Genomic DNA, 115,343 nt, shown 5'->3' on the forward strand with positions numbered 1-115,343 from the left:
TCGTTGGCAATCATCACCGCATTCCGAGCATAATCTGAAAAATGTTCGCCAGCCTCAGTCAAGGTGATACTTCTGGTGGTGCGATTAAATAACCGCACGCCGAGGTTATCTTCTAAAACCGATATTCTTTTGCTGACTGCTGATTTTGTCAACCCGAGCTTTTCTGCCGCTGACGAGAAATTGCCACTTTCAATGACAGCCACAAACACGGGTATTGCCGAAAAATTGTCTTTCATATTGTCAACTTACACTCACCAATGATTATCATTATTAGATATTATCATTTCTTTTGCGATCAATTAAAGTACTTCAAAACAATGGAGTAAAAAATGCAAAGTATCAACAGATATTCAATCTTAGCGATTATCGGTGGCGGGTTATTGGCACTCATGATTAGTATCAACAGCCAACTCTCGCTGCAAACATCCGCCATCAATGCGTCATGGATAGCACACGGCTTAGGCAGCGTAGTGGCACTCGGGCTTTTTCATATGACCAAAGGGGCGATGAACTCAGCCTCGCCAATACAGGGACGTGTGCCTAAATTATATTATTTAGGTGGGTTACCAGGCGCATTCACCGTGATCTTAGCGTCCATCACAGTCAATAGCGCTATCGGCTTGTCAGGTACACTGGCATTAGGATTAATCGGACAATTAGTTTGCTCTATATTGTGTGAAACCTTGGGGTTATTTGGATTAGATAAAAAACAATTCAATGTTATCGACCTACTGCCTATTTCATTTGTAGTGTTCGGTTCAATACTCCTTATTTCACAGAGGTATTAAAGATGACGTTGTATATTTTACTCGCATTACTAAACGGATTTTGTATCGCGATAAGTCGCATATGGAACGGACAACTGGCTAGCTACTACGGCGCATTTAGGGCTTCATATGTTAATCACATTATCGGTTTTTTGTTCCTTTCAATCGTCATGCTGTTATTACTGGAACCACCACAACTCGCAACCAGTTCAAACATATTTGTTTATCTCGGTGGCTTTATCGGTGCTTTTTATGTTGCAATTAATAGCCTTATCATGAGTCGTCTAGGGTCAACAAATACCATGATTTTAGTGATTAGCGGGCAAATGGGTTTTGGGTTATTGCTGGACTCATCGGCGAACTCAAACAGTGAATTATTGCTCAAAGTACTGGGGGTTATGTCGATTGTCATCGGGGTATATTTAAAACAAGCGATACAACAAAAACAGGCAAGTCTAGCGTCTTAAATTGAGCTAAGTGGTTGAGTCAAATTAACCACTTATTTCGATATCTCAGTACACTTGGTTTATTGCGCAGATTACTTTGATTTTATGTAAGCGGTTATGTCTGATAACTCTTTACTGTTAAATAGCTTACTGACCTCAACCATTTTATTTTTGTGCTTGTTTTCAACATTAAAATTTCTTTTATCTGCAGCAAACAAAGTCAATTGTTCAAAAATGTAAGGGCCTTTTAAATGGCTTATTTTAGGGCTGTCGGTAAAGAAGCGGCCAATAGCGCTCGAATGACAACCTTTACAGTTTGTTGCATATAACGCTTTGCCGTTATTAATATCCCCAGCAACCGTTTCAGTTGAATCAACAGTCGGTAGCGCTGCGTAATAGTTCGCTATATACCGTAACTCATCATCCTGCAGTGCTTTTACTTGGCGTGACATTTCTTGAGTCGCAGCAGAGACACTGCCAGCACCGCGTTTATCAACGCGGAAATTGTCCAGCTGTTCCATCAGGTATTGCTCGTCCATACCACCCAGTAACGGTGTATTCTGTGTCGCAGATGTTGACGCTGTTGCTGAGTGACAGTTATTACACTGTAAAACAGTTTGTTTCACATTTTCATGAGGGTTTTCCACCGTGGAAGAACAACTCTGAAGCGTGATCAACGGCACAGTTAAAAATGCCAATACCAGTATTTTATTCATCCAATCTCCTGACTCAAATTTCGATAAAACAGTTTAACTAACGTTTCTTAAGAAAGACTTAAGAGAAACTTATAAAGCAATTTAAGAACAATTTAAATTTCAATATTTGCTCATCTTGATTCTGACTGCCCGAGTTTGGTAGTGGAACACAGGACATAAGGACATAAGGACATAAGGAAATGTAAAGTCAGCGAGGATTGCTGACTTGGTACTGAGGGGAAATATATGACGGCTGCTTTATAAGCGCGCTAACTGCGATTTTCTGTCTTTATTCACAACACAGAAATTGCCTCGTCTAGTACGACATTTTGAACACCGTTCACATTCAACTGGCGATCTGTCGCCGTCTTTCCAGCGCTTAATTAAAGCGGGTTCAGACAGTAAAGGTCTTGAGAGTGCAAAGTATTGAATATTGGTTTTATCTGCAATTTCTTCTATCGCAGCAATATCCGTTAATCCGCCAACAGTAATAACGGGCACACTCACCTCTTCACTAATCACCTGGCCATATTCATGGAAGTAACCTTCTTGTTGAATGGTGTATCCATCAAAACACTCGCCAATCATAGTACTCGCCTTGCCATGAATATTGCCTGAGATGATAATGGCATCTACGCCAATCGTTTCTAATTTTTTACAAATAACACGTGTTTCAGCAAAGGTTAAACCACCCTCAAAAAATTCAGATGCGGTCAGTTTAACTAATATCGGATACTCATCACCGACAAGTTTTCTTATTTCAGCATAGATCTCTAATAACAGTCTCATTCGATTATCTAAGCTGCCGCCATATTGATCTTCTCTGCGGTTATAATAAGGGCTTAAAAACTGATTGATTAAATAGGTATGTGCAGCGTGTATTTCAACGCCATCAAAGCCTGATTGTTGGGCTCTTCGGCTTGCTTGAGCAAATGCCTGAACGATGTAATCTATTTCATCCTTGGTCATCGCTTTACCTAATGTTTGTGTACCAATTTCGCACACTTCACTCGGCGCATAGATCACCCTTTCTCCGACATTATGCGTGGTTTTTGTGCCTCCGTAGGCAAGCTGCATGGCTATTTTAGCATCGTAGGTGTGTACCAACTCGGTAAGCTTTTTGTATTCACCGATAAAGGAATCATTGTACATTCCCATCATGCCGGCATTTGGCTTCTCTTCTTCTACAATATTTGCATAACCGGTGATAATAAGACCGACTTCGCCTTTAGCAAGTTCTTCGTAGATAGCATATAGCTTATCAGTCATATGGCCGTCATCAGTTGCCATATTTTCCCACGTAGCGCTGCGAATAAAGCGGTTTTTTAATATCATATTGCCAATACGGGTTTCTTTATACAAAGTACTCAAGTCCAATCCTCTTAAAATCGTTTTATATTATTCATCAGCATTCTTAAAAAAACTAAAGCAGCCATACTGACGCATGCCTGCTTTAGTTGTTTATTTTTGCTATGAGCTATCTGCAATGGCTAATGTTATCGACAATATGCATGACAATCCTTAATCTGGATTAAGCTAGTGTCATATACATAATCTAAAAACAGTTTTAAAAGCGATTTTCAGATGCATAGGATTTATGGGCACTATTTTTCAAACTACTTTCACACGCATGAGCTTTGATGGTTTAATTTCAACAAAGTTGTACCATATATATTCATAAAGCAATTTCTGACCAGGGAATTCAGATAATTCCAAAGCCTCGCTTAAAGAACACCACTTATGATCAGTATGTTCATCATTAATAATTATGGCTTGATTTGGCTGGCAGTAGACCACGAAAACGGGAATAACTTCTATTGTATTGAGGCTACTTTCATAGAACTTCTCTAGGTATTGTCCATTATATAATTCAGTAACCTCAAGCTGAGTTTCTTCTTTAAACTCTCGAATGATAGTTTGCCAACCTTTCTCATCCGCTTCAATAGTCCCAGCAACATGACACCAAAAGTTCCCCCTACATCTTTTCATTAAAAGAATTTTAGTTTCACCGTCAATCTCAGATAAAGCAACACCTGAAACAGCCATACTTCTAATTGGGATCATTTGCATTCCTCATTGTTTATCGAAGGTTGTTTGCGCTCAGTTAAGTTGTAGGTAAGCGCAAACAATAAAGCCAGCGGACAAATACCTCTTTAAAAAGAGTACATCGTCCACTGGCTTTCGTCATATCAGAATAATTATAAAGTAAACTATTCCTACCCTTTCACACCACCAGACGTTAAGCCACCAACTAACCAGCGTTGTGCTAATAAGAATACAGCTGTAATAGGTAATGCTGACAACACAGCTGCTGCTGCAAAGTCACCCCACAGGTAGTTTTGTGGATACAAGTACTGCTGCATGCCAACCGCCAGCGTATAGCCATTCACATCCGATAATAACAGCGATGCCACTGGCACTTCCGTTACTGCACCAATAAATGACAGAATGAATACCACCGCTAAAATAGGCACCGACAGTGGTAATAATACCAAACGGAATGCTTGCCAAGGCGTTGCGCCATCCAATGCTGCGGCCTCTTCTAATGAACCATCAATCGACTCGAAATAGCCTTTAATAGTCCATACATGCAAGGCAATACCGCCGAGATAAGCAAAGATCAAACCGCCGTGGGTATTTAATCCCAAGAACGGAATATACTGACCTAACTTATCAAATAAAGCATACAAGGCGACCAACGCCAGCACTGCTGGAAACATCTGGAAGATCATCATCGCTTTAAGAATAGTTTCTTTACCGCTGAAACGTAAACGAGCAAATGCATAAGCCGAGGTCGTTGATAGTGCAACAACCAAGATAGAAGTGATCCCTGCAACTTTAACCGAATTCCATAACCACAGTAGTACCGGGAATGGAGGCGGAGTGACAGAACCATCAGCATTAGTCACCGAAAAACCGAGGGCTAAACGCCAGTGGTCTAGTGACGGTGTCGAAGGGATAATCTCGCCTGTGGCGAAGTTACCATCACGAAATGAGATAGCAATAACCATAACCAGCGGAAATAGAATGACCACCAGCAGGGCGATAAGTGCGAAATGAGCAGCCCACACTCGGTATTTTAATGAGTTACCTTGTACCATTGCCATAATATGGCTCCTTATTTTACGCTGGCTATTTTTCTGACAGCTTAGCGAAACGAAGATTGAATAATGCGAGACCACCGACCAATAGGAAAATAAGCGTGGTAATTGCACTGGCTAAACCAAAGTCCTGACCACCAGAACCTTCAAAGGCGATGCGGTAGGTATAACTGACTAACAGATCCGTATAACCGGCTGGTTCACTTGTACCGATCATATTTGGTCCACCTTTCGTTAATAACTGGATCATCACGAAGTTATTAAAGTTGAAAGCAAAACTAGCAATCATTAAAGGAGCTAACGGTTTCACCATCATTGGTAAGGTAATATTTTTAAAGTTTTGCAGTGGGCCTGCGCCATCCAGTGCCGATGCTTCATACAGATCATCTGGAATAGCTTTTAACATCCCCATACATAGAATCATCATGTAAGGGAAACCGAGCCAGATATTAACAATTAACACCATGACTTTTGCTGATAAAGGATCAGAGAACCAAGTTGGTGAAATACCAAATAATGCATCCAAAACGAGGTTAATCTCACCAAAGCTCTGGTTGAACAACCCTTTGAAGATCAAGATAGAGATGAATGAAGGTACCGCATAGGGCAATATTAGCAACATACGATAAACCGCACGTCCGCGCAGCGCTTCCCATTGCACCAAACTGGCCAAAATCAAACCAATAATCAAACTGATACCCACAGATAATACTGAAAATATCACGGTCCAGATAAAGATACTGACAAACGGTTCTTTAATGCCGTCATCTTTCCAAATCCGTTCAAAGTTAGCTGTACCAATCACGACACTAAAACCCGGAGATACCGGAGCACCGATATAATTGCCCGCCCCGTCGATGGTTTGATAAAAACCAGTTTCCATATTTGGTAGCAAAACTTCTTGGCTTTGGTTATTGATTAAAGTAGTGCCGTCTTTACTCAAGTTATACAGCGGTTTTACAGCAGCAAATTTACGTAATCCGCTCATGCGGATCTCATTACCATTTGGTAAAGTTAGATCAAATTTTGTTAATGTTGTACGGTTAGTGACAATCTCTTTTATCTTTGCTTTTGTTCCAGTTATGGCATCGATAGGGCTAAGATCAAAACGCAGTGTCGCTGGCGTAGTCAGATCAAAAGTATCTGTCACTAAGAGTTGCTCACCATCTTTAACGGCTAATCGATAACCTTCTTCGCTGCGATACAGATCAAAACGGTAACTATCGCCACTTTGGAAAGTGCGATCTAACAGTACTGACTGAGCCCGTTCAAACGACAACTGGTTTGTCGCACTGTAATTGGTAAAAGCGATACCGACGGTATAAACCAAAGGGAAAATGATAAACAAGATCATCCCAGCGATACCCGGAAAGATATAACGGTGTGCGTAAGTTTTTTTACTGCCAAAAATAAACAGCCCTAACAACGTTAAGATTAGCGTTAATACGGCAAACGACGTTTCTCCATTTGCGTACATAATAACGGCCGCATAACCATTAACTAAACCGATAAGGCTAAGAATAAACCACTTAATAAAACGCGAATAATTTGATGTTGAATCGACTTGTGCTGAAGTCTGTTCTGATTCCGGTGTATCACCCAGAATTTCTGATACTGTAACGGTCTGCATGGAAGAACCTACCTAATAAATAGCAAGAGGAGGGAGTTACCGCTCCTCATATTTAATTACTTGTATTACTTTTATTACTAAGCGATCACTTAGTCATCTGTTTTTCAGCATCATTTAATGCATCAGTAATAGATTGGCGACCATCAACAATATTAATAAGCGCATTATTGGTTGCACCCCAGAACGCATTCATTTGCGGAATATTGGGCATGATTTCACCATTCATCGCATTTTTCATCGTCGCTGCAATACGAGGATCACCGTCCAGCTCTTTTTGGAACGATTTAAGCGCAACAGCACCAAGTGGCTTATCATTGTTTACTTGTTTCAGACCTTCATTTGTCATCAAGTAGTTTTCAAGGAACTCAACGGCAAGATCTTTGTTTGGCGACGCAGTACTAATACCTGCTGTAAGTACACCAACAAAAGGCTTAGAAGGGTTACCGTTAAATTTAGGTAATTCCACTACACCATAATTAAGGCCAGATTTTTCTACGTTACCCCATGCCCAAGGACCATTGATCGTCATCGCAACATTGCCTTTGTTAAACTCTGATTCAGATACTGAGTAATCCATATCTGGTGAGATAACGCCATCTTTGATCAGATTAGTAATCAGTTGCATGCTGTTGTGCACGCCTTTATTATTAATACCGACATCTGTCACATCGTAACCAGTCGCATTAACTTTAAATGCATAACCACCGTCAGCAGCCATAAGTGGCCAGGTGAAATATGGGCCTTTTAGATCCCACATGATAGCCGATTTACCTTGGGTTTTAAGTTGCTTGTCTAAGGCTGCAACGTCTTCCCAATTCTTCGGTGGCGTTTTAACTAAATCTTTATTATAAATAAGTGACAGTGACTCAACCGCAACAGGGTAACCAATGTATTTCCCTTCATATTTAACCGCGTCCCACGTGAAATCAACCAGACTATTTTTAAATTCTTTTGAAGGTTTTACTTCAGCTAATAAACCCGCTTTTGCATACCCACCAAAACGGTCATGAGCCCAAAAAATAATATCTGGACCATCGCCAGTAGCCGCTACTTGCGCAAATTTGTCTTGTAAGCCATCTGGATGGGCAACAGTGACCTTGATACCTGTATCAGCTTCAAACTGCTTACCTACTTCAGCAAGACCGTTGTAACCTTTATCACCGTTAATCCAAATCGTTAACTGACCTTCTTCAATAGCAGCAAAGGCCGAAAAAGAGTTCATTGCAGTTAATAGCGCTACAGCCGTTAAGGTTTTTTTCATCATTTTATATCCTTATTAAATTAGCTTTCAAACTTACCAGACAAGCTGTCTGCGTTGGATGGTATAGTCATACAAAAACCCACTCCCAACATCATCCTTTACCCTACGCCTAGCCTCTGCAAAGCCAAAAGCGTGAACTGGCACGATTAATATTACTTAGTTGCGCAAGAAAGGCGATAAAAATGCGATGGCTCGCACACTAACGAGCAACAAAGTACCCATTTAGAGTGATATTAAAGCAACAATAAATAAAATGTGATCTATGCACTCCTCCTATCTACTCCGCCCTAAAATTTTTTAGCAAGGATGATGCAGCTAGAGGTCATATAAAACACACTACCAACATCGAAAAATACTGTGTAAGATATTCTAATTAGTCATAAAAAGGACTCGCGAGATGGCAACTGTCACGTTAAAAAATGTATGTAAAGCCTATGATGATGTACTTATTTCTAAAAACGTAGACCTCGAAATAAATGATGGTGAATTTGTCGTTTTCGTTGGTCCGTCAGGTTGCGGTAAATCAACCCTGTTACGTTGTATTGCTGGGCTTGAAGATATCACCTCGGGTGATTTATTTATTGGCGGAAAACGCATGAATGATGTCGAACCCTCTAAACGTGGTGTCGGTATGGTTTTCCAATCTTATGCGCTTTACCCACACTTAGATTTAACCGATAACATGTCGTTTGGCTTAAAATTAGCAAAAGCAGATAAACAGTTAATTAAAGATCGCGTGAAGCATGCTGCCGATATTCTGCAACTCACGCCGCTATTAGATCGTAAACCCAAGTCATTATCAGGTGGTCAACGTCAACGTGTGGCAATTGGCCGTACGTTAGTATCCCAACCTGAAGTGTTTCTGTTAGATGAACCGCTATCAAATTTAGATGCGGCGCTCCGCGTTAAAATGCGGATTGAATTGGCCAAATTGCACAAGCAGTTAGGTTGCACGATGATCTACGTAACGCATGATCAAGTTGAAGCCATGACCATGGCCGATAAAATAGTGGTACTCGATGGGGGTGATGTGGCACAGGTCGGCGCACCATTGGATATCTATCATTACCCACAGAATATTTTTGTGGCCGGTTTTATTGGCTCACCCAAAATGAATTTCATTAACGTGCACATTCAATCTGTAGAAGCGCAACGTGTGGAAGTATTGTTACCGAATTGCCAAAGTATATGGATCCCTGTTGATGGTAAAACCGTTAACGCGGGTGATGAAATGACCCTCGGTATTCGCCCAGAACATTTAATCGCGGTTGAACAAGCTGATATCGTGATTGCTGGTGAGACCATTGTGGTAGAAAAATTAGGTAATGAAACCCAAGTTTATTTACACATTGAAGGCTGTGATGAAGATGTTATTTATCGTGTTGCTGATACGCTGTCAATTGAAGCTGGCGATAAAATAGATATTGGTATTCCAGCACACCGTTGCCACTTGTTCCATAAAGATGGCCAAGCTTGTCAGCGTTTATATAAAGAAACTACGCGTTAATTAAGCGATAAAAAGCAAACCTAAACGGCTGTCATATACTTCAATACCAACACTGCTTGAGTTACCTAAAGCAGTGTGGGTATTATTAACCACGACCAGTTTTAAACTAATCCCCCTACTCATACACGGTCTTATCCGATGGCGAAGTAATTAGTCCAGTAACGTGGTTAATTGCTGAGAAAGCCATGCACAAGCCGGTCCCATACTGCGACTTTTAGAGGTGATGAGATTCACGGGCACAGACCAGGGTTTATGGTCAAAACTCAGTGTTAAGGCATTCAACTTACCTGACTCAATATCTTTATTCACCAAGTGTTGGGGTAAGAAGCACCAACCAATACCGCTATCAACATAATTGCGCAGCATACTGTGGTTATTGCCCCACCAAACTAACGTAGATAGCGCCTCTAAGTGTGCTAACTGATTATTATCTAACCCTTTCAACATCAATTGTCGATGTGGTATCAATTGTGATGCGGCCACTGTTGTAAGTGCAGCTAAAGGGTGACTAGGGCACACAACCGCAACAAACGAGACATTACCGATATAACAAATATTAACTTCTTTAACGAATGACATGTCGGTATACATTAAGCCAATATCAGCCAGCCCTTCATTGACTAAGCCCACAATATCAGCGCTAGCAGCAACAAAGACTTCGAGTGATGTGAGTGGAAATTGTGATGAAAACTGTTCAATAATGACATAAAAGCAGTCTAACTGAAGACCATCATCAAGTACCAACTTCAGGTTAATTTCTTCTTTATTACTCAGCGCTTTAGATGCACTTTCTAGTTCATACATTTGCTGCAAAATAGCATCAGCAAAGGTGAGTAAATGCTGCCCTTCTTTGGTCAGTCTGGGTTTACGTGTGGTGCGGTCGAATAGCTGCACATTTAAATCGACTTCTAAGTTGGATATACCTTGGCTCACCGCTGATTGCACTTTGCCTAACCGCCTAGCGCAGGCCGAAAAAGAGCCTAATTCTGCGGCTGTCACAAACATTCTTAATTGCTCAATATTATACATACTATCACTAAAACCGATGGTAACTGACTGGATGTCATCATACATAAAGATAGAATGGAACTATATCAATACTTAAACGGAAATATATTATGTCCACAAAAGAACGCATTTTTCACAGTCTACTATTTGAAATTATTGCTTTAGCGATACTGCTTATCGCCTCTAAAATATTTACCCAACAAGACACCACAACAGTAGGTGGAGTGGCTATCACCTTGTCCCTCATTGCCATGGCGTGGAACTACGTCTACAACCTCGGCTTTGACAATTTATTTGGTGCCGACCGTTTATCGCGTAAATTAATGATGCGTATAGGCCATGGGCTTGGATTTGAAGCGGGTTTAATCTTTGCAACCATTCCGGTACTCATGTGGATTTTACAACTCGATTTCATGACCGTGCTGATCCTTGATCTGGGACTGGTTATGTTCTTCTTAATTTATTCAATTATTTTTAACTGGTGTTACGACAATACCCGTGAAAAATTAAAATCGCCCCTAGCTGTCGCCTAAAATAGCCGTTCCAAGGATGGACTTAATACTGACTTCTTAAGGCCTTGTTACTCTGTGTATATTCGCCTCGATTTTCAATATAAAAGGTGATTATAAAATCGATTGCTACAATTAAGAGCATGCAGCCAATAAAAGGAACTTAGCATGTACTCATTTAAATTACGGTTATTGTTTATCACCTTGTTTAGCACACATTTATGGCTATCAACATTTGCCTATGCCGAGGAAAAAGTTTACATCGTGGGCATGGTGCCACAGTTTGAAGCAAGGAAATTAACCGCTATTTGGGTGCCCATACTTGAACAGCTAACGGTTGAAACGGGTCTCAAATTTAAATTGGAAGGTGCGCCGAATATAAATGAATTTGAGAAAAAATTTATGGCCGGAGCGTATGATTTTGTCTACATGAACCCTTATCATTTTGTATTGGGCAATCAACTGCAGGGTTATATTCCCCTAGTCAAAGATGGTTCGAAAAAATTACACGGCGTATTGGTCGTCCAGAAAGACAGTCCAATAAAAAATGTAGCACAGCTCAACGGCGCTAAAATCGCATTCCCTTCGCCCAATGCCCTCGGCGCATCATTACAAATGCGCCAAGAACTACATGATATATTTAATATCCAGATCACCCCTGTGTATGTAAATACCCATGGTTCTGTCTATCTCAATGTACTCCTGGGTGATACTCAAGCCGGTGGTGGGGTCGGTAAAACCCTGAAAAAACAAAAAGCAGAATATCAACAAGCCTTAAGAGTAATACATAAAACGATCCCTGTATCATCACACCCGATCGCAGCGCATCCTCGCGTACCCAACGCTGATATTGAAAAAGTAACCGCCGCATTACTCAACATGGGCACAACGGCTGCCACTTCAGCATTGCTGCAGGGCATTCCGATTCAGCAAATCAGCATTGCTACATTTGCAGATTATGAACCGTTGAAAAATATGAACCTAGAAAGATTTTATATCCAACCAGAGTAAGGAACAAGATGAGCATTAAATTCAAATTAATGGTGCCTGTCCTTGTTGGTTTTGTTGTTTTTACGAGTGTGATTCAGTGGTATTGGGCGCCGAAATTATTTAATTATGCGCAGGCTGATTTTAGAGAACAAATGAACAATGAAATAAGATCCATCGAAAACGATGTGATTAGGCATTTAATCGCGAGTGACTTTTCAGCACTCTTTTCATCATTGGATTATCAAAAAAAGTTACATCAGCAAAATTGGGCGCATCTGACATTATACGACGCCGATAAACAACAGAAGTACCCGCTGTTTTCAAAAAATAAAGCAATACTGGCAAAACAGCACGCCAACCATATCCACATTAATTATCCATTGGTGAATGAAAATATAACCATAGGTTATCTTGCCTTGCACATCGATTGGACCGAAAAATACGAATTTACCGAGCAACGGTTTTTTGAGCTGAAAATATTTTTAATCATAATGATGTTGTTAATTATCTGCATTGAATTGTTTATGCAAAACCGATTAGTACAAGTACCGATATTAAAACTAAAATTGGCGACCAAAGAATTGGCCAACGGTAATTTTAACATTAGTTTACCTGCTGTATCAAAAGACGAAATCGGTCAGTTAACCGAAAATTTTAATATCATGCGCAATAATATTCTAAATAGCCAAGAGTCGCTGTTAGTCAGTAAAAATGAAGCCATGCAATCGGCGAAGCTAGCCGGTCATGAAAAAAACCGTGCTAATATCATGGCAAAAAAAATCAGCGATATGAATAAAGAATTACGGGAAAATATAGCCACAACTAAAACGTTGGCAAAAAAAGCCGAGGAATCTAACTGTGCCAAAAGTGAGTTTCTCGCCAACATGAGCCATGAGATCCGCACACCAATAAATGGCGTTATCGGGATGATAGGTTTATTGTTAGATACACAACTCGAAGATGAACAGCGGCATTATGCACAGGTCGCTCGCGCCAGCGGTGAATCATTACTGAGTTTAATTAACGATATCCTCGATTTTTCAAAAATTGAAGCGGGTCAGGTTGACCTTGAAGTCATCGATTTTGATTTGCACGCCCTGCTTAACGATTTAACCGTCATGCACTCACTGCAGGTTAAAACCAAAGGTCTTGGATTTAACTGCCGACTCTCAACTGAAGTCCCGACATTTATCCAAGGCGACCCAGGGCGCTTACGCCAGGTATTAACCAATCTGTTAGGCAATGCGATTAAGTTTACCGCACAGGGTGAAATAACAGTTTCGACAAGCGTATTATCAGAAAATGATTATGATACGGTTATTCATTTTTCGATAAAAGATACCGGCATTGGAATACCCCCCGATCGACAAGCACTGCTGTTTGATAAATTTATCCAAGTAGACTCGTCCACCACCCGTCAATATGGCGGTACTGGTTTAGGTCTATCGATATCGAAACAATTATCCGCATTGATGGGCGGCGAAATTGGTATTAACAGCGAAGAAGGTAAAGGCGCGGAGTTCTGGTTTACCGCGCGATTTACCAAACCGTCAGCGCAAGGTCAAATAGTGGAGACACCTGTGACTAAAAATTCGATACCACGAATCAAGCGTGAAAATGTCCGTATTCTGCTTGCCGAAGATAGCCTTACCAACCAGTTAGTCGCGATGGGTATTCTTAAAAAATTAGGCTATTTCGCCGATGTCGTCGCAAACGGTAAAGACGCAGTGCACGCGCTTGAAAGTACGCCTTACGACTTGGTGTTTATGGATTGCCAGATGCCGATAATGGATGGCTACGAAGCGACAACCCTAATCCGTAATTCTCAATCAACGCAGATTAACCATCAGATCCCCATTATTGCCATGACCGCGAATGCCATGCTCGGCGATCGGGAAAAATGCCTTGCTGCGGGTATGGATGATTATGTCACCAAACCGATTTCACCGGATACACTGAGTAAAGCGCTTACGACATGGTTGCCGCGCGATAATGTCGGTTAAAAGGGGGTATCACCATTAACACAACCAAATTTAATAGCATGTAGGACAATCAATAGATTAATTAGTAGCTTACATTCACCATTGGAATAGCAAATAAGAGGTATTAATTGAAATAATCCAGTAATGCATGTACTGTCGGAAAAATTTAAATCTAACCAAATGAATGGCCCACAAGATGTTACGAGCAATGATAGTCGAGGATGAATATTTAGCTAAGGAAGAGCTAATGTACCTGATTAATGCGTATAGCCAGATTGAAATAGTCGCTACCTTTGATGACGGCCTAACGGCATTTGAATACTTGCAACATAATCAAGTAGACATCGTCTTTCTCGACATTCAAATACCCTCGATTAACGGTATGTTATTAGCACGTAATATTTACCAATTTGCGAAGAAACCGCACATTGTGTTTACCACTGCACATAAAAAATATGCGATTGATGCGTTTGATCTAGAAGCCTTCGATTACCTATTAAAACCATTTAGTGAAGAAAGAATGATCCGGTTGTTAAAAAAACTGGAAGCTAGTCACCCGTCCGAAGAGATGGAGCAAACCCGAAAAACGATTAATGTCCATAGTGGCAATAGCATCAAGATTATTGACATCAGCAGCATCAACTATGCCATTGCTAATGATAAAACCACGCAATTATATACTGCCACTGGCGATTTTTGGGTGCCTTTGACCATGAGTGAATTAGTTGAGCGTTTACCTGAAAAAGATTTCTTTCGCACGCATAGATCTTATTGTGTTGCCCTTGAAAAGATCACCGAAATCATTCCCTGGCTCAACAGCACTTACCTCGTCAAACTCATCGACAGTGACGAACGGATCCCAGTCAGTCGCACCAACATCAAAACATTTAGGAAGCTAATGAAATTGTAATTCACGCGCTGACAATGCAATCCACGCACTGGCATTGCGACTCATTTTAAAGTTATTCCAACCCCTTGTTATCGATCCTTAGCAAGGTATCTTGACGTTAAACCAAAGGCATTTAGCCATTTTATTTATCGTTTTATTTGTTGGAGACTTTACGCATGGGTACTCAGATATCAAACCGAAAACGCACCTTAACCATGTTAGGTACTATTATTGCACAGTTTGCTTTAGGCTCTGTTTATACATGGAGCCTGTTCAATGCTTTGCTTGCCGATAAGCTATCCGAGCCAGTCAATAATGTTGCGCTCTCATTTGGTGTATTAAGTTTGGCGTTAGCAGTCGCTTCCTCACTTGCTGGTAAACTACAAGAAAGATTCAGTGTACGTCAAATTACGATTAGTGCCGGTATGCTGTTAGGGATTAGCTTGCTATTAACCGCTCAAGTTTCTAATATTTTCTACCTCTATATCTGTGCAGGCTTCTTACTCGGCTTTGCTGATGGCACTGGCTATTTATTAACACTCTCTAATTGCGTTAAGTTCTTTCCCAATCATAAAGGCCTCGTATCAGCATGCTCGATTGGTGCATATGGTCTTGGCAGCTTAGGCTTTAAATATATTAATATGTACTTGCTGGATAATTATGGCTTAGAAGGATCTTTCGTTATGTGGGGAAGTATCGCCATGGTGATGGTTATCGTTGGTGGCATGATGATGCATGATGCACCGAAGTTAGCACTGAGCCCAGACCAAGCACAAAACACAGCAAGAAACTTCAGCCTCGCTGAAACCATCAAAACCAGTCAATTTTGGATGCTTGCACTGGTATTCCTGACTGTTTGCATGAGTGGTTTGTATGTCATTGGTGTGGCGAAAGACATTGCCGAAAACTATGCGCATTTATCAATTTCAGCGGCAACATCAACCATTGCCCTCGTCGCCATCGCTAACTTAAGTGGTCGTCTCGTGCTAGGCATATTATCGGACCGTATTGCGCGTATTAACGTGATCACCATCGCGCTCACTATTTGCTTAATCGGTGTTAGTTTACTGCTCTTCTTCCCACTTGATGATGTTAGCTTCTATGCCTCTATCGCCTGTGTTGTCTTTGCCTTTGGCGGTACTATTACAGTATTCCCATCGCTAGTAAGTGACTTCTTTGGTTTAGATAATCTGACTAAGAACTATGGCCTAATGTACCTGAATTTTGGTATTGGTGGTCTGCTTGGATCGGTTGTAGCCTCCGTGTTTGGTGGATTCAGTGCCACTTTCTATCTGATGTTAACCATGATCGTCATCTCAATTGTGATCACATTTATCATCAAGTTCCCAACCAAAGAATCCGTAGCAATGTTCGACAACAACAACAACAACAACAACAACAACAACAACATGCCTTATCCTGCATAGGGTTTACCAGAACATGTAATACAAGACTAAAATGGGGCTAACTACCCCATTTTTCTTTGAAAGCGTTTAATCTATTTAATTACAATTAAGTAATTGAAATAACTTAATTAATATCATTTAATCTGGAAATAACGTTAAAATAGCAAATATATCTCTTCTTTTCATTATCTGCAGAATTCGCACAGGTTTATATGCTCACAGAACAACTCATGATGTTACTCGGGGTAACCGAACAGGCCGCCTTTATGTTAATGATGCTATTTTGGCTGACTCACTCGCGGTTATTTCAAAACATCATAAAAAACCCGAAGCGTAAACCGATTGAAAACCTAATCATCTCAGTATTGTTTATTTCATTTGGCGTATTCAGCACTTATACCGGTTTGAATATTGAAGGCGCTATACTCAACGCCCGCATCATCGCTGTCCTCGCAGGGGGGATATTATTTGGACCTTGGGTTGGCATCTCTAACGGTCTGATTTCTGGCTTACACCGATATCTTATCGACGTCGGCGGTCCAACATCACTCGCTTGTCTGATTACCAGCGTTAGCGCGGGGATTTTTGCTAGTTGGATCCACTTTAAATATCAACCCAATCAATATGCCAAACTGGGGATTATTGCAGGTGTGTTGAGCGAAGGATTTACGATGGTACTGATCGTACTGCTCGCCGATGATACGCAACAAGCAATCGAGATAGTGACGTTGATTGGCTTACCTATGATTACCTGCTCTGTGTGTGTCGGGCTTATCATTAAACTCGTTGTCGATCTCGACGAAGAAAAAAGCAATGTCGCCGCGACTCAAGCTAAGCTAGCGCTCGATATTGCCAATAAAACACTCCCCCACTTTCGCAGTCGAGCCCCTGACTCGCTAAATTCCGTCTGCAATATAATCCAACAAGAAACCCATGCAGATGCGGTTGCGATTACCGATACCAGTAGCCTCATTGCGTCGGTCGGCATACATCAACATAATCGAGTTGGTTCTTCGTTAGCCATTAGTGGCATGACCAAAAAAGCAGTTGAAACAGGGCAACTCATCGTCAATAATAATTTGGAGAATCATGGCTTCAAATCTCTCATTCTGATCCCGTTATGGGAAAACGGGATCGTGACAGGCACATTAAAAATCTTCTATCATCAGCCAAATCAAATTCATCCTGCATTAAAAGAAATGGCTATCGGTCTATCACAACTGATGTCAACGCAGATGGAGGTATCGAAAATAGAAGAGTTACGGGCAATGACCAAAAAAGCGGAATTCTCAGCGCTACAAAGCAAGATTAACCCACACTTTCTATTTAATGCACTCAATGCAATTTCATCATTAATCCGAATAGACCCAAGTAAAGCCAGACTGCTCATCATCAATTTAGCTAATTTTTTACGCTACAACCTTGAGCAAGAAGTTGATTTTATCGATATTCAAGATGAGTTAGCGCAAGTCAAAAACTATGTCGCTATCGAAAAAGCCAGATTTGCTAATAAACTCGCAGTTGAATTTGATATCGACGAGGTCAATTGTAAGATCCCTTACTTGCTTATTCAGCCTTTGGTTGAGAACGCTATTTTACATGGCATACAACCGTCATCGGCAGGAGGTAAGGTGACCGTTTCAGTCAAAAAACAGCCTCAAGGTTATCATGTTCACATTAAAGATACGGGGGTGGGGATGAAACAAAGCGTGATTGACCGACTCTATGCCGGTAGCTTAGATGCGCACAGTATCGGCTTGAATAATGTCCATCAAAGACTGATTTTATTATACGGTAATGGCTTGCATATCGAGTCCTCAGAAAAAGGCACTGATATATCTTTTCATATCGCCTAAACAAATGAAGGCTTAATAAAGTATCTTTATGATAAATTCAATATAAAAAACGAGGCAAAAAAATACCTAACAGCATCTACTGTTAGGCATCTTTATGATTCGGGGTTTTTGCTGCAAACAAAAATGAGCCCCCTTTACTACCTTGCTTACTATCTTGCTTACTACATGCGAGTTGTACGCGAGGTATTAGAACCAAACTTCAACTTGCATATATACAGTATAGTCACTATCGCCTTTACTTGATCCCACCATCATCGCTTTAGCGTTATTTACGCTTTTAAAACCATGAAATCCAGAACGAATAACAACTATTTAATTAACGTTAATCAACAAAATTCTCGTCGTTACATGCTTCAACTTGTCGTTGTAATACATGCTGCCCTTGAAGCATAGGGAACTCGATCGACAGTTCTGGTTTTGCAAACGATAATACCCCTATTTGCTCATCATAACTGTCTTGCACACATCTCGCCGCCACTGCAATACCATTTACGCACAAAAGCATAGTTTGAGTATTAAAATCAACAACTACCCCGGCTTCCAACACAGTTAATACGACCTGGTATTTAGCATGGTCCGCAGCCGTTAGTGTTAATTCCAGCACCGTGGTTGTTGGCTCACGATAACAAATTTGGTAACGTTGTATCGCATTCTCAGGGCGAGAAAATGTCACTTTAAGTCCGTTAGATTGACCAAATGCAACATCAGCATCAAACGTCTGCCATTGAGACGGTAAACAGGGTGACAAAGAGACCGCATTACGCATTAATTCAGGGCTAAAACCTAAATAATCTTGATAACCATTACGAGTAAACTCTGACACTGACCATGCTTGAGCATAGGTACCCGTTGTCGTTATTTTTCCCTCAGGGGTAGTAAATGCATCTAAGTTCTCACTCATTGCTCCACGGTGACCAATATAAAGTATTTGTTCGCCTAATTGCTTGCTCAGTTCATAAGCAAAATCTGCATAACCATATCGAATCAAACTCGATACCGTAAAGCCAGAATTCCACCCCCAAATAGTCCCATTATGGTATGCCGCATCTTTATGATATTCATCGCGATTATCATGATAAGGATGGAAAATATCATCATGTTGTGACAATGACGTGATCCCCCAGGGAAACAATAATTCACTCACTGCATTTTTAACTATCTGAGCACCAATATTATCTTCGACTAATGGCTTATCAAACGGCACGCTAATGGTCATTAATTGGTTTGGTCGGACCTGTAAATCACCACTCTTATCACTTCTTAATCGATCTGCGAGTAAACATTTGTCTCGGTCCCAGAACATAGATATAAAATTAGCTTTCACTTTTTCAGCCATGAATAAGTAACGTGCGGCGCTGGTCTCATCACCACTTAATTTGGCTAATTCCACGGCAACCGTCAGGCTGGTAAACCATAGAGCCTGAATATCATTGGCACGATTACCACGTGATGACCAAGGTAACTTACCTTCCAATTTTGCATCCATCCAAGTATCTGGATCACGATGCGTCATGAAACCAAACTCATCAAGGTAGTTTTTCTCGATACCGTCAATGTATGTTTGGACTACAGGATAAACAGCTTGAGCGTAGGCTTTATCTCCGCTGTAACGAAGGTAATCCCAAAGTTCTCGTACCATCCACGGCGTACCATCCGTCGTGTTATAGATAATATTACTGAGACTGGTTACTCGGTTCGGAATGCGACCATAATTGATACTTTGATCATCGCTTAATTGCATCGATGCAAAGTTATCAAGAATGGCTTTCGCATCGTTAAAATCACCATTAACCAAGGTTATACCGGGTAAAGCAATGAACGAGTCACGCCCCCAACAGTCTTTAAACCACGGTAAACCTGCCCATATCCCTTTGCCAAACTCATTTGAGACAAACACTTTCCCCGATGCTTTAGCCCACATTAATGCCCGGTTATATTCGATATCAGACGTCCATAAATAACTATTAGTCAGCATGTCGTAAGTTTGTTGAATATGTGCGGTGTAGCCATCTTGTTCTAATAAATACGTTGCTTGATCTATAGCCGCTTGTGCTGATTCTGCAAAAGCCAAATAAACAGTCAAATCGGTTTCTGCCGCTACAGTTTCAATCATGGGTTTTACATGATTACCATTTAAATGCATGCACTCATTAAGCGCTGGGTGATCGGTAAATACAGTCTCTTTGAAACTAAACGGCTTATTAGCCGAAATGGCAATATAACTTGGCGTATTATCTTGGCGTAATGCGGGGTCTAGCGCATAAACAATACCCTGTTCGAATTCAGTTATTGTTGATGCATTAATGGCTAAATTTAGCTGCAGTGCAATCGCAAGTGTAGCAGGTTCAGCCGAATGTACAGATAACACGGCACCACGTTGTTGTGACAACAACATCAGTGTATCGGTACTGTTATTATCGTAAAGGTGTGTAACGCCATACGGGTAGATATTGGCAATAGGAGCAGTGGTTTTATCGTTAATCACATTATCAACAAATGATCCAAACGAACCTAAATACCAGCCTTGTTTATGACGGTATTTCCCAGCGGCGACAAAACGTTGAGTAGCACCTTCATAAAAACCATCGACGTTATCACCAAATGCAAAAGCAGCGCTCTCCTCAACTCGAATAGCCAGTTTTTCAAACAGTGTATCCGCCGATATGACTGGAGCAGGCTTTGAGTTAAGTTTTTTATTTACAGTATGAATATCAGTGAACCAAACACTGGCTAACTCACGATTCATCTCGGCGTTAAGACTCTCGCCACCAGCAGTGATAATTAGCTGATGAGAGAACGTTGAGGCGTCACTCGAAGATGTGCCCAGTACCAGTAAAGTAATGGTATATAACCCGATCTCTGGTGCAGTAAACAGCAAGTCATTACCAATTCCTCTTGCCGGTACTAGTGTTTGATTATTATCCAAATAACAAGGTGTGGATTTTTGTTTATTCGCCGAAAAAGTCAGCGCGTCACTGCCTTGTTGATCTGATATTTTGAAACTATGTTGATCCGCAGATAAACAGATAACGGCTTGATACCGACTTTTCCCCACGAAAGACATCGGCGTATCGTCACCCCAGCCATTAAAGCTACCTTTCACGTACAGCTGCTCAACATAAGGTTCTAAAATTAAATCATCCACAATTAATCCTTAACAACAATGCCGTTTTCTTCTCTACTGAAGAACTGCACTCAAATATAATAAAAACGCAGAATAAAGCTGCGCAGTGGTTTTATTACTCGTTAATACATCATGTTTAGTCGGACATGACCGTAAAAATAGTTAACTGCTATAATTAATAGGTTGTGATGATAAGACATCATCAAAAACAACGTCCGGTATTAACACGTCTTAAACTTCTTTAAGGAGAAGAATGATGAAACTTAACGCCTTACTTATCGCTATTAGCTTATTCTTTGCCAATATTGCGATAGCGTCTGAACACTGTACTTGGTATATAGAAGACCAAGGTTGGTGCACTCCTTATTTCCCAAGCAGTATTCTTTCCCCATCGCAAGAATAATCTGGTGAAAATAATAAAGCCGTTGATATTCAGCGGTTTTATATTTATGCATCTATTGGTTCAAGCAGGAAGATCTTTGCAGCTAACGCTGGAATCTCGATGGTCAGTTCACCCTTCCCCTCAACGATAAACAATATCTCTCTCTCACGACCATATAATTGCTCGGTGATCGAGTATTCACCATTAAGACACTGCCAGGCATCAATCAGTGTCGACGGTAATTTAATCTGAACTCTCCCTTGATCTTTATCAGAGAAATTGACCATTACCAATATTTTTTGATGACTATCGTAACGACTAAAACAAAATAGTTGCTCATTATAGCTGTCACTATGCTCACGGTTGTAACGATGAATTTCATGATACTCACCGATCATGGCTGAACTGTTCAACGAGAAATTGAGCAATCGCTGGTAGAAGTCACGTAATTCATGCTCTTCACTGGTAAGTAAGCCCCCGTCGAATTGACCATCGTTCATCCAACGTTGGTGATGATTAACACCATAATAGTCAAAGATAGTGGTACGTGAAGGCTGGCCAAATCCTGCATTATCAGCACCCGACTCGCCAACTTCTTGGCCAAAGTAAACCATCGTCGGAGATGAACTGATCGTCGTAGACACTAACATTGCAGGTTTACCTTTATTAGCATCACCCGCAAACTCAGGGCTAGCCACACGTTGCTCATCATGGTTATCAAGGAAGTGCAGCATATGATGCTCAATGTCCATTAACTGCTGCTGTACATCAACGAGGCTATCAGTGGATTCTCGCCCCTGCATCACCAATTTCAATGTGTCATACAGATCAACTTTATCGTAGAGATAATCCATCTTCCCTAAATGAATATAGTCTCGATAGCGCTCAGATTGGTACACTTCGGCCATCAAAAATGCATCGGGGTTGACCTGCTTGATTGCAGAATTCATATAACTCCAAAACTCAATCGGCACCATTTCGGCCATATCGTAACGAAAGCCATCAACGCCGAGAGCAAGCCAGTACAACGCAATATCACGGAACTTATCCCATGAATTTGGCACTGATTTATTTAGCCAAAATGCAAAGTGCGCCTGAATACTTCTTTGATCGTAGCCTTCAGGTAAAAGATCAAAGTCTTTACTGCCGTCAGGTCTCACCCCATAATTGACTTTGACCGTCTCATACCAATCATCACGCATCGGTTGCGCGAGCCGAGAACCGTTACCGGTCCATTTTGCAGGGCATTCTTGATAAGGTGTAGCCAATAACGGGTGCTGCTCGCCCCCTAAAGGCAGGTCGCTATCTTCAGATTCGGGTAATACGAATGGTTGTTTCGGAATATAATAAAAATTATTATCACGATGATATTCAACCGCCGTATTATCCGATATCCCGAAATCATCAATACCTTCTGGGTTACTCATACCTTGATATTTGCGGGCAAGATGGTTTGGCACAATATCAATGATGACTTTCAAACCGTGTTTATGGCTGCGCTCAATTAAGGCTTTAAATTCTGCTAACCGATTGCTAGGGTCAACCGCTAGGTCTGGATTCACATTGTAATAATCTTTAACTGCATAAGGAGAGCCAGCCCGCCCTTTTACAACACTAGGATGATCCGTTGAAATCCCGTATTCGCTATAATCAGCAACAAGCGCATGATGAGGCACTCCGGTATACCAAATGTGTGTCACCCCTAATGCTTTTATTTCACTTAAGGCTTTATCGGTAAAATCATTAAACTTGCCGACCCCATTCTCTGCAATTGTGCCCCAAGGTTTATTAGTCGTATTAGTATTACCAAAAAGACGAGTAAACACCTGATAAACAACATGCTTTTTAACTACATTCGGTTTACTTGACTCTGTCATCAAAAACTCCGGTGACCTCAACGTATCAGTGTCTGCCTGTCTTTTGTATCTTAACTAAGACGGCTGATTGTCATTTACTTTTTAATTAATTCAACAAAAGTTAATTCTGCAGAGCTTGAACCAGCACGCTTCGCTTCTTCCAACAACTGAAGTGCTTTATGCATGTCGTTTTTCCCGACAGCCGCTTTAATTTGCGTATTGTAGAAAGCTTCTGTTTCCGGCAACATTTTTGCGTCGGCAGCTTTATTGGCAGCGGTTGCCGGGACCAATGTTGCTGCAATGGCAGTCACTGGCGCGACAACAGTTTCAGTCACACGGTAAGACCGTAAATTTAACGGTTTAAGGCCTAATTCCAAAGAACCAAACTTCTGATGCTGGATCACAGGATCAGTCACCATTGGTCTCGCTAGGCCAAGATCTTCAGCTCGAATACGCTCAGGGTGTGGGATCTGTATTTCGCCTTTGCGATACTCCTGCGGAGAGTAAACCACCATATACGGAGTGGTAGCCAGATCCATTTCAAAACGATGTTGGTAACTGGCCAGGCTAAACATGCCACCCATTTCAACCTCAAAATCATCCAAACCGACCACATCTACGGTTTCAAAACTTGAGTTTAATAGGATAATTTTAGGTGCCAAAACGCCAGTTGTTCTCATCCAGCTGCTTAAATCAACCTGCATACGTTGGACATTCGCAGGTAATGCAAAAGCGGCGAAATAGCTTTTTCCTTCAGGGAATTCCCCAACTTGGGAATAGTCATCAATGGTAAAATCAATTTTACTACCTTGCATCGGTACCCATGAAAATTCGCTATAGCTAGCACAGCAAACCTGTTTGGTTACCGCCACGTTCTTTTCTATAGATGATGAAGGGGAAGATGCGCAGCCTATTAATGTTACCGCGAGTATTGCGGCAAGTGTCGTTTTTATCATTGTCATATTTTAATCTCCAATAGCCCAGCTAGTCATAATATGTGGGCATATATCTATTATTTCACTGTTTAAAATTAATAGATATATACTCAAAAAGGCAGCTCTAGGGCTGCCTTAAAATCAAATTGGTTTAGAACCAGATTTCAGAATGAATACCAACAATCACTTCACTGTCGCCATTTTTAATGCCGATTCTATCAGCACTAGCTTCATCATCTGCTTTGATGTAACTTACATAAGGTTTGATTTGTGGACGGCCAAAGTAGTCAGCATTAACTGTAAATACAGATGCAATCTCTAGGTTAATAATATTACTCTCTACCGAATCACCTGTGCGTCCCCAGTAACCCTCTTTACCTTCTTCATGACCATAAGATGCCGTCATTTCTAAACGAAGATTATCATTTACTTTATATGAAGGACGTACTGCAGCAAGATAACGAACCAGATCATCGGCACCAAACAATTGATCTAAAGCGGCAAAATAAGTCAACTCAGAGCCCATTTGCCAATTCTCACTAATATTTAGTACACCGTAAGAAGTGAAGAAAATTGACTTCGCCTTATCATCACCACCAGACCAGCCTCCGAAGTTTACGCCACGGTTCTGCCCAACGCCTTCACCGTAAGCAATTGCAGTTTGTGTCCAACCGTCTAGACCGTAGTAGTCACGGTTATAAGTAATCGATGCGCCGATACCACTGTCAGAGTTTGAATCTTTGTTCGCCTGAGACATGAATTTCAGATCAAAATCAAAGCTACCACCAAGGGCTTCAACACCGTAGTAATAGAAATCTGCTGATGTTAATGTAGTTCGCTCAGCCGCTCCATTTTTATTTACTTTACAGTCATTAGGATCAGTAGAAGGCGTACCATCATCTTTCTCGCAATCACCAATACTATATGAATCAGCAGAGCCTGCATCCGGATCGGCACTCACAACAGCAAAACCAGCAGTATTACCTGCAAGTTTTGTTTGAATACCGGCACCTACACCTGAAGATTGTTTCCAGAACTCTCCTGAAAGAAGACCTGCAGCACGATTTAAGTAGCGTTGACCAGCCCAAATAGATGTGTCTTGACCAAGGAAAGGGATAGCGCCGATTTCAATATATGTTTCTTTTACTTCAAATTGAGCTGTATCGTTCTCTTTTTGGCTACCTGAAGAAGTATAAGCATAAGAGTTGCCGTTACCGAATTCTGAACGTACTACAAAATTAGACCATACACCATTTTGGAACTCCGTATGTTTCTTGATAACAAATTCTACTTGGTTAGTACTTTTACCGTGAGTACCAGCTGTCAGGTAATCAGTCTTTCCGTATTCAGTATCAATTGTTTCACCTTCAACCATACGGTAGTTCATTGAACCGTAACCGTTTACCTCCCAGCCATCGGTTAATACATCAGTGCCTGATTCAGCTGCTACATTGTAAGACGTTAATGCTACAAGTATCGCCGCAGCTACGGGTAAAAGTTTATGAGTCATGAGTGTATCCCTTCATTAATTATTATAAGAGTTGTTTAGTCATCTTTTCGGTAATTATATTAAGCTTTGATAGCGTTTTTCGCCTCATCCTCACGGGGGAGTAGCAGGGGGGAGGGGGTGGACGTAGTAAAAAGTCTATATTAGTGTTTCGTGACAACTCTCACGAATATCAGGCGTATTGCTGTAATAAAAATACGAAACCCCAAAATAAAACATGACCAACATCTCTTATTTCAATACTTTAAGACTGTAATGGTTATAAAAAAACATTAACATTTTATTAAATAAATATACTTTTAATTATATTTATTTAAATTCCAGCCTACATAAATCACTCCTTTAGGGATATGTCTTACAAGCAAGCTTTCAATCTCCTATTCACGACACTGAGTGTCAATATTTTGAAGCCAAAAATACAAAAGGCTCTATTCAAACAGCAATGAATAGAGCCTAAACAAGAAAATAATTAACCTTCGATATCAATCAATATCAGTTTATGCTGAGAACAACACAGCAAAAGACTCATAAGGTTTTAGGGTTACGGTAGTACCTAAATGTTGGTGTGATTCATAGTTGAAAATAATACACTCAGCCTCCTCTGTCTGAAGTGACTCAGGCACAGCAACAGTGACGGCGCTGGCCGTAAAATTATTCAGAACAAACAGACGATGCTGCTCATCTGAACGAATATAACCAAATACCTGCTCATGCTCTTCAAATACCGGCTCAAAAATACCATGTACAATCACAGGTAATGACTTACGTAATTGAATCAGCTTCTGATAATGATAAAAAATAGAGTCTTTATCTTCCAACGCCGCATCGACGTTAATTTCAGGGTAATTAGGGTTAACCTGTAACCAAGGCTGAGTCAGTGAGAACCCGGCGTGATCCGTATTGCTCCATTGCATTGGCGTACGACCATTATCACGACTATTTTCATGTACAGCAGCCAACATGGTTTCCGGCGCTACACCATTTTCTGTACGTTCTTTATAAAAATTTAGCGTTTCAATATCACGATAATCATCAATACTGTCGAACGCGACATTCGTCATGCCAATCTCTTCACCTTGATAAACATACGGCGTGCCTTTCATCATGTGCAGCGTTGTCGCCAGCATTTTTGCAGATTCAACACGATACTGACCATCATTGCCAAACTTCGACACGGCGCGAGGGAGATCATGGTTATTCCAGAATAGAGAATTCCAGCCCTCATCGGCCAGTTCGATCTGCCATTTAGTTAGCACTCGTTTGAATTCAGGTAGATCAAGTGCAATAGGGTTCCATTTATCACCGTACTTCCAAGTCAGAGCAATATGCTCAAACTGAAACACCATCGAAAATTCATTACGCGCGGGATCGCTGAACAGTTTAGCCATTTCAGGCGTCGCCCCCCATGTTTCCCCTACAGTAAGCAGATCTTTGTCACCGAAGGTCGCCTTATTCATTTCTTGTAATAGCGGATGCAGACGAGGCCCATTACCAGTAATCTTCTTATCAATTTCCTTACCGATTAGATCGATAACATCAAGGCGGAATCCACCGATACCGCGATCGATCCACCAGTTCATCATCTTATGCACTTCTTCTTGAACTTTCGGATTCTCCCAGTTCAAATCAGGCTGCCTCTTAGAGAACAGGTGGAAGTAATATTCCCCCGTATTGTCATCCCATTCCCAAGCACCCCCACCAAACACCGAACCTTGATCATCCGGTACAGAACCATCTTCTTTTGGCTGGCGCCAAATATAGTAATCGCGGTAGGGATTATCTTTTGATTTACGGGCTTCTGTAAACCAAGGGTGCTCATCTGATGTATGGTTAACCACCAAATCCATAATAATTCGGATATCGCGTTGCTTGGCATCGGCAAGCAACTGCAGCATATCTTCCATCGTGCCAAATTCTGCAGCTATATCTTGATAATCAGAAATATCATACCCGTTATCATCCATTGGTGAACGGTAAACAGGCGATAACCAAATCACATTGACACCTAAGGATTTCAGGTAATCCAGTTTGCCGATAATACCTTGCAGGTCACCCATACCATCATTATTAGAATCACAAAAACTACGTGGATAAATCTGGTAGACAACGGCATCGTGCCACCACTTTGGGGTCATTTTCATAGACAGAATTTCCTTTAAATAGGCTTAAATCGGCTTAAATCAAAAAAGTGATATCTTCAATACCTATATCATAATCTTCTGATTAGCAGTTTAAAAATACCCCATCGCACACGTGATATAGGTTTTCTCTATATCACAGGTCATTTAAGAGAGCTAAATCACAAGTTTCAATGGATCCGGATTCCCACCAAATTCAATAAATGTGATACTTATCGCCAAACTCTTTCAGCCACATAGTCATTACGTTATGGATAAAAGCTACAAACAATTTCTTGTCGTCGCCGAGCTGAGTAATATCAGCCTTGCTGCCAGCCATTTAGGTCTTAGCCAGCCAACGCTCACCAATAACATAAAAAAGCTCGAAGCTAACTTTGATGTGCCTTTATTTATCCGCAAATCTAAAGGTGTTGAACTAACTGAATATGGACGATTATTGCAGGAACAAGCGCTCGAACTGCAACGCCGTCACGACTCACTGTTACACAAAATGGCAGATCTTAAAGAGAGAAAAACTGAAAAAATTAAGATGGGCACCGGTGATGCATGGTGGGAAATTTTTGTTAAAAAAGCGCTCCAGCAATATAGTGACGATAACCCTTCCATCTCGATTCAGCTTGAATTTGGTAACCATCTAAAATTGATGGATATGCTGATACACGGTAAAATAGATTTGTTTGTCGGTCATGAAATCATTGGCTTATCACGGCGCTGCAATGTCACATTTATTCCACTGTTGCAGGATAAAGAAGCGCTGTTTGTCCATCACTCCCACCCTTTGCTTGTTAATCAATTACGAGAAGCAGATACCGAGCTATATCCTTTACTGCAAGTAACGCCTGATTCAGACGCTTATCTGCATTTGATTGAAAATCCACAGCCCAAGCAACTAGAGAGAGAACGAAAAAAAGTATCAGAGCGCATTGTCTATGAGATCAACTCATTGACAGCCAGCATCGATATTCTTAGCTCAACAGCGGCAATTATGCCCTATCCACTGAGCATGGCAGATTACTTTTTACAGGCAGATATAATGCCCTTGCCGTTAGCCCAAGATGGTCAAACTGGTACAGTTGGGATTTATCACTTAAATGAAATACTGGTAAAACACGTCGCAGATATCAAGCATCAGTTGATATTGAATGGTAAGTTAATTTAGGGGGGTTGTAGTGGTTAAGTCTATTCGTGAGATATTTCAACAGCGTCATGACAAATATAAGGCACCCGGATTTAATCCGGAGTACCTTTATTTTCACCCGTAGAATTGGCTAAATTATGAAGCGATTATCAGCTTCAGTTCAACTTTTTGTTTTACAGGCTGCGCCGTTGTACTAACGCTCACAACACCATTTTGCTGCGTCCATTCGGAGATAACGTTGCCGTTCAATTCAACCGCCTGCACTTTACCTTCAATGCCGTACCATTCAATAGAGACTGGACGGACTGTCGGCGCATCACGATAATGACCTTTAGCTTCAACAGTAAGCAATAACCCGTCTTCTATGATACGGGTTGTCAGACTTGTTTGTCGTAATTCCCCTTTCAGATAAGCACTCGTTGCACCATCATCTTCATACAAAGTGAAAGCACCTTGGCTACCGTAAATTTTCGCCGCCAACGTTAAAGGCACATCGCTAGTGAGTGGCATTTTCTGCTGTGGGTTGACCGGAATAATAGCACCATCACGTGCAAACAACGGCAAGCGGATCACACCGTTATCATAAACTGACTGCTGCTTAAGCCACTCACCTTTACTGACTGTCATCTCGCCAGTGCGATAGTCATACCACTTACCAGCTGGTAAATACAGGTCTAGCGCCTTTTGCCCCATTTTAGCAATAGCGGCACCCAGTAAGTCTTTACCCATCATTTTTTGAGCTGACAGATTCACGGCCTGCGGATCATTGCCATAATAATAATCCATTGATGGGAAAACTGGCTCAGCCGAATTATTAGCCCGATGAGCAAGCGAATAGAGGTAAGGGATCAACTGATAACGCAGTTTAATACTGGCTTTATTACTGGCTAGATCGCCCACTCTATCCGGTGCAGTTTCTTTACAGTTACACAAGTTTTCAGTGTGCGGGCGAACCGGTACTTCAAACAACGCGCTGTAAGCAAACCATTGGGTATAAGTTTCATTAAGCGCTGCTTCACGCTCACTTGAAGATGCTTTTAATGCCCCGCGATGGAAACCACCAATATCAGAGCTGTAGTAATCAATACCAGATAGCACCATATTAGGCTGCATACTAAATTGAGTGGACAGGCTTTGCAGGTTACTCCCTATATCAGCCGACCACATCGTCGCGCCAAAACGTTGGATCCCCGGCGCACCAGATCGTGACATCATAAACGGGCGAACTTCCGTGTGATTACGCTGATAACCCTGATAGATACTTTCTAACCACTTATAGTTAAATACATTATGAACATCGCCATGCGGTTTATCACCGAGAAAGACGCCATCGGCATTATACATTTCAGGTTCACCCAGATCAGTCCAGTGCCCTATAACTCCCATATCAATTAAAGGTTTTCGTTTCCAGTCATGCCAATAATCACCACCAGCAACATTGGTCCAGTCGATCATACCGCCTTTACCCCACCAATGGCCAAGACCATTAGGATCAGTATCAATCGCTTTACCTGTTTTCGGATCTTTTATCAAATAACCTTTGTCATCTAGCGTCTGATGTTCATCCAGTCCCTCACTGACATAAGACTCTTCGATCAGTATCATACCAACGCCTTGCTTCTTAAGATATTGGATTTTCTTTTCTGGCTCAGGAAAGTTTTTTACATCCCATGTTAAGGATCCCATCTGGCTGACGGGGCTGAAACTGTCAACATTACCGAACCACTGCAGGTCCATAACAACCCCGTCGATCGGGAACGCTTGTTGTTTTAAGGTTTTGAGTTTGTCATCCATCTCTTCCCAGTTATCAAAACCGTACTCTGACAGCCACATACCAAACATTTTACGCGGTGGAACCAAGGGGTTACCGACCAACTTCATATATTGCTGCCTAAGATCTGCTAATCCCTCTCCCGCCATCAGCAAAAAGCTTGGTTTACCTTGTGATACCGAGACCTTCCAAGGTGTTTCCATGAAATCCCAATTAGCCGCATAGATAGTATCAAGATACAGAGCGTAATTTTGTTGCTTAGGATTGGTGGCGTATAAGATAGGGAATTGAGTATTACCCGTTGCACCACCCTCATAGCCTTCCATTTTGTTGCCGCCTTGGCGCTTAAAGCCAAGCCAATTACTATTTAATTCACCTGGAGAATGAAACTCCTGACCCAAGCCATTAAGTTGATAATCGCCTTGCGAAAGCAAAGTGAAACTATGTTCCTTATTAGGACAAACGTCTGTGAGTTTCCCTTGCTTGAAGGATGTCACAGACACACATAAGTTTTGAGCATTAACGGTCACTTGAAGATTTTGCGTCGTAAATCCACCTGCGATTTCATTCAGCTTAACGGCACCATTTAGTTTAGCGATATTGATCAGTTCAGTCGTGGGTAAAGCGGTGTCTTTTGACTGAGCTTTGTAGGCAATATGAATGATGTCATCACTTAACACATCAATTGCTAAATGATGACCCTGTCGTTGTGATTTTTCCAACAACATCGACTGGTACTGGTTAACTATCTCATCATCAAGCTCTTCTTTCAGGGCGGTAATAAACGCCTCCCTGCTATAAAACGTATTTCCAATTAAAGGCTTAAGCGTTTTACGCACATCAATTTCAGGCATGGCTTTGCGCATTCTAAAAATATCTACGGCTTCCAGTCGATAACTGCTGTCACTTTGATAGCGAAAACTTTCGACTTCTGCATAAACAGAACCACTCACCGCAAGTAAACTCGGCACCGCAATTCCCAAAATGAGGCGCTGCATTGACATTTTGTTCATATAATATATTTCCTTCATTGCTAATTGTTTTTACAACTCATGAATTGAAAATCAAATATCCACCATCATAATAAAGTAATTAAAAAACAATTAAATCAACCCTTTGAAACAGTTATAAGGAGGAGATTAAGAGAGGAGAAGATATCAATTATGAAGCGAGTCACACTCGTAAGGCTTAGTATCACAATTAAGCAACAGAAAATGTATGCAGATAATTACATCCATCACACTTTGTAGGTATGGTTAAATAAAAATGCCACGCTGCACTATAGTAAGTTCAGCTAACACTACACTTCAAAAATCAGCGCATCTGCAAATTAATTGTCATTATGCGTTGCAATTTGCGAATGCGCTAAAGAACAAAACTATAAACCACTGTTTACAAAGGGATTTAATATTGGCTTAAGATATGCATTACAACCTAGGTACACATCAAAATGCACTTTCAAGGACTGAGGAATGATAATATGATTAAGTTTACCTCTCTACGTTATATATTCGTCTCACTATTACTTTATGTAGTAACACCAAACCTGCTCTACGCAGCGCCTTTTGATTTGTGCCCTACCGAGGCGTTCTTATCTCAATACAACAATAACGCCACTCATTATAAGTCTGTCGATTTATCTACCGGTTCAGTAAAGACGATACAAATCGACGATAACTTAGGCACGGATGTCGTAAATGCTATCGCCTTCAACGAAACCGACCGCTATATTTACGGCTTCAATAAGCAAGCACTCGCCTTGGTCAAATTTGATCGTAACTTTAAAGCCACGGTATTACCTTTTACGAATCCGCCGACTAATAATTTTTATGTCGGTGATATTTACAATAATAAATATTATTTTTATCGCAAAAATACTGGCCTTTTCTATACCAGCTTAGATTCCAGCGATGCTGGATACCTCACGATCAACAAAATAGGCGGTGCCAATCAAAGCATGGGCATTGCCGACTTTGCCTTTCACCCTATTGATGGCAACATATATGCAGTTGAAAGCTCAACCGGTGATCTCTATCGTATAAACCCAACCAATGGTACTGCCAGCGTCGTCGCTAACACAGGGTTCACGGCACCCGGCAGCGCGTTTGGCGCCGCTTATTTCGATATTTTAGGTAACCTTTATTTTGTCCGTAACAATGATGGCAATATTTATCGCACCGATATTACCGATCCAAATAATATTTCTGGTGCCACCGTATATTTTGCCCAAGCATCACCAACCAACAGTAATGATGGTGCCCGCTGTGCTAATGCCCCAGTGATATCTTCGAATACCGATTACGGTGATGCACCTGATACTTACGGCACCACATTAGCTAACAACGGTGCCCGTCACTTGATTAACTACTACAACTACTTTTTAGGCTCGAGTGTCGATGCAGAATCAGATGCGAGAATTTATCCAAGTTCTGATGACAGCATCAGTATTAATGATGAAGACGGGATCATATTTAAAACCAGCCTAACCCCAGGCTTAGATGGTCAAGTCAATGTCGTCATTGGCGGTGAAGCAAGTAGTTACCTCAATGCTTGGTTTGATTGGAACCGCGATGGTGACTTCAATGACGCCAACGAACATGCAATTAGTGGTTTACAATTACTACCCGGCAGTCATGATGTACTTTTCCGTGTGCCAGATGATGCTAGTGCTGGCGCAAGCTGGTCACGCTTTCGCGTCGGCAATGTCGAAGATGCCAGTAATAATGGCGGTTATGTGTATGGCGAAGTTGAAGATTATCAAATCAACATCTCGACAGCCAATACCACCTATTTACATTACCCGAGTCAAAATGATTTTGTCACCATTGCCTACGAAGATATGTGGCCAGAAGTCGGTGATTATGATTTTAATGATGTATTAATTCATTATCGAGTCACACAAGTCATGCAAAACGATAAAGTGGTCAGAATCGATATAGCTGGAGAGCTCGCTGCCTACGGTGCTGATTATTCTAATGGTTTTGCAATACAATTACCCGGTATCGCCCGTTCACAAATCGATGAGAGCTTGATTAAACTCCGCCATAATGGCCTGGTATTACAAGATAAAACACCTCTCGAGCAAGGCCAAACTAATGCAGTGGTGATTATTACCGAAAATCTCAAGCATACTTTTCTGAAAAATAATTGTGGATTAAGTTTCTATCGGACAGAGCAGGGCTGCGGAAATAGCGATCTATTCACATTTGATATTACCATCCCACTAACGACGCCTCTTGCTCTCTCAGCAATGCCAGACATGCCATTAGACCCTTTCATCTTTGGCAGTGAAAATCGCAGTCGTAATGATTTCTACGGTAGTACTATGCCAGGTCGCGCCTTTGAAGTGCATTTAGCGGATAACCCTGTTACCGATCTTGGTAGTACCAGCTATTTTGGCCTGCATGATGATACTTCACAAGCCCCATCAAGAACCTACAGAGACGAGCGCAATTTACCTTGGGCGATAGTAGTCGGCGCTGAATGGAGTCCTGCGTATGAAGGTACTGATATCTCTATTGCTTATCCAGAATTTATTGACTTTATTCTCAGTGGTGGAGTTCTAAATGTCGATTGGTTTAATCACCCTAATACCAACAAAACGTATAAGTAGGTATCGCTATGAACATTAATCAACAATTACTCATTTGCACGGTTGTTTCCCTGTTTATTTCTGCCTGTGGCGGCAGTGACTCGCCATCGGGAAACACCGTAACGCCACCCACTAATAAAACGATACCCACGGTGGACGGTGCCAAACAAGTATTGACCGAAGATGAAGACAGTTTTATTCCAACAGCAAGTAATAACAACAGCTTAAAAAACATCACCGCTCCAAGTACATTAACCTATCGAGCATCAACAACCATGCAGTTGCAGGTGGACTCTAACAGTGCTCAACCCTGTAATATCAATATTTATAAAGAATACGATACCCTTTCAGACTCGGGGTTCACCCCAGATCCAAGTAGTCAGGTCATGCAAATAGATTCCGAAACTTGCAGTTATTCAGGCCCTATTTATATTTTAAACCAACAAAAAACCTTGCTAGCTGAAGTCGTATCGTTACAGCATGCAACCACCAGTTATCATGAAGTACTCATCACTAACAATACCATCACCCTTAGCGTTAACTAACTCAGTGAACCTAACATTTACCTCCCACAATCAGCAACAAGCACATATATACCCACGTTAATTCAAGATGCTGATTGTGTATCTTGAAGTAGCTTGGGTATAATAATCTGGATTCACTTATTCAGAGGTCGCTTAAATGCGCTTAACCATCTTCCACAAATTGTTTATCTCGTTAATACTCATTAGTATGCTAATGATGGTAAGCATGGCATTACTGATCAATAACAGCTTTCAAAATGGTTTTCAAAGCTACCTAAACCAGAGTGAAGTCGAACGCATTGAAAACATGGCTGAAAATATCAGTGACTATTACTCAGTAGAGCAAGGCTGGCGCAAACTCCAACAACAGCCTGAGTTATGGCGACAGCTGTTAAGAAATATTGGCGAGCATCCCCGAAAACCCAAAGAGCTTGCTGATATGCCGGCAAGAAAAAGCCGTTCTAATTATAACCGACTCGAAGTACGTCTTAATTTACTCGATGCAAATGGTAAATCCCTTATTGGTAACCGCAAAAACTTAAAGCGTTTACATGACAATGTACAAATTACCAAGGTTGCAATCACCCAAGATACACAGACCATTGGCTGGTTATCCATTATCCAAAGAGAAAATATTAAAGGCCATTTAGCCGAACGTTTCTTAAGACAACAACTCGACAACTTTTATTGGATTGCAGCTTGGGCAGCGCTGTTCTCATTCATTGTTGCCGCGTTATTAGTACGTCATTTTTTAAAACCACTCAAAAACTTAGATAACGCCGCAAAGTCGTTATCCAACGGTAACTTTGATTATCAAATCGATGTGCGTGGTAAAGATGAATTGGCCGAGTTATCGCTCGCCTTTAACCTATTAACCACCAAACTCAAGACCCAGAAACACGTTCGAGAACAATGGTTATCTGATATATCTCATGAGCTACGCACCCCGATTGCAGTATTGCTCAGTGAAATAGAAGCCATTGAAGACGGTATCCGCAAACCCGAACCCAAATATATTAGATCATTGCACGATCAAGTCATGACCCTGACCCGGTTAGTTGATGATTTATATGCATTATCATTATCTGATAGTGGTGTGCTTATCGATACGTCACAGAAAGTCGATATCACTAATATCATCAATAATATTGCCAATCAAAATGAAGTCCGTTTAGCCGACAAAAAAATTGCAATACAGCGCTTATACGATCGCAACCAATGCACGTTATTACACGCCGATGCCAAATCATTAGCCCAGCTAATTGGTAATTTATTTGAAAACAGTTATCGCTATACCAATCCAGTAGGCCAGATACACATCAACCTGCAACAGACTCACGACTCCGTGTTATTAACCATTGAAGACAGCGCGCCTGGTGTGCCGGACGAAGCCTTACCGAAACTGTTTGACCGCTTATATCGGGTCGATAAATCTCGCAGTCGTGCCTATGGCGGTTCCGGTTTGGGTTTATCTATTTGTGAAAACATCGTCAAGATGCATAATGGTCATATCAGTGCCCAGCATTCCGCACTTGGCGGCTTAAAAATAACGATATCACTTCCGATTAAGGACAATTAATCCATGACTCCGTTAGTAAAAACAATACTCGTGGTTGAAGATGAACCATCACTGGCCATCGTGTTATGTGAATACCTTGCCCAAGCAGGATTTCAAACCCACATCATTGATAATGGCCTTGAAGTAATTGACTGGGTAAAACAGCACAAACCAGATCTGCTTATTTTAGATTTAATGTTGCCCTACCGTGATGGTCTCGATATCTATCGTGAATTGCGCACCTTCAGCCAAATACCCGTCGTGATGGCCACTGCGCGTGTCGATGAAATTGATCGTTTATTAGGACTTGAACTCGGCGCGGATGACTATATCTGCAAACCATATAGCCCACGTGAAGTCGTTGCTCGCATCAAAAATGTATTACGCCGAACTGCCGAAGTAGCAGCACCGTCAACACCACATGGCCTAGTGATTAATGATGAGCAAATGAAAGCCACGTTCGACAATCATGAGCTAACGTTAACACCCGCAGAATTTCGTCTGTTAAGCTTTTTTAATCAACATTCAGGTCAAGTATTTAACCGAGACCAGCTGATGCAAAAAATTTATGCGGACCATCGCTTAGTCACCGACCGTACCATTGATAGTCACATCAAAAACTTACGTAAAAAATTACAAGATGCAGCACCGGACAATGAATACATCAAATCCATTTATGGGGTTGGCTACCGCTTTACGCTGTAGTTTTCTTCGTTTTTTGAACATGATGCTTAATCTCCACATTTTCTCCACATTTTATCCATAATGCCTGCGCATTTGTTGCTTATAGTTACCCCATCAACAGATTAACTCACGGAGAGTTAATCTTGTTTAAGCCTAACAACAAGCAACAAGTGAGATCATGATGAAAAAGACATTCTTTATTACCGCCGCCTTATTAACAGCGATGACTACCACGACGTTTGCTTATGCAGACAATGACAACAAACAACGCAATCATGTGTCTTTTGAACAAATGGACACCAACCAAGATGGTCAAGTATCTAAAGACGAAGCAACAGGACGTCTCGCCGAACACTTTGAAAAATTAGATAGCGACAATGACGGCTTCGTTAGCAAAGCAGATTTACCAAACAAAGGTAAACACCATAAAGGTGAAAAATTTGCAGCAATGGACACCAACAACGATGGCAAGATTTCAAAAGATGAAGCCACAGGCCGTTTAGCTGAAAACTTTGATAAACTAGATACTGATAACGACGGTTTTATTACCAAAGCTGACATGCCAAACAAAGGTAAACATCATAAAGGTAAAAACCACAAAGGCATGATGTTCAAAAAAATGGACACCAACAATGACGGTAAAATTTCAAAACAAGAAATGAACGACCACTTTGATAAATTAGATTCAAACGGTGACGGTTTCATTACTAAAGAAGATATGAAAGCGCAATATAACAAACGTTAATTAACTGAAAACCATAATCACTCAATCCCAAAAATGCCTGTTAGTTTTCGCTAACAGGCATTTTTTATTAACCGATCACCTGTTTTTTAACCAAGAAGTATAACTTTAGTGTTAACTAGATCATGTTTATTCGTGTAAAAGCTCCTTTTAACTATCTGAATTACATAAGATGAAGCTAACCTATAAATGTGACCTAGCTAACAAACTAAGTGTGAGTGATTTATGTCGAAACCTTATCCCCTTGGTGCAAACTTGCAGCCTGCGAACAGCTTAAAACCACAAGGCTGTAACTTTGCGATATATGCACCGGATTGCGCCAATTTGCAGCTAGTCTTATTTAATGGCAAGACCCAATGCAGTTACACCATCGACAACAAATATGCCGATGTGCATCATATTTTCATTGCCGGCATTAGCGCGGGACAAGAATATGGTTTCTCAAGTAATATAGACGGTCAAGACTGGCTACTACTCGACCCCTATGCCAAAGCGATCAGCAAAGCGCCTTATTATGAACCGCCTTACAGTGCCGAAAAAAGTTGGCATCTAGCCAAAGCGCTCGTCACCGATAATGCCTTTGATTGGCAAAATGTACCCCAGCCTGATGTACCGCTGGCTGAAACAATTTTATTAGAAACCCATGCCAAAGGCTTTAGCAAATTAAACCCGGCGATCACTTCAGCTGCGCCAGGTAGCTATCAAGCATTATCAGACCCTGCCAATATCACCCTATTAAAACAACAAGGTATTACCAGCGTACAGCTCCTACCAGTTGCTGTGTGCATGCACGAACCGCACTTATTAAATCAACAAGGGGTGAATTTTTGGGGTTACAGTACCCTTGCTTTCATGGCACCCGATCCGCGCTATGCGACGGTTGATGCGGTCACCGAATTAAAAACTGCAATCAGAGAATTACATAAAAACGGCATCGAAGTTATTTTAGATGTGGTCTTTAACCATACCGCAGAAGGTGGACAAGATGGACCAACCTTCAATTTAAAAGCACTCGACCATCGTTATTACTTGCGTGATGAAAACGGTCTACGTAACTACACTGGTTGCGGCAATAGCTTGGACTTAACCCATCAAGCCAGTCTTAATTTAGTTATGGACAGCTTGCGCTATTGGGTAAGTGAATATCATATTGACGGTTTCCGCTTTGATTTAGCCGCTACATTAGGCCGTAACGGCGATCGCTTCAATCAACAAGCACCGTTCTTCCACGCTGTTGCGCAAGATCCGATTTTACAACCGACCAAACTTATCGCTGAACCTTGGGATATTGGCCCTGATGGTTATCAGTTGGGTTATTTCCCAGATGGTTGGAACGAATGTAACGATAAATTCCGCGATACTGTGCGCAGCTTTTGGCGTGGCGATCACGGGTACTTAAAAGATTTTGCCACCCGTATCATGGGCTCTCGTCACTTCTTTAGTGGTGGACGCTGGCCACACAAACTCCCCGTTAATTACATCGCTTATCATGATGGTTTTACCCTGCAAGACTTAGTGTCTTACAACGATAAACACAACGGTGCCAATGGTGAAAATAATCGCGACGGTCATGGCGATAACCGCTCGTACAATTGCGGCGTTGAAGGTGTTACCGATGATGTCGAGATTATCGCCTTTCGTGAAAAGCAAAAACGTAATTTGATCACGACTCTGCTGTTTAGTTTTGGTATTCCACATCTTTTGGCTGCCGATACCGTGTCTCATACCCAGGGCGGTAACAACAACGCCTACTGTCAGGATAATGAGATAAGTTGGTTAAATTGGCAAATGGACGACGCTAAACAAGAATTTCAAGACTGGTTAAGCAAGATGATCGCAGCGCGTAAACAATACATGCTGCCGTTCATTGCCGCGTTTACTGGCGATGGTCGTAATGATCACCGTATCAGTTGGTACTGCAGTAATGGCGAAGTGATGCAACAACATGACTGGGAGAATCAAAGTTGTTTAGGCCTACACCTCGGGCTTGATACCAATGGCGATGAGTTATTGTTGTTATTCAACCAAATAGATACGCCTGTCGACTTTAAACTGCCGCAAGTACCGCCAATTTGGCACCGTGTTTGTGATACCAGTTCAATGCACCTTGCGCCACTGAATGTAAACGCCCACTATCAACTAGCTGCTCGTTCAATGGTGATCTTACAGCGCAGGGGCACTTGTGTTACTGCCAGTGCTATTACGACGAGTACTGTCGATACTGTCTAAAGCACTGACGCGTTTAATTTCTTGGGGGCTGAAATAAGCCTCTCGTAATTGCGCGATTTCAAGCTGTTGTTGCTCACTGTCGCTATTATCATCAGGCGCGTTATGGGTAATAACAGTCAACTCTTTTCGATATTCAGCTAACTTTATTTGCCACTGCTGACGCTTCTCATCTAATACAGCTAAACGGTCTGCCACTTCGGGTGAAAATGATTGTTGGGTAAAATCTTGTAGTTCAGCCTGACTCGCCCCTTGTGCTTGTAAGGCCTGATACTGCTGACGATATTGATTGAGTTGATTAGCATTGTGCTGTTGCGTCAATAACCATGTTGGCGCGGTGGTATCTAACGCCGCTTTCGCAGCCTGTTTTTCAGCGCTATTGAATGACACATTTTTATTAATCGTAGCCAAACTTAACATGTAAGCTTCGTACTCATCAGCTTGACCAAAAAAAGCGACAATAACATCATCATCTAAATAGCTAGCGCGCGCATCAAGAACCATCTCACGCACTTGAATGACATTGTCTAACGCATATTCACCGCTATTTTCGCCATCAATACTCTGCTCAAATTGCTGTTTGATCGCAGTCACTTCATTTAAATATTGTAGATAACCCGAAAGTATATCCATACCTTGGGTCAACGCTGGTTCAGTAAGTTGTAATTTGAGGCTATGTTGAATACGAGTAACGATAATATCTAAACTTTCCTCGCCCATGGCAGAGAGATAAAAATCAAATAGATGCTGAATTTTTTTGTTAATAACCAATTCACCAAACTCATTCACATCCAGTGTCAATGGCAACGGCGAACCTAATAATGAGCTAGGCAATAACAACGGCACAGCTTGTTGTTCAATATTTTTAGCAAGCACGTTATCACCCCGATTAACTAAGGCATCGATGGCTTCAGGCGCTAATGGGTAACTCGCCTGCTGCGTAGATTTTGCTGCAATACTATGCACAATACTATGCGCATCCGCTTGCACATCCTCTTGCAAATAGCCTTGCGAAAAAAATAGCGTGCCCCCAACAAGCGCAATAACCGACGATAATCCAACGACAATAAGCGGACTTGATTTCAATGACATGGCCAGACTCCATCTAACGCGGTTGTGTAGATAGCTAATCATGATGAATAGCTATCTACTTTAAATAACTAATTACAGTCCAGCGCTCGTTAACCGCTTCGCATGTGCGGCATATAAAGGTAATGGGCTAGTACTGCCTAGGCCACGTAAACCAAACATGCCATTAATTTCATCGGCGTGATTCATGGTGTAATCATCACGGATAACTTTACCTAAATGCGTTGAACAACGACCCACAACACCATCATTCGCTTCATCTATCGTCAGGTAAGTCACCGCCAGTAAACCATCGGCAAGATCCAAGACATTAGAGTTAAGCACGGGGTTATAGGTACCGCCCCATGAGTAATAAGCAACGTCATTCACTTTATGATCGCCGTCATTGACTGAATAATCATAAACCCAATTTGGCCACCACCACGAACCCGCGTTATAACTCGGCGTGGCTTTACACTCACCTTGTCTTAAACCTTCAGGATATTTGGTATTGAAAATAGCCGCATCTTTAGAGTTCAAGGCTTCCAGCGAACCCATCGCATTTACTGCGTTATCATTATTACCAGTAGCAACCGCGAGTAAACTCGCAACCGCATTACCAATCGCCATTGCCGGGCCTTCTAATGGTGAATCTTTAATGACATCGGCAGTACCAGAACCTCGATGCGGAGAACCTACTGACGTAACTGACGCGATCAACTCAGGTCGAACCGAGGCCACGTAGCGTGAATCAATCCCGCCTTGAGAGTGGCCAATTAAATTAAACTTCTCAGCCCCCGTCACCGCACTCAGCTGTTCTAAATAACTCAGCAACTGCTCGCCACGGACTTCACTGGTATCATAACCACTGACTTGTGGTGTATATACATCTGTCGCGCCAACATCGGCTAACGCACCTTTTACACCATAAAAATAATCTGCTAACACACTATCAAACCCAGCTAAGCCATGAACTAATACCACCGGATATTTAGTTTTTCCCGAAGTATCTGCATGCACAGGTGCCACGATGAAGCACAAGGTTCCAACCAAGACAGAGAGTAAAGTCCGCGTTTTCTTTAACATAGCTAATCCTTTATTTTTGAGTTATCGAAAAATGCGCACCCGTTAGTGACTACCTGTCCCGTTTGAGTGCAGGAAAAGTTATAACGTAAAAAAACAACAGGTACAACCAGACGAATCAGACTAGTGCCATTGATTAAATTAAGATGAGTAAAAGGTTTTTTTGACTAGATTTATATAATTTAGCGGTGTAATGATAAATAATGGTGATAAATAATAAACATAAATCGCTGATAAGCAATTAGCCACTTCGCGCTAGGATATCACCTTAGTATTTTTAACCATGATTATAAGTGTTTGTTGATTAATAATATTCTTGTGAAATACTGCTTTAAAATTAAATTCAATTTTTTATAAACGTTTTTATACTTATCAGACCTAGATCATACTTAGGCATGAGAAAATTTATCAGTAGATACAAAAAAACCAGCAATCTGATTGCTGGTTTAAAATGATAAGCCACTTTAACGGGTGATAACACTCGTTAAAGTGGTCTGATTAATCATAATCATTTAATCGAATATCAATGTTTATTGATATCATCCCACATGCCGAGTACCAGCGCTTGTTTCTGAGGGGTGAGCTCATTAGCAACAAGTGCGTCTCGTAAGCTGTGCACGACTTGAAATTTAATGTCGTGGGGATAAATTTTACCTATATTTTCGCACTTCGCCGTAGCAAAAGTGACGTGGCCGTGTAAATATTCGGCCGCAAATAGTTGATCCGACGTTCCTTGTTCTACAAATCCATCAAGCTTTTCCATTAGCTTGCTTTGATAAGTAGGTTTAGACAATGATTAATCCTCAAATTCTGGGTTGGCGACACGATACATGATGTAATCACGATAACCTGTGGTTACACGAATAAAACCTGCTAATGCTTGGTCTAATTCAACATCCCCCGTATCTACGATTAAGGGACGTCCTGCTAATGCTGACAACTTAGTTTTGGTTGCCAACACAATTATATTTTCTTTGCCGATTTGTTTAATCAACTGCGGCGACAGTTGTTGATTCCCACGACCAAAAATATGCCCCTGGCCACCGATTAAGGTGATCACTAATTTACAGGGCTTACCTTCTGTCAACGCGATTAACTGCGCTGCCGTTTGGTCTGCAGCAATCAATGCATGCTGATGCACAACATCAACACCTAATAAGGTATTATCCAGTCCCAGTTCAGCCATGGTGAATGCCACTGTTGACCCAGACCCCATAATATAATATTCATCTTCCATATCTGCCATGACATCGGCAGCTATGTCGGTAAGCACTAATTCATCTGATTCAATCCCGCCCATTTTTACGCTTTGTACATAACGTAAATCGCTCGGTACCATCATCTCGCCATAGCGCTTTGCTTTAACTGTACCTTGACGAAATGCAACTTCATCAATATCCATCACGTCGGCATCAGCCAAGGTAACCAGTTCGCCTAAAATTAATCGACGTACGACACAACCGGCTGCTTTTGGTGTAACACCATAAACGCCGGAATGGATCTTGCACCCTGCTGGCACACCTAATACCGGTACGACATCATTGATCGTCGCGCAAATATTACGTGCAGTGCCATCACCACCAGCAAACAATAACAAATCTATATCTTGTGCTAATAATGCTTCAACCGCAGCATAAGTATCTTGCTCAGTGGTCATGTCATTAACTGGTCGATAAGCCACTGTCACATTAAGGCCAAGTTCTAAACTACAGCGCTCGCCCATTTCACCACCCGCGGTCACCACAGTAAAACGCTGGGCAAGATCAGCAAACTGACCTAATGCTTGTAACATACGATTATTGGCTTGCGGAATAGCACCTAAACTCAATGCTTGCTGGGCAACATTATCACTGCCTTTTAATGCGACACTGCCACCAACACCTGCAACTGGATTAACAATAACGCCCAGTTTAAACGGCTTCACGTTCATACATACCTCGATAATCAAAATCTGCCAATACCAACGGTTTTGTATTGTAAAATGCTTGTAGTGCCGTCACTAACGCTTGCGTTCTCGCTGATAAACCGTTTTCTAAATATAAGCGTACTTGATCGTGGATCTTGTGCTGAAAAGCCAATCGGTCAATGACAATATCAGCCAAATTGTCGGCACTAACGCGAAATTGAAATCCCGCGGCAACACAAATAATCCATTCAATCGCCTGCGGTACAATCTCGACTTTTTCAAATTCTGCTTGCTGCTGCGCATTACGCCCATCATCAATATACCAGTAACCAAAATCAACCAATTGGTGGCGCGCTAATCCCGCGACTAACCAATGCGAAATTTCATGCAAACCACTGGCAAAAAAACCGTGGGCAAAAATAATACGGTGATATTCACAACTGACATATTGTTCAAAGTCAGTATGCGCCGGCATGTAAATCGGCTCGTCACCGCCTTTGACTAATTGGGTATTAAATTCGTTTGCAAACGTGTGGTTAAAAACAGCAATCAAATCTTGATATTTATGTTGCTGCTCATCGCCTACGTCATTTGCTAATAAATCGCTTGTTAATAAGTCTTTTAAATCGTCTTGCATACTGCGCCTAGCTAATCTGTTAATTACTGAGCACTATTTAATGAGCAGGATTATACCCCTATGGTAGTGGTATGTCCGCTACTATATCGCACTCAAATCGGTAATTTTCGCTAGTAGAATACTCCTTTACGCGATATTAATCTAATACTGTCGCCGAACTTAATGCCACAGTACCTACGCGCCCAGCAGTACCCCAACTAGCTTCAGCCGTGAGCAACAACTGGTTATCGCCTTGCCAGAGAATACTTTCCCATTGTCCGTGAGGAGCAAGATTAAAGCGTTTTGCCATATCCCAATTCAAGTCTTTGTTGTTAATAGGCACAATCCAAATAAAAGGATGTTTGTAAAATAAGCTACTATCATAACCAAGCAGTACCAGTTGCTTGGTGTCCGCATTATAATCTGCCGCCGTGATCAAACCATCGACATCCAATGTTTGCGCGGGGATCACTTCAATAATACTGTCATTTTCTGCACTGTTACTAATTTCGACTAAGTCCATTCGATACAAGCGACTGTTTAAATCATTCCAGTTTTTACTTAATACCCATAACTCTTGCTCAACCACCGCTGCGGCTTCACAATCATAATCATGCATATAACTGGTTAGCTCTTCTTCAGGTTTATCCGCCATTGAAAAACGCGCGGTATTAACCGCAGCAATGGTCTCGCCATCCTCAGCTTGTATTAACGTGTCAGTATCAACATTGATAATCGTGCGGCTGTCACGGGTACCATGATTATTACCGCAGTCCATGATGAACAGGTTACCAGCGTCTTGCGCTAACGATTCCCAGTCCTTACTGATCACATCGTCAATGTGTATCTGTTTAATAACTTGACCCGTTTTTTCATCTATTTGATATAGATTGGCATCGTCACCGCTATCATTCGTCGTCCATGTTTGACCATTAAACTGTGCGAGAGAAGAACTTTCTTTTACGCGATCTTGCAATGAGGTTTGTATCTGAATATCCAGTACAGGATAGTTCTGCAGTGGTCTTGACCAATAAAAATGGCCGCTAATCCCTGCAACGATTAAAATTATAAGAAACCGAAATAGTCTTTTTATTATTTTTTTAAACATCCTAACCCTAAATAATTTAATTTATCCATCACCATCTAATGATAGATCTATACCAGAACTATCATTAGAAACAAGCCACTTATTATAAAAAGTTAGCAATAAAGGTCATATCACCGATGTAGTCAACTAGATTAATTTGGTTTTTTGGACACAAAAAAGCCGACAAATGTCGGCTTAATAAAATAAATATTGTGGTTATGATTTTACGTGAGCAATCGCTTCAACTTCGACTTTTACCCCTAACGGTAAATCTTTAACTGCAAAGCAGCTGCGCGCCGGACAATCAGTATTGAAAAAGCTTTGGTAAACTTCATTGAACTGCGCAAAATCGCTGATATCAGCAAGGAAACAAGTCGTTTTTAACACCGTACTCAGATCGCCGCCACCAGCAAGCAGAACCTGATTTAGGTTTTCTAACGACTGTTTACTCTGCTCAACAATACCACCAGCAACCACGGCGCCAGTTACTTTACTGACCGGTAGTTGACCTGAGGTAAAAATTAGCCCAGCAAAGGCTGTGCCATGTGAGAAAGGGCCGATAGCTGCTGGTACTTGTTCTGAATGAATAATTGTTTTCATAATATCCTGACTATTTTATTAACACTGCGATTAACAATGTTTTATTAACATTTTTATCAAAAGTGTTTTATTAACATGTATTTAATAAAAATTATTTAATGATGATCTATACGTTTTAAACCCCTTGCCTCACAAGGAAACAAGGGAATCTATCGAACTGAGTCGTTAAGCTTCAATACGCTGAAATCCAGCAATCAGATCTTCAATTAAATCATCGGCATCTTCTAAACCTATGTGCAAGCGAATCAAGGTACCGGAGAAATCAACACCGCCGGCAGGACGAATAGCATCAAGTTCCTCTGGCTGATTAGCGAGAACCAAAGACTCATAGCCGCCCCACGAATAAGCCATACTGAAGTGTTTAAAGTTATCTAAGTATGCTGCCACTTGCTCATCAGATAAACGCTGTTTCAGGATGAATGAGAATAAGCCGTTACAACCGTTAAAGTCACGCTTATAAAATTCATGGCCTTTACAGCTTGGTAATTCCGGATGATTAACACGTTCTACTTCTGGTCGCTCACTTAACCAGTTAGCAATCTTAATACTGCTTTGTTGATGTTGCTTCAAACGAACACCCATAGTGCGAAGGCCGCGAGACGCTACATAAGCAGTATCTGCATCAACCATTTGTCCCATGAGGTATGAACGTTCGCGAAGACGGTCCCAACAGCGTGCATTAGAAACAGCAGTACCTAACATAGCATCGGAATGACCAACAATATATTTAGTACCCGCTTGAATCGAGATATCAATATCATGCTCAAGGGCTTTAAATAAGATACCCGCAGCCCAAGTATTATCAATCATGATAATAATCTCAGGATTAACACCACGGATAGCGTTAACCATAGACGGAATATCTTGCACTTCCATCGTCACTGAGCTTGGTGATTCCAAGAACACCACTTTAGTCGTCGGTTCAATCAATTCAGCAATCTCAGCGCCAATCATTGGATTGTAGTAAGTCGTGCTGATATTTAAATCTTTTAGGATGATGTTACAAAAATCTTGTGTCGGCTCATAAGCTGCGCCAGTCATCAATACATGATCACCCGCTTCAACAAACGCTAAAATAGAATTCGTCACCGCTGCAGCACCACATGGATACAATGCACAACCAGCACCGCCTTCCAATTCAACCATCGCTTCTTGCAGAGAGAAGTGCGTGATGGTGCCACGACGTCCATAGAACAACTCGCCTTTAGCACGATTAGCGGTCGCAAATTTCTTCGCTTTTACAGAATCAAATACCAAAGATGAAGCGCGTTGGATAACAGGGTTAACAGAGCCTTGTCCGAATTTTTTTGAACGACCAGCCGTTACTAATAATGTACTCATTTTATCTGTAGACATAATAATTCTCTTCTTAAGCTTGTTGTAAGTTGGTTTGAGATTGAGCTTCTGTTTTTTCGCCACGTTTCATGAAGCGTTCTACAATTTGTGTTGCGTTTAAGTCATTAACAACGTTAAGCATGGTTGCTGGTGCGTCGGTAATGGCGCCAATAACAACTAGGATTGGGATACATTCAATTGGCAAACCCAGTGAGGTAACAATGAATATCTCACCTAAGAATGCGCCACCAGGTACACCACCGACAATGATTGCCGATAATACTGAAATAACGATAGTGATGAAAAACACTTCAGGGGTAAATTCAAGACCTAGCACAGCGTAGATGAATACAATTTTCAGTGCCGCAATCATCGCCACACCACCTTTATTAAGGTTCGCTAGTAGTGGTAAACAAATATCGACGATGTCATCTTTGATGCCCATTTTTTTCGCTGCACGAATGTTTACTGGTAGTGTACCTAATGAAGAACAAGTACCTAAAGCGGTAGCTGACGGTTCAAAGGCATTTTTCCAGAAAGCGCGTACTGCGTTAGTACCACCGCCAATCCATGAATAAAAGGTAGAGCCAAGCACAAAGTAAATAGCTGTAGCAGCAAAGAATAAACCAATCGCTCGAGCAAAAGTCACTAACAGCTCAGGATCTTGACTCGCCATTGTTGATGCGAAATAAGCACCAAGACCAACTGGCGCACCAACCATGATGATAGAAACCACTTTCATGATAACTTCGTTTAGGCTGTTAAGCAGATCCGCGATTTTCTTACCGCTTTCACCTGATTGACCAATCGCAATACCAGCGATAATCGACATAACAATAAGGGCGAGGATATTAGACTTCGAGAGCAGGCCAACAAAGTCATTGGTTGTTAGCATACTTGCGAAGTCAATTTTACCTGCTTCTGCTGTAAAGTCCTGAGCCAATTCAAGGGTTACACCTTGTGCTGGATCGAAGATAGATGCGAGACCAACAATGCTTACAGCAGGGATAATTGCCATCATGATTGAAACAACTAGAATAATACCGAGCATTTTACCTAGCTTCTTCAAATCAGTCATACTGGCAATCGATGACATAACACTGACACTAACTAGCGGTACAATAATCATGAATAGCAGGTTTAAAAATATCTGACCAATTGGTTTTAGCGTCAGTGCGAAATCGGGTAAATAAATACCGATTGCCCCACCGATGACTAAAGCGGTTAATAGTATGATTGATGATTTATAAGGTTCTAACTTTTTCCACATTGTCATAATTCCATAATTTTTAATGATACCGTCGAGCCGTTACACTGCATGTAATAGCTCATGCTTAATTATTTTTCATTTATTTTAAGTAGCGATATAAAGTCTGTTCTGAAATATCCAACATTTTGGACACCTTCTGCACATTTCCTTTGATGGTAAATAATCCTGACTTCTCAACCGTTTTAACAAATTCATTTTTTTCAGGTAAACTTAATCGTGATAACACCGTTAGATTTAACTCATTTTTAGCCTGCTCTATAATGCTATTACTGACGTCCTCTATAGAGTTATAGAAATTCTCATCCCGAGCCTCTGCGACTTCATGATCAGGGATGCTTGCTTTAAGCATATCAATGGCACTTTTAACGTTACTGTCATCAATATTTAAGCAGAGCATGTATTCAGGTTTATTGTTTTTAAAAATCATCAAGGTTGATGAACGTAGCGCTGCACCATTGCCAGCACGCCCCCGATAATTCAATAAAAATGGTTCTTTGTTGCCTTGTTCTGTATTTCCTTGTTCGATACTTTTTATTTGTTTTAATGCTAAGTCAGTAGCTGGAGAACCTATTTGTCTCCCGGTAATATGGCCATTTTCAATTGCCACTATCGACTTTGATACATCACTTAAATCATGTATTACAATTTCACAATGAGTACCGATAACACCTGCGATAAACTTTATCAGCACACTAAAATCTATTTCAATTTTCATTTATCTTGCCCTCCAGACTATGGTGAGAAGTATACCTTTGGGGGTATTAATAAATGTGATCGCTAAGAGATTTTTATCGTGATAATAATTTTTTAGCACGACAATTCCTCACTGCAACATGAAATAAATTCAAGTTAATAAATTTAAGGTGAAATAAATTCAATTAAATGCAGGTTTGTTGATCTTGAGATATTGACGTTAGCGCAATAACACATTCTTACGACGCTGGCATGAAAATGCCATTGATGCAGGGAAAGCACAGCTCTCAGGAGTCTTACGAACCGTTGCTCAAGGAATAAGGAAAAATAAGTAGGTTATAAATATAGGTAATGTCGTCATTCTAGATATTTAAAAATAAATACCTGCAATGTCATCCGTAACTTCCAATACATAAAAGTTAAGCGTACACTTGTACGCCTAACTGGTAAGACAGCTTAACGATAGGATAATGTATGTCACAGAGTGCTACATCGATAACAAGTGCCACACCAATAATAGCGGCGGCAGGCACCATTGCCGCACCTTATAGCGTAAAAGAAGAAGCGGCAAATACTTGGTCGCATGTGATTGGTGCCTTACTGAGTATTGCTGCGCTTATCGCATTATTAGTACCCTCGATACAACAAGCAGATCCTTGGCGCATTACCAGCTTTAGTATTTATGGTATTTCGATGTTTTTATTATTTTTTGCATCAAGTGCTTATCATTATGCGACGAATCCTGCGACGAAAGCGAAATTAAAAACACTCGACCATTGTGCGATTTTCTTGCTGATCGCTGGAACTTATACGCCATTACTCTTGATTGAACTACGCGGTACACTCGGCTGGAGCATCTTTGCAATTGTTTGGTCAATGGCAATCTTTGGCATCATCGCCAAACTCTATTGGGCTGAACGCTTTAAAAAAGTATCGTTATTTTTCTATCTTATTATGGGTTGGCTAATTGTCTTTGCTGGCGATGAGTTATTAGGTAAGTTAGAGACTGGCGCGCTGTACTGGCTGTTTGCTGGCGGGCTTGCTTATTCAGTTGGTGCAATTTTTTATGCCAATAAACGCATTCCGTATAACCACGCTATTTGGCATATATTTGTATTACTTGGTAGTGCTTGTCATTTTGTGACAATTTATCTTTATGTACTGCCACTGGCATAGCAGTAGCACAGTGTCTGCTTAATCTAGCTTAGATATATGTTTCATAAATTCTAAGCCTGGTGCTAACGTAATGCGCCAAGAGACACCGACGGCATTATTATATCTTGGATAAAACGCGGCTAAAGTATCAAGCAAAGTGTCGATAAATACATCATATAAAGTCGAATCTATTTTCAACTGGTCTTTATGCAGACAAGCGATATCAACAAAATGCTTACGTGCTCTTTTCGTAACAAAAAAATTCACCATATACGCGACCGATTTTCTTAGCATTAACTTTTGATTTTCCATATCAGTATGTCGAAATGCTTGGGCGATTTCCGGTGACGCTGCAATAAATTTTGTATAGAAAGCATCATAAAAATCATCCTCACTGTTCAGGACAAATTCATAGCTGTCATTGAATAGTGCATTAAAGTCGATATCCATAATAATTATCATCCCTGTGCGTCATGTTATCAAAGTTTATTTTTATAAACATATACCTAATAACAATAGCACAACAACAAAAACGTAAATGAATTCATATCAAAATTTTAGCGGATCAATCACACTATTTAGAAGACGCTTAAATACATAAAATATAATCAATTAACTAAACTAATGGCTATATCACAGCTTGCCATTACCCGTTTAATTTCAGGGATACACGAACCACAGCCCGTCCCCGCTTTACTGCAGCCACCAACAGCTTCAACCGTATCGGCACCTGCTTTAACGGCTTCAATAATGGCGTATTCGGTCACTTGGTGACACGCACATATCATCCGACTTGGCGGTGTTTCAGCTTCCCCTTTAAGGGTGGCACGTAAACCCGCCTCAGGCATTAACAAGGTTAAGCTGGCTAACCAAGAGTCATCATCAACATCGTTAGCGGGTGTCACCATTAAACTAATATCAAGGTTGTCCTGAAAGCTCATCGCAAAACGGTATTTCTGCTCGGCGGCATTATCATAATCAACTTGTTTGGTCATATAGCTATTATGCAAAGCTAATTTTAATTGCTGGAAGAACACAGCTGGCTCAGCAACACTGGCCAAGTAATATAAAAACCCTTGCTCTAAGCGACGCTCAATCCAGTAATCCACCATAGGTAGTATCTTCGCAACTTGCAGACGACGTTGACTCCAGAGCGCTGCACGAGATGAATGTGACCATGCACTGACACTCACAGGGGTATATTTGTTTTCCGGTTGTCCTGATAGCGGATCGGTATGCGCCGCCACTAAGCTAGATATCGCCCCCGCACTGGCGTTTTCACGACTCCAGTGAATAGGTAAAAATAACTCTCCAGGGTTTTGACTCACCGTCGCATGTGCACGGACTAATAACTTACCTTGCACACTTTCGACCGCGACTAAACTGCCGTCGGCAATGCCACGCTCACTTAGATCTTGTGGGTTAATCGACAGTAAAGGCTCTGGCATATGGCCATTAAGCTTAGTCGCTAATCCTGTGCGGCTCATGCTGTGCCACTGGTCGCGGTTACGACCGGTATTTAAAATCATCGGGTAATCTTGACAGACTTCACTGGCTGCCGATTTTTGATACATCGGAATAAACTGGGCACGACCAGACGGCGTTGAAAAATGGCCATCGGTGAATAACCGAGCTTGTGACTTACCATCGTGAATCGGCCACTGCAGCGGTTGATGTTGTTGGTAATCTTGTTCCGCTAATACCGCAATATCAAGACCACGCGGTAAGCTATCTTGTTTAAAGCCTGTCATCTTGGCATATTCTGCAAACACGTCGGCCTCAGATTCAAAACTAAAGTCTTTAGTAAACCCCATCCGTTTAGCCACTTCAGCTAATAACCACCAATCGGCTTTTGCTTCACCGGCACTTGGTAAGAAACCACGTTGACGCGATATACAACGCTCAGAATTGGTCACAGTACCGGTTTTTTCACCCCAGCCTTGCGCGGGCAACAATACATCCGCACACGCAATGGTATCTGACTTGGCCATACAATCTGACACAACCACCAGCGGACAATTTAATAACGCCTGCTGAATTTTATCTGAATCAGGCAAGCTCACCACTGGATTGGTACCCATGATCCAAATCGCTTTGATCTTACCTTGGTGCACTTGGTCAAACATGTCGATCGCTTTGGCACCGGTATTTGTCGCCAGTTTATCGGTATGCCAAAACTCACTCACCAGCGCGTGACTCTCAGGGGTAAAGTCCATATGCGCGGCTAACATACTCGCTAGTCCCCCTACTTCACGACCACCCATCGCATTAGGCTGACCGGTCACCGAAAATGGGCTAGCACCCGGTTTACCCACTCGACCTGTTGCTAAGTGGCAGTTAATAATGGCATTTACTTTGTTAGTACCACTGGTTGACTGATTCACCCCTTGGCTAAATAACGTCAGGGTTTTATCAATATCGGTAAAACGACGGAAAAAGGCTAACATGGTATCGAGTTCTAGATTACAGAATTCAGCCAGCTCAACCCAGCTTGGTGTCGATTGATAAGCCGATTTAAGTGCGTCTTCAAATCCTTCGGTATGCTGGGCGATATAACTCAGATCACACGCGTTCTCCTGATCAAGGAACTCCAACAGACCATTATAAAGCGCGACATCAGTACCCGGTCGAATCGCTAAATGCAGATCAGTAATATCACACGTATCAGTTCGACGTGGATCTATCACGGTAATTTTTAAATTTGGGTTGGCCATTTTCGCCTGTTTAATACGGCGGAATAAAATAGGATGACACCAAGCCAAATTCGAACCGACTAAACAGATATGCTCGGCGGCTTCAATATCGGCATAACACGCCGGGACTGCATCTTCACCAAAGGCACGCTTATGGGCTACAACGGCAGACGACATACACAGACGTGAGTTAGAATCGATATTACTGCTGCCGATGAAGCCTTTCATCAATTTGTTGGCAATGTAGTAATCTTCAGTGAGTAGCTGCCCTGATACATAAAACGCCACGGCGTCTGGGCCATGCTCGGCGATCACCTTATTAAATGAAGATGCAATATAGCTTAATGTGGTTTCCATGCTCTGCGCTTGGCCGCGAATATAACATTCGGTAAGACGTCCTTCTGGGACTAGGGTATCGGCTAGCGTTAATCCTTTAGAACAAAGATTACCTAAATTTGTTGGGTGTGATTCATCACCCCGAATTGTCACTGAATTATCTTGATTTACTTGCGCTTCGACACCGCAACCGGTACCGCAATAAGGACATGTTGTTTTAACCCACTTGGGTTGTTGCTTTAACTTCTGCATATAGTCATCCTTGTTTACGCATATTCAATACGATAGATAAAGCAAAAATCCAGCCAAGTCTGATATTTAAGAGAAGTAAGCGGTGATTATAGGATAAGTGTATTAAAAGGGGTTGGTATACGGATTAAAAACCATCGGAGCTAAGTGATATGCCGAGCACAAAGCGCGATTGTAGTGCTTAGATATAATTAACGCACCATTTCGGTGCGAAAATCATGATGAGAAGCGAGATGATGTTCAGCTTAAGAACTGATTAAATGACAGCTTTAACCTACTTGCTTACCGCTAAATAAGCACCAGCTGCAATCATAATACTGCCTGCACCGCGGTTTAATCGTTGGTGCGCCACCGGTGTTTTGAGCATCCCCGCCATGCGACTTGCGCCAAACGCAATGAGCATTAACCCAGACATCAAAGCAAGCGATGATAAGACTGATACTAATGCGATATCTTGCGCGGTTAATACGGTCAAATCGATAAACGTTGGCAAAAATGAAATATAAAACAGGATCACTTTAGGATTAGAGGCTGAAATCAAAAAGCCTTGTGTGAAACTCGCTAGGCTGGCTTTCTCTTTGTGCGCGGTTGTTTCAGCTTCAATGTCACTCTTAATCTGTGGTAATGCTTTAATCATTTTATAGCCGAGATAAATCAGATAACTGGCACCTAAATAACGAATCGCAGTGAATACTTCAGACCAGTTCTCTGCAATCGTCGCAAGACCAAAACAAGCCAAAATGAGGTAAATTACATCACTGCCGATCATCCCCATTGCCAGCATGATACATTTTTTTGGTCCATCAACCATGGCACGCGCCAAGATCGCAAATACGCCAGGCCCTGGCGTTATACCAAAAATAAATATCGCGATAAAAAATGTGATTGCGGATTCCAGTGACATTTACAACTCCTGATAAAATCTTTATGTAATGAAGTATTTTATATAAACATTACGTTTCAATAATGCCGACTATACCATAGCGATTCAATCTGTATTGAGTCTATTTCACCTTCTATACTGACTACAATATCTCATAATGCCGTTGAACATTCGCCGCAGCCTTACCCCACGCTGAATTTTTCACTCTGGCTTGGTGCAGTTCAAATGCTGCCTTATTAATGAATTCTTCATACACATCGAAACGGTTAAGGTTAATCTCAGATTGAGTGACATTAAACATTAAACAACCCGGTTCATTACGTGTGAGTTCTTTATGACTGATCAATGCTTTTTTCACTGCCGATAAATCCGCTGTTGGGACAATGATAAATCCTTTTAGAATGACTTTTTTCATCTCGAGCTCCCTATACGCTTAAAAGTAAATAATCCTCAACTTAAAATATAACGTAATACCGCTTGTTGACATTGCAATGTCTGGTTTTTGCGATCTGCCTAAAACAAAAAACGGCCTCAAACATACATTTGAGGCCGTTGGCATTTTCATATTACATGATGTCGTCTTTAAAGCTTCAATTTAACAAAATTAGCTTTAAGCTAAACCATTACTTATATAAATGACGTTCTGAGTTCAAGCCTTTAATTAGACTCACACACATAATCAGTAATATAAACGTAAATGGTAACGCCGTTGTTACAACACCTGCTTGCAGAGCTTGTAGTGCTTCCGTACCACCAACCCATAACATAACACCAGCAATCGTACCTTCTACTGTCGCCCAGAAAATACGCTGTGGCACAGGTGCATCAATCTTACCGCCTGATGTGATGCTGTCGATCACAAGTGAGCCAGAATCAGATGAGGTAATAAAGAAGATCAATACCAAGATAATCGATAATACTGACAATACATCACCATACGGCATTGCATCGTATACTTGGAATAAAGACAGTGAAATGTCAGTTAAACCGTTCGCACCAAGCTCACCGACGTTATTCACAACTTGATCGATAGCAATACCACCGAACGTCGCCATCCATACCAGTGTTACGAGTGTTGGAATAAAGATAACTGCAGACAAGAACTGACGTACTGTACGACCTTTAGAAATACGCGCAATAAACATACCTACGAATGGTGACCATGAGATCCACCATGCCCAGTAGAATACAGTCCAACCGTGCATCCAAGATGTATCTTCACGACCATGTGGATTACTTAAACCAATAAAGTTTTGCACGTAAGCAGTCAAAGTCTCAGGGATTGTCACAACAATCACATCAAAACCAATAATCATGACAAAAATAAGTAGACCAATAGCAAACACCATATTGATGTTACTCAATACTTTTACGCCGCCATCAATACCACGAATAACAGAAAGGATCGCAATAAAGGTAACAAAAGCAATCACAATTAATTGCATGCCAATGCCACCTTCAGTACCAAATACATGGTTGATACCACTTGCCGCTTGTTGTGCACCTAGTCCGAGCGATGTCGCCAGACCAAATAACGTTGCCAGTACAGCTAGAATATCAACAATGTGACCAGTCCAACCCCAAGCTTTATCACCAATGATCGGATAAAATACCGAACGGATTGATAACGGCAGGCCTTTGTTATAAGCAAAGAAAGCCAAAGAAAGCGCGACGATACCGTAGATAGCCCAACCGTGAATACCCCAGTTATAAATCGTTGCAGCAAGTGCTAATGATTTTGCTTCTGCAGTTAACGGTTCAACATTAAATGGCGTTCCCCACCAGTTAGTGAAGTAAGCCGTTGGTTCCGCAACACCCCAGAACAACAGACCAATACCCATGCCGGCAGCAAATAGCATTGCCATCCAAGATAGGGTTGAGTGCTCAGCCTTTGCTTCTTTACCGCCAATACGGATTTTACCCAGTGGCGATACAATCAATACCATAGTGAATAAAACAAAGAAGTTAGTTGACCACATAAAGAAGACATCGAAGTCTGCCATGATGCTGTTACGTACGCTGTTTAATGTTTCTTTTGCGGTAACTGGGTCGACGAGGAGGAGTGCAGAGAGAAAGAGAACTATTAATCCGGCGCTAATGCCGAACACTGGGTTATGTATATCAAAGCCCCATTTTTGAACGTTATCCTGACCGACTTGGTAGTCAGTGGTTTCAATACTATATTTATTTGACGTACTATTTTTGTTTAACGAGCTATCCATAAGTTATGCTAAGCATATATCCTGCAATACTTTTTAATCGAAAAGTAAAAACGAAAGGGTCATTAGTTAAAACCATAATGAGCCAAGTGATAAAAATCGGTTGAAGAGTAGCAAAAAAAGTGACAAAACTCAATCAACCGCGGCCTGGACTTTATTAAATAGAACATAAAGTTTCTGGATATAAATATACATAAAAATATGTTTAAGATAAAAAGAGTATTATTGCACTTGACCATGAAATGTTTATATCGATAATAAAATACTATCCAAAATCGTAAGAATACTGTTCAGTTAATAATACTGATAATTCCTCATATATTAAATACTTAAATCTAGATCGCGTACAAATTTCGGCATTAAAAACTAAAGTATCAGACATAAAAAAACGGCCTCAAACATACATTTGAGGCCGTTTACATTACTCATTTTTGATTTTATAAAATACAGTTTTAATACTTATATTTTAAAAATACTTATGACTAACCATGAGTAAGTATTGGTAAACAAAGTCATTATTTATATAAATGATACTCTGAATTTAAACCTTTTATGATACTCACGCACATCACTAGCATTAACAAGGCGAAGGGTAGTCCGGTAGTTACAACACCTGCTTGTAAAGCTTGTAGCGCATCGGTACCACCAATCCAAAGCATAGTCGCCGCAATTGAACCTTGTATAACAGCCCAGAAAATACGTTGTGGAACTGGTGCATCAACCTTACCACCCGACGTAATACTGTCGACCACAAGGGAAGCAGAATCCGATGACGTAATAAAGAAGATTAATACCAATACAATTGATAATACTGACAATACATCACCATACGGCATTGCATCATATACGTGGAATAATGATAACGAAATATCAGTCAAACCATTAGTACCTAGTTCACCGACTTTATTAATCACTTGATCGATAGCAATGCCACCAAACGTCGCCATCCATATCAGTGTCACTAATGTAGGAACAAAAATCACTGCACACAAGAACTCACGTACTGTACGACCTTTAGAAATACGCGCAATGAACATACCCACGAATGGACCTAATGAAATCCACCATGCAAAATAAAATACAGTCCAACCCTGCATCCACGCTAGATCGCCACGATCATGCGGGTTACTTAAAGCAATAAAGTTATCTGCGTAAGCAACAAATGTTTCTGGAATTGTTACCATAATTACATCAAAACTAATAATCAATACAAAGATTAATAGTGCAAATGCAAACACCATATTGATATTACTCAATATTTTAACGCCGCCATTAATACCGCGCATAACGGAGAATATTGCCACTAGGGTAACAAGGACAATAACAACCAGCTGCAAGCCAAGGCCGCCTTCAGTACCAAATACATGGTTGATACCACTCGCCGCTTGCTGCGCACCTAAACCAAGTGATGTCGCTAACGAGAATAACGTCGCAAGTACCGCCAAGATATCAACAGTATGACCAGCCCAGCCCCACGTTCGATCACCAATGATCGGATAAAATACCGAACGAATAGAGAGTGGCAGACCTTTATTATAAGAAAAGAAAGCCAGAGCAAGACCAACAACGCCGTAAACAGCCCAGCCGTGAATACCCCAGTTATAAACCGTTGCCGCCAGCGCTAATGATTTAGCCTCTGCCGTGAATGGTTCAACATTTAATGGCGTACCCCACCAGTTAGTGAAATAAGCAGTTGGTTCAGCAACACCCCAAAACAACAGGCCAATCCCCATGCCAGCAGCAAATAGCATCGTCAACCAAGATAAGGTTGAATGATCTGTTTTAGCTTCTTTACCACCGATTCGGATTTTACCAAACGGCGATATAATCAATAGCATAGTAAAAATAACAAAGAAGTTAGTTGACCACATAAAGACCACATCAAATTCTGCCATGATGCTATTTCTAACATTAGTTAGAACTTCTTTTGCTGTCGATGGGTCTACGAAGAGGAGGGCTGAAATGAGTAAGAAGATTAAACTGGCGCTAATACCGAATACAGTGTTATGTATATCGAAGCCCCATTTTTGAACGTTATCCTGACCGACTTGGTAATCGGTGGTTTCAATACTGTACTTATTTGTCGAGCTATATGTATCTGTCGACCTATGTTTATTTAACGTACTATCCATAATTAATGCTTAAGCATATCCTGCAATACTTTTTAATCGAAAAGTAGAAACGATATGGCCATCACATACGAATGCGGTGACCAATTGATAAATTACGTGCGCAGAGTAGCAACAACGCGATAAGAACTCAAATAAAGCTTGTTAATAGGGATTGAAATTGTAAAAAACATAAACTACGTAATTACCGACACCTTTATATATAAGTATTTAGTCATAATGACTTAAACGCTAGAACTTGCGTTTGAAGCTCATTTTATCTAATTAACCAGATCATCTAAATTCAGAGGCATGACAGTCACATATGAGCAATATATAAATATTGACCGATCAATGGTATTTATAATTACTTGAGCTCCCCTGCTTTAAAGATTTCGCCTCATACATCGCTGCGTCTGCTGTCGAGAATAACTTTTCTACCGTGTCGATTTGCTCCGATAAAAAAGAAATACCGATAGCAGCACCCACATTAACCACCTTACCATCGGCATTAATCGGCTGTTTAATTTGATTGATGATCCTTTCAACTATCATTTCAATATTATCTGACGTCTGGTAGTCAGATAAAATTAATATAAATTCATCTCCGCCAATGCGAGCAAAAAGATCGTTACCACTCATGCTATACAAGACTCTTTTTGCAATAACTTTAAGTACTTCGTCCCCCGCTAAATGACCGATGGTGTCATTAATTTGTTTAAAACCGTTAAGATCAATAAAAAAACAACATAACGGCTCTTTCTTATCTATTTTCAACCGCACAAATTCCACACACCGTTTACGATTGGGCAATAACGTCAGTGCATCCATATTTGATAAAGCTTGGGAGCGTTTAAAACTTAAATAAGTCATCGCCCAGGCCACCAGTAAAAACGTGACAATTAAAAAGACACTATAAATAATCTTCAAAAAATACTGCTGATTAGCCTCAATATCTTTCGTTAATACTTTAAAGGCAGAACCTTTCAACTCAAAAAAAACAACACTCTTATAGCCTAGTTTTAATTTTTTAATCACATCTAAGATGACTTTATATTGCTTAATCGGTTCGTGGCTAGCAACAACCGCTAATACCAACCGATCGAGTTCAGTAACATCACTCTGCAATGTTTCCACCGCATAGGCTTTCAACAGAGGCGATATATTGACGTCAGAGGCTAAAAACTCATAGCTTACCATCAAAAAATCTAATTTTTCTTCAATCGCGTCACTGTCGTTATTGTCTAAATAGATATCGTCGCTCACTTGGCGTTCAAGTCGAGCTAACTGTTCACCAAAGTGCCACGATGCCCAGTATGAAGCGCGAATTGACTCCATATTACGGGTCACTTCTTTATTACTTTGATTATATTTAAAGGTAATAAAAGCCATCAAACCTAATTCAATCGCGATGATCAATACCAAAGGTGAAAACTTCATGATAGTGTCTTTTTTTTCATTCATGCTGAGTTCCACCATACGTGCTTATCTTTTTAACAAACCAAACTAGATGACTCTCAACCTCCAAGTTGTTGATGTCCTCAGGGGCAATCCCCCTCAAATCTCGAATCAGCATTAATGGTCCTTTATTTCGGCGCGTTATCGCGTTTCCATCGATAGCATAAGCAAGCATATACTGATGCTGGTTAATGTCTTCCCGTGATATTGCGACACTGTAGCCATTCTTAGCGTGAACATAAATGTGACTGTCATTACTAGCGTTAACAACTCTTGTTAACTGATCCACATAAACACCGGTATAAGTCTTACTCTCTTTTTCCCAAGGCATCGGCGTCGTTATATTACCGCGACTTAACGCTTGTAGCTCTGTCATAGTAAAATTGAGTAATGTATTCTGCTGGCTATTCTCCATACTAAAAACGAGTTTATTACTCGCCTGTACAACCAATGAAAGCATACTGAAAACACTGATTAATAAACCTATTATTACTTTACGATTCTGCATGACATCTCTTTATTCTTATCCGTATATTTCGCTTTAATATCACTAATTTCAGCAAGTGATGTGATAAATGTATTAACCAAGCTTGGTTGAAAATGCTTGCCCGATTCGCTGCAAATTAAGGTTACAGCGTCCTCTTGTGTCCAAGCTTTCTTATAAGCTCGGTCAGACGTGAGCGCATCAAACACATCGGCAATGGCAATAATCCGAGCAGAAATAGGAATGTCTTCACCTTGAATACCATAAGGATAACCAGTACCATCCCATTTTTCGTGGTGCGCAATAGCAATATCATGCGCCATTCGCAGTAACTCGTTGTCTTGGCTACCAATAATACGTGCACCAAACTCAGGATGCTGACGCATGATCACCCATTCATCCGGTGTTAACCTCCCCGGTTTTTGCAAAATATGGTCGGGGACACCAATTTTTCCAATATCGTGCATAGGTGCAGCATTGAACAACAGTTCAACCCAAACAGGCTCACAACCATGATTGGTGGCGATAATTTTGGAGTAATAGCTCATTCGGACAATATGCATAGCCGTTTCATTATCTTTAAACTCTGCAGCATGACCAAGCCGTTTGATAATACCGTGGTTAGATTTGATCAGTTTATCGTTGGCATTCTTACCTAATAATAAGGTATAGATAGTGCTGAAAATGGTAAAGGTACTCATCACCACCAAAATCAAGATGATGCCTTTTTGGAATTCGTAGAAGCTATCAAGTACTTCAGAGCTGCACATTTTGGAGACTAAAATGACATTAAGTTCATCATGCCAACTGGTCAGCACATAAGATTCTTGGCCACGATAATCATCAAATAGCTCTAAATAGTTTTCATTTTGATCTGAGTAATGCACAGAGGTAATCGCTGACTGCATATAGCCACAATTCATCATACTGTCTTGAGGATATCGACATTTAGACACAATATAGCCGTCGCTATTGGTCGCAATCAGTTCACCAGAGGTGGCAAAATCATATTGGGACATATCAGCATAAATAAACGGTAGTTTCGGTATTTCACTAAAAAACACACCGGACACGTTACCCGCAGCATCCTTTATTGGATAACTAAAATAGAGGTCTGCATAGTATTGAGAAGCGGGGTTATTGTCAGCTTTCTTCGGTGGCAAGAATTCAGCATGCCCGCTTAATGCCGCAATAAAGGCACTATTAATGGTCTTGGTTATATCATCGGCAGCGATTGAATTTCCCTGCCTTGCGACAATATCACCATCAACATTCATGATAATAAAAGAGAGATCATAACTAATACCAAAGTGACGGAAGCGATTAATAATATTCAATAAGTCATCATTAGCCTGTCTATCACTGACTGCATTATTACTCTGATTCTTGTCCAGTAATGCTTGATAAACACCTTGGAACTCTACCGTTTCCGTCATCTGGTTATAAATCGATTCTAGTATTCCTTTGGTTTTTTGCATGTCACGATTAAAGTCTGCGATGTTTTTGTTTAAATACAATTCAACACGGCTTTCAATGATGGATCTATTCTTTTCAATAATAAAGTAACCTCCGAACACCGTCATCGCAATAAAAACAGACATGCATGACATAATGACGTAGATAAATTTTTTAGAACCAAACTGCACCTTTCGCGAGCTAGAAACACTCAATTTTAATAGTGCATAAAACATCAAATTAAGAAAAATAAGCACCAGTAAAAAGAACACAATAATAAAGCTAGTATTCTGATGATACCGATTATTGGATGATAATAATTTAGGCTTTAATTCAACACTCACCGAACCAATCAATTGACCATCATAAACAATCGGTAATAAATGTCTTTTCATATATCCCGTCGATAAACCATTAAACGCTGTCGTTTTCGTTTTACCGTTCAGTGAATAACTGAACACGACGCCTTTGCTCACATCATCAATAATCGTCACATTCATAATATCTTTACGGTTATTTATCATGACATTCATGATTACATCAAGTTGCCTATAATCCATGTTATAAACTAATGCTGCGCTAATTAATGATATCTCTTCTGCGACTTCAAATTCCGTTGTTAACGGTTTATCATCGGATGTTGAATTAATAAAGAACATCACCATTGCGCCAATCAAAAATAATACAAAAATAATAACAAAATTCAGTTTGTTCAATCTATTAATCACGTACGCCTCTGTATTTAGATATTATTTCTTCAATTTTACCGTTATATAACATTGTTTCGATTGCGTTATTAACCTGCGGTAGTAGTTCTGAATACTGCTCTGTAAAACGTATCTTAAGATCAAAAACGGCCACGCTATCTGTCGCCATTAATCCCAGTCGGCTTAAATGTGGTTTAACCACATCCTTAGGAAATACAGCAAAGTCGCAACGCTTGTTTTTGATCATCTGTAGCAACTGAATTTCGGTTAATACTTGCTGGGGTTTAATGTGCTGGTCTTTTAGTTTATCTTTCGATAAATCTAAATCAAAAAAACCAAGGATTGAACAAGGTGTTAATGACGCGAGCACATCTTTAGTGACTGGTATCTTGATGTTCTTGGGATTGTAAACAGCTACTTCTGAAGACGTTAAAATAGTGGTGCTATAAACGCTCTGCTTTAATTCAATCTCCTCAGTTCGCCACTCTTTGGCGATTCCAGGTTCCACATCAATACGATAATGGTTCATCAAATGTCGAATCCGTGCTTGAGGAAGAAATCGATAACGAAATTTAACTCCGACTTCTCTCCCTATTTCATCCAAAATATCAATGTATAAACCTGTCGCTAGTGCTGTCTCTGTAGGTAATGTGAAATACGGTGGACGCCCTTGATCCATTAAACCAACATCCAACACTTTATTTTGTACACTCAATACCTTAAAAGGAAACATTAAACAAATAAGGGCCACACCTAAAAAATGTCTCATATTAATCTCGTTTCCAACCATACTCTTCATACTTGCTAATATTATGCTGACGCAGTCAGTTCACACATGATCGTGTTTAACGAAATTCGAGGATCTCGAATACTTAAATCTACATTATCCAATATTCCACATAACCCTTTAAAATCGGTAATGTAAACACTGCTCCTTTCCAATTCGATATAACCCAAACTTTCTAACTGTTTCAACGCTTCATTGACTCTTTGCCGTGCAATGCCAAGAATCATACTTGTCGTCTGCTGTGAAATTGCGATTTTAGGAAATACCCCTTTTATTTGTCTTTGTTGCATGGCTAATTCAATCAGTAAGCAACTAATTTTTATTAATTTATTCTCAGATGAAAGTAACTGTGATTGTCGCCATTTCTGCTGTGACCCATTTACTACGTGATACAACCATTTCACCACTTCTAGGTCATTTTCCATCAAACGATTTAATTGGTTACTCGGAAAAAACACTAAATTAAGCGGCTCGACTTCTGATAAGGAAAACGACAACAAATTATTTTTCACTGATTGACAATCACCAAACCATTCTTGCTTTCCCATTACCATATGGTTGACTGTTTTTAAATTTTTAGCTTGCATGCAAATAGCAGCCGTGCCTTGATATATATAACAAACGCCATCAGAAAAAATCTGGCGTTCATCCGTAAATTCTGTTTTACATTGTGCTATTTCAATGAGTTTACGCTTGGTATTATTTGATAATGTAGTTGGCCAAATTATATGTTTGGCAATCTCCAGCTGGATCAATGTATGTAGCCTTAATTGGGTATTATTACCTCAGACTGCTGCAGCCTCTGCCTAAGATAAATGAATAATGCCCTGATGATAAAAATTTGTATAACACTAACATTGAACACCACGCCTTTCTGTCCGGTTCCGGACACATGGTTTCGACTTTAATCGCATATATTTAATTTTTAATCCGCTTATGCAGGGGTAATTTTTAGACATAGTAGATGTGAAAAAGGAGGCTAAAAACCGTCTTGTTTATTTAGGGATAGAGAGTGATTGAGTTTTATGTTGTGCGATGTAGTAGCATGTAGCGCGGTATGATTAAACGTTTTTAAAGAGTGGCAACGCCCCCCCGGGAAAATTAATTAGATTAGGAAACAGTGTATTAACTTCACTTTTAGAGGCTCCAAACCACGCAGCTAAACTGGCATTGGTCTGAGTTAGTGAAGTGGTAGGTAATAAACGGCCACTGCGGTAATCATCAACGCCACCGCGTAACATGCTTGGCCACTGACCATATAATCCCCCCTGCACTGCGCCGCCTACAACTAATTGATGTGAACCCCAACCGTGATCGGTGCCATTACCATTGCTGGTTAAAGTACGACCAAAATCGGACGCAGTAAAGGTGGTCACTTGCTTGGTTAAAGAAAAAGACGCTAACGCTTGCTGAAAACTGGTTATTGCACGGCTTAACTCAGCCAGTAATAACGGCTGCTTATCTATCTGCCCTGCATGAGTATCGAAACCGCCTAGCTCGACCATAAATACTTGTCGCTGCATACCTAAACTTTCGCGTAAAAAGATTGTTTGCGCCACTGCCGCTAATTGTCGCGACAACTTGCCATCATCAAACATGGCTTCAATCTCTGCTAGCGCTTTACCGTGCTTGGTCCAAAGCTGCGTTAAAACTGCAGCGAGATCTTGCGCCGAGGTTAACTTGCCGCGCATTAAACGTAATAACACATCATCACTTGGCAAGGACTGTAACGCTTGTACGGTTGCCGTTCTAGCTTGCTGCCTTTTATTGCCTTGCTCACCCAGACCGATAATTTTACCCGGTTTGCCAGGCGCTAATACCGCGCCCATAGTTTGCTGGCCACGTAACCATTGATTACTACCTCGGAAAGAAATACCCATGGGTAATACAGCCTTCGGCTTACCTTGTCTCAAGCCATGTTTAAAACGCGGTAATTCATTCATATGTCCAGCCCAGCCCGTCGTCACATTGTTATCAGCGATACCGGAATAAACTGCTTTACGTTGTTGGTTATGGGCAAATAAAAATGCGGGTTTACTTTTCTGACTTTGCTTAAATTCTTCGAGGCTACCCGGTTCAATCAATACACCAGTATTGGCGATAACAGCGACTTGCTGGTCTCGACTTAACGCTTGTAACCCTGTCATACCAGGATGGAAAGTAAGCGCGTGCTGTTCACCATTAACATCACGTAACATGATAGGTAATAGCTGTTTACTGTAACGTTCATCTCCTTTATTGGCCAAGTACTGCGGTTGACTGACATAATTTGGTACCGCCAAGGTTTGACGGGTGTCCATATAATTTTGATATTCTGGATGTGACGTATCAGGAAAAACCATGTTAAACGCATCATTACCGCCATTAAGCATGATACAAACCAGTCCTTTATAATCGCTTGCAGCTTGCTGTTTATCGGCAATCGTTTGCAATGCTTGCTGTTTATCGGCAATCGTTTGCAATGCTTGCAATGGATTAGATTGCAGTAATGCAGTTGATGCGCCGAGTAATCCAAATGCCTTAAGTATTTCCCTGCGTAAAATCATGGTGATAAATCCTAAGGTTGCACGGCGTAATCAGCAGAGCTGACAATTAAGTAAATGGCTTCTTTCAACTGCCTTTTCTGACCTTTAATATTAATTAAATGTGACTGTAATTGCGCTTTGAATGCAGGGGTCATTTTTCCTGCCAGTAATAGTTGATCAAGGTAATCCAGCATATCCACGCTGTTATCAGCAAGCGCTAATGGCTCAGTAAGGTCCAAATCAAAATTCGCTTTGTTTGACATGGTTTGTTTAAACATTAACGATAGCTGCTTGATAATAAGAGGATCAACCATAATCTGTGATTCTGGCGACACAGTGGTCATTTGTTGGTTAGCAGGCAATGTACTCGATGAGCCATCATTGGCTTTTAAATCAGGTTGGTAGTTCGCTTGAAAGTCTGGCTGATAAAAATTAAATACCGAGTCCGAACGCATGGCTCCCTGACCAAACGTCCCGTTCAGCTGACGTAATTGATAATGTTCTGATTTTGGCGTGGCTGAAAATGCACGTAAAAAACCAACGTAATTTAACAGCGGTTCTTTTAATTTTAAAGCCGATTCAGTAACCGCACCTTGGGCTTCATCATCCAATAAAATAGCTTGGACTACCGCGCCTAAATCACCACGTTCACCGACACCATTATCATTAAAGATCATTGCGATGCGTTTAATATAATCAGGCGATGGGTTTGATGACACCAAGCGTTGGATCAGTTGACGACTAATAAAAGGGCCAACATTGGGGTGGTTAAATAATAAATCTAAACTCGCAGATAATTCTTTGTCCGCTTTCATTCCGGCTTTGATCGATTGACCGAATAATTGTTTTTCCTGGTAATCATGTTGCTTTGGTGACAATTCCATAAAGGTATCGTAACGACCACTACGGCGATTACCATAACGTTTGTTTGCAACCAGATCCCACCCGGTAAATACCCGCGCTAAGTTTTCAACATCATCTTGTTGATAGCTCGGGATCTTATTGCCCTGCTTATCTAACATAGCTTGTCCGCTGATATCTAATTGATACAAACCAATACTGAATAACTGCATCACTTCACGGGCGTAGTTTTCATCGGGGAAGGTGTTCTTGTTTAGATTTTCTTTGCGATTGCCTTGCATCGAAAGATAAACGCCCATCGCGGGAGACAAGGTGACATCTTGCAATAAATCACGATAATTACCAAAGCTGTGTTTGACTAATAAATCGTAATACCAGGCCAACCCATCGCCATATTTTGCCAATGGCGGTTCTTGGCTTGATACCACGAATATCTGCGATAAGGCAAATGCGACGCGTTGACGCAATTGATCTTGCGCCGTTAAGGCATGTTCTAACCAAACTGATTCTTGCGCTTTTAAACAGGCGCGTGGATTAGTCGATTTTTTGTCATTAACGCGGCTAACATTGTCAGCGTCAATCGTTGTCGGGGTAATAGAACCATCACAGTATTGTACTGTTAAAGGATAGTGCCAGCTTGGCGACAATTGCATCTGCGCAGCAATCCATTGCTGACGCGTGACCTGTTGGGCACTTAATAATGCGGCAGGCGTAGGGCCAAAACTGCCTTGATATAATAATTTTGCTGCAGCGTTGGTTACTGACGATGACACGTTCATTGCCTGTTGCGCACTGTAACTATTTACTTGTGTCACGACCAAGCTATCACTGGCAACTGCAGGTGTTAAATTAAAACAAGCGAGCAATGCACAACTGATACCGTTTACAAATAAAGATTTACTCATCCTAGATCACATCCTTAAAAACGGTGACCTTTGAATATATGCTGATTTTGTTTTTACGACAGTGAGCTAGATCACAGTGATAAGCAGATCATGCGGACTTGATTATGCTAACTTTATCCCCCATATGTCTTTCATATACAAAATCTATATCTAGACCATACCAAAACTATATCTACACGCAATTTGATGGAGTTAATCAGTGCAGAATTATATCCTTGACCTTACCAGTGAAAATTTTCAAGAGATCTTGCTACAAGGCAAATACTCACAACCAATCGTCATTGATTTCTGGTCTGAACGTGCACCAGAAAACCAAGTGAGTGCGCGTCTATTAAACATAGCGCAAAGCTTAAATGGTGAAATTGTACTAGCGCGACTTAATTGCGACCGTCACCCAGAATTAGCACAGCAATTTGGTATTAAAAGTTTACCAACCGTAGCGATTTTTAAAGACGGTAAGCCTATCGATAGCTTTGTTGGCGAGCAAGAAGAAGCGGCTATCCGTGAAATAATCAGCCGTCATTTACCAAAGCAAGAACAAGTATTGCTGCAACAAGCACAAATGTTATTAATGGACAGCAAGTTTGCAGAAGCCGTACCGCTAATGGGCCAAGCTTACGAACTGGCACCAGATAATACCGATATCAAAATTGCTTATGCCCAAGCCCTACTCGGTTCACACCAAGTTGAAGCGGCTGAAGCCCTGCTAGATACGTTTGCAGAAGAAGAGCAACAAAGTCACCAATATCAAACGCTGCGTTCGCATTTAGAAACAGCAAAAAAATCCGCTGAGACGCCTGAAATTGTAGCGTTAACAGCTGCCCATGAAGCCAATCCAGATGACTTACAAATTGCCTATGATCTAGCTATCCAATTACAAACAGCAAACAAGCATAATGATGCGATGGCATTGTTGTATAAGATCTTATCTACAGAATATGATTTCTTAGAAGGTGGCGCAAGAAAGGTTTATTTAGAATTATTATCAGTCATGACAGATGCTGCCGTTGTAGCTGATTACCGTCGTAAGCTGTATACCTTGATGTATTAATTGCCAGCTAATCACTTAGTTTAAGTATTTCAGCGAATAAGTGGATCATAAACCTGAGTATCATACTCAGGTTTTTACTCTTTATCTTTATGCTTAATTTTTATTCAAATACACTCGTTATGCATAAACAGGATGATCGTAATGATTACCTTCATCTGTATAAGCCGTTACCATAACGTCTGCAACCAGCCCCGTCTCAGCTTGTACTTGCGTCTCGAAAAAATGTTGGATCTGCTTTCTGTTGCCATGCGCAGTCCAAGCCTCAGCATTTTCCCAAATTTCGTTAAAGACAATTGAGTATTCATTGTTGCTGGCGCTTGGATGACTAATTTGACGAGTCAGCATATATTGAATACAACCTTCCTCGCGGTATGAATCCGGTTCTAATGCTTTTAAGATTTCAAACAACTCATCTTGTTTGCCTTCCTTTGGTTTGAATTGCGCTAAAACGTATACTCGGCTTGTCATTTTAAAACATCCTTTTAGTTTCGATATATTAAATAATAATAGTTAAAATGACACCTAAAACACACAACGTCAAAGTAATTATTGAGGTGAATACACTCTCTTATCCATTCACTAAAATATATAATAATTTAAACCTGAATCGTTTATCACCATTTTTAATCATGTCGAAAGTAGGCTTTATAGTGAAGTAACTCACGGCTGTAAACAGATAGATGTGTAGCCTAGCAGTTAACAAGCGGTTACTAGAAACCACTGAAATAGTTACACAAAGCATTTTTAAATGGCGAAGTAGTGACAAATCACAGCCTCATGAATCGTGACAAAGTGGTATGATTTCAAGTGTTTTGACGTAAAACAAGATTGACGACAGGATTTTTATGATACTATAGGGATAGTAGATACGGAGCATCTGCTAGGATAACAGCTGTTGCGATTTCTGCAACCTAGCTATAACATTTATCAATCCCCCTAGGATCTACGCTTATTTAAGACACTAGGTCAGATGTTCCGAATATTTAGCCGGGGGACCATATGCTAGTAATCCAGGGAATAACATGTCTGAAGAAAACTCAAAGATTATTTATACTTTAACGGACGAAGCGCCGTTATTGGCGACTTACTCACTGCTACCAATCGTAGAAAAATTCACTTCAGCTGCCGGTATTGATGTCGTTAAAAGTGATATCTCGGTTGCAGCCCGAATTCTAGCCGAATTTCCAGAGTACTTGAGCGAAGAACAACAGTTACCAGATAACCTCAGCGAACTTGGTCGTCTGACACAAGATTCAAACACTAACATTATTAAATTGCCTAACATCAGTGCATCTGTACCACAGCTGCAAGCAGCGATTAGTGAATTGCAATCTCAAGGTTTCAACATTCCAAACCTGCCAGAAAACCCACAGACAGATGAAGGAAAAGCGCTTTTACAACGCTATTCTAAAGCACTGGGTAGTGCGGTAAATCCGGTACTTCGTGAAGGTAACTCAGATCGTCGCGCACCAAAAGCGGTTAAAAACTTCGCCCGTAAACACCCGCACTCAATGGGTAAGTGGAGTCAAGCATCGCAAACTCACGTTGCACATATGCGTGAAGGCGACTTCTATCACGGCGAAAAATCTATCACACTAGACCGTGCTCGCACAGTGAGAATGGAACTAGTAGCAGAGAATGGTGAAACGATCATTCTTAAGAATAACCTTGCATTACTCGATGGCGAAATTATCGATAGCATGTATATGAGTAAAACTGCACTTTGTGATTTTTACGAACAAGAAATGCAAGATGCTTATGAAACAGGCATGATGTTTTCGCTCCACGTAAAAGCGACGATGATGAAAGTATCTCATCCAATTGTATTTGGCCACGCGGTAAGAATTTTCTATAAAGACGCATTTGCTAAACATGATGAATTATTTAAAAAGCTTGGCGTAAACGTCAATAACGGTTTATCTAACCTTTACGAAAAAATTGCAGATCTGCCGAGTTCACAACGTGAAGAAATCCGCCGTGATTTACACGCTTGTCATGCTCATCGTCCAGAACTAGCGATGGTTGATTCAGATAAAGGTATTTCAAATCTACACGCGCCAAACGATGTGATCGTAGATGCATCTATGCCTGCTATGATCCGCAGTGGTGGTAAAATGTGGGGTGCAGATGGTCGTCCAAAAGACACTAAAGCCGTGATCCCAGAATCAACGTTTGCCCGTATTTACCAAGAAATAATCGCCTTCTGTAAAACCAACGGCGCATTTGATCCAGTCACTATGGGTAGCGTGCCAAACGTTGGCCTAATGGCACAGAAAGCTGAAGAATACGGTTCACACGATAAAACATTCGAAGCACCTGCAACCGGTGAAGCGCGTATCGTCGATATCGATACCGGTGAAGTACTCATGATTCAGAACGTTGAGAAAGACGATATCTGGCGCATGTGCCAAGTTAAAGATGCACCAATCCGCGACTGGGTTAAATTATCTGTAGAACGCGCAAGAGATTCTGATACTCCGGTTGTATTCTGGCTTGACCGCTATCGTCCGCATGAAAATGAACTGATCACTAAGGTCAATGAATACCTTAAAGATCATAATACTGACGGACTAGACATTCAGATCATGTCACAAGTACGTGCGATGCGTTATACACTTGAACGTGTTGTCCGCGGCCTAGATACTATTTCATCGACAGGTAACATTCTGCGTGATTATCTGACTGACCTATTCCCAATTATGGAATTAGGTACAAGTGCTAAGATGTTATCTATTGTGCCGTTAATGGCCGGTGGTGGTTTGTTTGAAACCGGTGCGGGTGGTTCAGCACCGAAACACGTACAACAACTTGTTGAAGAAAACCATTTACGTTGGGACTCACTTGGTGAATTCCTAGCGATAACCGTTTCTTTAGAATCTGTTGCGAAAAAATCAGGCAGCATTAAAGCTAAAGTACTGGCAACGACACTTGACCAAGCAACTGAAATGTTACTTGATAACGGTAAATCACCTTCACGTCGTACTGGCGAGTTAGATAACCGTGGCAGTCACTTCTACTTATCTTTATTCTGGGCTAAATGTATCGCAGAGCAAACTGAAGATACTGAACTTGCGGCTAAATTTGCACCACTTGCAGCAAGTCTTGCTGAAAATGAGTTGAAAATTGTTGAAGAGCTAAACTCGGCGCAAGGCAAAGCTGTTGATATTGGTGGTTACTTCAACGCAGATCCAGCGAAGATGGAAGCGATTATGCGTCCAAGTAAAACATTCAATGCAGTACTGAATGTAGCGATTAGCTAATAACAACGCTTCGTTAAGATATAGTACTCAGAAAATAACAGAGTATCGTTATTTTCTGAAAAACCCGTAATAGACGAGTCTATTGCGGGTTTTTTCATCCATACAGATTTAATATCATCAAACATATTCTCCATACTCAATAACAAATACACCTCCACAATACAGATTCTAAATTCTGCTATGTTTAATCTAACGGTCGGTAATATTCTATTTAAACCCAGATCACTGGCGTTTTATTTTTTGAAAGCGTGATATTAAATAGAACAACACCGATAAAATGACGTAAAATACACGATTAAGATACGCTTAATGTAAATGTCGTAAAAATTGCGGATTATAAGGTAAATAGTAGGGTACACAAGGTGAAATTTAGAACCGATTTAAATGGGTTAAGAGCAATAGCACTTATTGCTGTAGTATTGTTCCATTTTAATCCGAGCATTGCGCCCGGAGGTTTTGCTGGTGTCGATATTTTCTTTGTCATCTCTGGTTTTTTAATGACCGGCATTATTTTTAAAGGCTTAAATACCAATTCGTTGAACTTAGCTGAATTTTATTTATGCCGAGCCAATCGCATTATTCCCCCGCTTGCCCTGCTGTGCTTTACCCTACTGCTGTTTGGTTGGTTTTTATTGCCACCAATGGACTATGTAAACTTAGGCATGCATGCCGCGAGTAGTGTCAGTTTTTTATCCAACATTACCTATTTTTATGAAGCTGACTATTTTGATGCCGGGGCTTATGAGAAATGGCTACTACATACCTGGTCGCTGTCGGTTGAATGGCAGTTCTATATTATTTATCCGATTATCCTGCTATTTTTAAAACGCTATTTTTCACTTGAATCATTAAAGCGACTACTCATTCTCGGTACTGTCGTTGGGTTTATATTCTGTACTATTGCGACAGATTTGTGGCCGACATTTGCTTACTTCTCTCTGCCAACACGAGCATGGGAAATGCTGTTAGGTGGCGTAGCTTATTTTTACCCACTGAAGTTAAACGAAAACCAAAAAAGAGTACTCGAAGCTATAGGGATGACGTTAATGTTATTATCATTCACGTTCACCTCTAAAATGACACCTTGGCCTGGTTATGTTGCTTGCGTCCCCGTTTTTGGTACCTACTTCATTTTGTTAAGTAACCGAGAAACGAGTCTGCTTACCAATAACCGAATATTTCAAACTCTGGGTAAATGGTCATACTCAATCTACCTGTGGCACTGGCCTATTGCGGTCTACGGCAGCTATTTTCAAATTGATAACTGGATGCCAATCGGCTTAATCTTATCTGTTGTGTTTGGTGGCATTAGCTTTTATTTGGTTGAAAGTAATCAGCTTAAACAAAGAAAACACACCCTGATTTTCACTCTCATCACCGTGTTAGCATTTGTTGGCTTTTACAAATCAATTCCGGCGATGCTGTACCACATATCTGGGATGCCAAAATACATTATTGAAGCTAATTTAAATCAATCCGATAAAGGTGAGCTTTTTACTTGGCAAATGATGGACCAACTTAAAAAAAATAAACTCGATAATACGAAGATAAACGTGATGTTTATCGGTGACTCTCAATCTGCCGACTTTGTGAATGTAATCAACGAAAAAATCAGTGTTATTGATAATGATCGTGTTAATTTTATGGCGCAAAAAATATCAGCCAAATGCGGTGTTTTTTATCACCTACCTAACCCCTTAAATGCCCTGTACGACCGGATCAACCTCTCTGAAAATATTGGGGAGAAAAGATTACTTAAATGCGCAGCTAGGATCAGAAAAATCACCGCGGATAATCGCTTACTCAACGCTGACTATATTTTCATTGCCATGAATTGGCGTAACTGGTCTTTAAATTATAATATTCAGGCCGTTAAAGCGATAAAACAAAAGAACCCTAAGGTCAAAATAATTATTATTGGTAACAAAGGTATGGCGCGCGCACTGCCAATACTGATGCTTAACGCATTTGATAATCAACAAGAAGTGAGCGAACTGGTGTTTGAATCACTGCCTGCTGTGAACATTAAAAATAATACATTTTTCCGTGATAATCAAAAATCAGATTATCAATTTATTAATATGACTTATGCTTTCTGTCCGATCAAGAAATGTAATGTAGTCGATAAAAATGGCTTACCTTTTTTCTACGATGAAGTACACACAACCAAGCAAGGTGCCATGTATCTCTCAGATAGATTAAGACCTTTATTACCCGCTCCGTTTTATTAATTTTTAGGCAGGGTCGCTAATATCAGAACGTCTTTTAGCGACCCTCTACATCACCTTATAAATAGACCCTATAAATAGACCCTCAAAATTTGCTACAATTGCTTATAAGCACCTTAATTATTAGCGATAGCATGTCAAAACCAGCACCAGTAAAAGTACCAGCACAATCACCAGTAAAAAAGAAACTCACTCTGGGTAGAAAAAAAAGCCCCGCTGAGCAGGGTAAAAAAAGCCAAATTAGCTATACCAATACAGTCAGCGCACGCGGTAAAAGCAATCGTTCACAACATGTTAAACCGAAAGAAGCTGGCCCGACTCAGGTGTTCGTATTCAACAAACCTTACATGGTATTAACGCAGTTTACCGATGCTGATAATCGCGAAACCTTAAAAGACTATATCAAGGTACCGGATATTTATGCCGCTGGTCGCTTAGATCGTGACAGTGAAGGTTTATTACTGCTAACCAACAACGGTCGCTTACAAGCAAAATTAACCCAACCTGGTGAGAAAACAGAAAAAACCTATTGGGTACAAGTTGAAGGTGAACCTAGCCCTGAAAAGCTCAGTGATTTACGTTACGGTATCGTTTTAAAAGACGGCCCAACCCTGCCCGCTAAAGTTGAAATAATGACTGAACCAGCGGTGTGGCCACGTGTACCACCAATCCGTGAACGTCAAAATATTCCTACAACCTGGTTAGCAATTACCATCGTTGAAGGCCGTAACCGTCAAGTGCGTCGAATGACTGCACATATCGGCCATCCGACCTTACGTTTGATCCGCTACAGCATTGGTCCTTGGACACTGGATAACATCCAACCAGGTGAGCTAGTTGAAAGCAGTATTAACATGATGAATTAAGACCAAAGCCTGTTTTTGCGTTGGTCTTCATGGTAAAATTCGCGCCATTGAAATTTGTACTTCAGTGAACCGTAATTAACGCCACTAAGAACGCTTATTTCACAATATTTTTAACACATTAGCAAAAAAGCCTTTAACTTTATTTGCATTACTACAAGAGTAATTAAAAGGTCCTATGACAAATACTACAATCGACGCCAGTACTAAAGCGTTAAACAGTACTAAAAAAGTAATCGTTGGCATGTCCGGCGGTGTTGACTCATCTGTTTCTGCTTACCTGCTACAACAGCAAGGTTATCAAGTAGAAGGCCTGTTCATGAAGAACTGGGAAGATGACGATAATGATGAATATTGTGCCGCTGCTGAGGACCTAGCAGACGCACAATCAGTATGTGATAAATTAGGTATCGAGTTACACGCGATTAATTTCTCTGCTGAATACTGGGATAACGTGTTTGAATACTTCCTTGCTGAATACAAGGCAGGTCGTACACCAAACCCTGATATTCTTTGTAACAAAGAAATCAAATTTAAAGCATTCCTGCAGTTTGCATCAGAAGTACTTTCTGCTGACTACATCGCTATGGGTCACTATGTTAGTCGTCGCGAAAAAGCCGATGGCACATTTGAAATGCTACGTGGCTTAGACAGCAATAAAGACCAAAGCTATTTCCTTTACACGCTAGATCATGTGCAAGTTTCTCGCTCATTGTTCCCTGTGGGTGAATTAGAAAAACCGGAAGTACGTCGTATTGCTGAAGAACAAGACTTGATCACAGCAAACAAAAAAGACAGTACCGGTATCTGCTTTATCGGTGAACGTAAATTCACTGAATTCCTAAGCAAATACTTACCTGCACAGCCGGGTAAAATTGAAAGTGTTGATGGCGAAGAAATTGGTGAACACCAAGGTCTGATGTACCACACACTAGGTCAACGTAAAGGTCTGCATATCGGCGGCATGAAAAACAACAGCAGCCAAGAACCTTGGTATGTAGTCGATAAAGATATGGAGCGTAACGTATTGCTTGTGGCACAAGGTCACAATCACCCACGTTTATTCTCGGAAGGTTTAATGGCGTCGCAACTCCATTGGGTTAGCCGCGAACCATTAACACAGCCATTACGTTGTACTGTAAAAACACGCTACCGTCAGACTGATGTGCCTTGTTTGGTAACACCAATTGGCGAAGACCAAATTGAAGTAACTTTTGATAAACCCGAACTTGCTGTTACACCAGGCCAATCAGCGGTATTTTACCTTGATGACGTATGCCTAGGTGGCGCAATTATCGATGTTCAAATTAGGGGCTAACAGTGTCAACTAACTTCCAAGAATCAAATATAGCCTTTGCTGGCGTTTGTCAGGCTGCAGCACTCGTGCACCAGCTTGCAACAACTGGCAATTGTGATGAAACACAATTAAGTAATACCTTACGTTGTGTGATTGTGACAGACCCAAGTCAAACGATTGAGGTTTATGGCGATTACGCAAACCTAGAATTAGGCTACAAAACCCTGATTGCGCAGTTAAGTAATACCTCTAAAGGTCCTGATAGCGCCTTAACACGCTACATGATCGGCTTAGTTGCCCTAGAGCGTAAACTGGCTAAACGCAATGATATTCTTGGTATGTTAGGTGAGCGCATCTCACAAGTTAAACGTCAAACTCATCATTACGAGTTAACGGAAGCGCAAATTTTAAGTAATATGGCGTCAATCTATGTGGACTTAATCAGCCCACTTGGCACCAAGATCCAAATTGCAGGAACAGCAAGTTTCCTACAACAAACATTGGTGAGAGATAAGATCCGTGCATTACTATTTGCCGGTATTCGCTCAGCAGTGTTGTGGCGACAAACAGGCGGTCAACGTCGCCAAGTAGTTTTCAATCGTAAACACATGGTAGAGCAAGCAAAGCAACAATTAGCTCGAATTTAACCTAAACACACCCAGGAGTATGTAATGGAATTATCAGCGTTAACAGCTGTTTCCCCGGTCGATGGTCGCTACGGTAGTAAAACAGTAGCCCTGCGTTCAATTTTTAGTGAATTTGGTCTAATCAAATACCGTGTACAAGTAGAAGTTCGTTGGTTACAAAAACTAGCTGAATGTGACGCTATTGCAGAAGTACCAGCACTAAGTGCTGATGCAAACGCTGCATTAAACAGCATCACAGACAACTTCTCGGAAGCTGACGCTGCACGTATTAAAGCAATTGAAAGCACAACAAACCACGATGTAAAAGCAGTTGAATACTTCTTGAAAGAGAAAGTAGCTGATAACGCAGAGCTGAATGCAGTTTCTGAGTTTATCCACTTTGCTTGTACTTCAGAAGATATCAACAACTTGTCTCACGCGTTAATGTTAACTGAAGCTCGTGAAACAATTCTTTTACCTTACTGTGAAAAGCTTATCGATAGCCTAACAGTATTAGCAAAAGAATATGCTGCTGTACCATTATTATCACGTACTCACGGCCAGCCTGCGTCGCCAAGTACTATGGGTAAAGAATTTGCTAACGTTGTTGTGCGTTTACGCCGTCAAATGTTACAAATCGCTAATGTTGAAATCTTAGGTAAAATCAACGGTGCTGTAGGTAACTACAACGCACACATCTCGGCTTACCCTGATGTTGATTGGAACGAGTTCGCAGAAGAATTCGTCTCTAGCCTTGGTGTTGTATGGAACCCATACACTACGCAAATCGAACCACATGATTACATTGCTGAACTTTATGACGCAATCGCACGTTTCAACACTATCATTCTTGATTTTGACCGTGACATCTGGGGTTACATTTGCCTAGGTCACTTCAAGCAAAAAACGATTGCTGGTGAAATTGGCTCTTCTACAATGCCGCATAAAGTTAACCCGATTGATTTTGAAAACTCGGAAGGTAACATTGGTATTGCTAACGCACTATTCAATCACCTTTCTGCAAAATTACCGGTTTCTCGCTGGCAGCGTGACTTAACAGATTCAACTGTATTACGTAACCTAGGTGTTGCTATCGGTTATTCTGTTATTGCTTACGAGTCAACGTTAAAAGGCATCAGCAAATTAGAGCTTAACGAAGCTGCATTACTTGCTGACCTTGATCGTAACTGGGAAGTTCTGGCTGAGCCAATCCAAACAGTTATGCGTCGCTACGGCATCGAAAAACCATACGAAAAGCTAAAAGAGCTTACACGTGGTCGTCGTGTTGATGGTCCTGCTATGCAAGAATTCATTGATACGTTAGAGCTAACTGATGCAGTTAAAGCGGAATTAAAATTAATGACGCCAGCTAACTACATCGGTCGTGCTGTTGAGTTCGTTAACGAGCTATAGTTTATAGTTGTAGATGTAGATAGTTAAGCTGTCTACAGCTAATAATGCCATAGACTGTCAAGCACGCAGTAGATAATGAAAACAGCCCAAGTAACGCGTTAACTAGAAATAGTAACAAATTGCTTGGGCTTTTTTGTGCGCTAGTTATCATTCCAGTTTTTAATATCAACAAATCAGATATCGTAAAACTGCATTTTTGTAAAATATAAGTTCAAAACGAAATAAGTAAACCTCCCTATAGTTTCAATCTGAAACACCGAATTAGCCTTTTATAAAACATCCTTTCAAAATTAGCCCCCCATCTTGTAACTCATCCATATACACGGATAATCAGCATTATATTTACATCTGGTTAACTAAGGATTTACAGCATGAACGGATCATTTCTTATTGAAGCATTTCAAGCACCCTCAACGTGTGCGCAAAACTTAGGTAATTTCTTTAATGATTTAGGTGCAGATCCTTACCTTGAAAGTAACTGTCGATTCCGTGCATTTTCACAATATCAAAAGACCAATACACAATTTGAAAAATTAAACTCAAGCACTTTCATGCAGTCATCAAATGTTAACCGTCTTATCGGCAACGTTGAACGTAAGTTCGAAGACATCTCTCCAGCACTTGATCAACACCCTGATTTTCAGAATCTACTGAATGCATTTCTTGAGCGTACTAACGTTGATACCACTAAGCAGCCAATTGGTGTGCATCAGATCCGCGTAGTTTGCTCACAAGATAAATCAGGCTCACCAGCACCAGAGGGTATTCACCAAGACGGTTTTGATTTTGTCGGTATTTTCTGCGTAAAACGAGACAACATCGCCGGCGCTTTTACCCAAATATTTTCATCGCCTGTTGACCAACATCCGCACATGAGTACCACACTAGAAGAAAACCAATTCATCATTTTTAATGACCGTCGTTATTACCACTACGTGACAGAAACACTGCCAGGTTTGCAAGACGAAACCGGACTGCGCGACGTATTTGTTTTCACTGCTTAATTTACAACGTTAACTATAAAAGCAGAGAATAAAGCAGTAATGCGCATTGTCATTTAAACAGTGATCACACCGTACTTCACACACTAAAGAACAGCATTTTGCTTTACACCAATAACGTTGCACGAATAAAAGATGTAGCGTAATAATAATTATATTAAAGGAATAACCGATGAACTTATGTATTGAGTCAATCCGCCAAGCTTTCCCGGCATTACAGCAAGAAGTGAATGGCGAACCAGTGTATTTTTTTGATGGTCCTGGTGGCTCACAAGTTCCACAGTCAGTGCTTGATGCAATGACATCTTACTTAGGTAAATATAACTCCAACCTTGGCGGTCGCTTTTTCTCTAGTGAAAAAACCGTTGATGTCATGCGTAACGCCCGCCTAAGTGGCCAAGCACTGTTAAATACGGAGTCGCCAGATAACATCGTTTTTGGCGCCAACATGACCTCACTGACGTTCCAATTAAGCCGTGCTATCAGCCGTGATTGGCAAGCAGGTGATGAAGTGATTGTTACTTCATTGGATCATTATTCAAATGTTTCAACATGGCAGCAAGCCGCCGATGATAAAGGCACGATAGTACATCAAGCGCGTGTGAATGAAGATGATTGCACACTCGATAGTGAGCACTTGATCTCACTGATTTCAGCTAAGACTAAATTAGTTGCTCTCACTTTTGCATCTAACACCACTGGTTCATTGGTGGACGTTAAGCCAATTATTGCAGCTGCACATGCTGTCGGTGCTAAAGTCTATATTGATGCGGTACATTACGCGCCACACAAGCTGGTAGACGTGCAAGCATTGGGTTGTGACTTCTTAGCTTGTTCTGCATATAAGTTCTTTGGTCCACATGTTGGCATCGCGTATGTGGCACCAAAATGGTTACACAGCTTATCACCGTACAAGGTAGAGCCAGCAACAAACCAAGGCCCAGGTCGATTTGAAACCGGTACCCAAAGCTTTGAAGCATTAGCAGGATTTACCGCGGCAGTTGAATACCTCGCCCATGCTGGTGATCAGACGCTGCCGTTACGTGAAAGACTAGTACAAAGTTTCGATCTATATCAAGCCCATGAACAGCTGTTAAGCAAGCACTTCCTGGCTAAGTTAACGCAATACAGTAACGTAACACTGTACGGCATCAATGAGTTGGAAAGACTGGCTGAGCGTACGCCAACCTTCTCTATCCGCATTGATCATGCCTCTCCTGAAGACGTATCAGGTCTACTCGGTCAGCACAACATGTGTGTTTGGAACGGTCATTTCTATGCTATCGGCTTGTGTAAGCAATTAGGTATTTTAGATAAAGGCGGCGTGATACGTATTGGCTTTATGCACTACAATACCACCAGCGAAATTGATGCATTATTTGCAATATTAGAGACCGTATTAGAGACAGCAGTAGAAAAATAACCACTAATACTAGCTGTAAGCTGTAAATAAACCGTGTAAGCCCAAGTGTTTCCTGACACTTGGGCTTACGCTAATCAGCGCCTAATTCAATTCCCATCACAGCCGATATCCGCTTAAATAGTAAAAACCACACTTCGATAACACTTTCATTGGATCCGTTATGCTAGCCTATTAACGCATCACAAATAATAATCATACCAATTCCTATAAATAACTGTACAGAAAAATGCTATTGCTATCGCAAACATACATGGCCATGGATGGCCTTGTCTAAGCGAACAGGGATGTCTTGAGCGGTTTGCAGGAGTAATATCATTTTGATCACTTAGTTTTCAGAATTAGTATCACACGTTAATCTACGACACAGCAAGGAAGCAAAATATGTCACGTCAATCAAGGACAGTACAACAATGGTTTGATGAATATGGGGTTAGTCACCAGAACAAAACCAATAAACTCATCCATTGGATCATGGTACCCATCATCTTTTTTACCATTGTAGGTTTGCTCTGGTCTATCCCCAAAATGGATTGGATGGGCTCATCACCTTGGCTAAACTGGGCAACATTAGCCATGTTACCGGCGATGTATTTCTATTACACACTATCAAAGCCTATCTTATTGGGCATGCTGCTGTTTACCGGGTTATGTCTAGTGACCAGTTATATGCTGACTCAATACTTAGCTATGCCGTTGTGGCTATTCAGTGCGGTATTATTTGCGATTGCGTGGGTATTTCAGTTTGTCGGTCATAAAATTGAAGGGGCGAAACCCTCATTCTTTGAGGATCTACAATTTTTATTAATCGGCCCAGCTTGGTTGCTAGGCTTCATCTACCAACGTATAGGGATCCGTTATTAACAGGCTAATATTTATAAGTTAATAGGTTAACCTCTATTTTACCGCCAAGTGATACGAAAAATACGCGGTATTTTTTACAAATCCCAATTTTTCATACAAGGCTTGCGCCGAGAAGTTATCTTGTGCGGTATTCAAATCTACACGGATAGCGCCGGTATTGCGAGCCTCTCTCACCACGCGATGAATCAACTCATTAGCCAATCCTTGTCGGCGATATTCGGGGGCTATAAATAGATCGTTTAATACCATGATTTTACCCAACGACACCGATGAAAACGAATGATAGTTAAGTACAAACCCCATTGGATCACCGCTTTTGTTATAGGCAATAAACACGGTGGCATCGTTATTCAGTAAACGCTCACCTAAATACGGTCGGTACTTTTTCGGTGCTGATGGTTGCTTATAAAACACCATATATTGATCAAATAAACTAACGAGATCGTTCAATTCTGCCAGCGAGGCTTGCTTGATATTCATAAAATCCCTTTTAAATATGAATAAATAGATAATGGCAATAATACAGCGTATTACATACATCTATGTTAATAGTATAGCTCCAGAATATCAATTTCTGATTAAATTACAACAGCATAAAACTCCTTATTTATTCATACTTGCCTTGTTATTTTAAGCGATATACTAGCTCAGCTTATATTGATAAATAAATCCACTTTTCGCTATTTAGCTCATTTAACAAGGAACGTAAAATGAAACTAATAACACTGTGCTTCACATTAGCCTCGCTGTTTTCTAGCGCCGCTTTTGCCAACAATTTTTATACCCCAGTTAGCTACCGCTACTACCAACTCAATTATGCTGAAGTCACCACAGAAGATGTGAATGACCCATTAGTCATGTACCAGTTCAACATCAGCAACCTACTCAGCCCTTTTCTGTTTAGTCGTACAAACCTCAATTACTTAAGCAGAGAGACGGTGATTGATGCAAGTAATTCCATCACCACAACATCGATGCAAGCCATATTAAACATAGGCACGCGCTTAGCGCTGCATCCTAGGCTTGATCTGACGATTGAAAGTGGTGCTGTTTATGAATTTGGTAAAGAAGTGGAAATAAAATCAAACGCCAGCACAATCACGAATGATGACTTCGACAGTGAGACTGGATTTAACGCTGCTGTTGGCTTAGCCATGCATTTCAGCCATCAATTAGAATTTATTATTGATGCCGCTTACATTGATATTGGTGACGAATCAGAAATGGAATACAGTGCTGAAATGGTCGCACATGTATTACCTAATCTCGCGCTTACTGCGAATGGAATTATGTATGAAGAAAATTTAGGGTTTGGTTTCGGTCTGCAGTTTGATTTCTAATTGCTAATTGCTAACAATGATCTATTACAGCGATGAGTCAGTTTTGTCGTGACGATAGTTGTCGCTGTAATTAGCTGTCGTTGCAATAGCGCCCGCGGTAATAAATTGTCGTTGCAACACTGCCTAGCCGAACCACTTCAAAAGCGAGTCAAAAATAGATCATGCCGAAGACAATTGATATCTGCGCACTTGCTGATCTTCTGGCGCATAGTAATATTCATTAAGGAAGTTAGCACCGCAGCCTTCGATCACCTTACGTGAAGCAATATTAGTCGGGTCGCAGCTGATAATGACGTCACCAGTCAGCACTGCCTTTTGAATATGTGACAACATGAACTTAGCAACCCCTCTGCCCCTCGCTGACGATCTGGTTTCATAACCGATATGACCGATAACATTCTCGATATAATCGCTACAGCCTTGCCTTACTCGTATTGAACCAAGAATGACGTCGCCTTCGACACAGAAATACGTCGTGATTGGTGTCCAGCCCTTCGGTAGTTGTTCCCCACGCGCATAGGCAATGCGCTTGCTAAGATAACGAGCGTAATGGCTTAAGATAAACTCGTAGAGAACGATATCATCCGTCACACATTCATCAACATAAGATTTAAAGGCATTTAAGTGCGCCATACTCGCAATTTCAATCTTCATGTATCACCTTCAAGAACCCGCCCACGTCATCGACCAACAAGGGTCTGACAATACGTGCCACTTCCTGGCAATTTTGTAACAATATCAACGTAGGCCAAAGTTTAACTCGAAACTGTCGACCCAGTATTTTACCTTTACCATCGCTTATTTTGATATGGGGCAACGCGGGATGATCCACCAGCACCTCTTTAATCGCAGGTTCAGCAGCTTGACAGTGTCCACACCAAGATGCGCCGAACTCTAAAATGGCATAACCAGTCCACGCTTCAACATCAACCATTGTCGGCGCATCTTCACGATAGTCAGGGTTAAACCTGGGATATTCAATTGTCATATTATGTTCCTTTAAAACGCTTAATACAGTGTACTGAATTATGCGCCTTTAAGAAACTCAATGGCTTGAGACTCTTGATCTAGCGTAAAGCACTGCATATCAATATTCTTAAAAATCTTATCTTCAATATTAACAATATGCTCTATCCATTTTTTGTCAGTTAATACCGCCGCCTTGTCTATATTGCTAATACCCACATCAAACAGATATTTGAACTCTTCGATAAGCGCTGCAATTTCAACGCCTTTAAAAGAATCAATTTTTTCAAGCAGTACAATACTGCCATAACGCTCAACTTTTTCTTTTGCAGCATTGAGAACCAAAGCCATATCGCTTTCCGTTATTTTTCCAGACATTTGAAATGCAATGGCATTGTCAATTTCGATATCTATCATTTCAATCATATTGATCTCCTGGTAATAAAAAAGCCTTACCCCGCCTCCATTATAGTAACGGAATCAGAGTAAGGCTTATTAGCAGTCGATGCCGTTGTATTAGTTACGACGGCCTTCCGTATTAGCTTAGTGCGATAAAATCTGCTCTAAGAATAATTTTAAACGATCTGATTGCGGGTTATCAAAAAATTCATGCGGTTCATTTTCTTCAATAATCTGCCCTGCATCCATAAAGATAACGCGGTCTGCCACCTTCTTAGCAAAACCCATCTCATGGGTTACACAGATCATGGTGATACCTTCATCTGCAAGCTCAACCATCACATCTAACACTTCCGACACCATCTCTGGATCCAGTGCCGATGTTGGTTCGTCAAACAACATGATTTCAGGATTAATACACAGACAACGGGCAATCGCTACACGCTGCTGTTGTCCACCCGAAAGTTGGTTAGGATACTTATGCGCTTGGTCAGCAATTTTTACGCGTTCAAGGTACATCATCGCCGTTTTAATGGCTTCATGACGGGGTTTTTTATGTACCCAAGTCGGTGCCAACAATAAATTTTCTAACACCGAAAGATGCGGAAACAAGTTAAAGTGTTGGAATACCATCCCCACCTGTGAGCGGATATGGCGTACAACTTTAACGTCTTCAATCAAGTCAGTACCGTTAATGTTAATCTTACCTTCTTGAAATTTTTCCAAGTGATTAAGGCAACGGATCGTCGTTGATTTACCCGAGCCAGAAGGGCCACAAATAACCACTTTCTCGCCTTTCTTGATATTTAAGTTAACGTCTTTAAGTACGTGAAAATCGCCATACCATTTATTAACGTCTTGCATGCTGATCATATAATCTTGTTCTGACATGATATTTCCTTATACCAATTACCTTACGTAAATGGTCAGTGTTAAGCTGTAAAATTTACGGTAATGGTTAGTGATCGGTATTGTATCGGCGTTCTATCACGCGCGAATATTGCGACATACTGAAACAAAAGACCCAATAAATTAGAGTTACAAATACGTAGCCTTCGATTTCAAAACCAAGCCAACTAGTATCACTGTTTGTGAGTGTTACCATTGCCAGAATATCGAATAAACCAATGATTAATACCAACGTCGTATCTTTAAATAACGAGATGAAAGAACCCACCAAATTCGGGATCGAGATCTTCAACGCCTGTGGCAAAATAATTAAAATCATTCCTTGCCAATAACTTAAGCCTAATGACTCACTCGCTTCGTATTGACCTTTCGGAATAGCTTGCAAACCACCACGAATAACTTCGGCAATATACGCTGCTTGGAATAAGGTAATACCAATTAACGCACGTAATAACTTATCAAACTCGATACCATCGCTAAAGAACAACGGCAGTACTACCGACGCCATAAATAAGATAGTAATAAGCGGCACACCACGAATAAATTCGATAAAACCAACACATAAGGTTTTAACAATCGGCATATTGTCCGACTGACGACCTAACGCCAATAAAATACCGATTGGGAACGAAGCAATAATACCAACAGCAGCGACCAAAATAGTCAGCATTAAGCCACCCCATTTTTCAGTACCAACCACTTCCAGCCCTAAGCCACCACGGATCAAGATGAAACACACAACCGGGTATAACAGCATACTGACAAATTTAATTTTGATACTGCTGAGTCGCGGTATAAAAAATACAAAAATGATGCTGATAATAGCGACTAAATTCGGACGCCAATGTAAGGCTTCAGGGTAGAACCCATACATAAATTGGTCGAACTTCTCAATGATAAATATCCAGCGCGCGCCTTCTTTTACCACTTCTTCTTTAGTCCCACTCCACGTTGCATCAAAGATCATCCAATCTAATAGCGGTGGGATCGTGGTATAAATAAAGTAAATACCAAGTAATGTTAAAAGCGTATTTGGAATAGTAGAAAATAAATTTTCTCGTAACCAGAATACCAGCCCCTTACTGGTTGAAGGTGCAGGTTTGGCCTCTTTCATCGTATAAACAGCCATATTATCTTCCTTTAATTTCCATTTTTGCATTAACCCAGTTCAGTAGCAGTGAAATAACAATACTGAAAACAAGATACACGGCCATCGTCATAAGAATGATCTCAATAGCCTGCCCGACTTGGTTAAGCGTCGTCCCTGAGAACAAGGTAACAATTTCTGGATAACCAATTGCTGTTGCCAGTGATGAGTTTTTCACTAGGTTAAGATATTGGTTAATAACCGGTGGGATAATCACCCGTAATGCTTGCGGTAAAACTACTTTACGCAAGATCACATGCTCTTTTAAGCCTAATGATTTGGCCGCTTCTTTTTGACCTGGCGGTACAGCTTCAATCCCCGCACGTACAGCTTCAGCAATATAAGTCGCGGTATAAATACTTAACGCAAAGATAAGCGCCAGTAATTCCGGAATAATGGTGATCCCGCCTTTGAAGTTAAAACCTTTAAGCGCAGGATATTCAGCACTGATAGGTTGGCCAGTAACAAAGAACACCAATAACGGTGCGACGACCACTATTGCCAGCGATACTCTAATTAATGGAAATTCCTCACCTGTTAAGTCATGACGTTTACTCGCCCATTTGGCAAGAAATACAACACTGATACATGCAAGGATGAACGCAACAAGAATAAAACCACTACCCGATTCGAAGATCGGATCTGGCATAATTAAACCACGGTTATTAATGAAGACAGAATCAAAATAAGAAATACTTTGGCGCGGACTTGGTAGCGCAGCAAGTACCACGTTATACCAAAACAAGATCTGTAATAAGATAGGAATATTACGGAACGTTTCAATGTAGACCAACGACAATTTAGCGATTAAATAATTAGAAGATAAACGACCAATACCAACCATTAGGCCAATAATAGACGCTAAAACAATACCAATAACACCCACTAGCATGGTATTTAATAGACCAACAATAAATACATCTAAAAAAGTTGAGCTGGTATCATCATAAGGAATAAGCGCTTGGCTGACACCAAAACCAGCTGTTTCACCTAAGAATGAGAAACCTGTAGTGATACCCCTTTTTGCTACATTATCAAACATGTTGTTAACGAAGTAAAAAATGCATAAAACCACAACCACTAAAGAAAGCACTTGGAAAATAATCGCACGATTTTGTGGGCTGTTAAATAAACCGCTGGAGGTTGGGGGGAGTTTTGAGTTATTCATAACAAAATAAGCCTTTTAAAAAAGGGGGCCAAGCCCCCGATATACTTAGGTCACTTCACATACCAACAGCTGATAATATGAAGCGACTGAAGTATTAATTTATCGAATTGGCATCGCGTACATTAAGCCGCCTTTGTTCCATAAATTATTGAGACCACGGTCAATGTTAAGAGGTGAATTTTTACCTACGTTATTTTCAAACATTTCTTCGTAGTTACCAACTTGCTTAACAATTTGGTAAGCCCAATCTGATTTAAGCCCTAAGTTTTCGCCAGCTTTACCAGATACACCTAATAAACGTTTAATAGATGGGTTAGCTGATTTTAATTGCTTATCAACATTGCTTGCTGTTACACCTAGCTCTTCAGCTTCAAGTGTCGCAAATAAGCTCCAACGTACTACGTTAAACCATTCATCATCGCCTTGGCGAACAACAGGACCAAGTGGTTCTTTAGAAATGATATCAGGTAATACAACTGCAGATTTAGGGTCATCCAACTTAATTCTTAAGCCATATAACTGCGATGCATCTGATGTAACCGCGTCACAACGGCCTTTTTTGAAGGCATCAATTGTTTGACCTGATGTATCAAACGTCACGGCTTTATATTCCATGTTGTTTGATTTGAAGTAGTCAGTCAGGTTAAGTTCGGTTGTTGTACCTGCTTGAATACAAAAAGAAGCACCGTCTAGCTCTTTCGCTGACGTCACACCAAGATCTTTGTTTACTAGGAAACCTTGACCATCATAATAGTTAACACCAGCAAAGTTTAAGCCCAGTGATGTATCACGTGTTGCAGTCCAAGTTGACGCGCGAGATAGCAGATCAATTTCACCACTTTGTAATGCAGTAAAACGTTCTTTCGCAGTCAATGGAATATATTTAACTTTAGATGCATCACCTAATACTGCCGCTGCTACTGAACGACAAAAATCAACGTCGATACCTTTCCAAACGCCTTTTGAATCAGTCGCTGAGAAACCTGGGATCCCTGTAGAAACACCACAGTTCAGTACGCCTTTTTTCATTACTTGCTCTAACGTAGCCGCATTAACTAAATTGGGTAGTGTTGATGCTAGACCTAGTATTAAAGCTATTTTTGTAACCTTCATATTAATTTCCTTGTCTATTATTATTATTGTAATGTTGGTTTTAGTCGGCTAAATCGCCGCTTTAAAAGAGTTGTTTTCTCTAATTCCTAAACACAAAATAAGCATAAGGCAATTTCTATACAACATCTATGAAGCAACAACTGATTAACAAAAGCATTGGCGAGTATTAGACATTCGTCACGAATTTAACACTAAATTAACATGAGTAGGTTTGTTTTAGGTGAATAATACTTTGTGGATATTCACTTTAAGGCTTTTACCCATATTAAGTTCTACAATGGAAACGAATAAACTATAAAGCATGACACTGTTCCCATCTCATACTTTACGGGTAAGGCTAATCTAATACCCTGATTTAAAAAAGAACCTAGATATTAGCTTAGTCTTTACATTAGCTCTTCGCCAACCTTGATTTAAACCGGCATAAAGAGGCAACACAGCCATTTCCCACGTATGTCCCGAGAAGTTATCGACCATATCAGTGAATACTCCTCCGATGAGCACCGGTTATATTTTGTTACTGAGTTCACATAACAAGATAAACACCAGCACGAATAGAGAAAATGAATTATCACCATATAAGTAGTTTGGCACGATTCAAGCAGCGAGGTGCGGCAGGTTAAATTAAATAATCAGCTTTAAATAATGCTTACGCCCGAATGTAGCGAAAAGCGTTGAACCAAAAAGCACTAATATTGGATTGTGAGAAAAGGCATTTTTTACTGTGACAGCACCATGGGAAAGATCTTTGGTATGAATAGGTTGGCTAGAACACCAACTGAGTTTTGCTTGTAGGGTTTGGGTATTGTCTGGGATTTCGATAACAAAACGTTGACCACGTTTCACGTAAGTTATAAATTCACCGTCCGCATATAATTTGTAATCGCGCACTGCATCGAGCAATTGCGCAGGTCTGTATATCCATAATTTCATTTCACATCATCCTTAATGTAAAGTTTGTAACAGGTATAGTGCTTGTAAAGTAATAGCCCCATTTTAGCTAAGCAATGCCATGAGCAAGCATGAAAAAAGTACTAACAATCCATTTATGTATAATTAAACGGTTATTAGTACTTTTACAGTCACCTTTATTGATGGATTTAATTCATCAATAAATCAATAGAGCAATAGGCACCTAACAACGATGACGGCTTAAATAAGTCGCTACTAACCTAAGGTTCTTGACGTGTGCTTGCTAATACGATTTCACGAATACAAACATCTTGTGGTTGTGCATAAGCAAATTCGATTGCTCGAGCAACGTCATCTGGTGCTAAAATGCTACCCATTGTTGCTTTCCAAGATTCGTAGCCCGCTTTAATTTCTTCTGATGTTGTGTGTGACAACAATTCAGTTTCAACAGCGCCCGGTGCGATAGTGATAACACGTACATCTGACATTGCTACTTCTTCACGTACGTTTTCAGTGATTGCGTGAACAGCAAATTTAGTACCACAATAAGCAGCGTGTGCGCCGAATGTTTTACGACCTGCAACAGAGCTGATGTTAATGATAGTACCCGTGTTACGTGCTTTCATTGGCGCAAGAACTGCTTGCATGCCGTTTAATAATGCAATGACGTTAACGTCGAACATCGTTTTGAATTCTTCAGCAGGCTGAGTATCGATTTGGCCTAGTAACATCATGCCAGCGTTATTAATTAATAAATCCGCAGGACCGTATACCGCTTCCGCTTTAGCAAGTGCCGCGTTAAATTCAGCGTGTACTGTTAAGTCTACTTTTTCACATAAACAGTTTGGTAAGTCTAGCGCTTCTAATTTTTCAACTCGACGAGCAACTAATAATAATGGGTGACCAGCTGCACTTAAACGTTTTGCTGTAGCTTCACCAATACCTGAACTTGCGCCTGTAATAACAACTAATTTTTTCATTGTATGCTCTCTATTTTTTATAAAAATGTTTGATGATTATGTTTCTAATCTGCAGCCTGTTAGCTACATACCCAGTGACCAATAAAGATATCTACTATGTAAGATATTAGGTGCTCCTGAGTGGATGAAGAGAGTATATAGAAATGACTATTGTTGATATATACACAATAAAGAACATAACTGTTACGCTTTAAGCTACAATAAGATTCATAGACCTTTACCTATCGTCCTACTCAACTTAATCTCTATAGGCACAGCAATGCAAAGTAGCTCATCTCTTGCCGACATTCGCGCGTTTGTCACCATTGCAGAACAAGGCAGCTTCACTAAAGCCGCTGAAGTATTGCAGTCATCTCGTGCCCACGTATCGCGTCAACTTGCTCAGCTCGAACAACAACTCGGTGTGCAACTGATTATTCGCACGACACGCGCCCAACGATTGACGCCAATTGGCGAACAATTTTTTCAGCAATGCCTTACATCACTACAAACCATCAACCAAGCGGTTATAGCAGCGAAAGACGATACCGAACAATTACAGGGTAGTATCTGTATCAACTGTGTTGGCGGTGTGATAGGTGAGGATATTCTGGCAAACATTATCAGTGAGTTTAATTTACAGTATCCTGATATAGAGGTTGAACTGGACTTTAGTAGCCCACGCGTTGACTTGATTTCCGAGGCATTTGATTTAGTCGTGCGTATGGGGGCATTAGAGGATTCAGGATTAGTGGCGAGAAAACTGACCGACATTAAAGTGCAGGTATTGGCCAGTCCTGATTATTTAGCCAAGCATCCTGTCATTAAGCACCCTAAAGATCTGGAACAACATAATTGTTTAACCGGCAGTATCAAACGCTGGCGTTTCCATCAAAAATCAGTGCAACACAATAATGCGCCGATACATGAATTAGACATTAGCGTTAAAGGTAACTTTAGTTGTAAGAGTGGCCGAGCACTGATTAATGCCGCGAAGAGTGGTAATGGCATTGTCCGTTTACCTGAATTGTATTGCGAAGATGAGATTAACGCGCATACCTTAGCACCCGCGTTAATCTCTGTATCTAATGAAGAACAATGGCACTCACCAGATGTACCGCTGTTTCTACTTTATCACCGTAATCGTTATCAACCTGCGCGCTTAAAAGTGTTAATTGATTTTATATGTCACCATTTTCAGCAATTATAATATTTATTATGAAAACGTGATGTTCGAATGATGGTCAAAATGTTCATTCGAACATTTATGATTAAGATCAATTTACCTTCTACTATCTAGTTCATACTTATAAGTAGTTAATTGACCAGAATATATGGATGAATTATGGCAAAGGTAACCCGTTTCAATACCGAAGTATTGATCATTGGTGGTGGCGCGACTGGCACGAGCATTATGCGCGATTGCGCATTACGTGGCATTACATGCATATTACTTGATAAAGGTGATATCGCTTCAGGTACAACAGGCCGTAATCATGGCTTATTACATTCCGGCGCGCGCTATGCGGTGACCGATGGCGAATCTGCACGAGAATGTATTCAAGAAAATAAGATCCTCAAACATATCGCCAGTCACTGTATCGAAGACACCAGCGGGTTATTCATTACCTTGCCAGAAGATGATCTCGACTTCCAAAGTACTTTTATTGACGCTTGCGCCAGTGCGGGCATCGATACACAAAGACTCACCGCGCAGCAAGCGCTCGATTTAGAACCTAATGTGAATCCGAGTCTAATCGGCGCAGTGAAAGTGCCCGATGGCACGCTCGACCCTTTCCGCTTATGTGCATCCAATGTATTAGACGCCAAAAGCCATGGCGCCCAGTTACTGACTTATTCAATGGTGCAATCTTTCATCCGTATTGGCGACCGCATCATTGGGGCTAAATGCATTAATACCCGCACCAACGAACAATTTGAAGTGTATGCCCAAGAGGTCATTAATGCAGCCGGTATTTGGGGTAAAAACATTTGCCACTACGCCGATCTTAATGTGCAGATGCTACCCGCCAAAGGGTCATTGTTAGTATTTGAACACCGTATTAACGATTTGGTTATCAACCGTTGCCGTAAACCTGCCGATGCCGATATTTTAGTGCCCGGTGATTCGATTTCATTGATTGGCACCACTTCCGAAGAAATTGATTACAAAGATATAGATTCACTCAAGATCAGTGAAAAAGAAGTCAACATACTTATTGAAGAAGGCGGAAAGCTTGCGCCGATACTGGCTCAAACCCGTATTTTACGGGCTTACGCTGGCGTACGACCACTCGTTGATATTGGTGGCGGTGATGGCCGTAACATCAGCCGTGGTATCGTATTACTCGATCATGAACAACGCGATGGTTTGGCCGGCTTCAGTAGTATTCTCGGTGGAAAATTAATGACCAGCCGCTTAATGGCGGAAATGACCACAGATCTGATTGCCAACAAACTCGGTAATGCCACTCAGTGCAGCACCCACTTAAAGCCACTGCCCGGTTCGATTACCAGCAATAAATCGAAAACCAAAAAGACCGTTTTCACCACCAAAGCGGCAACCCATCGTCATGGTGAAACAGCCGTAGCCACATTCGATCAAAGCACCAAAGGTAAATCCATTGTCTGTGAATGCGAAATGGTGTCCGTTGGTGAAATTGAATATGCCATCAAACAACTTGATGTCACCAACTTAGTCGACTTAAGAAGACGTACCCGTCTGGGCATGGGTTCATGTCAGGGAGAGTTGTGCACCTATCGCGCTTCCAGTTTATTTTGTGATTTTGGTAATTGCAGTGGTTATGAATCGAGTAAATTGTTAATGCAGTTTTTTGAAGAGCGCTGGAAGGGTATTAAGCCTGTGCTATTTGGTGACGCATTGCGAGAAGCAGAGTTTACCTATTGGTTATATGAAGGCCTGTTCGGGGCAAGTGCGATTAATCAGTTAGGCGAAAAACAACAAGATAAGGATTATTATGAAATTTGATAGCATCATCATTGGCGGTGGCATTGCTGGTTATACCGCAGGCTTACGCAGCCTCGAAGCTGGACTAAAAACAGCTATCATTTCAAATGGTCAAAGCGCCCTACACTTTTCATCAGGCTCTATCGACCTGCTTTCGCATACGCCAACGGGCAAGGCTATTCGTAACCCTGCGGCTATATTCGATAAGTTCACCAATGAGTTCCCCCTCCATCCTTATAGCAAGGTGGGTAAACAAACGGTATTTGAATCACTTAATTGGTATAAAAACATACTGACGACTGCTGGCATTCCACTACTGCAGCAAGAAGATGGCGACAACCATCTGCGCATCACCCCACTTGGCACCTTAAAATCAACGTGGTTATCACAGCCTTATATACACCAGTTACCAATGCGACTTAACGAACATACCATCAAGCGTATTGTCGTGGTCCAAATTGATGACTTCCGCGACTTTAACGCCAAGATGGTTACCGATAATTTAGTCCAAATACCGGAATTTGAAGGCGTGGAAATCACCCATACCAGCGTTGCCATTGATGGATTCTCAGGACTTAAACGTAACGCTTGTGAACTGCGCTCGATTGATATTGCTCGGATCTTAACGAATGAATCTGAAATAAAAGCCTTAGCAACCAAGCTCAAGACTATTGCTACACAAGATGACTTGGTAGTTATACCGGCGATCACAGGTAATGGTAAGGGATTGTCGGTACTCAACAAGCTCCATGCATTAACCCAATTAACCTTTCATGAAGTGCCGACGATGCCACCTTCAATGCTCGGGATCCGCCTTGAAGAAACCATGATTGATTTATTCATCAAGGCTGGCGGCATGTTATTAAAAGGCGACCAAGTCACGCACGGCGATATAGCGAAAGACAATAACAGTAGCAATGACGAGTTGAGCCTTAAACGCATTTATACCCGCAATTTAGAATCCATGCCATTAACCGCAGATAACTATATTTTCGCATCCGGTAGCTTTTTTAATAAAGGTTTAATTGCTCAGCATGACAAATTACAAGAACCGGTATTCAACTTAGACATGAACAGCAACCAAGCGCGAAGTACCTGGTATAACCCGCAATTTTTTGCACCTAACTCACAACCATTTTTATCACTGGGCATTAAAACCAACCACAACTTCAATCCAATGTTGGCAGGTAAAGTGATTACCAACTTGTTTTGTGCCGGTTCAAACTTAGGTGGATACGATCCTATCGCCGAAGGTTGTGGCAGCGGTGTCGCAATTAGTACGGGTTATCACGCGGTGAATCATCTTTTACAAAACACGAAGCATAATCAATCGCAACACCTCACTAGCGACAGCTTGGTATAACGGAGCAATACAATGGATTTAGTATCAACACGCTTTGAAAAATGCATCAAATGTACCATCTGTACCGTGTACTGCCCTGTTGCAAAAGCCAACCCCGATTACCCAGGACCAAAAGAGTCAGGCCCTGATGGTGAGCGCCTCAGGATCAAAAGCCCTGAATATTATGATGAAGCATTAAAGCTTTGTACCAACTGTAAACGCTGTGAAACGGCTTGTCCGTCCAACGTCAATGTCGGCGATATTATTGCGGTGGCACGTGGTAAGTTTGAGAAGAAAAAACTTAATCCGAAATTAGTGCGCGATTATATTTTAAGTCACACAGATTTATTTGGTTCGCTATCAACACCACTTGCACCTTTGGTGAATAAGATCACGGATTCGCCAATTATCAAAACCATCATGGATAAAACCGTGGCGATTGATAAACACAAATCCTTACCTAAGTATGCCTTTGGCTCGTTTAGAAACTGGTATAAAAAACAAGCCGACACCCAAATGCAGTTCAAACGTCAGGTCAGTTATTTCCACGGCTGTTACGTTAACTACAACAACCCGCAACTGGGTAAAGATTTAATTAAAGTATTAAATGCCATGAATATTGGCGTGAAGTTATTGAAGAAAGAAAAATGCTGCGGCGTGCCACTCATCGCCAATGGTTTTCATGACAAAGCCCGTAAGAATGCCCAATTTAATGTTAAACACATGACCGACGCTGTCGAGCAATTTAATACCCCGATCTTGTCGACATCATCAACTTGCGCATTAACCTTGAAGCAAGAGTACCCGCATGTATTAAATGTTGATAACAGTAAGATCTCCAGCAAGCTTGATTTCATTACCTCGTTCTTATTACGTGAGTTTATGAATGGTAATATGCCGACGTTAAAACCGGTGAATAAAACCATTGTCTACCATACACCGTGTCATTTAGAACGCAGTGGCTTAGCAATCTTTACCATCGAGCTATTACGTACTATCCCTGGTTTAAAGGTCATTGTACTTAACAGCGAATGCTGTGGTTCAGCGGGTACTTATGGTTTCAAAAAAGAAAACTATGAGGTATCGATGAAGATAGGCCAAGGGCTATTTGAACAAATTAAACAGGCTAACGCTGACTTTGCGATCACCGATTGTGAAACCTGCAAATGGCAAATTGAAGAAAATAGTGACTTGGAAACAATTCACCCAGTGACTTTATTAGCACAGTGCTTATCGGACTAATTGACTAACTGTTGAATGGATAAAAATACATTAGCTTTTCTAATCGTTATGACAAATTTATTTCGCTATAAAGATAAATAACAATAGCTATAATGCAGTTAAAACGGAGGGTTAGAGATAATTAAACAGATTATCTCTTTCTTATAACACTTATCTAAACGAAATGACGTTTAGATAAACTAATTAGAAAGGTAATTATTATGACAACTCAATTGATCAGCAACTTCATCACAACTATTCTAACAAAAGTTGTAGCATCTTACGGTCACTCATTTGTAGAGCTGTATAACCGCGATAATAAGTTATGAAGATAATATCTGTCAGTAACGAGTCTATTCGAGCGCTACTGACAGATGCATTTAACTATTAATCGTTAAATGAACGTACAATCCAAGCGCGGAACGTACGACCTTTCAATTTACCTTTACCAATTTTCTGCACAGCCGCTTTCGCCACTTTCGCTTCAACAGCAACATAAGCACAATTATCAAACAGTTGGATTTTACCTACTGATTTACCATCAATACCATCTTTACCTGTTAACGCACCAACAATATCACCAGCACGTACTTTCTGCTTTTTACCACCATCAATACGGATACATTCCATCGGTGGCACCATTGGTGTTTCGTTTAAAACACTTTCTGGTGGTAATGCTTCTGGTGTGATCATACCAAAACGATCTTCAAGTTGTGCAACTTGATAACCTTCTTTATCATCAAATAAAGTACAAGCAAACCCTTTACTACCAGCACGGCCAGTACGACCAATACGGTGAACATGTATTTCGCTGTCGTGCGCAACGTTGAAATTAATTACCGCATCTAACGACTCAATATCCAGACCACGAGATGCAACGTCAGTAGCAACAAGAACAGAAACACTCTTCGTTGAAAAACGAACTAACGCTTGGTCACGGTCACGTTGCTCTAAGTCACCGTGTAATGCAATGACACTGAAACCAAAGTGGCCTAATTCATCAGCAACATCTTGCACGTCTTTCTTGGTATTACAAAAGATAACCGTTGATTCAGGTTTGTGCTGTAGTAACAAGCCACGCACTGTATCTAAACGCTCACCAAAGTTTTTAACTTTATAGAAATGCTGTTTGATAGAGCTATCGTCATGTGTCGATGCTACTTCAACCATTTCTGGGTTCTTCATTATTTTCGATGCAATTGCTTCAATCTTTTTCGGGAACGTTGCACTGAATAATAATGTTTGACGGTCGCTTGGTGCTTTCTCAACAATTGCGTCAAGTGCATCTTGGAAACCCATTTCTAACATACGGTCAGCTTCATCAAGTACAAAAGTAGTTAGATTATCTAATCGTAACGTGCCTTTCGTTAAGTGATCTAATACGCGACCAGGTGTACCAACAATGATATGTGCGCCGTGTTCTAATGAACCGATTTGTGGGCCAAATGGCATACCACCACACAGTGTTAATACTTTAATGTTATGGATAGCACGTGCCAGTTTACGAATTTCTTTCGCTACTTGGTCTGCTAGTTCACGGGTAGGACAAAGTACTAACGTTTGAATACGGAAGCGTTCAACATCTAAACGTTGCAGTAAACCTAAACCAAAAGCCGCTGTTTTACCTGAACCAGTTTTACCTTGGCCAATTACATCTTTGCCTTCAAGGATCGACGGTAAGCTTTGTGCTTGGATTGGTGTCATTTCGGCATAACCGAGTGTATCTAGATTAGAGACAAGTTCTGGACGTAAATTTAGAGAAGAAAAATTAGTTTGGCTCACAGTGCGTACCCTTTAAATGGCAGTAATAAATAAACAAAAAGGGCAAGCTCCGAAGAACATGCCCTTTATACTTAAACGTTTCGATTTATCATCAATTCATTTAAGCTAAACAATCTTAGCGACTATTAATTCAAAGAATTAAAGTACTACGATGTTTTCCGCTTGAGGACCTTTTTGGCCATCAGTAACGTTGAATTCAACTTTTTGGTTTTCTAAAAGTGTACGGAAACCGTCACTTTCGATAGCGCTGAAGTGAGCAAACACGTCAGGGCCGTTTTCTTGTTGAATGAAACCGAAACCTTTAGCTTCGTTAAACCATTTTACTGTACCAGTGATTTTAGACATAATCATAATCCTATTTATCGAATAATTAAGTGGCATAAAGCCGATGCTGCTGGAAGTGTTACTACTTACTTATGATAAATCAGGACGAGGTACTAAAAAAACTTCGAAATAAAATACATTCATAAAAAACTAACCTTAAAGCTGCGGCTAATTATATAGACTTACCAATTTGTGTCAACAAGGTTATTAGCAATAACGACATTAGGCTCGCTACAGCTATGCAGTTTGCACTTGAGCAACCTATCATGTACCCTGCAGCACCGCTGTTATACTAAGCACAAGCATATCAATAGCAACCACCTAGATAAAGAGACACTATATGAGTTTTACCGACCTCGGTTTATCCGCACCAATCCTAAAAGCTGTAGCAGAAAAAGGCTACGACACACCATCGGCAATTCAGGCGCAAGCGATACCAGCTGTACTGTCAGGTAGGGATGTAATGGCTGCGGCACAAACAGGTACAGGTAAAACAGCTGGTTTTACTCTACCTATTTTAGAAAAACTAAGCCAAGGCCCGCGCCCACGTGCAAATCAAGCTCGTACGTTAATCTTAACGCCGACACGTGAATTAGCAGCTCAAATCGCTGAGAATGTTGAAGTATATAGCAAGCATTTGAATTTAACGTCTACAGTGGTATTTGGTGGCGTTAAAATTAACCCACAAATGGCACGTTTACGTCGTGGTGTTGACATCTTAGTTGCAACTCCAGGTCGTTTGTTAGATTTATATAACCAAAACGCAATTCGCTTTCACCAATTAGAAATTTTGGTATTAGACGAAGCTGACCGTATGCTTGATATGGGCTTCTTACGTGACATTCGTAAAATCCTTGCGGTATTACCAAAAAATCGTCAAAACTTATTATTCTCAGCAACTTTCTCGGATGATATTCGTCAACTTGCTAAGGGTTTAATCAACGATCCAGTTGAAATTTCAGTAACGCCACGTAACGCAGCGGCTAAATCTGTTGAACAATGGATGCACCCAGTTGATAAGAAGAAAAAACCACTGCTATTAACGCACTTAATTAAAGAAAACAACTGGAAACAAGTATTGGTATTTACCAAGACTAAGCACGGTGCGAACAAATTAACCAAACACTTAGAAGAGCAAGGCATCAATGCTGCCGCAATTCACGGTAACAAGAGCCAAAGTGCACGTACTAAAGCACTAGCAAACTTCAAATCAGGTGAAGTAAGAGCACTTATTGCAACTGATATTGCCGCTCGTGGTATTGATATCGAACAACTACCACAAGTAGTTAACTTCGACTTACCAAACGTACCAGAGGATTATGTTCACCGTATTGGTCGTACAGGTCGTGCTGGCGCAGAAGGTACTGCAATCTCATTTGTTTGTCAGGACGAAATGAAAGAGCTAGTAGCAATTGAACAATTAACTCAAAAACACCTTGAACGTGTTGTTGTTGATGGTTTTGCGCCAATGGATTCATTCCCGACTACACCGGGTATTCGTCCACCAAAAGAGAAACAACCTAAGAAAGATCATCAAGACGGTCAACGCTCAGGTGAAAACTCACGTGGCCACAAGCCGGCAAGTAAAAACCGTCGTCACACAGGTCCACGTAGCGAAACAAGTCCATCTGCAAATAAAGGCAATCGCCGTCGCCCAACTGGTACTACAAACAGCAGCACAAGCACGAAGTAACGACGATTGAACAGGCTATACTATATAGCCTAACAGCACACTGTCTTAAACCATAAGACAGTGTGCTACATTAACGTTACCCCCTCGACAACCGTTAATCCACCTCTGCTAATCTCTTCGCTATCCTGAATTAATCACTACCCCATTTTTATCTGCTTGTAATTACTTTACATTTATTTAATCATTTATCGCTGCTTAACATTATTATTTACGCCCGTATTTGCTAGAATATTGTCTGTTCATTCAAGAGAAAAAATCAATGCAACTACAACAAATAGACAAAGTTCGTTATCGTAAACACTTAAACATGGCGAGTGTCGTGGCGACCGCGGTATTAATCGCTTTTGCGTTATTTTATGGCCAAGTCTTGATCCATTTTTTTGCCGTACCTGACGGTAATAATTTCAAACTCAATTTAGCGGGTGTGGTGCTTGGTGTGTTTAGCTTATTGATTGCATTCAACCTTGTTCGCAAGCATCCCTACTTAACTGAAGTCATGTATGTGTGGGATCTAAAGCAAGAAAACAATAAAATTTATCGCAAGCTACACCATATAAAATCAGCGTTAAGCGACAGTGATAATACCAATATCGATGCTATCACCATCCTAAATTACTATTACGCCGCATCGAAACAACAATACAATTTGGATAACAATACATTAACGATGGAAACCTTAACGGCAGACATCGCTAAATTAGATGCGCTCATCACCGAAAAGCAGTTAACCATTAACGTCGATGACTACAATCTAGGGCTTTTAAAACAGTTTTAAACTACATATTCATAAACACATTAAAACAGGCGCGGCTGCCCTTGAAATAAAATAGTTGCGCCTGTTTTTAGAATAAAACCTCGATAAATTCACAGAAATTTAGATTTTCATCGCTTTAATCTAAATTAATTTTATAGAAATGCAAAAAAACAGCTTAAATGCTAGCTTATAGTCAGCTATCTCTTTTTTGTTCCCAAAAAACCATGATATACTCCGCGCGAATCTTTACATAAATAAATTATAGAGAACATAATGGCTGATTTATCAAAATACAGAAATATCGGGATCTTCGCTCACGTTGATGCTGGTAAAACAACAACAACTGAACGTATCCTAAAACTTACTGGACAGATCCACAAAACTGGTGAAGTACATGACGGTGAGTCAACTACAGATTTCATGGAACAGGAAGCTGAGCGCGGTATTACTATTCAGTCAGCTGCTGTAACATGCTTCTGGGACAATCACCGTTTTAACGTTATTGATACTCCTGGACACGTTGATTTCACAGTTGAAGTTTACCGTTCACTTAAAGTACTTGACGGCGGTATCGGTGTATTCTGTGGTTCTGGTGGTGTTGAACCTCAGTCAGAAACTAACTGGCGTTATGCGAATGACTCAGAAGTTGCGCGTATTATCTTCGTAAACAAATTAGACCGTATGGGTGCTGATTTTTACCGCGTTGTTAAACAAACTCAAGACGTACTAGATGCTAACCCACTAGTTATGGTTCTACCAATCGGTATCGAAGAAGATTTCGTTGGTGTTGTTGACCTTCTTACGCGTAAAGCACACATCTGGGATGATTCAGGTCTTCCAGAAAACTTCGAAATCTCTGATGTTCCTGCGGACATGGTAGAGAAAGTTGAAGAATATCGTGAAATGTTGCTTGATACTGCTCTTGAGCAAGATGACGCGCTACTAGAAGCGTACATGGAAGGTAACGAACCTTCTATTGAAGAAATCAAACGTTGTATCCGTAAAGGTACACGTACAATGGACTTCTTCCCAACATACTGTGGTTCAGCATTCAAGAACAAGGGTATTCAATTAATCCTTGACGGTGTTGTTGATTATCTACCGAGCCCAACTGATGTTGATCCTCAGCCGCTTACAGATGAAGAAGGCGAGCCAAACGGTAAATTTGCACACGTTTCAACTGAAGAAACTTTTAAAGCATTAGCATTTAAAATCTCTGATGACCGTTTTGGTGCACTTACTTTCATCCGTATCTACTCAGGTACGTTGAAAAAAGGTGATACTATTCTTAACGCTGCTACAGGTAAAACTGAGCGTGTTGGTCGTATGTGTGAAATGCAAGCTGATGATCGTAACGAATTAACTAGCGCACAAGCTGGTGATATTCTTGCAATCGTAGGTATGAAAGGTAACGTTCAAACTGGTCACACTTTATGTGATCCGAAAGACCCTATCATCCTAGAAGCAATGGTATTCCCAGAACCAGTAATCTCTATCTCTGTAACACCAAAAGATAAAGGTTCTACTGAGAAAATGGGTATTGCGATCGGTAAAATGGTTGCTGAAGATCCAACTTTCAAAGTTGAAACTGACCAAGATTCAGGCGAAACAATCCTTTCTGGTATGGGTGAACTTCACCTAGACATTAAGGTTGATATCCTTAAGCGTACATACGGCGTTGATCTAGTTGTTGGTGCTCCTCAGGTTGCTTACCGTGAAACTATTACTCAAGCAATTGAAGATAGCTACACGCATAAGAAACAATCTGGTGGTAGTGGTCAATTCGGTAAGATCGATTACCGTATCAAGCCAGGCGAACCAGGTACTGGTTTCGTATTCACATCAACTGTTGTTGGTGGTAACGTACCTAAAGAATTCTTCCCTGCTGTTGAAAAAGGCTTCAAGAGCCTTATGGACACAGGTGTTCTAGCTGGTTTCCCAGTACTAGACGTTGAAATCGAATTATACGATGGTGGCTTCCACGCAGTGGATTCATCAGCTGTTGCATTCGAACTTGCTGGTCGTGGCGCATTCCGTCAATCAATCCCGAAAGCTGGCGCACAGTTAATCGAACCAATCATGAAAGTTGACGTATTCACGCCAGACGATCACGTTGGTGACGTTATTGGTGACCTTAACCGTCGTCGTGGTATGATCGCTGGTCAAGACGCTGGTAACACTGGTGTTCGTATTAAAGCTGACGTACCTCTTTCAGAAATGTTTGGTTACATCGGTTCACTACGTACAATGACATCTGGTCGTGGTCAGTTCTCTATGGAGTTCTCACACTACAACCCTTGTCCAGCTAACGTAGCTGAAGGCGTTATCGCTAAAGTTAAAGAAGACAACGCTAAAAAATAAGTAATTATTTTTAGTTAATCTTCCTAACCCCAGTTATGCAAATAACTGGGGTTATTTTTTGCCTGAAAAACAGCTAAAAAAAAGCACCAAGACCATTCAGCCTTAGTGCTATTACTATTTTTACTCGCTAATGCTTGCTAGTTCATACTAACAGCGCATTAATCATTACTCGAAGTGCCAGTAACCTAAGTTAACCCATTCAATCAACTGCTGACCAAATACTTTATCTTCCATTAATGCTTCAAGTTCTTTTGCTGACTGTTCAGTGGTATTACATAGCGTTTGCACGCTTGCAGCAATACTTGCATCAAAGTCATAACGCTCACCATCAATGAAACAGCTCGTTGGCATTTCAGGGAAGTATAATGTCTTAAGGCCATTCACTTTACGTAAATAAGATTCCATACCGATTTCATCGACTACGATAGCATAATCAGCGATGTAACCACCTTCTGGAACGACAATATCGAGTTCGTGTGCAGATTCACTGTAATGACGACCAAGGAAATCATGCATAACGCTTTTATCAGCCATTAATGATGTCATGATGTCAGTTAAACCTTGCACTTCGTTTGCTTCGATTGAGCCGTGTTCAGCGCGTGGTTTTAGGTTTTTATCGCTATAACGAACAAACTCTTTTTCTTGTTGTAATAGGTAATCACCAAAATCATTTAACAATTCTTTTTGGTCTTGGGCGCGGAAACCAACTGAGTAGTTAATCGCTTCGCCAACAGCATAACCTTCATGCGGTGCGTAAGGTGGGATATATAAAATATCACCTGGTTCTAATACTGTATCAATAACCGCATCAAACGCTTCACAATGCTTCAGAGCACCGTTGGCAGCAAACTCTTGAGGATTCATATCCTGAGCACCAACACGCCAATGACGCTTACCTAGGCCTTGAATAATGAATACACAGTAACGGTCAACATGCGGGCCTACGCCACCTGTATCTGTGCTATAAGAAACCATCAAATCATCAAAGCGCCAGCTCGGAATGAAGTTAAACGTGTTTGCCAATTCAGCAGAAGGTTCGTGCCAATGGTTAATCGCTTGTACTAAGATAGCCGAACCATCTTGTTCCATACGTTCAAACTCAGTGAAAGGACCACATGCAGCCTGCCACTTGTCTTCTTCACGCCATACCATGCGCGATGTAATTTCTTCTTCCATTGCTAAACCAGCGATTTCATCCGGGCTAATTGGATCGATAAAATCCTTGAATCCCGCTTTAATCAACAGTGGTTTTTTCTGCCAATAATTTTCCATGAAGTCAGCAATATCAAGATTTAATTTATACATAGTCAACCCGTATTAAGTATTCGAAGTAATAGAGCGCGTATCATAGGTATTTCCCCGATAATAGCAACAAAAAAAGCCCTATAGAGTTTATTGCTACAGGGCTATTTAAATTACTTTTGATTAGAAACAAAAGCTAGGCAGGTTCTGATACATAAACATCAGGAAAGTAGACAGCCCTAATTAACTGAGATTTCATTTCATCGTTCAGTAATACATGCAATTCATACATAATGCTAATAATGCCACCGCGCAAGTCATTCACTTTGGCCGCAAGTTGCGTTGCAGATAAACCATCCGTTGTCAGTGTCGGATTGCTCGTGTGTGCATTACCAACCAGTACATTGCATTCGGCCAATTGTGCTGTAAACAGCGCCCAAGATTTGTTATTAATATCCACTGCATTACCAGTAGTGAATAAAGGCACCCATTGGCTGATTTTATCTTCTAGAGAAATATTCTCGTCTTCGATATCAATCATGTCTTTAATGTCAATCACATCTGCATTATCAACATTGTAGGCTTGAGCTTTAGCGGATAAATATGATGTTAAAGAGGCATTAAGTTTGGTAAGGCACGCAGAGTACGCTGCATAGCCCGCAGCAAAGTTGGCCTCGTTAATAGCTAAATCACGAAATGCTAACGCGGAGTCAAAGTCACCTTGGTAATCGCTCACATTAAGAATGCCTTCACCACTGATGTAGACCTTGCTATCCAGGGTGTTTTCGACAAATGGCACTGTGTAATTCCAGTTTCGGGTGTCTGAAACTAAACGCTTAAAAGGATACTTGTTCTCTTCAAACCACTGCTCGATGACTTTATTTTTCAAGCCATCAGTCAAATCTCGATTTGAGTGGTCACTGTACTTCACCAGATCAAAGATTAGCTTCTTCGCTTGTTTCTCTGCAATGTTTACTCTTACTTTTAACACTAACAACTCCTTCGTGCTGCTTAACGCCTATTACTGACCTGCAGCGTGGTATTTTTGACATTTAATCATCAACATTTTTGTCAGTGTTTAATTTAAAAACAGATGACCGATACTAAAAAAGCCCCGTGGATATTATATAAAATAATTTCCACGGGGCTTATTAACAAACACTAATAAGGCATTACTACATAACTATTACTATATAACGATTACTACATAAGTACGGCCTGAGTAAATTAACGACTCAAATTAAGCGTTACTGAACGTGCATCGCCTTCATTAAGCGTAACAACATTAGAGTTGATGTCATCTTCTTTCGTCATCACATTCTCATCTTCAGACAGCTTAGCACTGACTTTAATGGATGGGAATTGCGACATCTTCATTTGTGCCATCATCGCATCACTATCAGATAACGAGATAGTTAATGGGAACGTTGGGTCCATGATGCGTTTAACTGCCAGCGGCGCTTTAGGCCCCGCAGCGGCTTTCACGTAAACGTACAAGTAACCTTTCATTTCAGCTTGGTCAGCAGTAATCGTGATCGTTACTTGCTCATTGCCCGCAACGGCGTCACTTGTCACTGCATTCGTTTCTGTACTTGTTGCAACAGGACGGTTATCAACTGGCGTTGCAGTATTCGCAACAACAGGTGCTGTACCATCTTTCTCTGCAATCTGTTTTCTAGCGTATTCAATACTACCTTCGATCATTTCGATACGATCAGGCTGACCAGCAAGTAACGGTAACATACGTTGCCATTGCTCGATTGCGCCAAGGTAATCTTGGTTTTCTAATGCCATGAATGCAGACGTCGATAACACTTCGATATCGTCAGGTTTCTCTTGTTTAAGATCCATCAATATTTTACGTGCTAGGTTATTCTGTTCAGGATCATCGCTGAGCATTAATGCTTGCGCATAACCCGTCACAATAGATGTATTCATTGGTGCTAGTTTATAAGCACGGTCCATAGCAATAAATGCTGCGTTTGAATCACCTAGGGCAACGTTTAAACGACCCAGTAATAACCAACCAAATTCATTATCTGGTTCAGCCTTCATCTTAGTGCTTAATGCCAGTTTAAAGTCAGAGATCTCTTGATCTGTCACTTTATCACCTTCATTCATCACCCGATTGGTTAGCTCAGGTAAACGTGAGTACACATCTTCCCAGTTTGCTACCTTGTCACGTGCGCCTAATGTCAGATACACCGACACAGAAAAGACAACTAAGAATAAAACACCCGCAAGCCAGATGAAGGGTGAGTCGGCAGTATTTACCTTTTCTGCTTTCTCATCAACAACGTCATCCAATAGACCACGTTGCATTTCATCAATGAATTCTGCGCTTTTGTCTAACAAACCTTGATCTTCATCGTCAGCTAATTCACTGACACGACTTTTATACAAGTCTTTGTTTAATTGATCGCGTGTCGCGCCTGTTAACTTGCTCTTACCAGTAATGGGAATAACAAATGCGAGCGCGGCAACGATCACCAATACAATACTTACTATCCAAAATAACAACATGCTATTTCTCGCTATCTTTTAAAATTTTGGCCAAACGGTCTTTCTCCGCACTCGTTAACTCTTCATCGCGTTCATCAGTTTCAACACTGACTTTACGACGACTGTTACGAACGATGATCAAACCACCAAATAAGACAAATAAACCAGGACCAACCCATAAAATGGCGGTGCCTAAGGTTACTGGCGGTTTGTATAAAACAAAGTTACCAAATCGATCAATCCAATAATCAACAATCTGATCTTCATTCTGACCTTCAATCACCATGTTATAGGTTTTTTGACGCATATCTTTGGCAATCGAAGCATTCGAATCAGCCAGGTTATTGTTTTGACATTTAGGGCAACGTAACTCTGCCGTTAATGTTCTAAACAAGGCTTCTTGCTCTTCAGTTTCAAAGTCATAAACATCAATAACCGCCGCCACACTGAAACTGAGCATTAAAGTCATTAATACGAATAATTTTTTCATCTTAAATCCTTATTTTAACTGCTCATAAATAGCTTTCAGCTCACCATTCCAATTACGCGGATTGATATCACCCACGTGCTTGAATTGGATAATACCTTTGCTATCGATGAAGAAAGTTTCAGGCGCGCCGTAAACACCAAGATCAAGCCCTAGCATACCATCAGGATCATAAAGGCTGATCTTATATGGATTATCTAACTCTTCTAACCATCTTAAGGCTTTTGAGCGCTCGTCTTTGTAGTTCATGCCAACAATGTAAACACCGTCTTCAGCAAGTTCATTTAAGTACTTATGCTCGGCGTAACATGTTGGGCACCACGTTGCCCATACATTTAACAACATAGGTTGGCCTGTCAGTACACTTTTATCGTGTTGTAGCTCAGGTTCCACTAAATCGTTTAACGCAAACTCCGGAACAGGTCGACCAATGAAGGTCGACTCTAACACGGTAGCATCACGAAATAAGCCAATGTAAAGGAACGCAGACACACATAAAAATACGATTAAGGGTATTAGTCGTGTCATTAACTGCTTCTTTTTTTTCTCATCAGCAGTTATTAACGGTTTCTTTTTTTTCTCATCATCAGTCATTATTCTTGTCCTAATGATTGCGCTTTCGCGACACGTTTATTCACAAAACGATAACGGCGATCAGATACCGCTAATAAACCACCAATAGACATGACTAAGCCACCCCACCAGATGAAACGAATGAAGGGTTCGTAATAAATACGAATGGCCCACGAGTCATCTGCTAACTGTTCGCCAAGTGCGATGTAAAGATCACGCGTTACGCCCCAATCAATCGCCGCTTCAGTCATTGGCATGCTACGTTGTGCAAAGTAGCTACGTTTTTCAGCCTTCATAACAGTTTCAAACTTACCGTCTTTACTGATATTAAATACTGCTTTATAACCTTCGTAGTTCGAACCATTGGCTTCACCAATACGCTCAAATTCGAATAGGTAATCAGCGAAGACAACTTCATCGCCCGGTAACATACGTAAGTCTTTTTCGATTTTGTAATTCTGAGTTGCAGAAATACCAATCAACATCATTGCCAGACCAACATGGCCAAGAACCATAGCCCAATGACTACGACCCAGCTTCGTCACACCCGAAACAAAACTATGACGATGTGTTGCACGGATATACACTTCAAGCGAACTGGTGATAATCACCCAGAATGCTAATGCAAAACCAACAACCGCAACAATCTTAATCTTATCAGCAAATATAGCTGGTAATGCAACCGCTAACACGATGCTCGCGACTGCACATACCGCTAACTGCTTAAACAGTGGACGTAAGTCTGCTTCTTGTTTCTTCCAACGTAATAACGGTGCAACACCCAAGGCAATTGCAAGCGGGATAATCATATAGAAGAAGATATTATTAAAGAATGGTACACCGATTGAAATCGAGCCCATACCCAGTTCTTTATGTACCAATGGTAACAAGGTACCAATCAACACCACTAATAGCGCTGCAATTAATAAGACGTTGTTCATTAACAAGAAAGTTTCACGAGAAAACAGACTGTATTTACCACGACTCTTAATTTCTGAACCTTTCACAGCATAAAGCAGTAATGAACCACCAACAACGGCGATCAAGAAGGCCAGAATAAACAAACCACGTGCCGGATCAGAAGCAAATGCATGCACAGAGACCAGTACACCTGAACGTACTAAGAAAGTACCTAACAAGCTTAAGCTAAATGCTGAAATAGAAAGTAGCACTGTCCATGATTTGAATACACCACGTTTTTCACTAACCGCTAATGAGTGAATCAACGCAGTACCGGCAAGCCAAGGCATAAATGATGAGTTCTCTACTGGATCCCAGAACCACCAACCACCCCAGCCAAGTTCATAATAAGCCCACCAACTGCCCAGCGCGATACCTGATGTTAAGAATACCCAAGCAATAAGCGTCCAAGGACGTGACCAACGAGCCCAAGCAGAATCAAGACGACCCGCCATCAATGCCGCAATGGCAAAAGCGAAAGCAACAGAGAAACCAACATAACCCATGTACAACATTGGCGGATGGAAAATCAAACCAATATCTTGCAGCAATGGGTTTAGGTCGTTACCGTCGAGCGGTAAGTAAGGCAAGGTACGATCGAACGGATTTGACGTTAACAAGATAAACAAGTTAAAACCAATCGCGATCATCCCCATCACCGAAAGTACGCGAGCCAGTGCAACCTTAGGAATACCTTGGCTAAACACCGCAACAGCAGCCGTCCAAATCGCGAGCGTTAGAGACCACAGTAATAGTGAGCCTTCATGACCGCCCCATACAGCAGAAATCTTATACTGTATTGGTAACAATGAATTTGAGTTAGTCGCTACATAACCAACTGAAAAATCGTCAGTGGCAAATGCGTACGCTAATACTGCAAATGATAAGCTCATTAACAGAAACTGCATAATGGCTAATGGTTTAGCGCTATTAATCATACCAGGATGATTAATTTTTGCGCCTATAAGTGGATAAATTGCCAGCAAGAACGACAACGCCGTTGCGACAATTAAACTAAAATGTCCAATCTCAGGGATCATTATAAACTACCTTATTTGGTTTCGTTTCCGTATTCTGGTTTCATATGCTTAATACCTTTAATTGCTTCTGCAACTTCCGGTGGCATATATTCTTCGTCATGTTTAGCAAGTACTTCAGATGCGCTAATAACATTAGCTGACTTTAATACGCCTTGCGCAACAATACCTTGCCCTTCACGGAATAAATCCGGCAAGATACCTTCGTATTCCAGTGTAACCAGACCGCCGTTGTCATCACTTAACACAAAGCTAACCTTAAGGTCTTCCATGTTACGTGTAACTGTACCCGGCATAACTAAGCCACCAATACGTAAACGCTGGCCAATCTCAGGTTTAACTTTATCTTCACCTAGGCCTTCAACAAGTTGGCTCGGCGTATAGAATAAATCAATGTTCTGTTTTAATGCATAAAGTACAAGACCCGTCATTGTGCCTAAACCAATGATAATCACCAGCGCTATCGATAAGCGCTTTTTACGTCTTGGATTCATAGCGTATTCTCCATTTTTTCAGCAGCACGCATACGTTCGATACGCTGATGCTTATTTTTAATTTCATCAATAATTTGGCGACGTTTTACAATTGTAGCAACCGTTAATGAGCCTAATGATAGCAAGCTAAACGCAACCGCTAGCCAGACATAAAAACCGTAACCACCCATGGCTAAAAAAGCCGAAAAGCTATCAAATTGCATGTTACTTATCCTCGATAAATAATTTTTTCACCCAAGGTCTGTGCGACTCACGGGTAATTAATTCATTTCTAAAACGCATCAAGGTCAAGGTACCAAACAGTAAACCGAAGCCTAATAAGTTAATCAGTAAAGGCCACAGCATATCGGTATCCATTGACGGCTTATCGAATTTACTAATCGTGGCTTTTTGATGTAGCGTATTCCACCATTCAACTGAGTAGTGAATAACGGGTAGATTAATAACACCCACTAACGCCAGGATACCTGCAGCACGACCAGCAAGTAGTTTGTCGCTAAACGCGCCATAAATAGCAATAACGCCAAGGTATAAAAATAATAAGATAAGCTCAGATGTTAAACGTGCATCCCATACCCACCAAGCGCCCCACATAGGTTTACCCCATACGGCACCAGTAAATAATGCAATTGCTGTAAATACTGCGCCAATTGGTGCGATTGCAGCGACAGCCATATCTGCCATTTTTAACTGCCAGACCAGGCCAATAAATGCAGCAATTGCCATACTTAAGTATGCACCCATAGAAAGTGATGCAGCAGGTACATGCAAATAGATAATACGGAAACTATCGCCTTGTTGATAATCAGCGGGCGCGAATACAAAACCCCAAACCATACCGATTGTCAGTGAGATAGCACTAAATAGTGCAAACCAAGGCAGCATTTTACCGGCTAGGTTATAACTTTTTTCTGGTTTTGCATAAGGATGGAGCCATTTCCACATATTAAACTCTCTACATAAATAACGGCTCAATTATATGAACCTAAACAGTGATTGAAACTAACTTTACTTTTCTTTAATTAAAAGCTTTAACTAACAATTTAACTCAGGCTAACCCGTAATGATGCAGCGATAGCAAACGGTGATAAAGTAACCGATGCTGCCAGCATAGCGCCTAATATAGCAACGGGGCCAGCATACGACACACCAAAACTCGCCGCATCAATGGCACTGGTTGCAAAGATCAATACGGGAATAAATAACGGTAAGATCAATAAACTTAGCAATACCCCACCTTTACGTAAGCCAACCGTTAACGCCACGCCAATCGCCCCGACAAAACTAAGTACCGGTGTACCGAGTAACAAAGTAATAAACGTGGCCGTAAAGGTATTCGCATCTAATGATAAAAATACCGCTAACAAGGGTGAAACAAGTAAAATAGGCACACCCGTCAATAGCCAATGAGCCACAACCTTAGCGGTAACTATCACCCCCAATGGCGTGTTCGTTAACATTAATTGTTCTAGCGAACCATCGAGAAAATCATCGCGGAATAAACGTTCCATCGATAATAACGCCGATAATAATGCCGCCACCCAAATAACACCTGGTGCAATACGTAATAACAGGTTTGGCTCAGGCCCAATCCCTAATGGGAAAAGTGTGATGACGATAATGAAAAACCACAGTGGATTTAAAATATCTGATTTACGGCGAAAAGCAGTAATGAGTTCGCGCTTAATCACCTGCATAAAAACAGCAAACATATTAATACTCAGTTAAGTGTTGACGGGTTAAGGTGATCTTACGTAAGCGCCCAGCTGAGAACTGTAGATCTTGGTGCGTTGTTAAAACAACGCTCCCCCCCTTGTCGGCATGGGCTAAAAATAAACTCTCTAATACCTTCACGCCACTTTTATCAATCGCGGTAAATGGTTCATCTAAGATCCATAATTTCTGCTCAGACAACCATAAACGAGCTAACGCAATACGACGTTGTTGGCCCGCAGAAAGATGACAAGCGAGTTGGTCTTCATAACCAGCAAGACCGACTTGAGCAAGTGCTTCCCAAATCTTATCTTTAGCGACAGGCGCGTGCATAGCATGGTAGAAAAATAAGTTTTCGAAGGCAGTCAGCTCTGCTTTCACCCCAGGTAAGTGACCAAGGTAGAGTAGATCTTGATGATAGTTTTCACGGTCTTCTAAGGTATCAATGTGCTGCCAAAGGATATGACCATCTGCGGGTGATGAGAGTCCGGCTAATAAACGCAGTAGGCTTGTTTTACCTACCCCATTAGGGCCTTCAATTTGAATCATTTCACCTGCAGAGACGGTGAAACTCAGATCTGAAAATAACACGGTGTCTTCACGTATACAGCTTAAATTAACGACTTCTAACATATTTTTAATTCTTCCAGCAGCAACCTGTAAGAATGTTAACATATTCCGGCTTTAAGCATAATTAAGCAACATCAAATAACCTGCCAATTATAGACAATAAATACTACTTTTTATGGAAATTAAGGAGTAGTTCTGCTTCTGCACGTGGTAGTTCGCACTCACGCATGATTTCTTCCAAGCTTGCGCCTAATTCAACCAGCTTCACTGCACGTGTATAAAAACGACTATCAGGATCTTGCTGTTCCTGTGTTGTCATCTCTTCTTTCATTTCATCTTGCTGATATTTAGTTTGCTGTAACTCCGATGCGACCCCCTGAATTGCACCACCTAAGTTAACATTAGATGTACTGAGTTCAATGATGCGTTTTTGCAGTGAATCATTTGATTTAGATAAGTGTTTGAGCAGTAAACTATGTGTTGCCTGCAATTTGGTTAACTTGCGGAATAATACAACACAACCAATAATCGCAGCAATCGCCACAGTCAGCGCAGCACCAGACAAAATCAAAGCAAGCATATTGAGTCCTTCAATAAAATAGCAATTAAAAAAAGCACTGTAACAATCATTACAGTGCTTTTCTAGATAGAAATGAAGATTAAGCTTATAAACCGCTTAATTCATCCCATTCTTCATCACTCAAAAACTTATTCAAATCAACAAGAATAAGCAGTTCGCCATCACGGTTTGATACACCTTGAATGAACTTAGCACTTTCATCAGTACCAACACTCGGCGCCATATCAATTTCTGAAGAACGTAAATAAACAACTTCAGCAACACCATCAACTAAAATACCAATCACTTGTTTTTCAGCTTCGATGATAACAATACGTGAGTTTTCACTTACTTCTGATGGCATCAAACCAAAACGCACGCGGGTATCGATCACGGTAACAACATTACCACGTAAATTAATAATACCAATGACGTAGTTTGGCGCACCCGGTACTGGCGCAATTTCTGTATAACGTAATACTTCTTGTACTTGCATAACGTTAATACCGTAGATTTCATTCTCTAGCTTGAATGTAACCCATTGTAATACTTCATCTTCAGATGCGTTTTCACCTAGACTTCGAGACTGACTCATGTTTTATTTCCTTCTACTATTGCCCATGAATATTGATGCCATTATCCAGCAATTTAATCATTTCGGTTACGTGTAATAATACGCACATGCGTGATTTAACCATGCCAGCTAACCAAGGTCGACTGCCAGGTGTACTTCGCCATTTAATATCATTACGGTTTAAAGTTTCAGTACCATGCAGACTTTCACAGCCTAGTACCCAATTCGAATCACTTAGTTGGATTTGATATTTATAATCTATCGCGCCCATATTCTGCTCAGGCATAACCCATTGCGCCGTATCAACAACACTTAATTTTTGATCTCGGTGTTGAATGATACCTAAATACCAATCCGGTTTGCCAAATAAGCTATTAACCGTATCGACTTGATGAATACCCCCTAACTCTGTCAAAGGCACGGCAAAAATAACGCCTGCAACTTCAAAAAACAGTGCTTGAAAGTGTTCTTCTAATTCAATATTTTCCCACGCCGGCGGTGCTTCAGCAGCAACCATCACATCTTCTTCTACGTGTATTATCTC

At 40.9% G+C, this 115,343-nt stretch carries 101 protein-coding genes (2 of these 101 cut by a window edge); 36 read left to right on the forward strand and 65 right to left on the reverse strand.

The features are described 5' to 3' along the window. Positions 1–236 carry the start of a LysR family transcriptional regulator gene (locus A923_RS0106490; RefSeq protein ID WP_017220854.1) on the reverse strand. 673 nt of this gene lie to the left of the window's left edge, so the window shows 236 of its 909 coding nt (coding positions 1–236); it begins with the start codon at positions 234–236; the stop codon falls past the left edge of the window. Positions 237–329: 93 nt separating this feature from the next. Between A923_RS0106490 and A923_RS0106495 the strand changes: the two genes are divergently transcribed. After that, positions 330–788 carry a DMT family transporter gene (locus A923_RS0106495; RefSeq protein ID WP_017220855.1) on the forward strand — a complete coding sequence of 153 codons (459 nt, stop codon included), beginning with the start codon at positions 330–332 and terminating at the stop codon, positions 786–788. Positions 789–790: 2 nt separating this feature from the next. Next, positions 791–1,234 carry a DMT family transporter gene (locus A923_RS0106500; protein WP_017220856.1) on the forward strand — a complete coding sequence of 148 codons (444 nt, stop codon included), beginning with the start codon at positions 791–793 and terminating at the stop codon, positions 1,232–1,234. A gap of 71 nt (positions 1,235–1,305) precedes the next feature. Here the strand turns inward: A923_RS0106500 and A923_RS0106505 are convergent, their stop codons facing one another. The 6 genes from A923_RS0106505 to malE form a co-directional block, all read right to left on the reverse strand. Next, entirely contained in the window at positions 1,306–1,929 is a 624-nt protein-coding gene (locus A923_RS0106505) for a c-type cytochrome (RefSeq protein ID WP_017220857.1), read from the reverse strand. 237 nt (positions 1,930–2,166) lie between these two features. Continuing rightward, positions 2,167–3,279 (reverse strand): NADH:flavin oxidoreductase, encoded by a 1,113-nt coding sequence (locus tag A923_RS0106510; protein ID WP_017220858.1) that lies wholly within the window; start codon positions 3,277–3,279, stop codon positions 2,167–2,169. 240 nt (positions 3,280–3,519) lie between these two features. Next, positions 3,520–3,972 (reverse strand): NUDIX hydrolase, encoded by a 453-nt coding sequence (locus A923_RS0106515; RefSeq protein WP_017220859.1) that lies wholly within the window; start codon positions 3,970–3,972, stop codon positions 3,520–3,522. 152 nt (positions 3,973–4,124) lie between these two features. After that, positions 4,125–5,015, reverse strand: a complete 891-nt coding sequence (gene malG, locus A923_RS0106520; RefSeq protein ID WP_017220860.1) for a maltose ABC transporter permease MalG — start codon at positions 5,013–5,015, stop codon at positions 4,125–4,127. A gap of 25 nt (positions 5,016–5,040) precedes the next feature. Further along, positions 5,041–6,639 (reverse strand): maltose ABC transporter permease MalF, encoded by a 1,599-nt coding sequence (gene malF / locus A923_RS0106525; protein WP_017220861.1) that lies wholly within the window; start codon positions 6,637–6,639, stop codon positions 5,041–5,043. A gap of 85 nt (positions 6,640–6,724) precedes the next feature. Further along, the gene (gene malE / locus A923_RS0106530; RefSeq protein ID WP_017220862.1) at positions 6,725–7,903 is read right to left on the reverse strand and encodes a maltose/maltodextrin ABC transporter substrate-binding protein MalE; all 1,179 of its coding nucleotides are present in this window, start codon (positions 7,901–7,903) and stop codon (positions 6,725–6,727) included. 394 nt (positions 7,904–8,297) lie between these two features. Here malE and malK point away from each other — a divergent pair, with 394 nt between their 5' ends. Beyond that, positions 8,298–9,407 (forward strand): maltose/maltodextrin ABC transporter ATP-binding protein MalK, encoded by a 1,110-nt coding sequence (gene malK, locus A923_RS0106535; protein ID WP_017220863.1) that lies wholly within the window; start codon positions 8,298–8,300, stop codon positions 9,405–9,407. Here malK and A923_RS23315 read toward each other — a convergent pair whose 3' ends face one another. Both A923_RS23315 and A923_RS0106545 read right to left on the reverse strand, forming a co-directional pair. Beyond that, entirely contained in the window at positions 9,408–9,530 is a 123-nt protein-coding gene (locus A923_RS23315) for a hypothetical protein (RefSeq protein ID WP_017220864.1), read from the reverse strand. A 27-nt stretch (positions 9,531–9,557) separates the two neighbouring features. Next, positions 9,558–10,481, reverse strand: a complete 924-nt coding sequence (locus tag A923_RS0106545) for a LysR substrate-binding domain-containing protein (protein WP_017220865.1) — start codon at positions 10,479–10,481, stop codon at positions 9,558–9,560. A 44-nt stretch (positions 10,482–10,525) separates the two neighbouring features. Between A923_RS0106545 and A923_RS0106550 the strand changes: the two genes are divergently transcribed. From A923_RS0106550 to A923_RS0106575, 6 genes are all read left to right on the forward strand, one after another. Continuing rightward, positions 10,526–10,948, forward strand: coding sequence for a PACE efflux transporter (locus A923_RS0106550; RefSeq protein ID WP_017220866.1), 423 nt, complete (start codon positions 10,526–10,528; stop codon positions 10,946–10,948). 144 nt (positions 10,949–11,092) lie between these two features. After that, positions 11,093–11,935, forward strand: a complete 843-nt coding sequence (locus tag A923_RS0106555; protein ID WP_017220867.1) for a phosphate/phosphite/phosphonate ABC transporter substrate-binding protein — start codon at positions 11,093–11,095, stop codon at positions 11,933–11,935. An 8-nt stretch (positions 11,936–11,943) separates the two neighbouring features. Then, a complete protein-coding gene (locus tag A923_RS0106560) occupies positions 11,944–13,917 on the forward strand; it encodes an ATP-binding protein (protein ID WP_017220868.1) in 1,974 nt (657 codons plus the stop codon). 175 nt (positions 13,918–14,092) lie between these two features. Further along, positions 14,093–14,806: a LytTR family transcriptional regulator DNA-binding domain-containing protein gene (locus tag A923_RS0106565; protein WP_026006109.1), complete on the forward strand. Its 714-nt coding sequence runs from the start codon at positions 14,093–14,095 to the stop codon at positions 14,804–14,806. A 155-nt stretch (positions 14,807–14,961) separates the two neighbouring features. Beyond that, positions 14,962–16,212 (forward strand): OFA family MFS transporter, encoded by a 1,251-nt coding sequence (locus A923_RS22035; RefSeq protein ID WP_017220870.1) that lies wholly within the window; start codon positions 14,962–14,964, stop codon positions 16,210–16,212. A 191-nt stretch (positions 16,213–16,403) separates the two neighbouring features. Continuing rightward, on the forward strand, positions 16,404–18,047 hold the full coding sequence (locus A923_RS0106575) for a sensor histidine kinase (RefSeq protein WP_017220871.1): 1,644 nt from the start codon (positions 16,404–16,406) through the stop codon (positions 18,045–18,047). A 322-nt stretch (positions 18,048–18,369) separates the two neighbouring features. Here the strand turns inward: A923_RS0106575 and A923_RS0106580 are convergent, their stop codons facing one another. Next, positions 18,370–21,192, reverse strand: coding sequence for an amylo-alpha-1,6-glucosidase (locus A923_RS0106580; RefSeq protein ID WP_017220872.1), 2,823 nt, complete (start codon positions 21,190–21,192; stop codon positions 18,370–18,372). 232 nt (positions 21,193–21,424) lie between these two features. On the opposite strand from A923_RS0106580, the gene A923_RS22945 reads away from it, so the two are divergent. Continuing rightward, positions 21,425–21,574: a hypothetical protein gene (locus tag A923_RS22945; protein ID WP_157532778.1), complete on the forward strand. Its 150-nt coding sequence runs from the start codon at positions 21,425–21,427 to the stop codon at positions 21,572–21,574. A gap of 44 nt (positions 21,575–21,618) precedes the next feature. Here A923_RS22945 and A923_RS0106590 read toward each other — a convergent pair whose 3' ends face one another. From A923_RS0106590 to A923_RS0106605, 4 genes are all read right to left on the reverse strand, one after another. Next, positions 21,619–23,430 carry an alpha-amylase family protein gene (locus A923_RS0106590; RefSeq protein ID WP_017220874.1) on the reverse strand — a complete coding sequence of 604 codons (1,812 nt, stop codon included), beginning with the start codon at positions 23,428–23,430 and terminating at the stop codon, positions 21,619–21,621. A gap of 74 nt (positions 23,431–23,504) precedes the next feature. Further along, complete coding sequence (locus tag A923_RS0106595; RefSeq protein WP_017220875.1) at positions 23,505–24,371, reverse strand: MalM family protein; 867 nt, start codon at positions 24,369–24,371, stop codon at positions 23,505–23,507. A 124-nt stretch (positions 24,372–24,495) separates the two neighbouring features. Beyond that, positions 24,496–25,854 (reverse strand): carbohydrate porin, encoded by a 1,359-nt coding sequence (locus A923_RS0106600; RefSeq protein ID WP_017220876.1) that lies wholly within the window; start codon positions 25,852–25,854, stop codon positions 24,496–24,498. A 494-nt stretch (positions 25,855–26,348) separates the two neighbouring features. Beyond that, positions 26,349–27,992, reverse strand: a complete 1,644-nt coding sequence (locus A923_RS0106605) for a glycoside hydrolase family 13 protein (RefSeq protein WP_017220877.1) — start codon at positions 27,990–27,992, stop codon at positions 26,349–26,351. 247 nt (positions 27,993–28,239) lie between these two features. On the opposite strand from A923_RS0106605, the gene A923_RS22040 reads away from it, so the two are divergent. Next, positions 28,240–29,148 (forward strand): LysR family transcriptional regulator, encoded by a 909-nt coding sequence (locus tag A923_RS22040; RefSeq protein ID WP_017220878.1) that lies wholly within the window; start codon positions 28,240–28,242, stop codon positions 29,146–29,148. 114 nt (positions 29,149–29,262) lie between these two features. On the opposite strand, the gene A923_RS0106615 is transcribed toward A923_RS22040, so the two are convergent. Further along, the gene (locus A923_RS0106615) at positions 29,263–31,911 is read right to left on the reverse strand and encodes a TIM-barrel domain-containing protein (protein ID WP_017220879.1); all 2,649 of its coding nucleotides are present in this window, start codon (positions 31,909–31,911) and stop codon (positions 29,263–29,265) included. A gap of 467 nt (positions 31,912–32,378) precedes the next feature. Between A923_RS0106615 and A923_RS0106620 the strand changes: the two genes are divergently transcribed. The 6 genes from A923_RS0106620 (at position 32,379) to glgX (ending at position 40,227) form a co-directional block, all read left to right on the forward strand. Further along, on the forward strand, positions 32,379–34,511 hold the full coding sequence (locus A923_RS0106620) for an LruC domain-containing protein (protein WP_017220880.1): 2,133 nt from the start codon (positions 32,379–32,381) through the stop codon (positions 34,509–34,511). Between the two features lie 8 nt (positions 34,512–34,519). Next, positions 34,520–35,035, forward strand: a complete 516-nt coding sequence (locus A923_RS0106625) for a hypothetical protein (protein WP_017220881.1) — start codon at positions 34,520–34,522, stop codon at positions 35,033–35,035. Between the two features lie 136 nt (positions 35,036–35,171). After that, positions 35,172–36,593, forward strand: coding sequence for an ATP-binding protein (locus tag A923_RS0106630; protein WP_017220882.1), 1,422 nt, complete (start codon positions 35,172–35,174; stop codon positions 36,591–36,593). Positions 36,594–36,596: 3 nt separating this feature from the next. Beyond that, positions 36,597–37,277, forward strand: a complete 681-nt coding sequence (locus A923_RS0106635; RefSeq protein WP_017220883.1) for a response regulator — start codon at positions 36,597–36,599, stop codon at positions 37,275–37,277. A 157-nt stretch (positions 37,278–37,434) separates the two neighbouring features. Next, on the forward strand, positions 37,435–38,001 hold the full coding sequence (locus A923_RS0106640; protein ID WP_026006114.1) for an EF-hand domain-containing protein: 567 nt from the start codon (positions 37,435–37,437) through the stop codon (positions 37,999–38,001). Between the two features lie 222 nt (positions 38,002–38,223). Continuing rightward, positions 38,224–40,227, forward strand: a complete 2,004-nt coding sequence (gene glgX, locus A923_RS0106645) for a glycogen debranching protein GlgX (RefSeq protein ID WP_017220885.1) — start codon at positions 38,224–38,226, stop codon at positions 40,225–40,227. Here the strand turns inward: glgX and A923_RS0106650 are convergent. The 10 genes from A923_RS0106650 to A923_RS0106695 form a co-directional block, all read right to left on the reverse strand. After that, positions 40,162–41,316, reverse strand: a complete 1,155-nt coding sequence (locus A923_RS0106650; RefSeq protein WP_017220886.1) for a lipase secretion chaperone — start codon at positions 41,314–41,316, stop codon at positions 40,162–40,164. The two genes, glgX and A923_RS0106650, sit on opposite strands and share 66 nt — an antisense overlap. A 72-nt stretch (positions 41,317–41,388) precedes the next feature. Then, positions 41,389–42,378 (reverse strand): esterase/lipase family protein, encoded by a 990-nt coding sequence (locus tag A923_RS0106655; protein WP_017220887.1) that lies wholly within the window; start codon positions 42,376–42,378, stop codon positions 41,389–41,391. A gap of 520 nt (positions 42,379–42,898) precedes the next feature. Beyond that, positions 42,899–43,168: a YfcL family protein gene (locus tag A923_RS0106660; protein WP_017220888.1), complete on the reverse strand. Its 270-nt coding sequence runs from the start codon at positions 43,166–43,168 to the stop codon at positions 42,899–42,901. 3 nt (positions 43,169–43,171) lie between these two features. Further along, positions 43,172–44,305 carry an ATP-NAD kinase family protein gene (locus A923_RS0106665; RefSeq protein WP_017220889.1) on the reverse strand — a complete coding sequence of 378 codons (1,134 nt, stop codon included), beginning with the start codon at positions 44,303–44,305 and terminating at the stop codon, positions 43,172–43,174. Further along, complete coding sequence (locus A923_RS0106670) at positions 44,286–44,918, reverse strand: elongation factor P hydroxylase (RefSeq protein ID WP_017220890.1); 633 nt, start codon at positions 44,916–44,918, stop codon at positions 44,286–44,288. The genes A923_RS0106665 and A923_RS0106670 overlap by 20 nt, the downstream gene beginning before the upstream one ends. A 136-nt stretch (positions 44,919–45,054) precedes the next feature. Next, entirely contained in the window at positions 45,055–46,005 is a 951-nt protein-coding gene (locus tag A923_RS0106675; RefSeq protein ID WP_017220891.1) for a hypothetical protein, read from the reverse strand. A 195-nt stretch (positions 46,006–46,200) separates the two neighbouring features. Next, positions 46,201–46,584, reverse strand: coding sequence for a Rid family detoxifying hydrolase (locus A923_RS0106680; protein ID WP_017220892.1), 384 nt, complete (start codon positions 46,582–46,584; stop codon positions 46,201–46,203). 165 nt (positions 46,585–46,749) lie between these two features. Continuing rightward, on the reverse strand, positions 46,750–47,940 hold the full coding sequence (gene metC / locus A923_RS0106685) for a cystathionine beta-lyase (RefSeq protein WP_017220893.1): 1,191 nt from the start codon (positions 47,938–47,940) through the stop codon (positions 46,750–46,752). Positions 47,941–47,953: 13 nt separating this feature from the next. Continuing rightward, a complete protein-coding gene (locus tag A923_RS0106690; RefSeq protein WP_017220894.1) occupies positions 47,954–49,189 on the reverse strand; it encodes a dicarboxylate/amino acid:cation symporter in 1,236 nt (411 codons plus the stop codon). A gap of 79 nt (positions 49,190–49,268) precedes the next feature. Next, positions 49,269–49,904 carry a helix-turn-helix transcriptional regulator gene (locus A923_RS0106695; protein ID WP_017220895.1) on the reverse strand — a complete coding sequence of 212 codons (636 nt, stop codon included), beginning with the start codon at positions 49,902–49,904 and terminating at the stop codon, positions 49,269–49,271. A 452-nt stretch (positions 49,905–50,356) separates the two neighbouring features. On the opposite strand from A923_RS0106695, the gene trhA reads away from it, so the two are divergent. Then, positions 50,357–51,058, forward strand: coding sequence for a PAQR family membrane homeostasis protein TrhA (trhA, locus tag A923_RS0106700; RefSeq protein ID WP_017220896.1), 702 nt, complete (start codon positions 50,357–50,359; stop codon positions 51,056–51,058). Positions 51,059–51,076: 18 nt separating this feature from the next. On the opposite strand, the gene A923_RS0106705 is transcribed toward trhA, so the two are convergent. From A923_RS0106705 to A923_RS0106765, 13 genes are all read right to left on the reverse strand, one after another. Continuing rightward, positions 51,077–51,487 carry a globin family protein gene (locus A923_RS0106705; protein WP_017220897.1) on the reverse strand — a complete coding sequence of 137 codons (411 nt, stop codon included), beginning with the start codon at positions 51,485–51,487 and terminating at the stop codon, positions 51,077–51,079. A 158-nt stretch (positions 51,488–51,645) separates the two neighbouring features. Continuing rightward, complete coding sequence (locus A923_RS0106710; RefSeq protein ID WP_017220898.1) at positions 51,646–54,318, reverse strand: nitrate reductase; 2,673 nt, start codon at positions 54,316–54,318, stop codon at positions 51,646–51,648. Positions 54,319–54,589: 271 nt separating this feature from the next. Further along, positions 54,590–55,219 (reverse strand): LysE family translocator, encoded by a 630-nt coding sequence (locus A923_RS0106715; RefSeq protein WP_017220899.1) that lies wholly within the window; start codon positions 55,217–55,219, stop codon positions 54,590–54,592. A gap of 121 nt (positions 55,220–55,340) precedes the next feature. Then, on the reverse strand, positions 55,341–55,613 hold the full coding sequence (locus tag A923_RS0106720; RefSeq protein ID WP_017220900.1) for a putative quinol monooxygenase: 273 nt from the start codon (positions 55,611–55,613) through the stop codon (positions 55,341–55,343). Between the two features lie 208 nt (positions 55,614–55,821). Then, on the reverse strand, positions 55,822–57,420 hold the full coding sequence (locus A923_RS0106725) for a BCCT family transporter (protein WP_017220901.1): 1,599 nt from the start codon (positions 57,418–57,420) through the stop codon (positions 55,822–55,824). Between the two features lie 512 nt (positions 57,421–57,932). After that, entirely contained in the window at positions 57,933–59,549 is a 1,617-nt protein-coding gene (locus A923_RS0106730) for a BCCT family transporter (protein ID WP_017220902.1), read from the reverse strand. A 327-nt stretch (positions 59,550–59,876) separates the two neighbouring features. Then, on the reverse strand, positions 59,877–60,989 hold the full coding sequence (locus A923_RS0106735) for a GGDEF domain-containing protein (RefSeq protein WP_017220903.1): 1,113 nt from the start codon (positions 60,987–60,989) through the stop codon (positions 59,877–59,879). Further along, positions 60,982–61,491, reverse strand: coding sequence for a hypothetical protein (locus A923_RS22045; protein WP_017220904.1), 510 nt, complete (start codon positions 61,489–61,491; stop codon positions 60,982–60,984). The genes A923_RS0106735 and A923_RS22045 overlap by 8 nt, the downstream gene beginning before the upstream one ends. Next, on the reverse strand, positions 61,473–63,650 hold the full coding sequence (locus A923_RS0106745) for an HD domain-containing phosphohydrolase (protein ID WP_017220905.1): 2,178 nt from the start codon (positions 63,648–63,650) through the stop codon (positions 61,473–61,475). Before A923_RS0106745 ends, A923_RS22045 begins: the two co-directional genes overlap by 19 nt. Further along, the gene (locus A923_RS0106750) at positions 63,643–64,398 is read right to left on the reverse strand and encodes a substrate-binding periplasmic protein (RefSeq protein ID WP_026006117.1); all 756 of its coding nucleotides are present in this window, start codon (positions 64,396–64,398) and stop codon (positions 63,643–63,645) included. Before A923_RS0106750 ends, A923_RS0106745 begins: the two co-directional genes overlap by 8 nt. Positions 64,399–64,439: 41 nt before the next feature. Then, complete coding sequence (locus tag A923_RS0106755) at positions 64,440–65,171, reverse strand: Crp/Fnr family transcriptional regulator (protein WP_017220907.1); 732 nt, start codon at positions 65,169–65,171, stop codon at positions 64,440–64,442. Between the two features lie 306 nt (positions 65,172–65,477). Next, complete coding sequence (locus A923_RS0106760) at positions 65,478–66,962, reverse strand: DUF1501 domain-containing protein (protein WP_017220908.1); 1,485 nt, start codon at positions 66,960–66,962, stop codon at positions 65,478–65,480. Positions 66,963–66,973: 11 nt separating this feature from the next. After that, positions 66,974–68,707, reverse strand: coding sequence for a DUF1800 domain-containing protein (locus A923_RS0106765; RefSeq protein WP_017220909.1), 1,734 nt, complete (start codon positions 68,705–68,707; stop codon positions 66,974–66,976). Positions 68,708–68,906: 199 nt separating this feature from the next. Between A923_RS0106765 and A923_RS0106770 the strand changes: the two genes are divergently transcribed. Then, entirely contained in the window at positions 68,907–69,758 is an 852-nt protein-coding gene (locus A923_RS0106770; protein ID WP_017220910.1) for a tetratricopeptide repeat protein, read from the forward strand. Between the two features lie 117 nt (positions 69,759–69,875). Here A923_RS0106770 and A923_RS0106775 read toward each other — a convergent pair whose 3' ends face one another. Next, positions 69,876–70,226, reverse strand: coding sequence for a putative quinol monooxygenase (locus tag A923_RS0106775; protein ID WP_017220911.1), 351 nt, complete (start codon positions 70,224–70,226; stop codon positions 69,876–69,878). 554 nt (positions 70,227–70,780) lie between these two features. On the opposite strand from A923_RS0106775, the gene A923_RS0106780 reads away from it, so the two are divergent. The 9 genes from A923_RS0106780 (at position 70,781) to A923_RS0106825 (ending at position 82,730) form a co-directional block, all read left to right on the forward strand. Then, positions 70,781–73,018 carry an NADP-dependent isocitrate dehydrogenase gene (locus tag A923_RS0106780; RefSeq protein ID WP_017220912.1) on the forward strand — a complete coding sequence of 746 codons (2,238 nt, stop codon included), beginning with the start codon at positions 70,781–70,783 and terminating at the stop codon, positions 73,016–73,018. A gap of 362 nt (positions 73,019–73,380) precedes the next feature. Then, positions 73,381–75,249, forward strand: coding sequence for an acyltransferase family protein (locus A923_RS0106790; protein WP_017220914.1), 1,869 nt, complete (start codon positions 73,381–73,383; stop codon positions 75,247–75,249). Between the two features lie 131 nt (positions 75,250–75,380). After that, on the forward strand, positions 75,381–76,112 hold the full coding sequence (locus A923_RS0106795) for a pseudouridine synthase (RefSeq protein WP_017220915.1): 732 nt from the start codon (positions 75,381–75,383) through the stop codon (positions 76,110–76,112). 175 nt (positions 76,113–76,287) lie between these two features. Beyond that, a complete protein-coding gene (gene mnmA / locus A923_RS0106800; RefSeq protein WP_017220916.1) occupies positions 76,288–77,427 on the forward strand; it encodes a tRNA 2-thiouridine(34) synthase MnmA in 1,140 nt (379 codons plus the stop codon). Positions 77,428–77,429: 2 nt separating this feature from the next. After that, positions 77,430–78,053: a high frequency lysogenization protein HflD gene (gene hflD, locus A923_RS0106805; protein ID WP_017220917.1), complete on the forward strand. Its 624-nt coding sequence runs from the start codon at positions 77,430–77,432 to the stop codon at positions 78,051–78,053. A 24-nt stretch (positions 78,054–78,077) separates the two neighbouring features. After that, entirely contained in the window at positions 78,078–79,445 is a 1,368-nt protein-coding gene (purB, locus tag A923_RS0106810; protein WP_017220918.1) for an adenylosuccinate lyase, read from the forward strand. Between the two features lie 371 nt (positions 79,446–79,816). Next, a complete protein-coding gene (locus tag A923_RS0106815; protein WP_017220919.1) occupies positions 79,817–80,449 on the forward strand; it encodes a 2OG-Fe dioxygenase family protein in 633 nt (210 codons plus the stop codon). A 169-nt stretch (positions 80,450–80,618) separates the two neighbouring features. Beyond that, positions 80,619–81,869 carry a cysteine desulfurase-like protein gene (locus tag A923_RS0106820; RefSeq protein WP_017220920.1) on the forward strand — a complete coding sequence of 417 codons (1,251 nt, stop codon included), beginning with the start codon at positions 80,619–80,621 and terminating at the stop codon, positions 81,867–81,869. 381 nt (positions 81,870–82,250) lie between these two features. Continuing rightward, positions 82,251–82,730 (forward strand): Mpo1 family 2-hydroxy fatty acid dioxygenase, encoded by a 480-nt coding sequence (locus A923_RS0106825; protein WP_017220921.1) that lies wholly within the window; start codon positions 82,251–82,253, stop codon positions 82,728–82,730. Between the two features lie 33 nt (positions 82,731–82,763). On the opposite strand, the gene A923_RS0106830 is transcribed toward A923_RS0106825, so the two are convergent. Then, entirely contained in the window at positions 82,764–83,210 is a 447-nt protein-coding gene (locus A923_RS0106830) for a GNAT family N-acetyltransferase (protein ID WP_017220922.1), read from the reverse strand. 230 nt (positions 83,211–83,440) lie between these two features. Between A923_RS0106830 and A923_RS0106835 the strand changes: the two genes are divergently transcribed. Beyond that, on the forward strand, positions 83,441–84,070 hold the full coding sequence (locus tag A923_RS0106835; RefSeq protein ID WP_017220923.1) for an outer membrane beta-barrel protein: 630 nt from the start codon (positions 83,441–83,443) through the stop codon (positions 84,068–84,070). 159 nt (positions 84,071–84,229) lie between these two features. On the opposite strand, the gene A923_RS0106840 is transcribed toward A923_RS0106835, so the two are convergent. The 9 genes from A923_RS0106840 to A923_RS0106880 all read right to left on the reverse strand — a co-directional run bounded on the left by A923_RS0106840 (position 84,230) and on the right by A923_RS0106880 (position 91,664). Further along, on the reverse strand, positions 84,230–84,724 hold the full coding sequence (locus A923_RS0106840; RefSeq protein ID WP_017220924.1) for a GNAT family N-acetyltransferase: 495 nt from the start codon (positions 84,722–84,724) through the stop codon (positions 84,230–84,232). Continuing rightward, positions 84,714–85,058, reverse strand: coding sequence for a thioredoxin family protein (locus A923_RS0106845; RefSeq protein WP_017220925.1), 345 nt, complete (start codon positions 85,056–85,058; stop codon positions 84,714–84,716). The genes A923_RS0106840 and A923_RS0106845 overlap by 11 nt, the downstream gene beginning before the upstream one ends. A gap of 38 nt (positions 85,059–85,096) precedes the next feature. Then, positions 85,097–85,462: a SpoIIAA family protein gene (locus tag A923_RS0106850; RefSeq protein WP_017220926.1), complete on the reverse strand. Its 366-nt coding sequence runs from the start codon at positions 85,460–85,462 to the stop codon at positions 85,097–85,099. Positions 85,463–85,579: 117 nt separating this feature from the next. After that, a complete protein-coding gene (locus A923_RS0106855) occupies positions 85,580–86,326 on the reverse strand; it encodes an amino acid ABC transporter ATP-binding protein (protein ID WP_017220927.1) in 747 nt (248 codons plus the stop codon). A gap of 67 nt (positions 86,327–86,393) precedes the next feature. After that, positions 86,394–87,473, reverse strand: coding sequence for an amino acid ABC transporter permease (locus A923_RS0106860; RefSeq protein ID WP_017220928.1), 1,080 nt, complete (start codon positions 87,471–87,473; stop codon positions 86,394–86,396). Position 87,474: 1 nt separating this feature from the next. Further along, positions 87,475–88,659 (reverse strand): amino acid ABC transporter permease, encoded by a 1,185-nt coding sequence (locus tag A923_RS22050; RefSeq protein ID WP_017220929.1) that lies wholly within the window; start codon positions 88,657–88,659, stop codon positions 87,475–87,477. Between the two features lie 99 nt (positions 88,660–88,758). Then, positions 88,759–89,772, reverse strand: a complete 1,014-nt coding sequence (locus tag A923_RS0106870; protein ID WP_017220930.1) for an amino acid ABC transporter substrate-binding protein — start codon at positions 89,770–89,772, stop codon at positions 88,759–88,761. 624 nt (positions 89,773–90,396) lie between these two features. Beyond that, on the reverse strand, positions 90,397–90,705 hold the full coding sequence (locus A923_RS0106875) for a hypothetical protein (RefSeq protein ID WP_017220931.1): 309 nt from the start codon (positions 90,703–90,705) through the stop codon (positions 90,397–90,399). Positions 90,706–90,944: 239 nt separating this feature from the next. Continuing rightward, positions 90,945–91,664 (reverse strand): SDR family oxidoreductase, encoded by a 720-nt coding sequence (locus A923_RS0106880; RefSeq protein ID WP_017220932.1) that lies wholly within the window; start codon positions 91,662–91,664, stop codon positions 90,945–90,947. Positions 91,665–91,923: 259 nt separating this feature from the next. Here A923_RS0106880 and A923_RS0106885 point away from each other — a divergent pair, with 259 nt between their 5' ends. The 4 genes from A923_RS0106885 (at position 91,924) to glpC (ending at position 97,195) form a co-directional block, all read left to right on the forward strand. Next, positions 91,924–92,853 (forward strand): LysR family transcriptional regulator, encoded by a 930-nt coding sequence (locus A923_RS0106885; protein ID WP_017220933.1) that lies wholly within the window; start codon positions 91,924–91,926, stop codon positions 92,851–92,853. Between the two features lie 135 nt (positions 92,854–92,988). Then, positions 92,989–94,632, forward strand: a complete 1,644-nt coding sequence (glpA, locus tag A923_RS0106890; RefSeq protein ID WP_017220934.1) for an anaerobic glycerol-3-phosphate dehydrogenase subunit A — start codon at positions 92,989–92,991, stop codon at positions 94,630–94,632. Continuing rightward, a complete protein-coding gene (gene glpB / locus A923_RS0106895) occupies positions 94,622–95,974 on the forward strand; it encodes a glycerol-3-phosphate dehydrogenase subunit GlpB (RefSeq protein ID WP_017220935.1) in 1,353 nt (450 codons plus the stop codon). The genes glpA and glpB overlap by 11 nt, the downstream gene beginning before the upstream one ends. A gap of 12 nt (positions 95,975–95,986) precedes the next feature. Further along, positions 95,987–97,195 carry an anaerobic glycerol-3-phosphate dehydrogenase subunit GlpC gene (glpC, locus tag A923_RS0106900; protein ID WP_017220936.1) on the forward strand — a complete coding sequence of 403 codons (1,209 nt, stop codon included), beginning with the start codon at positions 95,987–95,989 and terminating at the stop codon, positions 97,193–97,195. A gap of 366 nt (positions 97,196–97,561) precedes the next feature. Here glpC and dbpA read toward each other — a convergent pair whose 3' ends face one another. Together dbpA and cspE are read right to left on the reverse strand one after the other, a co-directional pair. After that, positions 97,562–98,956, reverse strand: coding sequence for an ATP-dependent RNA helicase DbpA (gene dbpA / locus A923_RS0106910; protein ID WP_017220938.1), 1,395 nt, complete (start codon positions 98,954–98,956; stop codon positions 97,562–97,564). Between the two features lie 138 nt (positions 98,957–99,094). Then, positions 99,095–99,301, reverse strand: a complete 207-nt coding sequence (cspE, locus tag A923_RS0106915) for a transcription antiterminator/RNA stability regulator CspE (protein WP_017220939.1) — start codon at positions 99,299–99,301, stop codon at positions 99,095–99,097. A 319-nt stretch (positions 99,302–99,620) separates the two neighbouring features. Between cspE and A923_RS0106920 the strand changes: the two genes are divergently transcribed. The 3 genes from A923_RS0106920 to fusA all read left to right on the forward strand — a co-directional run bounded on the left by A923_RS0106920 (position 99,621) and on the right by fusA (position 104,088). Further along, positions 99,621–100,973: a DEAD/DEAH box helicase gene (locus A923_RS0106920; RefSeq protein WP_017220940.1), complete on the forward strand. Its 1,353-nt coding sequence runs from the start codon at positions 99,621–99,623 to the stop codon at positions 100,971–100,973. Positions 100,974–101,232: 259 nt separating this feature from the next. Beyond that, positions 101,233–101,748: a DUF3087 family protein gene (locus A923_RS0106925; RefSeq protein ID WP_017220941.1), complete on the forward strand. Its 516-nt coding sequence runs from the start codon at positions 101,233–101,235 to the stop codon at positions 101,746–101,748. A 252-nt stretch (positions 101,749–102,000) separates the two neighbouring features. After that, positions 102,001–104,088: an elongation factor G gene (gene fusA / locus A923_RS0106930; protein WP_017220942.1), complete on the forward strand. Its 2,088-nt coding sequence runs from the start codon at positions 102,001–102,003 to the stop codon at positions 104,086–104,088. A gap of 165 nt (positions 104,089–104,253) precedes the next feature. On the opposite strand, the gene A923_RS0106935 is transcribed toward fusA, so the two are convergent. From A923_RS0106935 to A923_RS0107000, 14 genes are all read right to left on the reverse strand, one after another. Next, entirely contained in the window at positions 104,254–105,393 is a 1,140-nt protein-coding gene (locus A923_RS0106935) for a cupin domain-containing protein (protein WP_017220943.1), read from the reverse strand. Between the two features lie 133 nt (positions 105,394–105,526). Next, positions 105,527–106,321 (reverse strand): hypothetical protein, encoded by a 795-nt coding sequence (locus tag A923_RS0106940; RefSeq protein WP_017220944.1) that lies wholly within the window; start codon positions 106,319–106,321, stop codon positions 105,527–105,529. Positions 106,322–106,557: 236 nt separating this feature from the next. Beyond that, positions 106,558–107,853: a c-type cytochrome biogenesis protein CcmI gene (gene ccmI / locus A923_RS0106945; protein WP_017220945.1), complete on the reverse strand. Its 1,296-nt coding sequence runs from the start codon at positions 107,851–107,853 to the stop codon at positions 106,558–106,560. A 1-nt stretch (position 107,854) separates the two neighbouring features. Beyond that, on the reverse strand, positions 107,855–108,322 hold the full coding sequence (locus A923_RS0106950) for a cytochrome c-type biogenesis protein (protein ID WP_017220946.1): 468 nt from the start codon (positions 108,320–108,322) through the stop codon (positions 107,855–107,857). Between the two features lie 9 nt (positions 108,323–108,331). Then, positions 108,332–108,913, reverse strand: a complete 582-nt coding sequence (locus tag A923_RS0106955; protein WP_017220947.1) for a DsbE family thiol:disulfide interchange protein — start codon at positions 108,911–108,913, stop codon at positions 108,332–108,334. Beyond that, positions 108,913–110,892, reverse strand: coding sequence for a heme lyase CcmF/NrfE family subunit (locus A923_RS0106960; protein ID WP_017220948.1), 1,980 nt, complete (start codon positions 110,890–110,892; stop codon positions 108,913–108,915). The genes A923_RS0106955 and A923_RS0106960 overlap by 1 nt, the downstream gene beginning before the upstream one ends. An 11-nt stretch (positions 110,893–110,903) precedes the next feature. Beyond that, a complete protein-coding gene (ccmE, locus tag A923_RS0106965; RefSeq protein ID WP_017220949.1) occupies positions 110,904–111,383 on the reverse strand; it encodes a cytochrome c maturation protein CcmE in 480 nt (159 codons plus the stop codon). Further along, entirely contained in the window at positions 111,380–111,586 is a 207-nt protein-coding gene (gene ccmD / locus A923_RS0106970) for a heme exporter protein CcmD (protein WP_017220950.1), read from the reverse strand. Before ccmD ends, ccmE begins: the two co-directional genes overlap by 4 nt. A gap of 1 nt (position 111,587) precedes the next feature. Next, positions 111,588–112,328 carry a heme ABC transporter permease gene (locus A923_RS0106975; protein WP_017220951.1) on the reverse strand — a complete coding sequence of 247 codons (741 nt, stop codon included), beginning with the start codon at positions 112,326–112,328 and terminating at the stop codon, positions 111,588–111,590. Positions 112,329–112,426: 98 nt separating this feature from the next. Further along, entirely contained in the window at positions 112,427–113,095 is a 669-nt protein-coding gene (gene ccmB, locus A923_RS0106980; protein ID WP_017220952.1) for a heme exporter protein CcmB, read from the reverse strand. 1 nt (position 113,096) lies between these two features. Beyond that, positions 113,097–113,771, reverse strand: a complete 675-nt coding sequence (gene ccmA, locus A923_RS0106985; RefSeq protein ID WP_017220953.1) for a cytochrome c biogenesis heme-transporting ATPase CcmA — start codon at positions 113,769–113,771, stop codon at positions 113,097–113,099. A gap of 61 nt (positions 113,772–113,832) precedes the next feature. Beyond that, positions 113,833–114,246, reverse strand: coding sequence for a DUF2802 domain-containing protein (locus A923_RS0106990; protein ID WP_017220954.1), 414 nt, complete (start codon positions 114,244–114,246; stop codon positions 113,833–113,835). Between the two features lie 85 nt (positions 114,247–114,331). After that, a complete protein-coding gene (locus A923_RS0106995; RefSeq protein WP_017220955.1) occupies positions 114,332–114,820 on the reverse strand; it encodes a chemotaxis protein CheW in 489 nt (162 codons plus the stop codon). Between the two features lie 16 nt (positions 114,821–114,836). Continuing rightward, positions 114,837–115,343: the 3' portion of a chemotaxis protein CheW gene (locus A923_RS0107000; protein ID WP_017220956.1), read on the reverse strand. 486 nt of this gene lie beyond the right edge of the window; the window shows 507 of its 993 coding nt (coding positions 487–993); its start codon lies off the right edge, out of view; its stop codon occupies positions 114,837–114,839.

Source organism: Moritella dasanensis ArB 0140, assembly GCF_000276805.1.
Classification (GTDB): Bacteria; Pseudomonadota; Gammaproteobacteria; order Enterobacterales; family Moritellaceae; genus Moritella; species Moritella dasanensis.

Coding starts and splice junctions, on each gene's coding strand:
- A923_RS0106665 (WP_017220889.1), bottom strand. CDS start 44,305: ATGAACGTGAAGCCGTTTAAACTGGGCGTTATTGTTAATCCAGTTGCA.
- A923_RS0106870 (WP_017220930.1), bottom strand. CDS start 89,772: ATGAAGGTTACAAAAATAGCTTTAATACTAGGTCTAGCATCAACACTA.
- A923_RS0106880 (WP_017220932.1), bottom strand. CDS start 91,664: ATGAAAAAATTAGTTGTTATTACAGGCGCAAGTTCAGGTATTGGTGAA.
- A923_RS0106840 (WP_017220924.1), bottom strand. CDS start 84,724: ATGAAGATTGAAATTGCGAGTATGGCGCACTTAAATGCCTTTAAATCT.
- glgX (WP_017220885.1), top strand. CDS start 38,224: ATGTCGAAACCTTATCCCCTTGGTGCAAACTTGCAGCCTGCGAACAGC.
- A923_RS0106635 (WP_017220883.1), top strand. CDS start 36,597: ATGACTCCGTTAGTAAAAACAATACTCGTGGTTGAAGATGAACCATCA.
- ccmI (WP_017220945.1), bottom strand. CDS start 107,853: ATGTTGTTATTTTGGATAGTAAGTATTGTATTGGTGATCGTTGCCGCG.
- glpA (WP_017220934.1), top strand. CDS start 92,989: ATGGCAAAGGTAACCCGTTTCAATACCGAAGTATTGATCATTGGTGGT.
- A923_RS0106630 (WP_017220882.1), top strand. CDS start 35,172: ATGCGCTTAACCATCTTCCACAAATTGTTTATCTCGTTAATACTCATT.
- fusA (WP_017220942.1), top strand. CDS start 102,001: ATGGCTGATTTATCAAAATACAGAAATATCGGGATCTTCGCTCACGTT.
- A923_RS0106675 (WP_017220891.1), bottom strand. CDS start 46,005: ATGTTTAAAAAAATAATAAAAAGACTATTTCGGTTTCTTATAATTTTA.
- A923_RS22945 (WP_157532778.1), top strand. CDS start 21,425: ATGATGAAACTTAACGCCTTACTTATCGCTATTAGCTTATTCTTTGCC.
- A923_RS0106920 (WP_017220940.1), top strand. CDS start 99,621: ATGAGTTTTACCGACCTCGGTTTATCCGCACCAATCCTAAAAGCTGTA.
- A923_RS0106550 (WP_017220866.1), top strand. CDS start 10,526: ATGTCCACAAAAGAACGCATTTTTCACAGTCTACTATTTGAAATTATT.
- A923_RS0106780 (WP_017220912.1), top strand. CDS start 70,781: ATGTCTGAAGAAAACTCAAAGATTATTTATACTTTAACGGACGAAGCG.
- A923_RS0106710 (WP_017220898.1), bottom strand. CDS start 54,318: ATGCAGAAGTTAAAGCAACAACCCAAGTGGGTTAAAACAACATGTCCT.
- ccmB (WP_017220952.1), bottom strand. CDS start 113,095: ATGTTTGCTGTTTTTATGCAGGTGATTAAGCGCGAACTCATTACTGCT.
- glpC (WP_017220936.1), top strand. CDS start 95,987: ATGGATTTAGTATCAACACGCTTTGAAAAATGCATCAAATGTACCATC.
- A923_RS0106795 (WP_017220915.1), top strand. CDS start 75,381: ATGTCAAAACCAGCACCAGTAAAAGTACCAGCACAATCACCAGTAAAA.
- A923_RS0106505 (WP_017220857.1), bottom strand. CDS start 1,929: ATGAATAAAATACTGGTATTGGCATTTTTAACTGTGCCGTTGATCACG.
- ccmD (WP_017220950.1), bottom strand. CDS start 111,586: ATGCAATTTGATAGCTTTTCGGCTTTTTTAGCCATGGGTGGTTACGGT.
- A923_RS0106595 (WP_017220875.1), bottom strand. CDS start 24,371: ATGACAATGATAAAAACGACACTTGCCGCAATACTCGCGGTAACATTA.
- A923_RS22050 (WP_017220929.1), bottom strand. CDS start 88,659: ATGAATAACTCAAAACTCCCCCCAACCTCCAGCGGTTTATTTAACAGC.
- A923_RS0106565 (WP_026006109.1), top strand. CDS start 14,093: ATGTTACGAGCAATGATAGTCGAGGATGAATATTTAGCTAAGGAAGAG.
- cspE (WP_017220939.1), bottom strand. CDS start 99,301: ATGTCTAAAATCACTGGTACAGTAAAATGGTTTAACGAAGCTAAAGGT.
- A923_RS0106815 (WP_017220919.1), top strand. CDS start 79,817: ATGAACGGATCATTTCTTATTGAAGCATTTCAAGCACCCTCAACGTGT.
- ccmE (WP_017220949.1), bottom strand. CDS start 111,383: ATGAATCCAAGACGTAAAAAGCGCTTATCGATAGCGCTGGTGATTATC.
- glpB (WP_017220935.1), top strand. CDS start 94,622: ATGAAATTTGATAGCATCATCATTGGCGGTGGCATTGCTGGTTATACC.
- A923_RS22040 (WP_017220878.1), top strand. CDS start 28,240: ATGGATAAAAGCTACAAACAATTTCTTGTCGTCGCCGAGCTGAGTAAT.
- A923_RS0106605 (WP_017220877.1), bottom strand. CDS start 27,992: ATGAAAATGACCCCAAAGTGGTGGCACGATGCCGTTGTCTACCAGATT.
- malG (WP_017220860.1), bottom strand. CDS start 5,015: ATGGCAATGGTACAAGGTAACTCATTAAAATACCGAGTGTGGGCTGCT.
- A923_RS0106925 (WP_017220941.1), top strand. CDS start 101,233: ATGCAACTACAACAAATAGACAAAGTTCGTTATCGTAAACACTTAAAC.
- A923_RS0106680 (WP_017220892.1), bottom strand. CDS start 46,584: ATGAAAACAATTATTCATTCAGAACAAGTACCAGCAGCTATCGGCCCT.
- A923_RS0106855 (WP_017220927.1), bottom strand. CDS start 86,326: ATGTCAGAACAAGATTATATGATCAGCATGCAAGACGTTAATAAATGG.
- A923_RS0106760 (WP_017220908.1), bottom strand. CDS start 66,962: ATGATTTTACGCAGGGAAATACTTAAGGCATTTGGATTACTCGGCGCA.
- mnmA (WP_017220916.1), top strand. CDS start 76,288: ATGACAAATACTACAATCGACGCCAGTACTAAAGCGTTAAACAGTACT.
- A923_RS0106725 (WP_017220901.1), bottom strand. CDS start 57,420: ATGGATAGCTCGTTAAACAAAAATAGTACGTCAAATAAATATAGTATT.
- A923_RS0106955 (WP_017220947.1), bottom strand. CDS start 108,913: ATGACTGATGATGAGAAAAAAAAGAAACCGTTAATAACTGCTGATGAG.
- metC (WP_017220893.1), bottom strand. CDS start 47,940: ATGTCTACAGATAAAATGAGTACATTATTAGTAACGGCTGGTCGTTCA.
- A923_RS0106500 (WP_017220856.1), top strand. CDS start 791: ATGACGTTGTATATTTTACTCGCATTACTAAACGGATTTTGTATCGCG.
- A923_RS0106995 (WP_017220955.1), bottom strand. CDS start 114,820: ATGAGTCAGTCTCGAAGTCTAGGTGAAAACGCATCTGAAGATGAAGTA.
- A923_RS0106640 (WP_026006114.1), top strand. CDS start 37,435: ATGATGAAAAAGACATTCTTTATTACCGCCGCCTTATTAACAGCGATG.
- A923_RS0106705 (WP_017220897.1), bottom strand. CDS start 51,487: ATGGATATCGACTTTAATGCACTATTCAATGACAGCTATGAATTTGTC.
- A923_RS0106545 (WP_017220865.1), bottom strand. CDS start 10,481: ATGTATGATGACATCCAGTCAGTTACCATCGGTTTTAGTGATAGTATG.
- A923_RS0106690 (WP_017220894.1), bottom strand. CDS start 49,189: ATGTGGAAAAAGTTAGAACCTTATAAATCATCAATCATACTATTAACC.
- A923_RS0106750 (WP_026006117.1), bottom strand. CDS start 64,398: ATGAGACATTTTTTAGGTGTGGCCCTTATTTGTTTAATGTTTCCTTTT.
- A923_RS0106495 (WP_017220855.1), top strand. CDS start 330: ATGCAAAGTATCAACAGATATTCAATCTTAGCGATTATCGGTGGCGGG.
- A923_RS0106825 (WP_017220921.1), top strand. CDS start 82,251: ATGTCACGTCAATCAAGGACAGTACAACAATGGTTTGATGAATATGGG.
- A923_RS0106950 (WP_017220946.1), bottom strand. CDS start 108,322: ATGAAAAAATTATTCGTATTAATGACTTTAATGCTCAGTTTCAGTGTG.
- trhA (WP_017220896.1), top strand. CDS start 50,357: ATGTCACAGAGTGCTACATCGATAACAAGTGCCACACCAATAATAGCG.
- A923_RS0106820 (WP_017220920.1), top strand. CDS start 80,619: ATGAACTTATGTATTGAGTCAATCCGCCAAGCTTTCCCGGCATTACAG.
- A923_RS0106575 (WP_017220871.1), top strand. CDS start 16,404: ATGCTCACAGAACAACTCATGATGTTACTCGGGGTAACCGAACAGGCC.
- A923_RS0106975 (WP_017220951.1), bottom strand. CDS start 112,328: ATGTGGAAATGGCTCCATCCTTATGCAAAACCAGAAAAAAGTTATAAC.
- A923_RS23315 (WP_017220864.1), bottom strand. CDS start 9,530: ATGAGTAGGGGGATTAGTTTAAAACTGGTCGTGGTTAATAATACCCAC.
- malK (WP_017220863.1), top strand. CDS start 8,298: ATGGCAACTGTCACGTTAAAAAATGTATGTAAAGCCTATGATGATGTA.
- A923_RS0106990 (WP_017220954.1), bottom strand. CDS start 114,246: ATGCTTGCTTTGATTTTGTCTGGTGCTGCGCTGACTGTGGCGATTGCT.
- A923_RS0106885 (WP_017220933.1), top strand. CDS start 91,924: ATGCAAAGTAGCTCATCTCTTGCCGACATTCGCGCGTTTGTCACCATT.
- A923_RS0106875 (WP_017220931.1), bottom strand. CDS start 90,705: ATGAAATTATGGATATACAGACCTGCGCAATTGCTCGATGCAGTGCGC.
- A923_RS0106835 (WP_017220923.1), top strand. CDS start 83,441: ATGAAACTAATAACACTGTGCTTCACATTAGCCTCGCTGTTTTCTAGC.
- A923_RS0106600 (WP_017220876.1), bottom strand. CDS start 25,854: ATGACTCATAAACTTTTACCCGTAGCTGCGGCGATACTTGTAGCATTA.
- A923_RS0106655 (WP_017220887.1), bottom strand. CDS start 42,378: ATGTTAAAGAAAACGCGGACTTTACTCTCTGTCTTGGTTGGAACCTTG.
- purB (WP_017220918.1), top strand. CDS start 78,078: ATGGAATTATCAGCGTTAACAGCTGTTTCCCCGGTCGATGGTCGCTAC.
- A923_RS0106670 (WP_017220890.1), bottom strand. CDS start 44,918: ATGCAAGACGATTTAAAAGACTTATTAACAAGCGATTTATTAGCAAAT.
- A923_RS0106845 (WP_017220925.1), bottom strand. CDS start 85,058: ATGACAATTGAATATCCCAGGTTTAACCCTGACTATCGTGAAGATGCG.
- A923_RS0106715 (WP_017220899.1), bottom strand. CDS start 55,219: ATGTCACTGGAATCCGCAATCACATTTTTTATCGCGATATTTATTTTT.
- A923_RS0106775 (WP_017220911.1), bottom strand. CDS start 70,226: ATGACAAGCCGAGTATACGTTTTAGCGCAATTCAAACCAAAGGAAGGC.
- ccmA (WP_017220953.1), bottom strand. CDS start 113,771: ATGTTAACATTCTTACAGGTTGCTGCTGGAAGAATTAAAAATATGTTA.
- A923_RS0106615 (WP_017220879.1), bottom strand. CDS start 31,911: ATGAACAAAATGTCAATGCAGCGCCTCATTTTGGGAATTGCGGTGCCG.
- A923_RS0106935 (WP_017220943.1), bottom strand. CDS start 105,393: ATGTATAAATTAAATCTTGATATTGCTGACTTCATGGAAAATTATTGG.
- A923_RS22045 (WP_017220904.1), bottom strand. CDS start 61,491: ATGCAGAATCGTAAAGTAATAATAGGTTTATTAATCAGTGTTTTCAGT.
- A923_RS22035 (WP_017220870.1), top strand. CDS start 14,962: ATGGGTACTCAGATATCAAACCGAAAACGCACCTTAACCATGTTAGGT.
- A923_RS0106620 (WP_017220880.1), top strand. CDS start 32,379: ATGATTAAGTTTACCTCTCTACGTTATATATTCGTCTCACTATTACTT.
- A923_RS0106830 (WP_017220922.1), bottom strand. CDS start 83,210: ATGAATATCAAGCAAGCCTCGCTGGCAGAATTGAACGATCTCGTTAGT.
- A923_RS0106730 (WP_017220902.1), bottom strand. CDS start 59,549: ATGGATAGTACGTTAAATAAACATAGGTCGACAGATACATATAGCTCG.
- A923_RS0106560 (WP_017220868.1), top strand. CDS start 11,944: ATGAGCATTAAATTCAAATTAATGGTGCCTGTCCTTGTTGGTTTTGTT.
- A923_RS0106555 (WP_017220867.1), top strand. CDS start 11,093: ATGTACTCATTTAAATTACGGTTATTGTTTATCACCTTGTTTAGCACA.
- A923_RS0106850 (WP_017220926.1), bottom strand. CDS start 85,462: ATGATTGAAATGATAGATATCGAAATTGACAATGCCATTGCATTTCAA.
- A923_RS0106735 (WP_017220903.1), bottom strand. CDS start 60,989: ATGAATGAAAAAAAAGACACTATCATGAAGTTTTCACCTTTGGTATTG.
- A923_RS0106515 (WP_017220859.1), bottom strand. CDS start 3,972: ATGATCCCAATTAGAAGTATGGCTGTTTCAGGTGTTGCTTTATCTGAG.
- A923_RS0106650 (WP_017220886.1), bottom strand. CDS start 41,316: ATGTCATTGAAATCAAGTCCGCTTATTGTCGTTGGATTATCGTCGGTT.
- A923_RS0106695 (WP_017220895.1), bottom strand. CDS start 49,904: ATGAAAATTGAAATAGATTTTAGTGTGCTGATAAAGTTTATCGCAGGT.
- malF (WP_017220861.1), bottom strand. CDS start 6,639: ATGCAGACCGTTACAGTATCAGAAATTCTGGGTGATACACCGGAATCA.
- A923_RS0106765 (WP_017220909.1), bottom strand. CDS start 68,707: ATGAGTAAATCTTTATTTGTAAACGGTATCAGTTGTGCATTGCTCGCT.
- A923_RS0106625 (WP_017220881.1), top strand. CDS start 34,520: ATGAACATTAATCAACAATTACTCATTTGCACGGTTGTTTCCCTGTTT.
- A923_RS0106590 (WP_017220874.1), bottom strand. CDS start 23,430: ATGACAGAGTCAAGTAAACCGAATGTAGTTAAAAAGCATGTTGTTTAT.
- malE (WP_017220862.1), bottom strand. CDS start 7,903: ATGATGAAAAAAACCTTAACGGCTGTAGCGCTATTAACTGCAATGAAC.
- A923_RS0106860 (WP_017220928.1), bottom strand. CDS start 87,473: ATGGCTGTTTATACGATGAAAGAGGCCAAACCTGCACCTTCAACCAGT.
- A923_RS0106720 (WP_017220900.1), bottom strand. CDS start 55,613: ATGAAAAAAGTCATTCTAAAAGGATTTATCATTGTCCCAACAGCGGAT.
- A923_RS0106960 (WP_017220948.1), bottom strand. CDS start 110,892: ATGATCCCTGAGATTGGACATTTTAGTTTAATTGTCGCAACGGCGTTG.